The sequence below is a fragment of the Bradyrhizobium sp. HKCCYLS3070 genome (assembly GCF_051167575.1).
Lineage (GTDB): Bacteria > Pseudomonadota > Alphaproteobacteria > Rhizobiales > Xanthobacteraceae > Bradyrhizobium.
Genome location: NZ_JBNPTI010000003.1, coordinates 284,874 through 398,685 on the forward strand (window position 1 = coordinate 284,874; position 113,812 = coordinate 398,685).

The window sequence follows — 113,812 nt, forward strand, 5'->3', positions numbered from 1 at the left end:
CATCTGATCAATCTGCGCGACGGCAAGGTGATCGAGTTCACCTCCGAGGAGATCGAGAAGCTGCAGGCCGAGATCGCCCGCAAGCTCGGCTACAAGCTGGTCGATCACCGGCTGGAGCTGTATTGCGTGCCGCTCGACGAAGAGACGAATGGCTGACGCGGCGCCGGCTTCGAACCTCGATCTCGTCATTTTCGATTGCGATGGCGTGCTGGTCGACAGCGAGGTGATCTCCTGTCAGACGCACGCCGACGTGCTCAGCCTGTGCGGCTATCCGATCACGACCGAGCAGGTGTTCGCGCGGTTCCTGGGCCGCTCCCTGAAACAGGCGAAGCTCGAGGTCGAGGCCGAGCTCGGTCGTTCCCTGCCCGACGATTTCAACCCGAAACTGCAGGATCGCCTGTTCCGCGCCTTCGAGCAGGACCTCGCGGCCATCGACGGGATCGCGGAGGCGCTCGACGCCATCGACGCGCCGGTGTGCGTCGCCTCCTCCGGCTCGCATCAGCGCATGCGCGTCAGCCTTGGCGCCACCCGGCTCTACGATCGCCTCGCCCCGCACATCTTCTCATCCTCCCAAGTCGAGAACGGCAAGCCCGCGCCCGATCTGTTCCTGTTCGCGGCAGCGCAGATGAAGGCGCGTCCCGCGGCCTGCGTGGTGGTCGAGGACAGCACGGCCGGTATCCGGGGCGGTGTCGCGGCCGGCATGACAGTGCTCGGGTTTCACGGCGGCAGCCACTGCCGGCCCGGGCACGCCGACGACCTGCGAGCGGCCGGCGCCACCGTGGTTTTCGACGACATGCGGCAGTTGCCGGCGATTCTGAGCCGGCTGGCCGAGAAAAAGCCCGCGATCGCTGGATTTTCGGCCCCCTAGCCTATATCTGAGCGCGGCGCCGAATTGGGCGCGCCTCCGACCGCATGCAAGGGTTCATGACGCCGCCGCGCAAGCTGCACATCAAGTCCTATGGCTGCCAGATGAATGTCTACGATGCCCAGCGCATGGTGGACACGCTGGGGCCTGAGGGCTTCGTCGAGACCGCCGAGGCCGGCGACGCCGATCTCGTGATCCTCAACACCTGCCACATCCGCGAGAAGGCCTCCGAGAAGGTCTATTCGGAGCTCGGGCGGCTGCGGGTCGCGAAGGAGGACGCCGCGCGGGCCGGCCGGACGATGCAGATCGCCGTGGCCGGCTGCGTGGCGCAAGCGGAAGGCGAGGAGATCATCGCCCGCGCCCCCACCGTCGACGTCGTGGTCGGCCCGCAGAGCTACCACCATCTGCCGCAGCTCCTGGCCCAGGCCCGCCGCGGCGAGCGGGCGATCGAGACCGAATTCCCGGCCCAGGACAAGTTCGGCTTCCTGGCGAAGCCCAGCCGCGAGGCGATCCGCGCCCGCGGCGTCTCGGCCTTCGTGACCGTGCAGGAAGGCTGCGACAAGTTCTGCACCTTCTGCGTGGTGCCGTATACGCGCGGCAGCGAGATGTCGCGTGCGGTGACACGCATCGTCGACGACGTGACGCAGCTCGTCGACAATGGCGTTCGCGAGATCACCCTGATCGGCCAGAACGTCAACGCCTATCACGGCGAAGGCCCTGACGGCCGGCCCTGGACGCTGGGGCGGCTGCTCCATGGGATCGCCGAGATTCCGGGCGTGGCGCGGATCCGCTACTCGACCAGCCATCCCAACGACGTCGACGACAGCCTGATCGCGGCGCATCGCGATCTCGAAGCGGTGATGCCGTTCGTGCATCTGCCGGTTCAGTCGGGATCTGACCGCATCCTGAGCGCCATGAACCGCAAACACACGGCGACTGACTATCGCAAAGTCGTCGACCGTTTTCGCGCCGCCCGTCACGACATTACATTCTCTTCGGATTTCATCGTCGGGTTCCCGGGCGAGACCGAGGAAGATTTTCGCGCCACCCTCGCCCTGATCGACCAAATCGGCTACGCTGCGGCCTATTCGTTCAAGTATTCGCCGCGCCCGGGAACTCCGGCAGCGGACATGCCGGAGATGGTGTCAGCGACCGAGATGGACGAGCGATTGGAGCGCCTCCAGAGCTTGATCGACAGCCAGCAAGCAGCCTTCAACAAGGCCGCGATCGGCCAGGTCGTCGACGTGTTGTTCGAGCGGCCAGCGCGCAAGCCCGGGCAACTGGTCGGACGGACCGCGTATCTGCAGCCGGCCCACGTCATGGCGTCCGACGACATCATCGGCCAGGTTCTGCCGGTGCGAATCGACAGTCTCGAACGCTACAGCCTGCTCGGCGAACTCGTCACGGCCGCGCCGGCAGTGATCTCCCCCACGCCCCTCGTGTCCATCGGAGGCTGAGCACTTGCCCAAGAGCGCATCGGATCCGTCTTCCCTCGCTCCCAGCCGCAAGTACGACCGCGACATGTCCATGCCCCCCGAGACCCAGGTCGTCATCGATTTCGACGACAACCGTGCCGCCTCCGCCCTGGTCGGGCCTTACGGCCAGAATCTGGCCCTGGTCGAACGACGGCTCGGCGTCGTCGTCGATTCCCGCGGCAACCACATCACCATCGGCGGAACACGCGACGGCTGCGATGCCGCGCGGCGCGTGCTCGAATCGCTCTATGCGCAGGCCGTGAAGGGCCACGATCTGGCGCAGGGCGACGTCGAGGGCGCGATCCGCGCCGTGGTGGCGCAGGGCTCGCTGTTCGAGTTCGACGCCAAGAACGCCAAGAACGCGTTCGAGAGCATCAACCTGCGCAAGCGCCCGGTGCGCGCCCGCACCGCCGCGCAGGATTCCTACATCCGCGCGCTGAAGCGGCACGAGCTCGTGTTCGGCATCGGCCCGGCCGGCACCGGCAAGACCTGGCTTGCGGTCGCGCATGCGGCGCAGCTGTTCGAGCGGAAGGAAGTCGACCGCATCATCCTCTCACGCCCGGCGGTCGAGGCCGGCGAGCGGCTCGGCTTCCTGCCTGGTGACCTCCGCGAGAAGGTCGATCCCTATCTGCGCCCGATCTACGACGCGCTGTACGATCTGATGGATGCGCGCATCGTCGAGCGCGCGCTGCAGGCCGGCGAGATCGAGATCGCGCCGCTCGCCTTCATGCGCGGGCGCACCTTGACCAACGCCGCGATCATCCTCGACGAGGCGCAGAACACCACATCGATGCAGATGAAGATGTTCCTCACGCGTCTCGGCGAGAACAGCCGCATGATCATCACCGGCGATCCCTCGCAGGTCGATTTGCCGAACGGCCAGACCTCCGGACTCGCCGAAGCCGCGCGCCTGCTCGACGGTGTCGAGGGGATCGCACAGGTCCGGTTCACCGGCGAGGATGTCATCCGCCACGAATTGGTGGCGCGCATCGTCGCCGCCTATGAGGGGCCGAAAGCCCGCTGACGCGAGAGCAAGCACGCCGATGGTCGCGTCGTTCCAGCGCCATCCGCACAGATATCGACCAGGATGCCACAAAGTCCCATTCCAACGACCGAGGTGATCGTCGCAGCCGATTGCTGGCAGGACCAGCCTGACGCCGAGGACGTCATACAACGCGCCATTCTCGCCGCGGCCGAGATGGTCGATGCCGATGTCGGCGACGCCGAGATCGCCGTCATGCTGACGGACGACCAGGGCATCCGCACCCTGAACAGCAATTGGCGCGGCATCGACAAGCCCACCAACGTGCTGTCGTTTCCGGCGCTGCAGCCGACCGGACCGCGCGGCGAGGATGATGCCCCGCGCATGCTCGGCGACATCGCCATCGCCTATGAGACGATGCGGCGCGAGGCCGACGACGAACAGAAGCCGTTCGAGCATCATCTCAGCCATCTCACCGTGCACGGCTTCCTGCATCTGATCGGCTACGATCACGAGACCGATGACGAGGCCGAGGAGATGGAGGCGCTGGAGACCGAGATCCTGGCCCATCTCGGCATCCCCGATCCCTATGCCGACCGGGAACGGATGAACTGACCATGGCCGATTCCGAGCCCATCCACGACAATCCGCGCCAGACGCGCAATCTGCCGGCCGTGGTGCCGCCGGCCGAGCTCGGCCGCTCGCCGGGCGAGAACTGGCTGTTTCGCGCGCTGCGCAACCTGTTCGGCTGGAAAGGCGGCGGCTCGGTTCGCGACGATCTGCAGGTCGTGCTCGATGCCTCGACGCCCGATGACATCGGCTTCTCCGCGGTCGAGCGCACGCTCCTGCGCAACATCCTCGATTTGCACGAGCGGCGCATCGCCGACGTGATGGTGCATCGTGCCGACATCGTCGCCGTCCGGCGCGACATCACGCTCGGCGAACTGATGAGCCTGTTCGAGAGCGCATCGCATTCGCGGCTCGTCGTCTACAACGACACGCTCGACGACCCCGAAGGCATGGTGCACATCCGCGACCTGCTCGCCTTCACCACGGCGCAGGCCCGGGTCTCCGACGAGGTGAAGGCGCGGCGCAAGAAGCCGCTGCCCGCCGGCCTCGATCTCAAGGCCGTCGATCTGTCGATGCCGCTGTTCGAGGCCAATATCATCCGCAAGCTGCTCTACGTGCCGCCGTCGATGCGCGCGATCGACCTGCTGGCGCAAATGCAGGCCTCGCGCATCCACCTGGCGCTGGTCGTCGACGAATATGGCGGCACCGACGGGCTGGTCTCCATCGAGGACATCGTCGAGCAGATCGTCGGCGAGATCGACGACGAGCACGACAGCGACGAGCCGCCGGCGATCGTGCGGCAGGCCGACAACGCCTTCATCGCGGACGCCCGCGCCAGCCTCGACGACGTACGCCGGGTGATCGGCGAGGAGTTCGTGACGGGAGAGGCGGGCGAAGGGGTGGAGACGCTCGGCGGCTATCTCGTCAACCATGTCGGCCGGCTGCCGGTGCGCGGCGAGCTGATCTCCGGCCCCGGCAATTTCGAGGTCGAGGTGCTCGATGCCGATCCGCGCCGGGTCAAGCGCCTGCGCATCGCGCCGCGCAAGGAACGCCCGACGCCCCGCCCGCAGCGCGAAAGCCGGCGTCGAGACGTTGCGCCGGAAGTGACCCCGGCGGACACGGACGTCCCGGCCGAGCCGCCGCCGACAGAGGCCGGCCCTGCGCCGGTCCACGACGATAGCAGCCCGCCACGGGGCGATGGAGCCAGCTCACAGTGATCCGCCCATCGACGATTCGCGGCCTCGCCATTGGCGTTGTCCTGGCCTGGGGCTGGAAGCGTGCGGCGATCGCGCTCGCCGCCGGCGCGCTCTCGTCGCTCGCGATGGCCCCGTTCAACGCCTGGCCGGTGCTTGCGATCACCTTCCCGGTTCTGGTCTGGCTGATCGATGGCGCCGCGGCGGGACGGCGGCGCGGCATCCCGGCTGCCGCCTTCACCGGCTTCTGCTTCGGCATGGGCTATTTCGTCCCCGGCCTTTACTGGATCGGCAACGCGTTCCTGGTCGATGCCGACACCTTCGCCTGGCTGATGCCGTTCGCCGTGCTGGGCCTGCCGGCCTATCTCGCGCTGTTTCCGGCCCTAGGCTTCGCCTTGGCCCGGTTGATCTGGACGCGTGATGCAACCCGCATCCTGGCGCTCGCCGTCTGCCTGACCGCGAGCGAATGGCTGCGCGGCCACGCGCTCACCGGCTTCCCCTGGGACACGTTCGGCTATGCCCTGTCGCAGCCGCTCGCGCTGGCGCAGACGGCCTCGCTGATCGGGATCTGGGGCATGACGTTCCTGGCGATCGCGATCTTTGCCAGCCCCGCGGTGCTGATCGACGGCAAGACATGGCGTGAGCGCTGGCGGGCGCCGGCCGCGGCCGCCGCCCTGCTCGTGATGATGGGCGTGTTCGGCGCCATCCGGCTCGGCCTGCATCCGACAGCCTTCGTCGCCGACCTCAAGCTGCGGATCATGCAGCCGAATCTGCAGCAGGACGTGAAGTTCAACTATGGCGCCAAGGCCGATGTCATGCGCCGCTATCTGGCGCTGTCGGACCGCGCCTCGGGCCCGAACGCCACCGGCGTCCGGGACACCAACGTCCTGATCTGGCCGGAATCGGCGTTCCCGTTCTTCCTGACCCGCGAGGCGGACGCGATGGGCCAGATCGCCGACCTGCTGTCGCCGGGCACGGTGCTGATCACCGGTTCGGTCCGCGCCCCCGACGCGCCTCGCAACACCCCCATCACCCGGGCCTACAATTCGATCTACGTGATCGATCACGACGGCACCGTGCTGTCGGTCTACGACAAGCTCCATCTGGTCCCGTTCGGCGAGTTCCTGCCGTTCCAGAATCTGCTGGAGCGGATCGGGCTCGAGCAGCTCACGCGGGTGCAGGGCGGCTTCATCCCCGGCACGGCGCGACGCAACCTGGACGTGCCACACGCTCCGCGTGTTCTTCCCTTGATCTGCTACGAGGCGATCTTTCCGAGTGACAGCGTGCCGACCGAAGAACGACCGGGCTGGATCGTCAACTTGACGAACGATGGCTGGTTCGGCATTTCGACTGGGCCTCATCAGCATCTGCAGCAAGCGCAGTGGCGCGCGATCGAGCAAGGACTTCCATTAGTTCGATCTGCGAACACCGGCATCTCCGCAGTGATCGATCCCGTCGGCCGTATCGTTAAGCAATTGCCTCTCGGCGCAGAGGGCGTGCTGGATTCCGCGCTGCCTGTTGCGTTGCAGCCGACAGCCTATGCAAGGCTCGGCGACATTCCGGTTGCGATCCTGTTAGTGATCGCCCTGAGCACCGTCGTTCGCAGACGTGTTGCTCAAAAGCTTCCCTGACGACAGCAAGATCTCGATTCTTTCCGGGTCCGTAAGATTTTTTTTGACAAGCAAAACCCCAAGTGTTGACAGATAGCTGCTGCAATTCGCATTCTCGCGCGGCAGCATGAGCCGTCCAGTTCGTTGCTCGGCCGTCTTCGTTAGTACGACATGCGAACATAAATTGACGGTGTGAGCGCCTGAGGCATACTGCGACCGCCTCGTTCCGAGGCCCATTCTAAGGAGTTGAGAGATGTCGACGAAAGCGCCCAACCCTGTTGACAAGCATGTCGGCAGCCGGGTGCGGATGCGCCGTATCATGTTGGGCATGAGCCAGGAAAAACTTGGCGAGGCTCTCGGACTCACGTTCCAGCAGATACAGAAGTACGAAAAAGGCACCAATCGAGTCGGCGCCAGCCGGATTCAGCAGATCTCGGAGGTTCTGCAGGTCCCGGTCTCCTTCCTGTTCGAAGGGGTCCCGAGTGGCGGGACCAACGGTGAAGCTTTCGGCGAAGGCGCTTCGCCCGCCTATGTGTCTGATTTCCTGGCAACCTCCGAAGGACTGGCGTTGACCCGCGCATTCACGCGGATCCACGATTCGAAGCTTCGTCGCAGCATCGTCGACCTGGTCGAGCAGATCGCTGATCGTGAAGCTCCGGAAGAAGGCTAGCTGATGCGCCGGCGCTGACATTCCTATCGTGATCACTCTCATAGGAATGTCAGCGCCCTCGGGGGGCCATCAGCGGGGCACGTTTGCGGACGACGCGCTGGGCACGCTGCGTTCCGCCAGACGAATGAGCCGATAGACAGGTTGGATCACGACCAATAGAGCGCGATGGCTCCCCTTCGGGAAAGGCTATCGCGCTCTAAATCTTTTTATGCACATGTGGCCTGGAACTCCGGCGTCCCAGCCGCCAACCCGCCCAGCGACGCGCCAAGCGCGTCCACCGCCTGCTACCACTTCGTAACCATCGAGAACGATTTACAAAGCTCATGACCGCCAGCAGCAGCCCGTTCGATAGTCGCACAATTCTCGAAGGCATCCGCCAATGGGTCGAGATCGAGACCCCGACCGAGGCGCCTGATCAGGTCAACAAGCTGGCTTCCCTTGTCGCGGATGGCTATCGCGGGCTCGATGCCACGATCGAACGGATCGCCGGACGCGACGGCTGCGGCGACCACCTCGTCGCACGGTCGTCGTGGGGACAGGACGAGCCGGGCATCCTGGTCCTGAGCCATCTCGACACGGTACATCCGATCGGGTTCATCGCGCGGCTGCCGTTCGCAGTCGACGGCGACGTTGCGTACGGTCCCGGGATCTACGACATGAAGGGCGGCGCCTATCTCGCCTTTCACGCCTTTCGTCAGCTCTGCGCAGAGGGTCAAAAATCGCCCCTCGGCATTACTCATTTGTTCGTCTCGGATGAAGAGATCGGCAGCCCGACCTCGCGCGCGCTGATCGAGGAGGAAGGCCGCAAGGCCAAATACGTCCTCGTCACCGAGCCGGCGCGCGACGGCGGCAAGATCGTGACCGGACGCAAGGGCGTGGCGCGGTTCGACGTGGCAATCCGCGGCGTGCCCGCGCACGCCGGCGCGCGTCCACAGGATGGACGCAGTGCGATCCGCGAACTCGCCAACGTCATCCATGCGCTCGAAGCGCTCAACGACCCCGCCCGCGGCATCACCGTGAATGTCGGCGTCGTGCGTGGGGGCACCCGTCCCAACGTGATCGCTGAGGAAGCTTATGCCGAGGTCGATGCACGGCTGCCGACGCCTGCCGATGCCGAGGAAATCCTGCCCAAGATCCTGGGGCTGACCTCGCGCAGCGATGGCGTCACGGTCGAAGTGAGCGGCGAGGTGAACCGGCCGCCTTACGTCAAGGGCAACGCCGGCGCCGCCCTGTTCGAGCATGCGAAATCCCTGGCCGACGAGATCGGCTTCGAGCTGGTCGACACCTATACCGGGGGCGGTTCGGACGGCAATTTCACCGCACCGTTCACGGCGACGCTCGATGGGCTCGGCGTCGATGGCAAGGGCGCGCATACGCATTACGAGCAGATGTACATCTCCTCGATCGAGCCGCGGACAAGGCTGCTCTACCGTCTCTATCAAACCCTGCGATGAGCCCCGCGATCAACATGCCCGTCGACGACGATCACACCGGCACCGAGGCCCTGCACGGCCAGGGCTCGTTCTTCGGCCGGCGCAAGGGCCACAAGCTGCGGGCGCATCAGGCCGGCCTGGTCGACAACCTGCTGCCGCACCTCGCGCTCGATCTCGCCGCGCCCGCGGAAGCCGTGCTGCCCACGCTGTACGATCCGCCGGTCGACGCGCTGCGGCTGGAGATCGGGTTTGGCGGCGGCGAGCATCTTGCCGCCGAAGCGAAGGCGTGTCCGACCACCGGCTTCATCGGCTGCGAGCCCTATGTCAACGGCATGGCCAAGATCCTGTCGGCCATCGAGGCCGACAACATCGGCAATATCAGGCTGGTGGCGGGCGACGCCGCCGAGCTGTTGGCCTGGCTGCCGCCGCAGTCGCTGCAGCGGATCGACCTGATCCATCCCGATCCCTGGCCGAAGCGGCGGCACTGGAAGCGGCGTTTCGTGCAGGATGCGACGATCGCAGCGATGGCGCGCGTCCTGAAGCCCGGCGGCGAGTTCCGCTTCGTCAGCGACATCGCCGACTATTGCGCCTGGACGCTGTGGCATCTGCTGCGTTCGCCGGAGTTCGCCTGGACGGCCGAGCGCGCCGACGACTGGCGTCTGCCCTGGCCGGGCTACACCATGACGCGCTACGGGCGGAAGGCCACGCGCGAAGGCCGCGTCGCCAACTATCTGATCTTCAGCCGGCGCTGACCGCTGCGCCGGCGAGGGTCACTCAGTGTCGTGTCTTCCAGAACGCGACGACGCGTTCGGCGGTCGATGGCAGCAGGCGCGCGTAGTTGACCCTGATCGCATCGATATCGCGCTGCGCCGGCACGCGTTTCGGTCCGAGGCGCAGCAGGATCAGTGCGTGCACGGTGCGCCAATCGAGCCCGATCATGCGCCCCAGGATCAGCAGCGGATCGTGACGATCGCCCGATACCAGCCGGTCGAGCGTCGCGATCTTCAATCCCGTCATTGCGGCGAGCGCCGCGATGACCTCCTCGTATTTGTGCTCGGATGCGAAGCCGAACAACGCCGACTGGTCCAAGGCACCGGCTTCATACAGCGACAGGATGGTCCGCTGCGCCGGCACGAAATCGCGCGTGCTATGCGCTGTACGCGCCGCATCGGCGAGTTCGGCGAGAGCCTGCCTGATCCTCGCCTGCTTGTCCGGCGGCACGACATCGAACAGCCGCCGCCTGATGACATCGAGCGAGCCGGCCAGCAGTTGTTTCAGATGATCGTCGGAAACATCTGCGCGCCGGCCGACCGTGAGCGTCAGCACGCCGTCTGAACTCGCGCGGTGGATCAGCGCGGCATAGCCGCGCGGGGAAAACGCTGCGCCGTCATTGGCAGCGGTCCGCCGCACCACGTCGCGATCACCTCGGCGCACCAGCACATCGGTCGTATCGGCCGATAGGCGCGTCCGCTCTGCCATCGCGAGCAAATGACCCTGGCTCTTGTCGCGCGCAATAGCGATGAGCACGGGATCGTCGAGCACGAGCGAACGGCGCAACAGCGGACCCGCCACCGCAACCTCGTCGTCGCGCGCCAGCCGGCTGACGACGGCACGGGGCGTCTTGAGGAGCCGCGACAACCGCTCCGCCAGATCGATCCGCGTCGGCAGATCCGCGAACGGGACCAGATCGATCAGGAGACCGTCGAACAGATTGATATGCTCGGGACGCAGCTTCGTCGCATCCTCGAAGAACAGGTCGGCGATGCGGCGCGTGGCCTCGAGGCCGCGTTCAGCATTGCCCTGCCTGACGATCCCGCCAAGGCCGGGGATCAGCGCGGTTGCCGGGGTCATGACGTCTACTCGATACGCAACACGACACGTTTCCGTGCGCTCCACTCCGTGCGGCACGACGACGGGGGCGAAAAGCACGAACTCAGCTCATTTTTAAGCGATCTTGGTGAATGAAGGGTTAGACCCTGCGGCATTCGACCGTTCCCGGTCAGGGAAAACGATCCGATCCGCAGTCCGGGCGCGGAGCAAATTCCCAGTTCCAGGCGCCGTTTGAGGCGACACGACCCTTGCCGTCAGGCGGCAAAGCGGCTATATGAGCGCCATCAAACATCATCTCATATACGATCGCGTAGTGAGGGTGGGCCCTTCCGGACCCGCTCTTTTTTGTTACCTGGATCGCTCCGCCACGGGCGGGATCGGTCCGGTGAGCGCGATCGAACAGGCCCGACGGCCCAACCAAGCAAGACACGTGATCGACGCCTCGATGACGGAACCTACGTTCGCAACCGCTGACACCGACCTCCTGACCGAGCCCCGCCTCGTCGTCGAGCCGGGCGTCGCGGCGCGCGTGGCGGCGGTGGCCGACCCCGTGCTGCAGGGAATGGGGTACCGCCTGGTGCGGATCCGCATTTCGGGCGAAGGTGGTTGCACGGTCCAGGTGATGGCCGAGCGTCCCGACGGCACGATGCAGATCGAGGATTGCGAGGCGGTGTCGCGGGCGCTGTCGCCGGTGCTGGACATCGCCGATCCGATCGACCGTGCCTATCGGCTCGAGATCTCCTCGCCGGGCATCGACCGGCCGCTGGTCCGCCGCTCCGATTTCGAACGTCACATCGGTCATCTCGTCAAGATCGAGATGGCGGTGGCACATCAGAACCGCAAACGCTTCCGGGGCATCATCGCCGGCGTCGAAGGCGACGGCGTACGCATCACCCGCGATGACGTGGCCAAGGACCAGGAGCCGGATGTCGTGCTGCCGATGGCCGACATCGGCGACGCCAAGATGGTGCTGACCGACGAGCTGATCGCCGAATCCATGCGCCGCGGCAAGGCGGCCGAGCGCGAGAAGAAGCGCGAGCTTGGAATCGTCCCACCGCTGGCGCCGCACGCCAAGCCGGCGGCCCAGGCGAAACCCAAGCCGAAGCCGAAAGCAAAAGACGACAAGCCGGCCAAGAAGCCGCTGCCGACCAATACCAAGAAACATCGCCTCGCCGCCGATCGCGCGCGCAGAGGCGAGATCGATCCTGATTAGAGGAGACTTGAGCCATGGCCGTCAGCGCCAACCGGTTGGAACTGCTGCAGATCGCCGACGCCGTCGCGCGCGAGAAGTCGATCGACCGCGGCATCGTGATCGCCGCGATGGAAGACGCGATCGCCAAGGCCGCCCGCGCCCGCTACGGCAGCGAGACCGACGTTCATGCCGAGATCGATCCGAAGAAGGGTGAGCTGCGGCTATCGCGCCACATGCTGGTGGTCGAGAAGGTCGAGAACCCCTCCAACCAGATCTCGCTGGATGATGCGCGCCGCGCCAACCCTGGCGCGCAGATCGGCGACACCATCGCTGACACCCTGCCGCCGCTGGAATATGGCCGCATCGCCGCGCAGTCGGCCAAGCAGGTCATCGTGCAGAAGGTGCGCGAGGCCGAGCGCGACCGGCAGTACCAGGAGTTCAAGGACCGCATCGGCGACATCGTCAATGGCGTCGTCAAGCGCGTCGAATATGGCAGCGTGATCCTCGACCTCGGGCGCGGCGAGGCGATCATCCGCCGCGACGAGATGCTGCCGCGCGAGGTGTTCCGCAACGGCGACCGCGTCCGCGCCTACGTCTTCGACGTCCGCCGCGAGACCCGCGGCCCGCAGATCTTCCTGTCGCGCACCCATCCGCAGTTCATGGCCAAGCTGTTCGCGCAGGAGGTGCCGGAGATTTATGACGGCATCGTCGAGATCAAGGCGGTCGCTCGCGACCCCGGCTCGCGCGCCAAGATCGGCGTTGTCTCCCGCGACTCCTCGGTCGACCCCGTCGGCGCCTGCGTCGGCATGCGCGGCTCGCGCGTGCAGGCGGTGGTGAACGAGCTGCAGGGCGAGAAGATCGACATCATTCCGTGGTCGCCCGACATCGCGACCTTCGTGGTCAACGCGCTGGCGCCGGCCGAGGTCGCCAAGGTCGTCATCGACGAGGACCGCGAGCGCATCGAGGTCGTGGTGCCCGACACCAACAACCAGCTCTCGCTGGCGATCGGCCGCCGCGGCCAGAACGTCCGCCTCGCCTCGCAGCTGACCGGCTGGGACATCGACATCCTGACCGAGCAGGAGGAATCCGAGCGCCGCCAGGCCGACTTCGAGAATTCCACCCGCGTGTTCATGGAATCGCTGAACGTCGACGAGGTCGTCGGCCAGCTGCTGGCGTCCGAAGGCTTCACCTCGGTCGAGGAGCTCGCCTTGGTCGACCTCAAGGATCTCGCCGGCATCGAGGGCTTCGACGAGGAGACCGCGACCGAGCTGCAGACCCGCGCCCGCGAATTCCTCGAGCAGCAGGAAGCCGAGCTAGAGGCCAGGCGCAAGGAGCTCGGCGTCGAGGACGCGGTGAAGGACGTGCCCGGCGTCACCACCAAGATGCTGGTCAAGTTCGGCGAGAACGACATCAAGACGGTCGAGGACCTCGCGGGCTGCGCGACCGACGATCTGGTCGGCTGGACCGAGCGCAAGGAGGGTGGCGAAGCCACCAAATTCCCCGGCATTCTCGACGGTCTCGATATCTCCCGCGACGATGCCGAGGCCATGGTCATGCAGGCCCGCGTCAAGGCCGGCTGGGTCAGTGAGGCTGACCTCGCCAAGGCCGAAGCCGAACCCGAGAATGAGGACGAAACGACCGAAGGACAGCCCGCCTGACCCGCTTGGCTCGCCCCATGGACACCACGATGACCCCCACCCTGACCCAGCTCGCGTGAGATGAGGAGCCGCATCACCGCATGCTCGCTTTGGCCGACCCCGAGCTCGACAATGGACCGCGGACCGAGAAGTCCGCGACCATGCGCATGTGCGCGGTCAGCCGCGAAGTGCGGCCGATCGGCGAGCTGATCCGCTTCGTCGTCGGCCCGTCGGGCGAGGTCGTGCCCGACATCAAGCGCAAGCTGCCCGGACGGGGCTTGTGGATCACCGCCTCGCGCCAGGCGGTTGCGGAGGCGGTGCGGCGTCACCATTTCAGCCGGGGCTTCAAGACCAACGTCCGCGTCCCGCCAACCCTTGCCGAAGACCTGGAAGCCTTGCTGGCCCGCAGCGCGATCGAAGCGCTGGGGATTGCCGCCAAGGCCGGTCAGGTCGTCTCCGGTTTCTCCAAGGTGGAAGCGGCGCTGTCGCAGCGGCCATCACGGTCGACATTGGCAGCCCTCGTCCATGCCGCGGACGGCGCAGCCGACGGGATCCGCAAGCTCGACGCGCTGGTGCGGCCGAACGACGGGGGTCAGGACCAAGCCCCGACAATTCCGATCATCTGCTGTCTCACTTCGGCAGAATTGGATTTGGCACTTGGGCGCTCAAATGTGATACATGCTGCCGTGCTCGCAGGCCCGGCGAGCAGGACATTCCTGTCGCGCAGCCAGACACTGGTCCGATACCGGTCGGCCGACGCTGACAAGATTGCCGGAACCGCGGCCACGAAATCTGCTTCGACTTCGAAGACATAGCACTTTGAAGCCATAGCTACGAAGACATCGCGACGATTGCACGAATGAGACGGTGCGGTAGCCCGCACGCTGGTAACGAGATTAGGACGACTGAATGGCCGACAACAACACTCCGGGCGACAAGAAACTGAGTGTCCCGAGCAAGACCTTGACGCTGAAGCCGCGCGTCGAGACCGGCACGGTACGCCAGAGCTTCCCACATGGCCGGAGCAAGCAGGTGGTGGTCGAGAAGCGCGGCAAGCGCCGCGTCGGCGATGGGGGGCCCGATGCTCCGCATGCACCGGAGCCGACCGTCGCCAAGGCGCCGCCGCCCCCGCCAACGCCGCGCTCATCCGGACCGCGCCCATCCGGCTCGTCGCAGCGCGGCGGGTCCGGCGTCGTGCTCCGCACCCTGACCGAGGACGAGCGCTCGGCGCGCGCCAGCGCGCTGGCTGATGCCCGCGTGCGCGACATCGAGGAACGCCGCCAGGCCGAAGAGGAAGCCCGCCGCCGCGCCGAGCGCGAAGCCGCCGAACGCGCCGAGCGCGAGGCTGCCGAGGCGCGCCGCAAGGCCGAGGAAGAGCGGCACCGTCACGAAGAGGAAGCCAAGCGCAAGGCCGAGCTCGAAGCCAAGAAGCGGTTCGGTGAAGGCGAGGCGCCCCGTCCGGCGACATCCGCGCCCCAGCCCGCCGCAGCCGCACCGGCCCGCTCGACGCCCGCCCCCGGCAGGCCCGTCGGCGCACCGGGCAGCCGGCCGCAGCAGATTGGTGGTCCGAGCTCGCGGCCCGGTGGCGCTCAGCCGGCGGGCGCACGCCCGGCCGGCGCCCGTCCTGCCGCCGGCGGTCCGCTCGGCCGCGCGCCGGCGGCGGTTGCCGCCGGTCCGGACGAGGATGAGGGTCCGCGCCAGATCCGCAGGGGTCCCGGCGGAGCCGCACGTCCCGCGCCGCCGCCGAAGACCACGCACAAGCCGGGCCCGCAGAAGCAGCGCGGCCGCCTGACGGTGGTCACGGCGCTCACGGCCGACGATGTGCGCGAGCGCTCGATCGCGTCGTTCCGCCGCCGCACGCAGCGCCTGAAGGGCCATGCCGCCAACGAGCAGAAGGAGAAGCTCGTCCGCGAGGTGACGATTCCGGAAGCCATCACCATCCAGGAGCTGGCGAACCGCATGTCGGAGCGCGCGGTCGACGTGATCCGTCTGCTGATGCGCCAGGGCGCGATGCACAAGATCACCGACGTGATCGATGCCGACACCGCGCAGCTGATCGCGGAAGAACTCGGCCACACCGTCAAGCGCGTCGCCGCCTCGGACGTGGAGGAGGGCCTGTTCGACGTCGTCGACGATTCGACCGACACCGAGCCGCGCTCGCCGGTCGTCACCGTCATGGGCCACGTCGACCACGGCAAGACCTCGCTGCTCGACGCGCTGCGCCACGCCAATGTGGTCTCGGGTGAAGCCGGCGGCATCACCCAGCACATCGGCGCCTATCAGGTGACCGCGCCGGATTCCGGCAAGAAGATCACCTTCATCGACACGCCCGGCCACGCCGCGTTCACCGCGATGCGCGCCCGCGGAGCCAAGGTCACCGACATCGTCGTGCTGGTGGTCGCGGCCGATGACGGCGTCATGCCGCAGACGATCGAGGCGATCAATCACGCCAAGGCGGCGAAGGTGCCGATGATCGTGGCGATCAACAAGATCGACAAGCCCGACGCCCGTCCCGAGCGCGTCCGCACCGAGCTGCTCCAGCACGAGGTGCAGGTCGAATCGCTGGGCGGCGAGGTCGTCGACGTCGAGGTGTCCGCCAAGAACAAGACCAATCTCGATCGTCTGCTCGAGATGATCGCGTTGCAGGCCGACATCCTCGACCTCAAGACCAATTCGGATCGCCCGGCCGAAGGCACCGTGATCGAAGCCAAGCTCGATCGCGGCCGCGGCCCGGTCGCCACCGTGCTGGTTCAGCGCGGCACCTTGCGGGTCGGCGATATCATCGTCGCCGGCGCCGAGATGGGCCGCGTCCGCGCGCTGATCTCGGACCAGGGCGAGACGCTGCAGGAGGCAGGCCCGTCGGTGCCGGTCGAGGTGCTCGGCTTCAACGGTCCGCCGGAAGCTGGCGATCGCCTCGCCGTCGTCGAGAACGAAGCCCGTGCCCGCCAGGTCACCAGCTACCGCGCGCATCAGAAGCGCGAGAACGCGGCAGCCTCGATCTCCGGCATGCGCGGTTCGCTCGAACAGATGATGTCGCAATTGAAGACTGTGGGCCGCAAGGAATTCCCGCTGATCATCAAGGCCGACGTGCAGGGCTCGCTGGAAGCCATTCTCGGCTCGCTGGAGAAGCTCGGCACCGAGGAGGTCGCCGCCCGCATCCTGCATGCCGGCGTCGGCGGCATCAGCGAGTCCGACGTCACGCTGGCCGAAGGCTTCAACGCCGCGATCATCGGCTTCTCGGTGCGAGCCAACAAGGAAGCGGCCGCACTCGCCAAGCGCAACGGCATCGAGATCCGCTACTACAACATCATCTACGACCTCGTGGATGACGTGAAGAAGGCGATGAGCGGCCTCCTGGCCCCCACGCTTCGGGAAACCATGCTCGGCAATGCGCAGATCCTGGAGGTGTTCAACATCTCCAAGGTCGGCAAGGTCGCCGGCTGCCGCGTCACCGACGGCACTGTCGAACGCGGCGCCAATGTCCGCCTGATCCGCGACAACGTCGTGGTTCACGAGGGCAAGCTGTCGACCCTGAAGCGCTTCAAGGACGAAGTGAAGGAAGTGCAGGCCGGCCAGGAATGCGGCATGGCCTTCGAGAGCTACGGCGACATGCGTGTCGGCGACGTCATCGAGTGTTATCGCGTGGAGACCATCCAGCGCTCGCTGTAAGTCCGAATCCTACAGAGCGCTGCAATTCGAGCGAGCAGCGATTCCGTGCACCTGCGGAATCGCCGCGCCTCTTGAACTTAACGAAGCGTCGTTGAACTCAATCAGAATGATCCTCTCGCCCGTGCTCACGCCGGGCGACGATCCATTGGATTTTTGAAAAATGCCTCGCCATCACCAGAGGGGAAGCGCCGCTTCCGGCGGCTCGCAGCGTCAGTTGCGCGTGGCCGAGACCGTGCGTCACGCTGTCGCCGACATTCTCAGCCACGGTGACGTGCACGACCCGGACCTGGAGGGACACATCATTACGGTGCCCGAAGTCCGCATGTCGCCCGATCTGAAGCTCGCCACGATCTACATCATGCCGCTCGGCGGACAGGATACGGACGTGGTGCTCACGGCGCTGGAGCGCAACAAGAAGTTCCTGCGCGGCGACATCGCGCGGCGCGTTAACCTGAAATTTGCACCTGACATCCGCTTCCGCGTCGACGAGCGATTCGACGAAGCGGAACGGATCGAGAAATTACTGCGAACACCCGCGGTGCAGAGAGACCTCAATTCGGATTCGGAAGAGAGCTGATGACCATTCCCCCCGAAACCGGCACTGTCGACGCGCCGAGCGCCGAACCGACCGCGGCCAAGACGATCCATTCTGCCGACGGACGCCCGCCGCGCGACAACAACGATCCGCGCAACAAGCCGCGCCAAGGGAACGGTCAGGGCAACCAGCCGCGCCGCGATCGTCGCGACGTCCATGGCTGGGTCGTGCTCGACAAGCCGATCGGCATGACCTCGACCCAGGCCGTGGCGGTGGTGAAGCGCCTGTTCCAGGCCAAGCGCGCCGGCCATGCCGGCACGCTCGATCCGCTCGCCTCCGGCGGCCTGCCGATCGCGCTGGGCGAAGCCACCAAGACGGTTCCCTTCGTGATGGACGGCCGCAAGCGCTACCGCTTCACCGTGACCTGGGGCGAGGAGCGCGATACCGACGACACCGAAGGACGGGTCGTCGAGACCAGCGACGGCCGGCCGGATGCCGCGGCGATCCGGGCGCTGCTGCCGCAATTTACCGGCCGGATCGAGCAGACGCCGCCGCGCTATTCCGCGATCAAGATCCAGGGCGAGCGCGCCTATGATCTCGCCCGCGACGGCGAGGTCGTCGAGCTCCAGCCGCGCCCGGTCGAGATCCATGAACTGACCCTCGTCGACCAGCCCGACCCCGACCATTCGGTATTCGAGGCGGAATGCGGCAAGGGAACCTATGTCCGGGCGCTGGCCCGCGACATGGGCCGCCTCCTCGGCTGTTACGGCCATATCAGCGCGCTCCGGCGGACCCTGGTGGGTCCGTTTACCGAGAACGACATGATTCCGCTGGAACAGTTGGAGGCTTTGTGCAATAGAGCCGCGTCCGGTGAGGGAAGCCTCGCCGACGCACTCCTGCCCGTTGAGACCGCGCTGGACGACATCCCGGCACTGGCCGTCACTCGGGCTGATGCGGCAAGGCTCCACAGGGGCCAGGCCGTTTTGTTGCGCGGACGGGATGCGCCCAATAGTAGCGGCACAGTCTATGTCACGGTCGCAGGCCGCCTTCTGGCGCTTGCCGAAATTGGCAATGGCGAACTCATCCCCAAGCGCGTGTTCAACCTGACCGGACTGACTGCCAGCTCCGGTCGCAACGAAAGAGACTGACGATGTCGGTGACCGCAGAGCGCAAGGCGGAAATCATCAAGGCGAACGCCACCAAGGCCGGTGATACCGGTTCTCCCGAGGTGCAGGTTGCGATCCTGTCGGAACGCATCAACAACCTGACCAGCCATTTCAAGACCCACGGCAAGGACAACCACTCCCGCCGCGGCCTCCTGAAGCTGGTGTCGACCCGCCGTTCGCTGCTGGACTATCTGAAGAAGAACGACGAGGCGCGCTACAAGGCGCTGCTCGAGAAGCACAACATCCGTCGTTGAGCTTCGCGTTGGAATGGGCGCGCGCGGTATTGCGCGCGTTGATGGCATGATGCCGAGGACGCCGCTTCGATCGCGGCGTTCGCGAGTCCGGGATCGTGCGGTCCGGCTGGGTCTGGAAAGAGGCAGATACGCTCTTCGCCTGATCCTGCCCGGACCATGCAGTACGCCTCAGCAGCAATCCGGCCGCTGGGCGTAACGGGCAAGGTGCCCGTTATTTACGAGAAGGATGGACGCCATCCGAAATAAGAAAACCATGGCAGGATCGCAGGGCGCTGATCGTTTTCCAGCGCCCTGCAATCTTGCGCATGGTTTTTTTGTTTCCGGGGAGTCCGCCTTCGATCATCTCATGAAAGAAGATACCCATGTTTACCAAGCATTCCGTCGAGATCGACTGGGGTGGGCGTCCGCTCAGGCTGGAAACCGGCAAGATCGCCCGCCAGGCTGACGGCGCCGTCGTCGCCACCTATGGCGAGACCGTCGTGCTCGCGACCGTCGTCGCCGCCAAGGCGCCGCGCGAGGGCGTCGACTTCCTGCCCCTGACCGTCGACTATCAGGAAAAGACCTACGCCGCGGGCCGCATTCCCGGCGGCTATTTCAAGCGCGAGGGCCGTCCGACCGAGAAGGAGACGCTGGTCTCCCGCCTGATCGACCGCCCGATCCGCCCGCTGTTCGTCGATGCCTGGCGCAACGAGACCCAGGTGATCGTGACCGTGCTGTCGCACGACATGGAGAACGATCCGGACATCGTGGCGCTGGTCGGCGCGTCGGCCGCCCTGACCTTGTCGGGCGTTCCGTTCAAGGGCCCGATCGGCGCGGCCCGCGTCGGCTTCGCCAATGACGAATACATCCTCAATCCGACCCTCGACGAGATGGCCGACACCCAGCTCGACCTGGTCGTCGCCGGCACCTCGGACGCCGTGCTGATGGTGGAATCGGAGGCCAAGGAGCTCAACGAGGACATCATGCTCGGTGCGGTGATGTTCGGTCACCGTCACTTCCAGCCGGTGATCAACGCGATCATCGAGCTCGCCGAGAAGGCCGCCAAGGAGCCGCGCGACGTCGCGATCATCGACAACGGCGCGATCGAGAAGGAGATGCTTGGGATCGCCGAGCAGGACCTGCGCAACGCCTACGCGATTCCGATCAAGCAGCAGCGCTATGCCGCCGTCGGCGCCGTCAAGGAAAAGGTGATGGCCTACTTCTTCCCCGAGGGGCAGGAGCCGAAATACGACAAGCTCCGTATCGCCGCCGTGTTCAAGGAGCTCGAGGCCAAGATCGTCCGCTGGAACATCCTGGACACCGGCAAGCGTATCGACGGCCGTGACGCCAAGACCGTGCGCAACATCGTCTGCGAGGTCGGCGTGCTGCCCCGCGCCCACGGTTCGGCGCTGTTCACCCGCGGCGAGACCCAGGCGCTGGTCGTGACCACGCTCGGCACCGGCGAGGACGAGCAGTACATCGACGCGCTGTCGGGAACGTACAAAGAGACGTTCCTGCTGCACTACAACTTCCCGCCCTACTCCGTCGGTGAGACCGGCCGTCTCGGCGGCACCAAGCGCCGTGAGATCGGCCACGGCAAGCTCGCCTGGCGCGCCATCCACCCGGTGCTGCCGCCGCATCACGAGTTCCCCTACACCACGCGCGTGGTGTCGGAGGTGACCGAGTCCAACGGTTCGTCGTCGATGGCCACCGTCTGCGGCTCCTCGCTGGCGCTGATGGATGCAGGCGTGCCGCTGAAGCGGCCGACCGCGGGCATCGCGATGGGTCTGATCCTGGAAGGCAGCCGCTTCGCCGTGCTGTCCGACATTCTCGGCGACGAGGACCATCTCGGCGACATGGACTTCAAGGTCGCAGGCACCGAGAGCGGCATCACCTCGCTGCAGATGGACATCAAGATCGAGGGGATCACCGAGGAGATCATGCGGGTTGCGCTGGGCCAGGCCCGCGAAGGCCGCATCCACATCCTGGGTGAGATGTCCAAGGCGCTGACCGCCGCGCGCGCCGAGCTCGGCGAATACGCGCCGCGCATCGAGACCTTCAAGATCCCGACCGACAAGATCCGCGAAGTGATCGGCACCGGCGGCAAGGTGATCCGCGAGATCGTCGAGAAGACCGGCGCCAAGGTCAACATCGAGGACGACGGCACCGTGAAGGTCGCCTCCAACGACGGCGAGGCCATGAAGGCCGCCATCAAGTGGATCAAGTCGATCGCCTCCGATCCGGAGGTCGGCCAGATCTATGACGGCACCGTCGTCAAGGTGATGGAGTTCGGCGCCTTTGTGAACTTCTTCGGCACCCGCGACGGCCTCGTGCACATCTCGCAGCTCGCCGACAAGCGCGTGCAGAAGACCACCGACGTCGTCAAGGAAGGCGACAAGGTCAAGGTCAAGCTGCTCGGCTTCGACGACCGCGGCAAGACCCGGCTGTCGATGAAGGCGGTCGACCAGACCACCGGCGAGGATCTCGAGGCCAAGCAGAAGGACGCGCCCGCCGAGGCGCGCGAAGCCGCCGGCGAGTAAAGCCGCGGCACCATTCCAGTGAAACACAAAGGGCGGCTTTCGAGCCGCCCTTTTTTGTTGTCCTATTGGTCGCGCACCCTCGCGCGTCCCGGGTCACGGCTGCGGATGCAGAGGCCGTCACCCCGCTTAAGGTCACCCCACATGCACCATCCTATCATCCGCCCTGCCCGCCCGGACGAATACGACGCCGTCGCCAGGCTCTGGATGGAGAGCTGGTGTTCGACGGGCCTGGAAACGCAGAGCGAGAGGCTGCTCGCGGTCCTCAGGGAGCGCGTGCCGCGCGAAGTCGCTGGCGGTTGGAGCCTGTATGTCGCCGACGACTGCGGCGGCCTCGCGGCGATGCTCGCGATCAACGTCCCCACGCTCTATCTCGACCAGCTGATGATCGCCCCGTCCCATCAGGGCCGCTCGCTCGGCCGCCGGCTGCTCGCCTTCACCCGCGAGCTGCTCCCCGACGAAGTGTGGCTGCGCTGCGCGAAGGGCAACGACAAGGCGTGGCGCTGGTACGAGCGCGAGGGCTTCGTGCTGGAAAAGGAGGAAGCTGACCCGCTGCACGGCCGGATCATGAAATATTATCGCTGGAAGCGTGACGGTCAGGCGGCGGCCTCCTGATCGCAGAGCGTGCAAGCGCAAATCTTGCGCGTGGCGACCGGAAACCGTTGCGTGCGCCTTCGCAGGCGAACTAAGTTCGAGTTCCCGACGACCTTGCATTCTCGAACCGTCCCCATGTCCGTGCCGCTCCTGCCGATCCGTCGTCTTGCGCTCGCCGTCCTCGCCGCTGCCTTCGCAACCGGGGCTTGGGCCCAGGCTCCGTCAGCAACGGCGCCCAAGGCCGCCCCCGCGGCCAAGAAACCCTCCGGCAAGACAAAGGCAATGGCGAAACCAGGCGCCATCGAAAGCGGTCCGTGCCGTCTTGGCGTCATTTCCGCACTCGGCGACCAGCTCGCCGTCAGCAAGTTCGGCCTCACCGTGTTCGAAATCGAAGAGGACGAAGTCACGTTGCCGGGATGGGGACTGGACGACCTCGCCATGGCGCGCGTGCGCGCGGCCACCGGCGGCGCCCCGACCGTGCACAGGATCGGCTATCCGAAAGGCGCGTTCGAGCCCTACTACCATCCGACGTCGCGCTTCCTGCCCGATCCGAAGGAGAGCCTGACATCCATCGTGCGCAACGTCACCACGAATGCCAACTGCACACGCTACCTCGTCGTCACCAGGTTCGAGACGACCAATCCCGACACGACCCTGAGGCTCAGAGGCATCGGCGCCTACAATCAGGGGGTCGGATCGATCCTCAGGCACTCGCATCTGTTTGCGAACGTCAACATCACGCTCATCGACGGCCAGTCCTACGAGAAGATCAGCTCGTTCTCGGCCGACACCGGCGCCAGGCTTGCCGAAACCATGAGGCTCACCGAAGACCCTCTCAACAAGCTCGACAATGCCGACTTCCCCGAGCCTCTCGCAGCTGCGGCCTCCAGCACGGTCCTGCGCGAGCGGCTGCGCACCCTGGTCGCGGCGAAGCTCGATCGCGACCTGCCGAGCTATCTGAAGATCGAATGATGCCGTCGCCCGCGTTCACACGGTTCGAACGAGCTTCATTGGCCCAATCCCCTCCCTTATGCGACGAGCTCTCCCAGTGACAATCTCTCGCCGACTGGCGCCGCTGTTCATGGCCGTGATCTGGTCGTGCACCAATGCCCTGGCGCAATCGGCGCCGGCGCCGCTGAATGCCAAAACAGCGCCAAAGACCGCGGGCACCGCTGCCAAGGCAGCCAAGCCGACGACGGCCCTTCGCGAGGGCGGACCGTGCGAGGTCGGGGTGATCGCCGCGCTCGGCGATGCCTTCACGGTGCAGAAGAACGGCATGACCCGCCTGGGCAACGAGTACGCCGAAGTGCCGGTGTCCTGGGGTTTCGACGACATCGTCTACGCGCGTGTGAAGGCAGCCGCGGGTGATAGCGGGATCCGCCGCATCAGCGTCCCCAAGGGCGCATTCGATCCGTTCTATCAGTCGCCACCGGTCAAGGCCGAGAACGGGAAGCTCACGCCCATCGTCAGGAAGGTGGCCGGCACGGCAGGGTGCGCTCGCTACCTCGTGATCACCCGCCGGACCGACAGCGAACCCTCGACAAACGACGAGGTTACCGGCGTCGGTGTCATCAACCGGGGCGAGGGATTCGGCCGGATCAGCCACGTCTTCACCATGATCGATATCCAGCTCTATGACGGCGCGACGTTCGAGACGCGCGAGCCTGCCACGAGCTCCAGATCGCTGCTCTCACGGCTGACGTCCGGCGTCGGACCGCCGTCTCACGCCGGGGACGTCGACAACTCCGCATTCCCCGCTTCGCCGCCGGAGGCTGCGAACAACAATGTGCTGCGCGACATGGCGCGTTCGATGCTTAAATTCCGGCTCGACCAGCGCTTGCCGGCCTATTTCGGGCGCGAATAGAACGACGAGCTCGGCGCGTCACAGCCTGATCTTCAGCACCGCGTGGCCCGACTGCTGGACGAGACCGGACGATGTCGCGTTGATGCCATAGCGGATGCTGAGGTCGAGCCGGTCGTTGCCGGCGGCCACAAGACCAAGGCCCGCCGAATAGATCCATGGCGACAGGCCGAGGCCATGGGTGACAAAGCTCTCGCCGGCGCCCGAGAACGTCGCGCGGATCTGCAATGGCTGATTCAGCGTGTTGTAGCCGACGCCGATATCGCTGGTCAGACGAATCTGCCTGGTGGGCGCGTAGACCGCTTTCAGCTGCGCCGTCGTCACGAGCTCCTGATAGATCTGAGGATCGACGTTGAGGCTGAAACCGCCGGCACCGTTCTCGCCGTAGGAATTGCTGCGAACCGTGCCGTAGTCCAGGCGCAGTGCTGGAACGAGCACGAATCGGTCCTGCAGCGGAATGCGCGTCTTGATGCCTGCGCCGGCATGGCCGCTGTAGGAACGATAGCTGCCGCCGGCGGATGCGCCCATGAAGCTCAGCGACCTGTTTTCGCCGTTATCGGTCGATCCGCCATCGAGCTGATAGTCGAAGAGGACATCACGGGTGATCGCGTAGGCTCCATAGAGCCCGAGCTGATAGGAGGCGAGACCGAGACGGTTCGGCACGGCGGCGTCGCTTCCGGTGATCGTGTGATGAGAATAACCGAGAACGCCGCCAATGATGGCGCGGGACGAGACTGCGACGTCGGCGCCGAACGCCAGACCGCCGCCGGAGGCGTCATAGCCGGGAACGCCATCGCGCCCCGTCTGCTGCGCGGTGCTGCCGAGGGGCTGCATCCAGACATTGCGACCAGCGGCCCAGCCGATGCTGCCGACATCGTCGAGCCTGTTGGTCATCGTCTGCCGGAACGCCTGCTGGCTGACATGGGTCGCCTGCGAGGCCGCCCCGGTCAACACCGGCAACGTCTGCTTCACGGCGGCGCTGAGAGATGGACCGCTGAGATTATCAAGCGCGGCAAAGCCCGAGACCATCGATCCGGTCCAGCCGGCCGACGTCATCGACAGCCGGTACAGTACGTCAGCCGCTTCCAAGCCGACGCGGCCGCCTGCAGACCGCAGCGTATCCGCATAAGGCCGGATCAGCGACATCGTCGCCAGTCCTCCAGTCAAATTCCCGGTAAGGTCGTAGGTCGACACCAGCATCTGCGCGCCCGCGGCGTTGCCGCTCGCCGTGCCATAGAGGCTGGTCAGGGTGCCGCGCGAGAGGGTGTTGAACAGCAGGCTGCCCTCGGGAGTCACCGAGCCGAGCAGCGTGAAGCCCGCCGCGGCGCTGCCGGGCGGTGCGACGCCCGCACCCCAGAAATAGCCGTTCTGATAGTTGGTGATGACGAAACGGCCCGGCGCCTGCGTGCCGAACAACGTCGGACTGACGATCCGCCAAGGCGTGCCGGCGGTCCACGCCCATTGCGGCACGGAGTTGGCCGGCACCGGTGCTGACGGCGGCGGCGTGAAGGTCGCGGGATCATAGGGCAGCATGTAGGCCCAATGCGTCACCAGCAGGCTGTCGCCGGTGATCATCTGCATTTCCATGCTGGTCACGCCGTTGACGTTGCGCATATAGCCGAGTCCGACCGTCACGGTGCCGCCGCCGGTCGGCGTGAACAGCATGGTGATCTGGCCGCTGGTGGTGACGAAGCCCTGGATGGTCGAGGTGTCCGTCAGCAGCGCCAGCCCGATCCTGAGCTGCGCGACGCTGGTGCCGGTGAAGGCGCCGTTGGTCGCGGTGCCCAAGGTCCACAACGTCTGGTCACCGATCGGGACCGGATTGGAGAAGCCCGTCTTCGGCGACATGTACGCGAGCAGCTGCGCCGTCGGCACATACCAGCTGGTGTTGGAGATCGTGGAGTCCCAGACGCTCGATTGCGCCTGCGCCGGCCCGGCGCCCCCTGCCACAAGCGCAATGCCGGTCATCGCGCAGAGAGCGATGACACGGGCCTTCGAACGCAGCATCAATCGCCCCCACGACTTGTCTTGCTGCCGGCGCGAGCGGCTGGCTGACGGCCGCGGCCGATGCACCGGTCATGATGCATCGCAGCGTCGTCGCAACAACCAACACGAGTCGCGCCAATGCTTCCTGATTAGCCGTTCAGGAACATCGCCTTCAACTGGGAAAATTTGGGTCGATCGCGGGACGGAGTCTCGCGTTCCCCTGATACCGCCGATGCGCGGGGAGGTCAGTCCGCCTTGAGATCCTCGGGGCGCGGCATCGAGATCACGTTGTAGCCGGAATCGACGTAGTGGATCTCGCCGGTGACGCCGCCGGACAGCTCCGACAGCAGATAGAGCGCCGAGCCGCCAAGCTCCTCCAGGGTCACGCCGCGACCGAGCGGCGAGTGCTTCTGCTGGAAGGCGAACATGAAGCGGGCATCGCCGATGCCCGAGCCCGCCAGCGTGCGCACCGGGCCGGCCGAGATCGCGTTGACACGGATGCTGCGGCGGCCGTAGTCGGCGGCGAGATAGCGCACCGAGGCTTCCAACGCGGCCTTGGCGACACCCATCACGTTGTAGTTCGGCATCACGCGGTTGGAGCCGTCGAAGGTCAAGGTGATCATGCTGCCGCCGCTCTCCGGCATCAGCTCGGCGGCGCGCTTGGCGATCTCGGTGAAGGAGAAGCAGGAGATCAGCATCGTGCGCGCAAAATTCTCGCGCGACGTGTCGGCGTAGCGGCCCTTGAGCTCGTTCTTGTCGGAGAAGGCGACCGCATGGACGACGAAGTCGAGCCCGCCCCAGGCCTCGCGCAATGTGGTGAACACGCCGTCGACGCTGGCGATGTCCTCGACGTCGCAAGGCAACACGTGCTTGACGCCGAGCTCGTCGGCGAGCGGACGGACGCGCTTGCCGAGCGCGTCGCCCTGATAGGTGAAGGCCATCTCCGCGCCATGCGCAGCCAGCGTCTTGGCGATGCCCCAGGCGATCGAATGGTCGTTGGCGATGCCCATGACCAGGCCGCGCTTGCCTGCCATCAGTCCCTGCATGATGTCTCTCCTTCGTCATGCCGGGATCGACCCAGCCAGGATGATCGTTCCGCCTTCGAGACGCCAATGGCCGGACATCGGTGCGAAGAATGAGCTTCGCGCTGCTGCCCGGCCATGACGCCGACGAAACCACTGCTGTTGGAAATCTTAGGCGTCGAGCTGCTTGAACACCAGCGTCGCGTTGGTGCCGCCGAAGCCGAACGAGTTCGACAGCACGGTGCCGAGCTTGGCGTTGTCGATGCGCTTGCGCACGATCGGCATGTCGGCGAAGGCGGGATCGAGCTCGGTGATGTTGGCGCTCTCGCAGATGAAGCCGTTCTTCATCATCAGCAGCGAATAGATCGCTTCCTGGACGCCGGTGGCGCCGAGCGAGTGGCCGGTCAGCGCCTTGGTCGCCGAGATTGGCGGACATTTCTCGCCGCGGCCGAACACCTTGCGGATCGCCTCGATCTCCGGCGGATCGCCGGCCGGCGTCGAAGTCGCATGCGGATTGATGTAGTCGATCTTCGTCTTCACGGTCGACAGCGCGAGCTGCATGCAGCGCTCGGCGCCTTCGCCCGACGGCGCCACCATGTCGTAGCCGTCCGAGGTCGCGCCGTAGCCCACGATCTCGCCGTAGATCTTGGCGCCGCGCGCCTTGGCGTGCTCGAGCTCTTCCAGCACGAGGACGCCGGCGCCGCCGGCGATCACGAAGCCGTCGCGCGTGACGTCATAGGGCCGCGACGCGGTCGCAGGCGTGTCGTTGTGCTTCGACGACATCGCACCCATCGCGTCGAACAGCACCGACAGCGTCCAGTCGAGCTCTTCGCAGCCGCCGGCGAACATCACGTCCTGCTTGCCGTACTGGATCATCTCGTAGGAATTGCCGATGCAATGATTGGACGTCGCACAGGCCGAGGAGATCGAGTAGTTGACGCCCTTGATCTTGAACCAGGTCGCCAACGTCGCCGAGGCCGTCGACGACATTGCCTTCGGCACGGCGAACGGACCGACGCGCTTCGGGCCCTTGGTGCGGGTGATGTCGGCCGCTTCCACCAGCGTGCGCGTCGATGGCCCGCCTGAGCCCATGATGATGCCGGTTCTGACGTTGGAGACGTCGGTCGGCTCCAGCCCGGAATCGAGGATGGCCTGCTCCATGGCGACATGATTCCACGCCGCCCCCTCGCCGAGGAAGCGCATGGCGCGGCGGTCGACCACATCGGCGGGATTCAGCGTCGGCGCACCTTGCACCTGCGAACGAAAACCAAGCTCGGCATATTTCTCGGCGCGGGAGATACCGGACTTCGCCTCGTACAGGCTGGCGAGCACCTCCTGGGTGTTGTTGCCGATCGATGAGACGATGCCCATGCCCGTGATGACAACCCGCCTCATGATGTCCGCCTCACCTTGCTCGTGTGTTGTGTTGCAGCCGTGCCTGCTGCACTGTCTGTGGTCGCAGCCTGCCGGTTCAAGTCGGCGCGGCGCCCTGCTTGAACAGGCCGACCTTCAGGTCCTTGGCGCGATAGATAATCTCGCCATCCATCGAAAGCCACCCGTCGGCAATACCGAGCACCAGCTTTGAGCGCATCACGCGCTTGATGTCGACGTTGTACACAACCTTGCGGGCGGTCGGCAGCACCTGGCCGGAAAACTTGAGATCGCCGAGGCCCAGCGCACGGCCGCGCCCCGCGCCGCCGGTCCAGCCGAGGTAGAAGCCGACCATCTGCCACATCGCATCGAGGCCGAGACAGCCCGGCATCACCGGATCATTCTTGAAATGGCAGCCGAAGAACCAGAGATCCGGCTTCACGTCGAGCTCGGCGCGGACGACGCCCTTGCCGAACTCGCCGCCGGTCTCGGAGATCTCGACGATCCGATCGAACATCAGCATCGGCGGCAGCGGCAGTTGTGCATTGCCGGGGCCGAACAGCTCCCCGCGGCCGCAGGCCAGCAGGTCCTCGTATTCATATGCGCTGCGCCGATCCAGCATGCTTGGTGGCCTTTCTCAACGATCCCCGGTGGAATTTGTGCCGCGCGACATGGACCCTTCCCGCGCGCCGCCCCCTTCCGCGCCGCGCTGGCCGGTCATCGCGTCGGCACGAAGGCTGGGCCATCGCACTTGGCGAACATGACCGCTGTCAGCGGCGGGCCTAACGACGCCTGGATTCGCGCACATGGCCATCACGGCCGGCGGCGCTCACCATGGCAGGGCAAATCGGGTCCGGGCGCTCTCTAACATAGAGGATTGCGGCGTCAATGCGCGTATCCAGGTAAATCGACGCAGCACCAGGGCCGGCGCCCGAACCGGGCGGCAAATGCAGTTTAGGAGCGTTCTAGATACGTTAGTTGCGATAAGCTTGCATCTGAATGGGTTTCTTCCTATATCGGTTGTGGATGAGAGCGAGATTGTGCGGTGCTTGAAGTGGATGTCAGCAACAACGCCTCGATGAGTGGTCATGACCGCGGCAACCCGGATCTCGGGAACGGCCGGCAGCCAGCACTCAATGGCTGCCCATGGCACGACGTCAACGAGATGCTGCAGGCGGCCGGGCTGCGCCCGACCCGCCAGCGCATGGCCCTCGGCTGGCTGCTGTTCGGCAAGGGCGCGCGGCATCTGACCGCCGAAATGCTCTATGAGGAAGCGACGCTGGCCAAGGTTCCGGTCTCGCTCGCCACGGTCTATAATACGCTGAACCAGCTGACCGACGCCGGCCTGCTGCGCCAGGTCAGCGTTGACGGCACGAAGACGTATTTTGACACCAACGTCACCGCCCACCATCACTTCTATCTCGAGAACAACCACGAGCTGGTCGACATCCCGGACCAGCATCTGGCGCTGTCGAAGCTGCCGGAGGCGCCCGAAGGTTACGAGATCGCCCGGATCGACATGGTCGTCCGGCTGCGCAAGAAGCGCTGAGCCTCCGGAAGGTCTTCATCGAAGCACCATGCCCGCACCCGCTGCGGGCATTTTTGTGTCGGGAGCGCGTCAGGATGGAGGTCAGCGCATTGCGCTGACCTGGGCCTTCAATTGACCTGCTCGTCGGCGTAGACGCCCCACAGCCGCTGCTGCTGGATCCAGCCTTCGAAACCATTGCCGAGCACGCGGCACCAGCCGTTGCCGCATTTCTTCACCTGCGCGACAACGCCGGCCTGCAGCCGCGCGGTGACCGCGCTGGTCGCGTCGGCGCTCTCGTAGATCGGGGCGAGATCGTCCTTGTTCTTCATCGTGACCACCGCCGTGCGGCGCCCCGACAGCAACGAGTGATAGACCCACCCCTCCGAGCCTTCGGAATCGCGCACGCGGCGCCAGTTCTCATATTCCGCAGTGATCTCGACCGGCAGGCCGGAGCGCGTATAGACCCAGGCCACGTCGTTGTCCTTGGTCGGACCGGCGCGAACGTTCACATGATCCGACTTCAGGCTGACATAGCGCGGCACCGGCAGGCCGCTGGTGGTGAGAACGGAGTCCTTCGCCGCAACGCCGCCCCTGCCGACGGCAACGTCGAACAGACAGACCAGCAGCACCACGACAGCACCGAAACGCCACAACGTCAATTTACTCAACTCACTCTCCCTCGAAAGGATCGACCCGCGCTCCGATCAAAGCGGATTACGTTGCGATCCTTCGCCCGATCCCCATCGAACCGCCCGGCTGCCCCCCTTCGTGCTCGGAGAGGGCTTGCCGAAAGCGCCAGTCCCGACCTGCCGTTGGCTTCTTGTCTTGGCCGGGCCTTCTGCTAGACAGGACCGAACACAAGCGGCCAGGAAGCGCCTGAGAATCGCTCGCGAAGCCCTGTCAGGGACGGATCGGCCCACCTGCGAGATCCGACACGACCAGTCCAGGGAAGCGCCGCTCTCAGGCGACGACGGTAGTTTCGGCGAACCCGGTTAATGAGGTCTGAAGGATCTCATGAGAGCAGCACATGTCAGGTAGGAAAAAGCCCCTCGTCGTGGTGACACGCAAGCTGCCGGACTCGGTCGAGACGCGCATGCGCGAGCTGTTCGACGCCAGGCTCAATCTCGACGACGAGCCGTTGAGCCAGGAACAACTCGCCGACGCCGTGCGCACCGCCGAGGTGCTGGTTCCGACCGTCACCGACCACATCAGCGCCGACATCCTCAATCAGCCCGATTGCAAGCTGCGCATGATCGCCAACTTCGGCAACGGCGTCGACAACATCGACGTCGCGGCGGCGGTGGCGCGCGGCATCACCGTCACCAACACGCCGAAGGTCCTTACCGAGGACACCGCCGACATGACCATGGCGCTGATCCTCGCCGTGCCGCGGCGGCTGATCGAGGGCGCCTCGATCCTCACCGAGGGCAAGAACTGGGCGGGCTGGTCGCCGACCTGGATGCTCGGCCACCGCATCGGCGGCAAGCGCTTGGGCATCATCGGCATGGGCCGGATCGGCCAGGCCGTGGCGCGGCGTGCCCGCGCCTTCGGCCTGCAGATCCACTATCACAACCGCCGCCCGGTCGCTCCCGTGATCGCCGACGAGCTCGGCGCTACCTACTGGGAGAGCCTCGACCAGATGCTGGCGCGGATGGACATCATCTCGGTCAACTGCCCGCACACGCCGGCGACGTTCCATCTGCTGTCGGCACGCCGGCTGAAGCTGATCCGCAAGGACGCCTACATCGTCAACACCGCACGCGGCGAGGTGATCGACGAGGAGACGCTGACGCGGCTGATCGAGGCCGGCGACATCGCCGGCGCCGGTCTCGACGTGTTCGAGCACGAGCCCGCGGTGAATCCGCGCCTGGTCCGGCTCGCCAAGGCCGGCAAGGTGACGCTGCTGCCGCACATGGGCTCGGCCACCATCGAAGGCCGCGTCGAGATGGGCGAGAAGGTCATCATCAACATCAAGACCTTCCTCGACAACCACCGCCCGCCGGACCGCGTGCTGCCGAGCATGTTGTAGGCCGGTCACTCGACCCCATAATCAGCGTCGCCGCTGCGAACGCAGGGACCCGTACCGCGTAATGCCCGCGTGGGACATCGCTGGTCGTCATCGTCTCGTTCACGCTGGTGGTTATGGGTCTCGGCTCAAGGCCGGGACGGCAGCTGGGTGCGGGGCGCCCGCGCGCTTCCGCCCCTCCCCGACGAACGCGACGAACGCCGCCAGCGCCGGCGGCGGTTGCCGGCGGCTCGGGTAATATAGATACGGTCCGGGGAACGGCGGGCACCAGTCGTCCAGCACGCTGACGAGGCGGCCTGCCGCCAGCGCATCGCGCACATGTCCCTCGAATGTCGCCCAGTAGCCGACCCCGTCGCAGGCGGCACGGAAGGCCAGACCGAGCTGGACCGCGATCAGCCGGGCCGGCGGCGCGATCCTGATCACCTGCCCGTCCTTCTCGAACTCCCAATCCAGCATCGCACCGGACGAGAAGCGCGTGCGAATGCAGCCATGCTGCAGCAGGTCGCGCGGATGCGCGGGACGGCCATGCTGCGCCACATAGTGCGGTGAGGCGACGATGGCGTAGCGCTGCGTTTCGCCGAGCGGCACGGCGATCATGTCCTGCGCCAGGTGCTCGCCATAGCGCACGCCGGCATCGAACCCGGCCTGCACGATGTCGACGAAGCCGCTGTCGGCGACGATCTCGAGCTCGATCAGCGGATAGGCCTGAAGGAACGGCGCGACCATCGGCGCCAGCACCAGATCGACCGCGGGCGGCGGCGCATTGATGCGCAGGCGCCCCGCCGCGACCTGCTGCTGGCCGCGCACCTGATGGATCGCCGCTTCGATCTCGCACAGCGCCGGCTCGAGCCGTGCCAGCAGCGCCTCGCCGGCCTGCGTCAGGCCGACGCTTCGCGTGGTCCGGTTGAGCAGCCGGGCGCCGAGCCGCTGCTCCAGCTCCTTGAGCCGCTGGCTGAGGCTGGATGCCGCGAGGCCCTGCTCGCGCGCAGCCCGGCGGAAATTGCCGCTGCGAGCCACGGCAGCGAAGGCTTGAAGATCACGGAGGTCCGGCTCGCTCATTGTTCGATATGTTGAACAGTCCATTCGAAATTGTCCAGCTTATCGAACCGAGGAAATGCGCCGATATCCGCGTTGTCCGGGCGGGCCAGCAGGCCGCCTGCGCCAGCAAGAGGAGATTGATCATGCAAACCCGCCAACTCGGCTCGACCGGCCCCGACGTTTCGGTCATCGGACTAGGCTGCATGGGCATGTCGGACTTCTACGGCCCCACCGACCGGTCCGAGAGCATCGCCACCATCCACGCCGCGCTCGACGCCGGCATCACGCTGCTCGACACCGGCGACTTCTACGGGATGGGCCACAACGAGATGCTGATCCGCGAGGCGCTGGCGTCCGCAGGTCCGCGCAACGTCCGGATCTCGGTAAAATTCGGCGCGCTGCGCGGCCCCGACAGGAGCTGGCTCGGCTATGACAGCCGGCCCGAGGCCATCAGCACCTTCCTGTCCTATTCGCTGCAGCGGCTCGGCGTCGACGCCATCGACATCTACCGCCCGGCGCGGCTCGATCCCAAGGTGCCGATCGAGGACACGATCGGCGCGATGGCCGAGCTGAAACAGGCCGGCTACATCAGGCATATCGGGTTGTCGGAGGTCGGTTCAGAGACGATTCGCCGGGCGCACAAGGTGCACCCGATCTCGGATCTGCAAATCGAATATTCGCTGATCTCGCGCGGCATCGAGAGCGACATCCTGCAGACCTGCCGCGAACTCGGCATCGGCATCACCGCCTATGGCGTGCTGTCGCGCGGGCTGATCAGCGGGCACTGGTCGAAGGACCGCGCCAACGCTGCCGACTTCCGTGGCCATTCGCCGCGCTTCAGTGGCGACAATCTCGATCGCAATCTCAGCCTGGTCGACACGCTGCGCAGCCTGGCAGGCGAGGTCGGCGCCACGCCGGCGCAAGTCGCGATCGCCTGGGTGGCCGCGCAGGGCAACGACATCGTCCCGCTGGTCGGCGCCCGCCGCCGCGACCGTCTCGACGAGGCGCTCGGCGCGCTCTGCGTCAAGCTCACCGAGATCCAACTCGCCGCGCTGGACAAGGCGTTCCCGATTGGTGTCGCCGCCGGAGAGCGCTATCCGGAGGCGCAGTTGGTGCATATGGACAGCGAGCGCGGTCAGCCGGGCTGAGCGTCATGCGAGTCCAGGTCGCGCAACAAACTCGGTGTCGTCCCCGCGAACGCGGGGACCCATACCGCGTGATGTCTGGAACAGGCAGATGACCCGTTCCGCGCGCCTCATTGCATACACGGAGTATGGTCCCGGATCGGCGCCCGACGACGCGTTGCGTCGCCGGGCTTGTCCGGGACGACAGTGAATTTGTGGCGCGCCTCTCGACTCAAGCGGCCGTCACTTCCGATGCGCGCTCAAGTCCGCAATGACAGGTCCATCACCGTTCAGCGGATTCGTCGGATCGCGCCCATAGCGCAGGGTCTCGAACCGCATCGTGCGCGCATCCAGCATCAAGAGCCGTCCCACCAGCCCCTCGCCGAAGCCGACGATCTCGCGGATCGCCTCCAGCGCCATCATCGAGCCGAGCATGCCGGCGAGCGCACCCATGACGCCGGCTTCGGCGCAGGCGGGCACCGTGCCGGGCGGCGGCGGCTCGGGGAACAGGCAGCGATAGGTCGGATTAAACTGGCCCTTCTCATTCCGCTCATGCGCGCGGATCGTCGTCAGCGACGCATCGAAGGTGCCGAGCGCGCCGGTGATCAGCGGCTTCTCGGCCAGAAAGCAGGCATCGGAGACGAGATAGCGGGTGTCGAAATTGTCGGAGCCGTCGAGCACGAGATCATAAGCGCCGATCAGATCGAGGGCGTTGTCGGCATTGAGCCAGGTCCGATGCGCCATGACGCTCACATGCGGATTGAGCGCGTTGATGCGCTCGGCAGCGCTCTCGACTTTGGGTCTGCCGATGTCGGGGGTCGCATGGATGACCTGGCGCTGCAGATTCGACAGCGACACGACGTCGTCGTCGACCACGCCGATCGTGCCGACGCCAGCCGCGGCGAGATACATCAGCGCCGGTGCGCCGAGGCCGCCTGCGCCGACCACCAGCACCGCAGCGCGCTTCAGCGCCGCCTGACCGGGACCACCGACATCGCGCAGCACGATGTGACGGGCATAGCGCTCCACTTCTTCGTCGCTCAGCATCGTTCCACCACGCCCTTCCGCTGCCGCACCGCTGTCAGCCCATTGCCGGCCCATGGCGAAGACGGCGGATCTCCGCACTGAACCCTCGCCGGATTGTGACCGACCAAGCAGATGTGCTTATTTAGCGGCGCGGCAAGAGCATCGGGATTTGTCATGAGACGGCTGGCCACGGCAACCTTCATCTGCGGGATCGCCGCATGCGCGTCGGCGCAGGCACAGACGCCGCAGGGCGCGTCGCCGGGCGCCAAGCCCAAGCCCGTCGCGACCCAGCCGGCGCGCCCGGGCGTGCAGGCTCCCGCCGACACCGCCAATGCGATGAGCCAGGCCGAGCGGCTCGCGCTGCAATCCGATCTCGCCTGGGTCGGCCAGTACAATGGCGCGATCACCGGCGACGTCAGCGAGCGCATGGTCAACGCGATCAAGGAATACCAGAAGCTCGTCGGCGGCAAGCCGACCGGCGTGCTGAACCCGCAGGAGCGCGCCGTGCTCGCCGACACCGCGCGCCGCAAGCAGGAGGGCGTCGGCTGGAAGCTCGTGACCGAGCCGGTCAGCGGCGCACGGCTCGGCATTCCCGCAAAGCTGGTGCCGCAACAGACCAGCGACGGCACCGGCTCGAAATGGACCTCGCCCACCGGCACCGTGCAGGTCGTGCTGTCACGCCGCAAGGAGGCGAACCCGACCACCGCGGCGCTCGCCGACCGCGAGAAGAAGGAGCCCGGCCGCACCGTCGACTACAGCGTGGTGAAGCCCGACTTCTTCGTGCTCTCGGGCCTGCAGAACCTGAAGAAGTTCTACATCCGCGGCACCTTTCGGGGCGACGAGGTGCGTATCCTGACCATCCTCTACGATCAGGCCACCGAGAACACGGTCGAGCCGGTCGTGATCGCGATGTCGAGCGCTTTCACCGCGTTTCCGTCGACATTGGCCGCGCAGCCCGCGCCACGGCGCCGCGTCGATTACGGCACCGGCATCATCGCTACCCAGGACGGCGCCATCATCGCCGATCGCGAGGTGACCGATGCCTGCGTGGCGATCACCATTCCCGGTTTCGGCCATGCCGAGCGCGTGGCCGAGGACAAGGAGCGCGGCCTGGCGCTGCTGCGCATCTACGGCGCGCGCGGCCTGAAGCCGCTGGCGCTGTCGGGCGGCAGTGCGAAATCGTCGGTCGACATCGTCGGCATCGCCGATCCGCAGAGCCAGGGCGGCGGTGCCGCGATCAGCACCGTCAAGGCGCAGCTCGCCGGCAATGGCGCCGGCGACGCCTCGCTGGCGCCGGCGCCCGGGCTCGGCTTTTCCGGAGCGGCGGCGCTCGACGGCGACGGCAAGTTCGCCGGCGTCACCTTGCTCAAGCCCGGCGTCCTCGCCGGCACGGCGCTGATCCCATCGACGCAGGTCGTGATGGTCAGCGCCGATGCGACGCGCGCCTTTCTCGCCACGCATGGCGTCAAGCCCGACGGAACCTCGCTCGACGCCAAGGCGGCGACGGTGCGCGTGATCTGCGTGCGGAAGTAGCGCCTGCGCCAAACCGGTCCGGCATCGCGATCATGCCGCCGCGCCCTGCGGCGCGGCGGCGTTTACGCAATGTTAAGCATGTCGTTTTAGAAAAAATTAAGGGCCCAACGGCGGCCGGCGGGGATCGGACGTGCAGCATCGCGACTGCATGGGATGATGCTCGGCGATGCCGATCGCTCGCCCGCGGCTCGCTGCCACTCAACTTCCTAGCACCTTGCTATCAACTCGGAACGGCTCCCGCCGTAGTCAACCGGTCTGTGCAGGCACAGGCCGAGCGTGAAATAGTTCGAACAGTTTTGTCGGCGTGCTGATTCGGACCACCGCGATCGCTCTTCATGAGTTGGATCGGGCCGGGACTGTCCTGAGCGAGAATAGCTCTGCACCGCGATCGCGATGCGCTCAGCTTTGGCGTTCTCATAAGTTCCGTCAACATCCGAAGGACTGTCTCCCGATGTACACGATCGTTTTGGCCACGCAGAAGGGCGGCAGCGGCAAGAGCACGCTGGCGATTGGTCTGGCCGTGGCGGCCCAGCAGGCCGGCCACAAGGTGCGCGTGATCGAGACCGACCGTCAGGGCACGCTGACCAAATGGCAGGCGCGCCGCGCCGCGAGCGAGCCGATCGTCGAAGCCGTCTACGATGCCAAGACGATCGAGCCTCGCCTCGAAGCGCTGGCCCGCGACGGCGTCACCCTCTGCGTGATCGACACCGGGGCCGGCATCACGGCATCCACAACGGCCGCGATCCGCCACTGCGATCTGTGCCTCATTCCGGCGCGTCCGAGCGTCGCCGACATCGAAGCGACGGCACCGACCTTGAGCGTCGTGCGCGCCTGGCGCAAGCCGTTTGCCTTCGTGCTCAACCAGGCCCCGATCCGCGGCGGCCATCGCGTCACCGATGCGACGACTGCACTCGACGCCGACGCGCCGCGCGACATCGCAGAAGTGCTGGCGCAGCCCTTCATCATGATGCGCAACGACCACCAGGACGCGCTCGCCGCCGGTCTCGGCGTCAGCGAATTCGATGCGGCCGGCAAGTCGGCGCAGGAGATTCGCAGCCTGTGGCGCTGGACCGCGGGCAAGCTCGCCGGCGACCACGTCATGCATGACGCTGGCGAGCTGAAGGACGCGAGCGAGCACGCCGAGGTCGAATTCCCGATCATGCTGACGCCGCCCGCCGAGGAAGCGAAGCTGCCGGTGACGCGGGCCTACCCGACCTGGGCCGACAATGGCATCAACTGGAAGGCGGGGCTGTAAAGGCGGGCTGTGGTCGTCATCGGATACGAGCTACCGCAAATGCGGTGCGCTCCCTCGCCCCGCAAGCGGAGCGAGGGAAACATCACCGACCGCGGGATCGAGTCCACCGAATCCAACCGGGCCTAGCGCTCTCCAGCCTCGCGCATCTCCAGCTGCTTGATCCGCGCATCGGCGCGACGCAGGCGGCGGCATAGCTCGCGATTGATGTTCTGCAGCACGATCACATAGGCGTGGATGTCAGCCTTGTAGAAGGCATACAGCTTTTGCGCCGTCAGCTCGTACAATACGGTCGGCGCTTCCGCGACGACGGTGGCCGATCTGTTCTGCATGTCGAGCAGGGTCATCTCGCCGAAGAAATCGCCGGGCTCGAGACGCGACATATGGATCGCAACGCCCGTCTCCAGGCGCTCGCTCACCTCCAGCGTGCCGCTGTGCACGACGAACATCGAACGACCCGCCTCGCCTTCGGCGACGACCACGGCGCCGCTCTCGAACTCACGCGCGACCAGCATCGAGACCAGCAGATCGAGGCTCGCATTGGGCAGGCCGCCGAAGAACGGCGTCGCGAGCAGGAATGCTTTCAGATCGGGCGAGCTGACAGCCATGGCGGCAGTATACCCCCACCCCCGTCCGTCACAAGCAGACTGGGGCAAGCCGGCCATGCCGGCTCGTCGGCCGCTGCATCACTTCTGGCACTTCGGGCACCAGAACGTCGACCGCCCGTTCTGCACGAAACGCTTCACCACGCCCTCGCAGCCATCCGTCCGGCACGGCTCGCCCTCGCGGTCATAGACCTGGAACGAGTGCTGGAAATAGCCGAGTTCGCCTGATGTCTGGCGGTGATCGCGCAGCGACGAGCCGCCGGCGCGGATGGCCTCGTTGAGCACGGCGTGGATCGCTTCCACCAGACGCCTGGCGTGATCCGTGGGCTCGCCCTTCTTCGTTGCCAGCGTTGCCGCCAGCCGTCGCGGCGACAGATGGGCGCGGAACAGCGCCTCGCAGACATAGATGTTGCCGAGCCCGGCGACGACGCGCTGGTCGAGCAGCGCCGCCTTGAGGCTGGTCTTCTTGCCGGCACAGGCGCGCGCCAGCATGGCGGCATCGAATTCGTTGCCGAGCGGCTCGGGCCCGAGATCCTTCAGATGCGGCTCGGTCTCGATCTCGCCGCGGCCGATGATCTTCATGAAGCCGAAGCGGCGCGGATCGTTGAACACGATGTCGGCGCCAGACGACATGTGAAACACGACATGGTCGTGCACGCTGTCCTTGCCGCGCGGATAGTGAAACTCGCCCGGCGTCTCCTCGTGCTCCGGCTTGATCACCCGGAACGAGCCGGACATGCCCAGATGCATCAGCAGCACGTCGCCGGAGCCAAGGTCGGCCAGCAGATATTTGGCGCGCCGGCCGAGTCCCCTGACGGTCTGGCCCTGCAGGCGCTTCGCAAAATCGGGCTGGAACGGAAACCTGAGATCGCCGCGCCGGGCCTCGGCCTTGACGATGACGGCGCCTTCCATGACGGGCTGCAGCCCGCGCCGGACGGTCTCGACTTCGGGCAGCTCAGGCATGCCGGCTCATTTCACCTTTTGCATCCGCAACCATTCACCTTGTCCGGCTGACGTGATAGCGCCTTGGCCGCATCAGCGCTATGGTGCCGTATCGGAGTAAGGGTGATGGATCAGCCGGACCAAACCACTCATTTCGGCTTCAGGGACGTGCCTCTGGGCGAGAAGCAGACGCTGGTGAACGACGTGTTTCACAGCGTGGCACAGCGCTACGACCTGATGAACGACCTGATGTCGGGCGGACTGCACCGCGTCTGGAAGGACATCATGATCAACACGCTGAACCCGCCGAAGAGCGATGCGCCGTTTGCGCTGCTCGACGTGGCCGGCGGCACCGGTGACATCTCCTTCCGCGCCGCCAGGAAGGCCGGCGCCGGCTTCCATGCCACCGTGTGCGACATCAACAGCGACATGCTCGAGGTCGGGCGCCAGCGGGCGCTGAAGCAATATCTCGACGACAAGGTCTCGTTCGTCGAGGGCAATGCCGAAAAGCTCGCTTTTCCCGACCGCTCCTTTGACGCCTATACGATCGCCTTCGGCATCCGCAACGTGCCGCAGATCGAGCTCGCGCTCGCCGAGGCCTTCCGCGTGCTCAAGCATGGCGGCCGCTTCCTGTGCCTGGAGTTCTCCACCGTCGAGATGCCAGGGCTCGACAAGCTCTACGACCTGTTCTCCTTCAATGTGATCCCGCAGCTCGGCCGCGCCGTCACCGGCGATGCCGAGTCCTACCGCTACCTCGTCGAATCGATCCGCCAGTTTCCGCGCCCCAGCGCCTTCGCCGAGATGATCTCGGCGGCCGGCTTCTCCCGCGTGTCCTGGCAGACTCTCTCCGGCGGCATCGTCGCGCTTCATTCCGGCTGGCGTTTGTGATCTCCGCACTCACCCACATTACGCGGCTCGCCCGGGCCGCCTTCGTGTTCGCGCGCGAGGGCGTGTTCGGCGCCGTCGATCCGAGCCTGGCGCCACCGCCGGGCCAGCTCGCGCTGAAGCTGGCGCGCCTCGTCGAGCGCCCCGGCGCCAAGTCCGGGCCAAGATTGTCGCGGGCGCTCGAGCGCATGGGCCCGGCCTATCTCAAGCTCGGCCAGTTCCTGGCGACGCGGCCCGACGTCGTCGGCGTCATCATGGCGCGCGACCTCGAATCGCTGCAGGACCGGCTGCCGCCATTCCCGCAGGCCGAGGCCGAGGCGGTCATCGCCACCGCGCTCGAGCGCCCGATCAGCCAGCTGTTCACGCATCTCGGTCCTCCGGTCGCCGCCGCCTCGATCGCGCAGGTGCATCGCGGCGAGGTCGAGCGCGACGGCATTCGTCGTCCAGTCGCGGTGAAGGTGCTTCGGCCGAACGTCGCCTCGCGCTTCCGTCGCGACCTCTCCGATTTCTTCTTCGTCGCCGAAAAGGCCGAGGCGCATTCGTCGGAGGCGCGGCGGCTGCGGCTGGTCGAGGTCATCAACACGATGTCGCGCTCGGTCGCGATGGAGATGGACCTTCGCCTGGAGGCCGCTGCGCTCTCCGAGATGGCGGAAAACATCAAGGACGATCCGGACTTCCGCGTACCCACGGTCGACTGGGATCGCACCGCCAACACCGTGCTGACGATGGAGTGGATCGACGGCATCGCGCTGAACGATCACGCCCGGCTCGCGGAGGCCAATGTCGATCTGCCCGACGTCGGTCGCAAGGTGATCCAGAGCTTTCTCCGCCACGCGCTGCGCGACGGCTTCTTCCACGCCGACATGCACCCGGGCAACCTGTTCCTGGACCAGCAGGGACGGCTGGTCGCGGTGGATTTCGGCATCATGGGCCGGCTCGGCATGAAGGAGCGGCGCTTCCTCGCCGAGATCCTGCTCGGCTTCATCACCCGCGACTATCGCCGCGTCGCCGAAGTGCATTTCGAGGCCGGCTACGTGCCGCCGCATCATTCGGTGGAGAATTTCGCCCAGGCCATCCGCGCCATCGGCGAGCCGATCCACAACCGCACGGCCGAAGAAATCTCGATGGCCAAGCTGCTGACCCTGCTGCTCGAGGTCACCGGCCTGTTCGACATGCGCACCCGGCCGGAGCTGATCCTGCTGCAGAAGACCATGGTGGTGGTCGAGGGCGTCGCGCGCGGCTTCGATCCCAAGCTCGACATCTGGAAGGTCGCCGATCCCGTGGTGCGCGAATGGATCGAGCGCAATCTCGGCCCGCTCGGCCGCATCGAAGGCGCCGTGTCCGGCGTCGGCGACCTGGTCCGGCTCAGCGCGACCCTGCCCGTGCTCGCCGCCCGCGCCGCCGCCGTGCTGGAGCACATGGAGACCATGACCCGCGACGGCCTGCGCCTGTCGCCGGAAACCATCGCCGCCATGGGCCGCACCGAAGGCAAGAAGAGCCGCTGGCGCGCCATCGCGCTGTGGGTCATCGCGCTGACCTTCATCGGCATTCTGTTCGCGGTGCTCAGGCTTTAGACTCGCAGCCTGGGCAAAGGCGCAGCGCTGCCGCCCATGGCGGCCGCTTTGCCCACCTTCCTCTGATTGCACTGCTGTCATTTTCTGCTAGCATTGCCTTCACAAGGGCAATGCTGGGGAGGCGGTCATGGCGAGCCTGACCATCCGCAAGCTGGACGACTCTCTCAAGACTTATCTGCGACTGCGCTCGGCGCAGAACGGGCGCTCCGTCGAAGAGGAAGTCCGGGTCATCCTGCGCGCGCTGATCGAGCCCGCCGATCCATCCGAGCCGCCGATGGCGCCGCCTGCTCCAGCCAACCTGTCCGCTCCGCTCGTCCCCCAGCCCGGCCAGGCGCGCGAGGCTCGCGTCACCCTGATCATCGGCGGCGGCATCGCCGCCTACAAATCGCTCGACCTGATCCGGCGGCTCAAGGAGCGCCACATCCACGTCCGCTGCGTGCTGACCAAGGCGGCGACGCAATTCGTGACCGAGCTCGCCGCATCGGCGCTGTCGGGAGATCGTGTCTTCACCGATCTGTTCGACGCGCGCAGCGAGTTCGACGTCGGCCACATCCGGCTCGCGCGCGACTGCGATCTCATCGTGGTGGCACCGGCGACCGCCGACCTGATGTCGAAGATGGCGCACGGCGCCGCCGACGACCTCGCCAGCGCCATCCTGCTCGCGGCGAGCCGGCCGATCCTGCTGGCGCCGGCGATGAACCCGATGATGTGGAGCAATCCGGCGACGCGCCGCAACGCCGCGACCCTGCAGCGCGACGGCGTCCAGATGATCGGGCCGAACGCCGGCGAGATGGCGGAGAAGGGCGAGGCCGGTGTCGGCCGCATGGCCGAGCCGACCGAGATTGCGGACGCCGTCGTCGCCATGCTCAAGCCGCCTGTGCCGCGCCCGCTCGCCGGCCGCCGCGTGCTGATCACCGCGGGCCCGACCCACGAGCCGATCGACCCGGTGCGCTACATCGCCAACCGCTCCTCCGGCAAGCAGGGCTTTGCGATCGCCGCCGCCGCGCAGGCCGCCGGCGCCGACGTGCGGCTGATCGCAGGACCGGTGGAGCTCGCCGACCCCAAGGGCGTCAGCGTCACCCACGTCGAATCGGCGCGGCAGATGCTCGACGCCGTCGAGGCCGAGCTGCCCGCCGACGTCGCGATCTTCGCCGCGGCGGTGGCCGACTGGCGCGTCGCCAATGAGGGCGGCCAGAAGCTGAAGAAGACGGACAAGGCGATCCCGCCGCTGACGCTGGTCGAGAACCCCGACATCCTCGCCACGATCTCGAAGCTGAAGGAGAAGCGGCCTGGTCTCGTCATCGGCTTCGCCGCCGAGACCGAGCACCTGATCGACAACGCGAAGGCAAAGTTCGCCCGCAAGGGCTGCGACTGGATCGTCGCCAACGACGTCTCGGCCGCGACCGGTGTGATGGGCGGCGACCGCAACACCGTACATCTCTTGACGAAGGACGCCGATGGCGTCCATGTCGCGTCCTGGCCGATCATGACCAAGGACGAGGTCGCGACTGCGCTCGTCGCCGAGATCGCCAGAACCATGGGACCCGTTGCGTGACACAGACGATCGCGATCGACGTGCAGATCCTGCCGCATGGCGAGGGCCTGCCGCTGCCGGCCTATCAGACCGCACATGCCGCGGGGCTCGATCTGCTCGCCGCGGTTCCGCCCGATGCGCCGCTCGTCCTTGCGTCAGGCAGCCATGCGATGGTGCCAACGGGACTGTCGATCGCGCTGCCCGACGGCTACGAGGCCCAGGTGCGGCCGCGTTCGGGGCTCGCTGCGCGGCACGGCGTCACAGTGCTGAACTCACCGGGCACGGTGGACGCGGACTACCGCGGCGAGATCTGCGTGCTGCTGATCAACCACGGCAAGGAACCGTTTACGATCCGCCGCGGCGAGCGCATCGCGCAGATGGTGATCGCCGCCGTCGCGCGCGCCGAGCTCAGCCTCGCGACAACCTTGACGACGACCGCGCGCGGCAGCGGCGGCTTCGGGTCGACGGGCCGTTGAACTACGGGCTTGCCACTGTTCCGACTCGAAAGAGTCGATCGGCGGACGCATTTTCCTCAGGCGCAACCATCGTTCACGGTCTGGACTCTTACCGCTGGAGTCCCGAAGCGGTTATGGTTGATTGATTCGTGAGACGGCGCGGTCGACGCGATCGGCGCCCGGAACTTCGTGCGGTTTGGGGCAAATATGTCGGGCGTGATCGTGGTGATGCGTCAGACGCTGCTGTCATGCACGTCACTTGCGCGCAAGGGCCTGATGGGTCTCGCTGCGACTGCGCTTGCGCCGGCGACACCGGGCTTCGCAGGCGATGGCGTGCCGCCGGATGCGATCACGACGCTGTTCGAGCTGAGCCGTCCTGATATCGCCGAGGTCACGGCGATGCTGGCGCTGCTCGGCTTCTCCGTCGTCGCCGCGGTCGCGCTGGTGCGCACGCGTCTGGCGGCCGGCCGGAAGGAAGCGCGGCTGCGCGCCGACGTCGCCGGGCTGCAATTGCAGGCCGATCGCTACCGTGCGCTGCTGTTCGCCGAGCCGCAGATCCTGATCGCCTGGCCGGCCGGCGGCCACCGTCCGCAGATCTCCGGCGACACCTCGATGCTGGTGCCGCAGGATCAGCCGCAGCGCATTCTCGCCTTTGGAACCTGGCTGCCGCCGGAGCCCGCGCTGCAGCTCGACCGCGCCGTCGACGCGCTGCGCGAGGCGGGCGAAGGCTTCATGCTCAATCTCACCACCTCGCACGGCCATGCGATCGAGGCGATGGGCCGCGCCATCGGCGGCCAGGCCATCGTGCGCATCCGCGAATTGTCCGGCCTGCGCCGCGAGCTCGCCGAGACGCAGCTCCGCTTCAAGGCGCTCGGCGAGGAGACGGAGTCGCTGCGCGCGCTGGCAGCGGCGCTGCCGTGGCCGATCTGGGCACGGCAGGCCAATGGCGCTCTCGCTTACGTCAACGCCGCCTATGCCCGTGCCGCCGATGCCCGCGACGTGCCGGACGCGATCGGCCGCAACATCGAGCTGCTCGACTCGGCCGACCGTATCGACCTGCAGCGCGCGCTCGCCACCAACGGCCGTTTCGAGGGCCGGCTGCCGATCGTGACCGGCGGCGAGCGCCGCATGTACGACGTGCGCGCCTTCATGCTGGGAAACGGCAGCGCTGGCGTCGCCATCGACGCCAGCGAGGCGGCGGCCCTGGACGCGGCCGTGGTGCGGATGCGGGAAGCACACCGGCGCACGCTCGATCAGTTGTCCTCGGGCGTAGCCGTGTTCGACGGCCAGCGCCGGCTCGCCTTCTACAACGACTCCTATCGCCGGCTGTGGCGTCTCGATCCCGCCTTCCTGGACAGCCAGCCGGATGACTCGTCGGTGCTCGACCGTCTTCGCGCCGCGCGCAAGTTGCCCGAGCAGGCCGACTTCCGGGCCTGGAAGGCCAAGCTTCACGAGGCCTATCGCGCCGTCGAGGCCGCCAAGGACACCTGGTTCCTGCCCGACGGCCGCGCGCTGTCGGTCGTCACCACGCCGAATCCGGAAGGCGGCGTCACCTATCTGTTCGACGACGTCACCGAGAGCTTCGCGCTTGCCCGCCGCTTCGACGGCTTGATCCGGGTCCAGCGCGAGACCCTCGACAGCCTTGCCGAGGGCGTCGCGGTGTTCGGCTCGAACGGCCGGGTCGAGCTGTTCAATCCGGCCTTCGCCAAGATGTGGCGGCTGTCGCCGGATCAGTTGCGCGAGCATCCGCATATCGACACCGTGGAATCCTGGTGCCATCAGCTCTATGACGATGCGGTCGCCTGGCGCACCATCCGCGAGGCGATCACGTCGATCGAGAACCGGCTCGACGTTGCGCTGAAACTCGAGCGCAAGGACGGCAGCGTGCTCGACTGCATGAGCCGCCCGCTGCCCGACGGCGCGACCATGCTGACCTTCCAGGACATCACCGACACCGAGAATGTCGAGCGAGCCCTGCGCGAGAGCAACGAGGCGCTCGAAGCCGCCGGCCAGATGAAGATCGACTTCGTCCACCACGTGTCCTACGAGCTGCGCGCGCCGCTGACGACGATCATCGGCTTCGCGCATTTCCTGTCCGATCCGTCGACCGGGCCGCTGACGCCGAAGCAGGCCGAGTATCTCGACTACGTCACCAAATCCACCAACGCGCTGCTGGCGCTGACCAACAACATTCTCGACCTCGCCACCATCGATGCCGGCGCCATGAAGCTCGAGCTCGGGCCGGTCGACGCCGCCAAGGCGATCGAGGCCGCCGCCGAGGGCGTGCAGGACCGGCTTGCCACGGATCGCATCCGATTGACGATCGCGGTGGACCCTGATGTCGGCTCCTTCGTCGGCGACGAGCGCCGCGTCGTGCAGGTGCTCTACAATCTGCTCGCCAATGCCGTCGGCTTCTCGCCGCCGGATTCGAGCGTCGTCGTCAGCGCCCGCCGCACCGACCACAGCGTCATCTTCGCGGTCACCGATTCCGGCCCCGGCATTCCGCCCGAGGTGAAGGACAAGGTGTTCGAATGGTTCGAGAGCCATTCGCAGGGCTCGCGCCATCGCGGCGCCGGCCTCGGACTGTCGCTGGTGCGCTCCTTCGTCGAGCTGCATGGCGGCAGGGTGCGGATGGATTCGGTGGTCGGCAAGGGCACCACGGTCACCTGTGACTTCCCGACCGACCACGTCGCGCAACGCAACGCCGCGGAATGACGGACCAGCTGACATTCACCACCACGCTGGCGGACGAGACCGCCACCGCCGCCCTGATGGCCGATCTCGCGCTGCTGATCGGCCCGGGTGCACTGATCACGCTCACGGGCGATCTCGGCGCCGGCAAGACGGCGGCGGCGCGGGCGATGATCCGCTATCTCGCCGGCGACGACGAGCTGGAGGTGCCGAGTCCGACCTTCACTCTGGCGCAGAGCTACGACCTGCCGAGCTTCCCGCTGGTGCATGCCGATCTCTATCGCATCAGCGACGCATCGGAGCTCGAGGAGATCGGCCTGTCGCCGCTGCCGGAGGCGACCGTCGTGCTGATCGAATGGCCGGAGCGCGCCGGCGGCACTCTCCCGCTGGATCGCGTCGACATCGCGCTGCGCCACGATCCATCGCAGGGCGACACCGCCCGCAGCGCCGAGATCACCGGCAGCGGCAAGGCGGCCGCGGTGGTTGCACGGCTGAAAGCCTTGCGCGAATTCCTCGCCGAGGCCGGGCACGCCAAGTCGCGCCGCGAGCGCATGGCCGGCGATGCCTCGACCCGCTCCTATGCGCGGCTCCACAAGGGCGAGCGCGTCTCCATCCTGATGAACTCGCCGAAGCGGCCCGACGGCCCGGCGATCTACAACGGCAAGCCCTATAGCGGCGCCGTGCATCTCGCCGAGGACGTCCGCCCATTCGTCGCGATCGCCGCCGCCTTGCGCGGGCGCGGCATCTCGGCGCCGAAGATCAACGACGCCGATCTCGGCCACGGCTTTCTCATCACCGAGGATCTCGGACGCGAGGGCGTGATCGAGGGCGACCCGCCACGACCGGTCGTGGAGCGCTACGAGGCCGCGACCGATCTGTTGGCCGCGCTGCACGCGCAGGACGTCCCCTCGGTGCTGCCGCTGGCGCCGCAGGTGACCTACGAGGTCCCGACCTTCGACGTCGAAGCCATGCTGATCGAGATCGGCCTGATGCTCGAATGGTACCTGCCCGACCGTGGCGTGGAGCTGTCGCAGGTGCTACGCGCCGAATTCCTGGAAATATGGCGCGAGTTGCTGGAGGCGCCGCTCGCGGCCAAGCCCACATCTAAGCCGACCTGGGTGATCCGCGACTACCACTCGCCCAACCTGCTCTGGCTGCCCGCGCGCGAAGGCATCGCCCGCGTGGGCGTGATCGACTTCCAGGACGCGGTGATGGGACCGCCGGCCTACGACGTGGTCTCCCTGGCGCAGGACGCCCGGATCGACGTGTCGGCAGAGCTCGAGCGGGCGCTCCGAGAGCGCTACATCGCCGCACGCCAAGCGGCGTCGACGGACTTCGACGCCGACGAATTCGGCGCGCACTACGCGATCATGTCCGTCCAGCGCAACACCCGCCTGCTGGGTACCTTCGCCCGCCTCAACCGCCGCGACGGCAAGCCGCACTACCTCAAGCACCAGCCTCGCATCTGGGACTATCTCCACCGGTCGCTGGCGCACGCGGCGCTCGACCCAGTCCGCGACTGGTACGCGGCCAACGTGCCGCCACCGGCGGGGGTGACTTAAGGCAGCGTCTCGCAGCACCACCGGTGCGCTCCCCCTCCCCCTTGCGGGGAGGGGAGCCGACCGCCGCCGTGGAGAGAGAACGCGCCAAAACCGCGCACCTCCGTGGCTTTACCGGTTCTTAGCCATCCCCCTTTACCTTGCGCCCGTGGCGCCGGTTGCGCGCCGCGCGTGAATGGAGGTTGCGATGGCAGAGCGGATGAAGGGCGAACGCGTCGTCTTCGAGCGCGGCATCCCGGCTTTCATGATGGGCATCGACGGCACCTGGCGGCGCAACTGCACCATCGAGGACGTCTCGGAGACCGGGGCGAAGCTGACGGTCGAGGGCTCGGTCGAAGGCCTGCACCTGAAGGAGTTCTTCCTGCTGTTGTCGTCGACCGGCTTGGCCTACCGGCGCTGCGAGCTGGCCTGGGTCAATGGCGACCAGATCGGCGTCACCTTCCTGAAGCAAGGCAAGAAGAAGACCAACAAGCGCGCCGCAGCCGAAGCCTGACCGAGCCACGACTGCGGCATCTTGCATCACGATGGCCGGGCAGCCGTCGCATATTCGTCATCGGCCCAGGCTATCGCAACCGGCCGAGACGATAGATGTTTTTGCGTGGTATGATTCGCACATGCCACCGTTGATCGAGATGCCCTGAAGATGCCCGTCAAGCCGCACAAAGCCATGGTCCTCGCCGCCGGTCTCGGATTGCGCATGCGCCCACTGACGGAGACGATGCCCAAACCGCTGGTGCGCGTCGCCGGTCGCCCGCTGCTCGACCATGTGCTCGACCGCCTCGCCGAGGCCGGCGTCACCGAAGCCGTCGTCAACGTCCATTATCTCGCCGACCAGATCATCGCGCACACGGCCGCGCGCAGCACGCCCCGCGTGATCATCTCCGACGAGCGCGACCAGGTGCTCGGCACCGGCGGCGGCGTCGTCAAGGCGCTGCCGCTGCTCGGCCACGAGCCGTTCTTCCACGTCAACTCCGACACGATGTGGATCGAGGGCGTGCGCCAGAACCTGTCCCGGCTCGCTGACGCGTTCGATCCGGAGCGCATGGACATTATGCTGCTGATGGCGCCGACCGCGACCTCGATCGGCTACGCGGGTCAAGGCGACTACGCGATGCTCGCCGACGGTACCTTGCGCAAGCGGCGGGAGCATCAGGTGGTGCCGTTCGTCTACGCGGGCGCCGCGATCATCTCGCCGTCGATCTTCGACGGCGCGCCGAAGGGCGAGTTCTCGCTGACGAAGATGTTCGACAAGGCGAACGAGCAGGACCGCCTGTTCGGCCTCCGCCTCGAAGGCGTCTGGATGCATGTCGGCACGCCGGCCGCGGTGGCGGAAGCGGAAGAGGCTCTGATGGAGAGTGCGGCGTAGCGGACTGCCCGACGGGCGAATCAGGTCGGCGCGTTGCGCGATTTGCTCCACCTCGTCGGCGCCGACCCTGCGCTGGGATCACTCAAATCATCTGCGTCGAGAAACGATTTTCGTCCGCACATTCAACCCGATCCCGCTCGTCGCGTCCGACGCGCACAAAATTCTTCTTTCGCTTTTACAGAATTCATGTTCTCTCATGCGCATCCCGCCTCGTTGCGAGGGGCGTATCGCGGTCGTCACGGACGTTGAGCGCGGGATGCGATGGCCTGTCAGGATTGCAGCGTGCTTTCGGGTGCGCGGACGAACGGTTCGGGCAGGACGGCGAAATCGTAAGGTCCCGGCATCCCGACGCTGATGCCAAGCTCGCGCCGCTGCTGACGCCGCGCGCGGGCGACGGTGGCTACAAGCCGGCACACCGAGGAGAGGACGTATAAGCCGTAACACCGTCGCGCAGGGAAGGCCGGGTCGTTCCGGCTGAACCTGTGGTTCCTGCCCCGTGCACTCTTTCACGCACGGGGGCCACGGGCCTCAGCCGAGGCCCGGCCTTCCCTGCGCCCTTGCTTCGGATGAGGGCGAACGATTTGCATCACTCGGGCGCGAGAAGCGTTGCGGGAATGAGGATGTTTGTCTCCGTCATTGCGAGCAGCGAAGTCCCACTGCAGAGGCGGCCTGGATTGCTTCGCTGCGCTCGCAATGACGATGGGGGTGGGCAGCTCGTGCTCCGTAGTCAGCTGCCATCGCCCGCGAAAGCGGGCGATCCGGGACGCCGCGGCCTCCCGAATCAAGCTGAACCGCCTCGGAGGACCGGATCGCCCGGTTGAGCCGGGCGATGGCGGAGAGCGTGGCTGCAGCTGGGGCTCAGGCGCACGGCGTCCTCCAGCACAGGGACAAAGGTCACGCACCTATCAACACCCGTCCACACCCCGGATATGACCTCCGCCCGATCGCTCCCTATATAGACGGCACAGCAACCCGAATCGCAGGCCATGCGCGTCTTCACCGTTCCCATCTCGGCGCCGTTCCTGCGCAGCGTGATCGCCGCGCTGGTCGACGGCCGGCTGGTCGACGGCTTCGAGGCACGCAGCGATCCCGCCCGGCTCGCGACCGCGACGCTGTATCTGCCGACGCGGCGCTCCCTGCGGGTGGCGCGCGAGATGTTCCTCGACGAGCTGAAGACCGATGCCGCGGTGCTGCCGCGCCTGGTCGCGCTCGGCGATATCGACCAGGACGAGCTCGCCTTCGCGGAGGACCGCGACGCGTTCCTCGGGCCGGCGCCGCTGGAGATTCCGGAACGACTCGACGACCTGCAGCGCCGGCTCACGCTGGCGCGGCTGGTCGCGGCCTGGGCCAAGACGCCGGTGTCGGCGCCGCTCGTGATCGGCGGGCCCGCCTCGACGCTTGCGCTGGCCGGCGACCTCGCGCGGCTGATCGACGACATGGTGACGCGCGGCGTGTCCTGGGATGCGCTCGATGCGCTGGTGCCGGATCAGCTCGACAAATACTGGCAGTATTCGCTCGAGTTCCTGCGCATCGCGCGGACGGCGTGGCCAGCCTATCTGCAGGAGATCGAGCGCATCGAGCCGGCGGCGCGGCGCGATCTGCTGATCGCGGCCGAAGCGGCGCGGCTGTCGGCGCATCCCGATGGTCCCGTCATTGCCGCAGGCTCCACCGGCTCGATGCCGGCGACGGCAAAATTCCTGCTCGCCGTCGCCAAGCTGCCGCATGGCGCGGTGGTGCTGCCTGGGCTCGACACCGATCTCGACGAAGCCGCGTGGAATTCGATCGGCGGTGCCAAGGACCGCGCCGGCCGCGTGTTGACGCCGCCCGCGGTCAATCATCCGCAATATGCCATGCACCTGCTGCTCAAGCGCTTCGGCGTGGAGCGGCGCGACGTGATCCGCCTCGCACCACCCGGCCGTGGCGGCCGCGAGGTGCTGATCTCAGAAGCGATGCGGCCGTCGGAAGCCACCGCTGTCTGGCATGAGCGCCTGCGCCAGTTCGACATCGCCGCCAACATTGCCGAAGCGATGGACAATCTCGCCGTCGTCGCCGCGCCCAACCCCGAAATGGAGGCGCTGGCGATTGCCATCGCGATGCGCGAGGCGCGCCATCTCGGCAAGTCCGCTGCGCTGGTGACGCCGGACCGCGCGCTGGCGCGCCGCGTGATGGCGGCGCTGACGCGCTGGCACCTGACGTTTGACGATTCCGGCGGTGACGCGCTGTTGGAGACGCCGGCCGGCATCTTCGCGCGCCTCGCCGCCGAAGCCGCCGCGCGCGGACTGGAGCCGCCGACTTTGCTGGCGCTGCTCAAGCATCCGCTGTGCCGGCTCGGCCGCGCCGCGAATGGCTGGAGGAGTGCCATCGAGCCGCTGGAGCTCGCGTTGCTGCGCGGCACGCGGCCACAAGCCGGAAGCAGCGGGCTCGCGCGCGACTTCGCGCGCTTCCGCGACGAGCACACCAAGCTGCACCAGGGCGAATCATCATCGCTGCACAAGGCCGAGCCGCGCGCGCGTCTCAGTCCCGAGCAGCTCGACCGCGCCGGCGCGCTGATCGCGCAATTGCAGACGGCTCTGGCGCCGCTGGAAAACCTCGCCTCGCCGCGTCCGCAGGATTTCGCCGAGCTCGCCGCGCGGCATCGTGAGGTGTTGATCGCGCTCTCGACAGACGATGTCGGTCTCAGCGCCGCGTTCACCGATCGCGACGGCGCCGCGCTGGCGCGCTGCTTCGACGACCTGCTCGCGTCCGGCGAGCGCTGCGGCCTGATGGCGCCGCTGTCGGACTATCCGGATCTGTTCCATACCGCCTTCTCCGATCGCGCGGTGCGCCGGCCCGAGCGCCACGGCGCGCAGCTGCAGATCTATGGTCCGCTCGAAGCGCGACTGATGCAGGCCGACCGCATGATCGTCGGCGGCCTGATCGAGGGCATATGGCCGCCGGCGCCGCGCATCGATCCCTGGCTCAGCCGCCCGATGCGGCATCAGCTCGGCCTCGACCTGCCCGAGCGCCGCATCGGACTATCAGCACACGATTTCGCACAACTGCTCGGCGCGCCCGAGGTGATCCTGACGCACGCCGCAAAGTCGGGCGGCGCGCCAGCCGTGGCCTCGCGCTTCCTGCACCGTCTCGAAGCCGTCGCCGGCGCCGAGCGCTGGAAGGCGGCGACCGCGCGCGGCGAGACTTACGTCCGCTATGCCGAGGTGCTCGACCAGCCGGCCGCGGTGAAGCCGGTCGAACAGCCGGCGCCGAAGCCGCCGCTGGCAGCACGGCCGCTGCGCATGTCGGTGACCGCCATCGAGGACTGGCTGCGCGATCCCTACACCATCTTCGCGCGCTACATCCTGCGGCTCGATCCGCTCGATCCCGTCGACATGCCGCTGTCGGCCGCCGATCGCGGCTCGGCGATTCACGAAGCGATCGGCGAATTCACGCAGACCTATGCCGATGCCCTGCCGCTGCATCCGGCGCATGCGCTGCGCGTGATCGGCGAGAAGCACTTTGCGCCGCTGATGGAGCGGCCCGAGGCGCGGGCGCTGTGGTGGCCGCGTTTCCAGCGCATCGCCGGCTGGTTCGCGGCGTGGGAGACCGCGCGACGCGCGCAGATCGGCGCCATCACCGCGGAGATCCGCGGCGAGATCGGCATTCCCTTGGATCAGGGCCGCACCTTCATGCTGTCGGCGCGCGCCGACCGCATCGAACAGCGTGCCGAGGGCACCTACGCCATTCTCGACTACAAGACTGGCCAGCCGCCGACGGCCAAGCAGGTGCGCATGGGGCTGTCGCCGCAGCTCACACTCGAAGCCGCGATCCTGCGCGAAGGCGGCTTCGACGGCATTCCCGCCGGCAGCCTGATCAGCCAGCTCGTCTATGTCCGCTTGTCCGGCAACAACCCGCCGGGCGAAGAGCGCATTCTCGAGCTGAAGATCAACAAGAGCGACCCGCCGCAACATCCGGACCAGGCCGCGCAGGAGGCGCGCGAAAAGCTCGAGGCATTGATCCGCAGCTTCGAGGACGTCAATCAAGGCTACACCTCGCTGAACCTGTCGATGTGGGCGAACCGCTACGGTAGCTATGACGATCTCGCCCGTATCAAGGAATGGTCGGCGGCCGGCGGCCTGGGGGTGGAGGAATGGTGAAGGCGCCCCGCCCCATTCCGCAGGCCGTGCGCGAGGCGCAGACGCGCGCATCGAACCCGGCTGCCTCCGCATTCGTGTCGGCCAATGCCGGCTCGGGCAAGACGCATGTGCTGGTCCAGCGCGTGATCCGGCTGCTGCTCGACGGCGTGCCGCCGGAGAAGATCCTCTGCATCACCTTCACCAAGGCCGCGGCCGCCAATATGGCCGAGCGCGTGTTCTCGACGCTCGGCCATTGGGTGACGCTCGACGACGACGCGCTCGACAGCGCGATCCAGTCCACCGGCATTCCCAATCCCGACAAGAAGCTGCGGGCCTCGGCGCGAAAACTGTTCGCCAGCGCGCTGGAGACGCCGGGCGGACTGAAGGTGCAGACCATTCACGCGCTGTGCACGCGGCTGCTGCAGCAGTTCCCGTTCGAGGCCAACGTGCCGGCGCGGTTCTCGGTGCTCGACGAGCGCGACCAGACCGAGATGATGGAGCGCGCCAATCTCAAGGTGCTGCTCGACGCCGCGCGGGCGCCCGACAGCGCGGTCGGCCGCGCGCTGCAGGTGGCGATGGCCAATGCGGCGGATTCGACCTTCAAGGACGTCGTCCGCGAGGCCTGTCTGAGCCGCGATCACTTCATGGCCTGGACCGATGGCGCCGGCCGCGTCGAGGTTGCCGCGCAACATCTCGGCGAGGTGCTCGGCATCAGCGCCGGCGAGACGCTGGAAGCCATCGAGCGCGACATCGTCGACGGCCCCAATCTGCCACTGAGGGATTGGGCCGATATCGCCGCGCGGCTCGACGGCGGCGCCAAGACCGACCAGAAGCAGGCGGAGCAACTCCGCGCCGCACTGGCGTTCTCGGGCGCCGATCAGGTCGATGAATATCTCCGCGTATTCCTGACCGAGGACAAGGAGCCGCGGAAGTCCCTGCTGACCAAGAAGTTCGCCGACGCCAATCCCGGCATCGCCGGTCTATTTGAATCGGAGGCGCGCCGGCTCGATCGCCTGATCGAAAAGCGCCGCGCGGCGGTCGTGCGCGATCGCACCGAGGCGCTGTTGCAGATCGCGACCGCCGCCGCCGCGAACTATCGCCGCGAAAAAGAAGAGCGCGGCCTGCTCGACTACGACGACCTGATCGACAAGACGCTGGCGATGCTGAACCGCGTCTCCGCCGGCTGGGTGCACTACAAGCTCGACCGCGGCGTCGACCACGTGCTGATCGACGAGGCGCAGGACACGAGCCCACGGCAATGGGACATCGTCGCCCACATCATCGAAGAGTTCACCGCCGGCGCCGGGGCGCGCGACGGACTCACGCGCACGATCTTCGCGGTCGGCGACGAGAAGCAGTCGATCTTCTCGTTCCAGGGCGCCGACCCGCACGAGTTCGATGCGCGCAGGCGCCAGTTGCAGAAGCGCTTCACCGATGCCGGGCTGCTGTTCGATCCGGTGTCGTTCACCTATTCGTTCCGCTCGGGCCCGACGGTGCTGCACGCGGTCGACCACGTGTTCCGCGAGCGCGACGTCTACAGCAGCATTCACTCGCCCGACATCGGCCACCCCATCCACAACGCGCTGACCGATGCCGGACCGAGCATGGTCGAGCTCTGGAGCCTGTGCGAACGCGACGACCGCAAGGAGATCGAGGGCTGGCGCGCGCCGTTCGACGGCGTCTCCGTCACCAGCCCCGAGGTGAAGCTTTCCAGGCGCATCCAGGCAGAGATCAAGCGGCTGATCCAGACGGGCACGATGACCGGCCATGACGGCGCGCGGCGGCGGCTGAGCTATGGCGACATGCTGATCCTGGTGCGCCGGCGCGGCAACGCCTTCGATGCTGTCATCCAGGCGCTCAAGCACGCCGGCATCCCCGTCGCCGGCGCCGACCGGCTGAAGCTGACCGAGCACATCGCGATCATCGACCTGATGAACCTCGCCGACGCGCTGCTGCTGCCGCAGGACGATCTGGCGCTGGCGACCGCGCTGAAGAGCCCGCTGTTCGGGCTCGACGACGACGATCTGTTCAAGCTGGCGTGGCAGCGTCGCGGCTCGCTACGCGACGCACTGACGGCGCACGCCGCTGACGACGCGCGGCTGCAGGCGGTCGTACGGCGCTTGCAACAATGCGAGCGCCGCGCCGCGGAGGACACGCCATTCGCCTTCTATGCCTGGCTGCTCGGCGGCGATGGCGGCCGGCGCCGCATCCTGGCGCGGCTCGGCCACGAGGCCAATGATGCGCTCGACGAGTTCCTCGAGCTCGCGCTGTCCTACGAGCGCAAGGCGCCGGCCTCGCTGCAGGGCTTCGTCGCCTGGCTGCGCGCCGCCGACACCGAGGTGAAGCGCGACATGGAGATCTCGCGCGACGAGATCAGGGTGATGACCGTGCATGGCGCCAAGGGCCTCGAGGCGTCCGTCGTCTTCCTGGTCGACACCACCTCGTCGCCGGCGGATTCGCAGCGGCTGCGGCTGATCCACGTGCCGCATGGCGAGCAGGAGATCGTGGTCTGGGCCGGGCGCAAGGCCGACGATCCGCAGCCCGTCGCGGCGGCACGCGTGGCGATGCTCAAGGAGACCGAGGACGAGTATCGCCGGCTGCTCTATGTCGCGATGACCCGCGCCGCGGATCGGCTGATCATCGGCGGCTGCATGCCGGGCAACATGAACAACGTCCGCGGCGGCAGCTGGTACGATCTGATGGCGCGCGGATTGGACGCGGCCGGCCTGCAGGTCGAGGTGATCGAAACCGAGGACGGGCCGGTCAAGCGCTATGCGCGGGCCGAGGACATCGCGGAAACCGCTGCTGACAAAACGCGGCCCATGGTCGAGACGGCCGTCGAACTGCCGGCGTGGCTGCGCACGGCGGCGGTGGAGGCGCCCGGCGAGGTCGCTGTGCTCCGGCCGTCCGATCCATCCGCCGACGAGCGGCCGGTGCGCACGGGCGAATCGCTGGCGGCGCGCAGCCTCGCGATGCAGCGCGGCACGCTGGTGCATCGCCTGCTGCAGTCGCTGCCCGACGTGGCGCCGGAGCGGCGGCGTGATGCCGCGCTGCGATATTTGATTCGCAACGCCGCCGACTGGCCGGAGGACGAGCGCGTGGGGCTTGCGGAACGGGTGCTCGCCGTGGTCGAAGACCCGCGCTTTGCCGCGGTGTTCGCGGCCGGGAGCCGGGCGGAAGTCTCGATCGTGGGCCGCCTCGCACTGGCCGGCCAGCCTCCGGCACTGGTCTCCGGCCAGATCGACCGCCTGGTGGTCACCGGGACCGAGGTGCTGATCGTCGACTTCAAGACCAACCAGCAGCCGCCCTCGGGACTCGCCGACGTGCCCCCGGCCTATGTCCGGCAGCTCGCGCTGTACCGCGCAGTGCTTGGCCAATTGTACCCCGGCCGCGTCGTCCGCGCCGCGCTGCTCTGGACCGAAGCCGCTGAATTCATGGAGCTTCCCGCCTCCGCGCTGGACGCCATGCTGCCATCCCAGCACGTCTGAGTGAGCCCGCTTGACCCGGGATCACGCCATTCCTACTTTGACGTCCACGCTGAGGCGGCCCGTCCGTGCCGCTCCCTCCAACCGAACGAGGTAATTTCCATGGCCGTTGGCAAGGTTTCCGACGCCGATTTCGAAAGCGAAGTGCTCAAGGCCGACGGCCCGGTCGTGGTCGACTTCTGGGCCGAGTGGTGCGGCCCGTGCCGCATGATCGCGCCCGCCCTCGACGAGATCTCGAGCGCGATGGGCGACAAGGTCAAGATCGTCAAGCTGAACGTCGACGAGAGCCCGAAGACGGCCTCGAAGTACGGCGTGATGTCGATCCCCACCCTGATGGTGTTCAAGGGCGGCGAGATGGCCTCGCGCCAGGTCGGCGCCGCGCCGAAGGCGAAGCTGCAGCAGTGGATCTCGTCGGCGGTGTGACGCTTGCGGAACAATGATTTTTGTCGAACGGCCGGCGGAATCGCCGGCCGTTTGCGTTGAGGGGTGTGATTCAGCGTTTTCGGATGTCGCCATGCCCGCCCGCGCCCATCGCTCGCCCTCCCGCAAATCCGGCCTGCTGGCCATGGAGGCGCGCTCGGTGGGTGCAATCCCGCGCGGCGAGGACTGGCAATACGAGCCGAAATGGGACGGCTTCCGTTGCCTGCTGACGCGCGACGGCGCAACGGTGACGATGCAGTCGAAGGCCGGCGAGGACCTCGCGCGCTACTTCCCCGAGGTCGTCGCTGCGGCGCGCGAGCTCGAGGCGACGAGCTTCATCCTCGACGGCGAGCTGGTGGTGCCGCAGGCGAAGTCGTTCTCGTTCGATGCATTGCTGCAGCGGATTCATCCCGCCGCCAGCCGGGTGAAGAGGCTATCGGTGGAGACGCCGGCGCTGTTCCTGGCCTTCGACCTGCTGGCGAGTGGCAAGAAGGAGCTAGTGACGCACATGCTGCACGAGCGGCGGCCGGCGCTGGAAGCGTTCGCGAAAGCGAACTTCACGGATCATCCGACGTTCCGGCTGTCGCCGGCGACGACGCGCTTCGCGACCGCGCAAGACTGGCTGGCGCATTCCGGCGGCGGCTCGGACGGGGTGATCGCCAAGCGGACCGACCTGCCCTACCAGGCCGGCAACCGCGACGGCATGCAGAAGATCAAGCGCTATCGCTCAGCCGATTGCGTCATCGGCGGCTTCCGCTACGCCACCAACAGCGGCGCGAACGGACGCAAGCTGGTCGGCTCGCTGCTACTCGGGCTCTACGACGATGACGGTCTGCTGCATCACGTCGGCTTCACCTCCGCGCTCAAGAAGGACGAGAAGCCCGCACTGACCGACAGGCTCGAGCCGCTGATCTCGCCGCCCGGCTTCACCGGCAATGCGCCGGGCGGCCCGAGCCGCTGGTCGACCGAGCGCTCGGCGGAATGGTGTCCGCTGAAGCCGAAGCTGGTGATCGAGGTCTGCTACGACCATTTCTCCGGCGAGCGCTTTCGCCACTGCACCTCGATCCTGCGCTGGCGCCCGGACAAATCGCCGAAGCAATGCACCTTCGAGCAGCTCGAGCAGAAGGTCGCCGATCCCTTGAAGCTGCTCGCGTGAGGTCAGCGGATCCAGCCGGTCGCGAGAACCGAGGCGAATTCGACATCACCATTGGCGCGGGCCAGCGCGGCCATCGGCTGATGATCATAGGGCACGTGGCGGAACGTCACGCTCCAGCCTGCGGGCTTAAGTTCAAGGATCGCATAGCGGGCGTCGGGCGTGCCGGCTTCCATCACATGCGGATGCGGTAAGTTGTAGGAATAGCCAGGGCTGCCCACGCTACCGGGATTGACGATCAGCCGCCCGTCGCGAAGCCGCACGGCGCGCGCGGTGTGGGTATGGCCACAGAGGATCAGTGACTGCGGGATGCCCTCGGCCGTTGTCTCGATTGCATCGAGCGGAGCGCATGTGACCGCGCCATCCGGCGCGACGCTCTCGAGCCAGTAGACGTTATCGTCCTCAGGCGTGGCGTGACAAAGGAAGACCTCGTCGCGATAGATGGCCGTCGGCGGGATCGTGCCGAGCCAGTCGAGATGCTTGGCTACGAGCTGCGCGTAGGCCGGCCGCTCCCAGGCGCCCATCCTCTCCGGCGGCCGATCGATCAGCCAGCGGTCGTGATTGCCGCGCACATGGACGGCATCGAGCGGCATCAGCAAGTCCATCGTCTTGCGCGCATCGAGCGGGCCGCTCGCCATATCGCCGAGATTGACAATGTCATCGACGCCTTGCGCGCGGATGTCGGCCAGCACGGCTTCGAGCGCGAGGTGGTTGCCGTGGACGTCTGCGATCGCGGCAAAGCGCATGCGCTATTCCCCTCAGGTCGGCGGCGTGCCGTTGAGGTCGAGCACGTGGCCCGCGAGATAGAGCGACCCCGTGATCAGGATACGCGGCGGGACCTCATAGGCAAGCCGCGCGATGCCGGCGAGCGCCGACGCGACGCCATCGGCGATCTCGACGCGCATGCCGAGCGTGCGCGCGGCGGCGGCCAGATCAGCCGGTGCCATCGCCTTGCTCTCGTTCGGAATCGGCACGACGATGATGTGGCGCGTCAGGCCGGCGAAGTTGGCCAGGAAGCCCGCGGCATCCTTGTTGCCCATCATGCCGACGATGACGACGAGCTGCCGCGACACGCGCTCCTCGAGGTCGCCGATCGCGGCCGCGACGACGCGACCGCCCTCGGCGTTGTGGCCGCCGTCGAGCCAGATCTCCGCGCCTTGCGGCGCGATCGCGGTGAGCGCGCCGTTCGACAGCCGCTGCATGCGCGCCGGCCATTCGGCGCCGACGATGCCGTCCTCGAACGCCTTGGTGGTGAGCTTGAAATGATCGACCGCCCGCAAGGTCGCGATCGCCAGGCCCGCATTGTCGAACTGATGCCGGCCGAACAGTTTGGGTGCCGGAAGATCGAGGAGACCGCGATCGTCCTGATAGACCAGCCGGTTGCGCTCGACATTGACGTGCCAGCTCTCACCGGCCGCAAACAGCGGCGCGCGCTGGCGCCTGGCCTCGCGCTCGATCACGGCCATGGCATCGGGCTCCTGCGCCGCCGAGATCACCGGGCAGCCACGCTTGATGATGGCGGCCTTCTCGGCCGCGATCAGCGCGCGGGTGTCGCCGAGGAACTCCATGTGGTCCATGCTGATCGGCGTCAGCACGGAGGCCGCGACCTGCTCGACAACATTGGTGGAATCGAGCCGGCCGCCGAGACCGACTTCGAGCAGCACCGCATCGGCTGGATGCCTTGCGAACAGCACGAAGGCCGCGACGGTCTTGACCTCGAAGAAGGTGATCGGCGCGCCGGCGTTGACCCGCTCGCACTCCAAGAGCGCGGAGATCAGCTCATCGTCCTCGACCAGGACACCACCGCCGACCTGGCCGAGCCGATAGCTCTCGTTGATGCGCACCAGCCAGGGCGAGGTGAAGACGTGGACGCGCAGCCCCGCGGCCTCGAGCATCGCGCGCAAATATGCGACCGTGGAGCCCTTGCCGTTGGTGCCCGCGACATGGATGACCGGCGGCAGCTTGCGCTCGGGATGACCGAGCTGCGCCAGCAGCCGGTGCATGCGCTCCAGCCCGAGCGAGATCCGGCTCGAATGCAACACAGAAAGCCGCGTGATCAGCTCGTCGAGCGACGGTCTTGGCTGGGCGGCAGAATCGTTCACGCGCTCGTTGCGACCGCCGGCGCTTCCGCGGTTTCGGCGGGCTTGGCCGGCGGCGGCAGCTGCGGCGCGGGCTTGGCGTGTTCAACGGCCGGCGCCTTGGTCAGCAATCGGCACAGCCGCGCCAGCGTCGGGCGCAGGTCATGACGGTGCACGACCATGTCGACCATGCCGTGGTCGAGCAGGTATTCAGCGCGCTGGAAACCTTCGGGCAGCTTCTCGCGAATGGTCTGCTCGATCACCCGGGCGCCGGCGAACCCGATCAGCGCGCCGGGCTCGGCAATGTGGACGTCGCCGAGCATCGCGTAGGACGCGGTGACGCCGCCGGTGGTCGGATTGGTCTGCACGACGATGTAGGGCAGCTTGGCCTCTCGCAGCATCTGCACGGCCACGGTCGTGCGCGGCATCTGCATCAGGGACAGGATGCCTTCCTGCATGCGCGCGCCACCGGAGGCCGCGAATACGATGAACGGCGACTTCTTCTCGACCGCGAGTTCGAGCCCGCGCACGATGGCTTCACCCGCGGCCATGCCGAGCGAACCGCCCATGAAATCGAAATCCTGCACGGCGATGACGACGCCCATGCCTTCCAGCTTGCCGAAGCCGACCTTCACCGCATCGTTCATGCCGGTCCGCGCCCGCGCATCCTTGATGCGGTCGGCATAGCGGCGCTCGTCACGGAATTTCAGCGGGTCGGGTGTGACCTCGGGCAGCGCGACGTCGAACCAGGTCTCGTTGTCGAACATCGACTTCAGCCGCGCCACGGCGCCCATGCGCATGTGGTAATTGGAGCCCGGAATGACGAACTGGTTGGCCTCGACGTCCTTGTAGAACACGAGCTGTCCGGAATCCGGACACTTGATCCAGAGGTTCTCCGGCGTCTCACGGCGCAGGATGTTGCGGATCTTCGGCCGGACCACGTTGGTAAGCCAGTTCATGTGTCGCTCCGTGTTGCGGTCGCCCGGATATATGGCGGGACGGCGGGGTCACGGCAAGACGGCCGCGACGCCCGGTCGAATAGTGGTTGACGGCCTATTCCGCGGCCTGTTGCGCCCCGTGCACGCCCCTTGCCAGCGCAGCGGCCAGATCGGCGACGGCGCTCACGGTCTTGGCGGTCGCGCGGCCCTCGGCGTCCAGGCTGGCGCGGAGCGCGTCAACCAGGGCGGTGCCGACCACAGCGCCGTCGGCATTGGCGGCGATGGCGCGGGCGGTCTCCGGTGTCCGGATGCCGAAGCCGACGCAGACAGGCAGCGCCGTATGCCGCTTGATCCGGGCCACGGCGGCACCGACGGCGGACGAATCCGCCGCCGCCGCGCCGGTGATGCCGGTGATAGAGACGTAGTAGACGAAGCCCGAGGTGTTCGCGAGCACCGCCGGCAGCCGCTTGTCATCGGTCGTCGGCGTCGCCAGCCGGATGAAATTCAGCCCCGCCTTCAGCGCGGGAATGCACAGCTCGCTGTCTTCCTCCGGTGGCAGGTCGACGATGATCAGGCCATCGACGCCGGCGCTCTTCGCATCATCGAGGAACTTGTCGACGCCGTAGATGTAGATCGGGTTGTAGTAGCCCATCAGCACGATCGGCGTCGCCGCGTCGCCCTCGCGGAAGCTGCGCACGAGCTGCAGCGTCTTCCTCAAGGTCATGCCGGCCTTGAGCGCGCGCAGACCCGCCGCCTGGATCGACGGACCATCGGCCATCGGATCGGTGAACGGCATGCCGATCTCGATGATGTCAGCGCCAGCCTGCGGCAGCGACTTGACGATCGCGAGCGAGGTTTCAGGATCAGGGTCGCCTGACATCACGAAGGTGACGAACGCCGAGCGGCCTTCTTGCTTCAATTGCGCGAAGCGCGCATCCATCCGGCTGGTCACGATGCCTTGGCCCTTCCTCGCAAGATGTCGCCCACCTGCGGCACGTCCTTGTCGCCGCGGCCGGACATGTTGACCACCATCAGATGGTCCTTCGACTTCTTCGGCGCGAGCTCCATCACCTTGGCGATCGCGTGCGCGGGCTCCAGCGCCGGAATGATGCCCTCGAGCCGCGACAGCAGCTGGAACGCCGCCAGCGCTTCCTCATCGGTCGCCGACAAATAGTTCACGCGACCGACCTCGTGCAGCCAGGAATGCTCCGGCCCGATGCCGGGATAATCGAGACCGGCCGAGATCGAATGCGCCTCCTCGATCTGCCCGTCCTCGTCCATGAGCAGATAGGTGCGGTTGCCGTGCAGCACGCCGGGGCGGCCGCCGGCGATCGAGGCGGCGTGCAGATGCGTCAGGCCATGGCCCGCCGCTTCCACGCCATAGATCTCGACCGAGGGATCATCGAGGAACGGATGGAACAGGCCCATCGCATTGGAGCCGCCGCCGATGCACGCGATCAGCGAGTCCGGCAGCCGGCCCTCGGCCTCCTGCATCTGCGTGCGGGTCTCGTTGCCGATCACCGACTGGAAGTCGCGCACCATCATCGGATAGGGGTGCGGACCGGCGACCGTGCCGATGCAGTAGAACGTGTTGTGGACGTTGGTGACCCAGTCACGCAGCGCCTCGTTCATCGCATCCTTCAGGGTCTTGGCGCCGGACTGCACCGGCACCACCTTGGCGCCGAGCATCTCCATGCGGATCACGTTGGGCTGCTGCCGCTCGACGTCGACCGCGCCCATGTAGACGACGCAATCGAGCCCGAAACGCGCGCACAGCGTCGCGGTCGCCACGCCGTGCTGGCCGGCGCCGGTCTCGGCGATGATGCGCTTCTTGCCCATGCGGCGCGCGACCATGATCTGGCCGAGCACGTTGTTGACCTTGTGCGAGCCGGTGTGATTGAGCTCCTCGCGCTTGAAGTAGATCTTGGCGCCGCCGAGATGCTCGGTCAGGCGCTCTGCGTAGTACAGCGGCGAGGGCCGGCCCACGTAGTTCTTCAGATAGCCGTTCATCTCGGCATGAAACGCGGGATCGGCCTTGGCCTCCGCATAGGCCTTTTCCAGATCGAGGATCAGCGGCATCAGGGTTTCGGCGACGAAGCGGCCGCCGAAGATGCCGAAGTGACCGCGGTCGTCCGGACCGCTGCGGTAGGAATTGGGAATGGCTGTCGTCATTGAACGCTCAACTCTTCAGCGGCCCGCGCCGCGCGAATGAAATCCCGGATCATGTCGCAATCCTTCACACCCGGCGCCCGTTCGACGCCAGATGACACGTCGACGCCGCCCGCGCGGGTGATCCGCACGGCCTCCGCGACGTTGTCGGCGCTCAGACCGCCGGAGACCATGAACGGGCGATCGAGCTTCACGCCCTGTAGCAGACGCCAATCGAAGGTGGCACCGAGGCCGCCGGGGCGGGTCGCCTCCTTGGGCGCCCGCGCATCGAACAGGATGCGGTCGCACACGTCGGCATAGCTCGCCAACGGCGCGAGATCGGCGTCGGTCGCGACCGGAATGGCCTTCATGATGGGTAGGCCGAAGCGCTGCTTGAGGTCGCGGACGCGCGCGATGCTTTCGCGGCCATGCAGCTGCAGGAGATCAGGCCGCAGCGTCTCGACGATGTTTTCGATCATCGCGTCGTCGGCATCGACGGTCAGCGCCACCTTGAGCGCGCGCCCCCTGACGTCACGACCCAGCTCACGCGCGGCCGTCAGGCCGACATGGCGTGGGGACGGCGGAAAGAACACGAAGCCCACCATGTCGGCGCCCGCGTCGAGCGCCGCAGCGAGGGTGTCGGGCGTGGTCAGGCCGCAGATTTTGACGAGCAGGGACATCAATGAACAACGCACGTCCGGGCGGAAAGGATCACCAGAAGCCGGCGGCTTCCAGGGCCGCCGAGCTTTCGCGCCTTCTACAACGCGGCGCCCTGCTTGTCTCGCCCATAAGGGGCGAAAAGCCGCGCCGGCGCAGCCGGAACCAGAGATTGCGCAGAGCCCTGTTTTGCACGCGCCGCGGCGCTCAACTGCGCCACCTGCGCGCGGGCCGCTTCGGCATCGGCCTGATGGCGGCGCGCGGCCCGCCGCCAGCGGCGCTGGCCGATCCAGGTGGCACAGCCACCCGCGATCACGCCCAGGATCGCGACGGCGATGATCAAGGCGAACAGCGGGACCGACGCCGAGAGCGCCGGATCAGTCGCGTTGAAGGGATCAAACGACACGGTAACGAAATGCCGATTGGCGACCGCGAAGATGACGAACAGCACCAGCAGCGGAAGGACGACCACGACAGTGAAGAATTTTCGCATGCGCTCGCTCGTGTCGGTCAGGCCGGATTCGCCTCGAAATCAGCCGCAGACGATTGGCACGGCCGGCGCGAGATGCTTCAATCGTCGGCGTCGTCAGCCGCGGCGCCGGCGGGATTGTCCCGGTTCAGCCGCTCGCGCATTTCCTTGCCCGTTTTGAAGAACGGGACGCTTTTCTGGTCCACCGGGACATGAGCTCCGGTCCGTGGGTTGCGCCCGGCGCGGGCCGGCCGATGCTTGACCGAGAAGGCGCCGAAGCCGCGCAACTCGACGCGGTCACCGCGGGCGAGCGCCGCGACGATCTCATCGAGGATCGCATTGACGATGTTCTCGACATCCCGCTGGTAGAGATGCGGGTTGTGCTCGGCGATACGCTGAACAAGCTCGGATTTGATCATCGAGAAAATGTACCCGGGGAGACAAGTCCCATTTCCGTGAAAATATGCTGGACTGTCAAGACGCTAAATCATTCATCGCGGCCGTGAATCGGGGTGCGGGGCCCGGTACGGGGTCTCGCCACGGCACACGCGAAGCGGGAAGATTGCCCTGGGAATGGTCTTTGCGGGTTCAATTGCCCGGCGCGGGCGTCCAGAGCGCGAGCATGCCGTCGAGACCGATCCGGTCCACCGCCTGGACCACGCCGGTGCGCTCGATCTGGCGGGCGATTCCGGAGAGGCCGACGGCGTCGAGCGCGATCGAGGTGGCCGTTCGCAGGAAGGTGAGATCGCCGAACCGCGGCGTGAGCTTGTAGTCGCGCACCGGAAGGTCCTTCTTGACGTTCTTGTTGGCGACGAGCCAAGCGACCGCGGTCTTCTCGTCGCCGAGCTCGTCGATCAGCTTCAGGTCGATTGCCTGCCTGCCGGTGAAGACGCGGCCATCGGCCACCTTCTCCAACTGCTCATCGTTCATGGCGCGGCGGTCCTTCACCAGTCCGCGGAACCAGGCATAGGAATCCTTGACCAGGGCGTCGAGCGCCGCACGCGCTTCCGGGCTGGTCGGCTCGTAGCCGTTGGGGGCGGCCTTCAGCGGCGAGGATTTGACCTCCTCGATCTTCACGCCGACCGTCTTCAACAGCTCGCCGACATTGGGATATTGAAACAGCACGCCGATCGAGCCGACCAGCGAGCTCTGCTGCGCGACGATGTGGTCGGCAGCGATCGCGCCGATGTAGCCGCCGGACGCCGCGAGGCCTTCCACGACGACGACCAGCGGCTTCTTCGCCTTCAGCCGGACCAGCGAATCGTAGAGCTGCTCGGAGCCGGCGGTGGTGCCGCCCGGCGAATTGATGTGAACGATGACGGCTTCGGCCGAGGAGTTTTCGAGCCGCTCCAGCGCCTCGACGCGCTCATGGTCGCTGCGGATCAGGCCCTCGATATTGACGCGAGCGATCGAGCCGGAGGTCGAGAGCACGGTGCGGCCGCGCGGCGACATGGCGAGACCGATGGCGGACAGAGCCGCAATCGCGATCAGCACCGCGACGACGCGCCAGAACGTCAGCTTGCGGCGCAGCCTGCGGCGATCGACGATCACATCCGAATCAAGCGACATGGGCAGCTCCTGGAAGTCTCGGCGCGTTTTGCATCCGCAGCCTGAATATCTCGTTATCCGATTACATCAATCGCGGCGCAATTTGAAGAAAGGAAGGCTTGCGGCGAGGCCGGATCCGCGCGGCCGGCACGCGCGTCCTTGCCTCGCCGGAACAAAAAAGCCCCGGCTTGCGCCGGGGCTTTGATCTGATCGCAGGACGCGAAGACTTACTTCGAGTCGCGGTTCTTGAGCGCGGTGCCCAGGATGTCGCCCAGCGTGGCGCCCGAATCGGACGAGCCGTACTGCGCGATGGCTTCCTTCTCTTCCGCGACTTCCAGCGCCTTGATCGACACCTGCACCTTGCGGGCCTTCTTGTCGAACTGGATCACGCGGGCATCGACCTTCTCACCGACGGCGAACCGCTCGGTGCGCTGGTCGTTGCGATCGCGCGCCAGCTCGGAGCGCTTGATGAAGGTGGTGAAGTCGGTGCCGGTGATCTTGACGTCGATGCCGCCGTCCTTGACGTCGAGCACCTCGCAAGTGACGACCGCGCCCTTCTTGACATCGCCCGGCTCGGCGAAGGGATCGCCTTCGAGCTGCTTGATGCCGAGCGAGATGCGCTCCTTCTCCACGTCGACGTCGAGCACCACGGCCTTGACCATGTCGCCCTTCTTGTAGTTGTCGATGACCTGCTCGCCCGGCAGCTTCCAGTCGAGATCCGACAGATGGACCATGCCGTCGACGTCGCCTTCGAGACCCAGGAACAAGCCGAACTCGGTCTTGTTCTTGACCTCGCCCTCGACCACCGAACCCGTCGGATGCTTCTCGACGAAGACCTCCCACGGATTGCGCATGGTCTGCTTGAGGCCGAGCGAGATGCGGCGCTTGACGCTGTCAACCTCGAGCACCTGCACTTCGACCTCCTGCGAGGTCGACACGATCTTGCCGGGGTGCATGTTCTTCTTGGTCCACGACATCTCGGAGACGTGGATCAGGCCTTCGATGCCCGGCTCGAGCTCGACGAACGCGCCGTAGTCGGTGATGTTGGTGACGCGGCCGTGGAAGCGGGCCTGCAGCGGGTACTTCGCCTCGATGCCCTGCCACGGATCGTCCAAGAGCTGCTTCATGCCCAGCGAGATGCGGTGCGTCTCGTGGTTGATCTTGATGATCTTGACCTTGACCGTCTGACCGATGCTGAGCACCTCGGTCGGATGGTTGACACGGCGCCAGGCGATGTCGGTGACGTGCAGCAGGCCGTCGATGCCGCCGAGGTCGACGAACGCACCGTAATCGGTGATGTTCTTGACGACGCCGTCGATGACCTGACCCTCTTCGAGGTTCTGCACCAGCTCCTGGCGCTGCTCGGCGCGGGTCTCTTCCAGCACGGTCCGGCGCGACACGACGATGTTGCCGCGGCGACGGTCCATCTTGAGGATCTGGAACGGCTGCGAGTTGTTCATCAGCGGCGCGACGTCGCGGATCGGACGGATGTCGACCTGCGAGCGCGGCAGGAAGGCCACGGCACCGTCGAGGTCGACGGTGAAGCCGCCCTTGACCTGGTTGAAGATGACGCCGTTGACCTTTTCGTTGTTCTGGAACGCCTTCTCGAGCTTGCCCCAGCTCTCTTCGCGACGCGCCTTGTCGCGCGACAGCACCGCTTCGCCGAGTGCGTTCTCGATACGATCGAGGAACACTTCGACCTCGTCGCCGACTTTCAATTCACTGTCACGGCCGGGCCCGGCGAATTCGCGCAGCGCCACGCGGCCTTCGGTCTTCAGGCCGACGTCGATGACGGCCATGTCCTTCTCGATCGCAACAACCTTGCCCTTGACGACAGAGCTTTCCTGCAGGTTGCCCTTCGTGAAGGACTCGTCCAGCATCGCGGCGAAATCATCGCGGCTGGGATTGTAGGAAGAAGCAGAGATACTCGAAGCCATTTGTTCTCCAGATGCGGACATTCTCGCCAGCTTGGGTTGATCGGCGCATCGAATGGACAGTGCCTGGAGGTCCACAAATCCCCAGACGTCCGCGCGATGCGCGATAAGCGCAAACGACGCGGGCCGGCAGTGCCTGCACATGCGATACGTATGAAGTGCGTCCGGATGATCGGACTCGATTGAACCGCAATCGAGCTATCGACGGTCAAGGGCGGGAGCGGGCATTCCTCCAATGACGCCGGCGGAAATCAAACCCGCTGGCGGCCCGCTCGAACGGCCTCGACGATATCGATGGCGGCCCGGACGCCGCCTTCTATATCCAAATGGGAGTTGTCAAGCAAGTAAGCATCCGGGGCTTGTTTTAAAGGCGCGACGGCCCGGTTCTGGTCACGCTCGTCGCGCGCCAGGATGTCGGCCAGAATGGCCGCCTCATCGGCCGGTTCCCCACGTGAAAGCGCCTCGAGGGTGCGACGATGCGCCCGGATGCGGGGATCGGCGACGACGTAGATCTTCACCTCGGCGTCCGGGCAGATCACGGTTCCGATGTCGCGGCCGTCGAGCACGGCACCGGGCGGCCGGCTTGCGAACTGGCGCTGGAAAGCCACCAGCGCTTCGCGCACTTTCGGCAACGCCGATACCACCGAGGCCACGGACCCGACCTGGTGCGACCTCAGCGCCGGATTGTCGAAGCTAGAGGGATCCAGGCTCATGGCGACGTCCGCTGCCCGCGCCTCGTCCTTGAGGTCGATGCCGGCGGTCAGTAGCGCATGCGCGACCGCCCGGTAGATCACGCCCGTATCCAGGTGCCTGAGGCCGTAATGCGCCGCGAGACGCTTGGCCAGGGTGCCCTTGCCCGAGGCCGCCGGGCCGTCGATGGCGATGATCATGCGAAATCCGCGCCCGCCTTGCACATCAGCGGGATGAAATCGGGGAAGCTGGTGGCGATGAAGGCGGTGTCGTCGACCCTGACCGGCTTGTCGGACGCGAGACCCATCACCAGGGCGGACATCGCGATGCGGTGGTCCATGTGGGTCGCGACGATGCCGCCGCCCGGCACGTGACCGCGGCCCTCGACGATCAGATCGTCGCCGGTGATCTCGACCTTGACGCCGTTGACACGCAGCATGGCCGCGGTGGCCTCGAGCCGGTCGGATTCCTTGACGCGCAGCTCATGCAGGCCGCGCATGATGGTCGTGCCCTCGGCATAGGCGGCGGCGACGGCCAAGACGAGATATTCGTCGATCATCGACGGCGCCCGCTCGGGCGGCACCACGACGCCGCGCAGCTTCGAGGCGCGCACGCGCAGGCGGGCCATCGGCTCGCCGGCATCGCCGCGGACGTCGTCCTCCTCGATCGAGGCGCCCATCTCGCGCAAGGTCGTGAACAGGCCGGTGCGCAGCGGGTTGGTCATCACGTCCGACAGCACGAGGTCCGAGCCGTCGACGATCAGCGCGGCGACCAGCGGGAACGCGGCCGAGGACGGGTCGGCGGGAACGATCACTGGCGCACCACGCAGCTCCGGCTGGCCGGTCAGTGCGATGCGGCGGCCATGAGACCCTTCCGGCGTGGTCACGATCTCCGCGCCGAAATGCTTCAGCATCAGCTCGGTGTGGTCGCGGCTGGCCTCCTGCTCGATCACGGTGGTCACACCGGGCGCGGCGAGGCCCGCGAGCAGCACCGCCGACTTGATCTGGGCCGAAGCCACCGGCGTGCGGTACTCGATCGGCACCGGGTTGCCGGCGCCCTGCAGGGTTAACGGAAGCTTGCCGCCCTCGGCGCTGGCGGTCACCTTGGCGCCCATCAGCACCAGCGGGTCGAGGATGCGCCGCATCGGACGGCTGCGCAGCGAGGCATCACCGTCGAAAACGGCCGTGATCGGGCAACCGGCCACGGCGCCCATCACCAGCCTGCAGCCGGTGCCGGAGTTGCCGAAATCGAGCGGCGCGCTCGGCTGGGCGAAGCCGCCCACCCCGACGCCACGGACGGTCCACGCGAAATCGCCGGTGCGCTCGACCTTGGCACCCAGGGATCGCATCGATTTGGCGGTGTTGAGGACGTCCTCGCCCTCCAGCAGGCCGGAAATCCGGGTCTCGCCGACCGACAGCGCCCCCAGGATCAGTGCCCGGTGCGAGATCGACTTGTCGCCAGGCACGCGAATCGTGCCCGAGAGGGGCCCTGAGGCGCGTGATTCCAGGGGAGTCGGGGCGATTGACGTGCTCACGGCAGGATCCTCGTGTTTCGGACGCGGCAGGTATCACAGCCCCCGCCCTCCGTCACGAGCGGTGATTTTCCCGTTGACAGCGCTATTGACAGCGGCGCGGCAACTAGCCAAGTGAGACACCGCTTTTCAGACATTGCCAGGACGCCTGCACGTGGCCAAATCCGAGCTCGGAACCAAACGCATTTGCCCGACGACGGGCAAAAAGTTCTACGACCTCAACAAGAACCCGGTGATTTCGCCCTACACCGGCGAGGTCGTGCCGATTGCGCCGATCGCGCCCACCCGCGCCATGCGCGGCGAGGCTGCGCGCGCTGCTGCGGCGGCCGACGTGGTCGAGCCCGCGGAGGCCGAGGAGCTGGTGCCGCTCGAGGAGGCCGACGCCGAGGAGAACTCCGGCAAGGTCAAGGCCGTCGTTCCCGAATCGGAGGACGACATCGAGATCGACGAGACGCTCGACGATGACGAGGATGATGACTCGACCTTCATCGCCGACGAGGAAGAAGGCGACGAGGACGTGACCGACATCATCGGTGATGTCGGCGGCGACGAAGAATAATCGTCGAAGACACTTGAGATCAGCCGCGAACTGTGGTTCACGGTGCTCCCCGGCGGTCACCCAGACCGCCGGCTCGGTTCAGGGGCCATAGCTCAGCTGGGAGAGCGCTTGCATGGCATGCAAGAGGTCGGCGGTTCGATCCCGCCTGGCTCCACCAGCCTTCGCTCGCTTCGCGAGCTTCGGCTCGGCAAGCCACCCCAATCTGCCGGTTGCGCGAAGTGAGCGAAGGCTGTCGCGCCGTAGTCTGGACGCCGAAGCCCCCTTGGGCGGAGGCGGGAAGGCGAAGGCGGACTAGGCTCCGGGCCATGATGCCCTTCATCAATCGACTGAGCAGTTCAGCCCATCCAAGCTCTGGACGCCACGCAGCACGACCTGCCACATTCGCGCCCGTGAAGGGTCGAGGGCGGCCTGCGATGAAGTTCGTTTACATCCTGGAAAGTCTCAACGGCGAGCATTTCTACGCAGGCATCACCGACGACGTTCCGGCCCGCGTCACGAAGCACAATGCCGGTGAAGTCCCGCACACATCGAAGTTTCGGCCTTGGCGGCTCAAGACCTACGTTGCCTTCAGCGATGTGAAGCAGGCATTTGCCTTCGAGAAATATCTCAAGTCGGGTTCAGGCCGGGCTTTCGCGAAGAAGCGCCTTTAGAGCCCCCTCACCCCTCCACAGCCGCATCGAGCCGCTCCCGCAGGCGCACCAGCTTGCCGTGCAGATCGGCCAGCTCGGCGATCGAGCAGCCCGTCGCATCCAGGATCGCGGGCGGCACGATCGACCTTGCCTTGTCGCGCAGGCCCGCGCCCTGGGCGGTGAGGGTGACGATCACCTGACGCTCGTCCTCCGCCGACCGGGTCCGCTTGATCAGGTGCGTAGCCTCCATCCGCTTCAGCAGCGGCGTCAGCGTGCCAGAGTCGAGGAACAGCCGCGCGCCGATGTCCTTCACCGTCAAGCCGTCCTGCTCCCACAGCACCAGCATGACCAGATATTGCGGATAGGTCAGGCCAAGGCGGTCGAGCAGGGGCTTGTAGACGCGGTTGAAGGCGTGCGCGGTCGAATAGACTGCGAAGCAGAGCTGGTTGCCGAGCTGGAGCGGCAGGTCTGCCGCGGACTTCTTTCGCATCGAGGTCACCACAGGTCGATCCTATCGGCATCTTGAGCCCGCACGCCTCGGATCGACAACGGGCCCGGCGCACCGATCACGAATTTTCTACCGAACAATTATATTGTACACAATCTAATTGTGTGCAATATGGCCGCGCTGAATTCGTCCATCCAACCAGGAGACACCCATGTCCGTGAACGTGCTCTACAAGACCAGCGCCAAGGCCACCGGCGGCCGCGACGGCGAAGCCGCTACCCTCGACGGCTCGCTCAAGGTCAAGCTTTCCACCCCGAAGGAGCTCGGCGGCGGCGGCGGTGCCGGCAACAATCCGGAGCAGTTGTTTGCGGCCGGCTACGCAGCCTGCTTCATCGGCGCGATGAAGTTCGTCGGCTCGCAGGGCGGCCCCAAGGTTCCCGCCGACACGTCGGTGACCTCGACGGTCGGCATCGGCCCGCGCTCCGAAGGCGGCTTCGGCATCACCGTCGAGCTCGCAGTGTCGCTGCCCGGACTCGCCAAGGCCGACGCCGAAGCGCTGGTCGCCAAGGCGCACGAGGTGTGCCCCTATTCCAACGCCACGCGCGGCAATGTCGACGTCAAGCTGAGCGTCGTCTGAGCTTCAATTCCGTCATGCGGCAGGACGGCCTCCGTTGTCCTGCCGCATGGCAGCCCCCGTTTGCGCCGCCGCCGCAGCAATGCTTAATGATCGCGAGCTGAAACCAACCTCGCGACATCCGATGACACCCCAATTTGCTCCCGGCGCCATGGCCGGCCTGCGCGTGATCGATCTGACGCGCGTGCTCGGCGGCCCCTATTGCACGCAGATCCTGGCCGATCACGGCGCCGACGTGATCAAGGTCGAGCCGCCGGCCGGCGACGAGGTGCGCGACTGGGGTCCGCCCTTCCACGATGAGGACGCCGCCTATTTCGTCGGGATCAACCGCAACAAGCGCTCGATCGGCCTCGACCTCGCCTCCGAGGGCGGCCGCGTCGTGCTGATGCGGATGCTCGAGACGGCCGACGTGCTGATCGAGAACTTCAAGCCTGGCACCTTGGAGAAGTGGGGCATCGGCAGCGACACGCTGCGCGAGACATTCCCCAAGCTGGTGCACTGCCGCATCTGCGGCTTCGGCGCGGATGGCCCGCGCGGCGGCAATCCCGGCTACGACGCGATCATCCAGGCGATGACCGGCATGATCGCGGCGACCGGCTCGCCGCAGAGCGGACCGATGCGGATCGGCGTGCCGCTGGTCGACATCACCACCGGACTCTATGCCGCGATCGGCATCCTGATGGCGCTGTCGGAGCGGCAGCGCTCGGGCATCGGTCAGTTCCTCGAGGTCACGCTGTATGAGACCGGCCTCGCGATCATGCATCCGCATACCGCAAACTACTTCATGCATGGCAAGCCGCCGTCGCTGACCGGCAACGAGCACCCGAACCTCGTTCCGTATGCGATCTTCGCGACCAAGACCGACGATATCTTCATCGGCGTCGGCAATGACGGCACCTTCCGCAAGCTTGCCAAGGAGATCGGCCGCCCCGAACTCGGCACCGATCCGCGCTTCGCCCGCAACAAGGATCGCGTCGCCAACCGCGAGGCGCTGCGCGCCGAGCTTGCCGCCGTGTTCAGCCAGTTCGAGGCGGAGCCGCTGTGCGACCGGCTGCTCGCGGCCGGTCTGCCGGCAGGACCCGTGCAGAAGATCGACCAGGCGCTGACCAATCCGCACACGATCTACCGCGGCGATGTCATCGAGAAGGACTGGTACAAGGGCGTCGCGTCGCCGATCCGGCTCGAACGCACCAAGCCGAGCCTGCGCTCCACCCCGCCGAAGTTCAGTCAGCACGCGCAGGAGGTGCTGACCGAGTTCGGTTACACGCCGAGCGAGATCGAGGCGCTGCTGTCCCAGGGCACGGTGTGCGCCGAGCGCAAGCGCTGAGGCGCCATCAGCCTGTCGTCTCTCACCGCCAGCGCCGGCCGGGGCATCGCCCCGGCGCGGCACCGTCTCCCGCAAGTCGCTGCGTTCCGCCGCGATGAACGCGCTTTCCGCTGACGATCCAACCGGTTATACATTCACGAAACTGTCATCTCGCGCTGCTACGGCCGCGACGCCGATGACGTTTCACGGGAGGTATTCTTTAATGTCACTTCGCCAATTCTGGACGGCCGCGACTGCGGCAGTCACGCTGGTCCTGAGCGCCGCAGCACCTGCGCATGCCGTGACCGAAATCCAGTGGTGGCATGCGATGACCGGCGCCAACAACGACGTCATCGTCAAGCTCGCCAACGATTTCAACGCCTCGCAGTCCGACTACAAGGTCGTCCCGACCTACAAGGGCAACTACGCCGACACGATGAATGCCGGCATCGCCGCCTTCCGCGCCGGCAATGCGCCCCACATCATGCAGGTGTTCGAGGTCGGCACCGCCACCATGATGGCCGCCACCGGCGCCGTGAAGCCGGTCTACAAGCTGATGCAGGACGCCGGCGAGACGTTCGACCCGAAGAGCTATCTGCCTGCGATCACGGGCTACTACTCGACCTCCAAGGGTGAGATGCTGTCGTTCCCCTTCAACTCGTCCTCCACGGTGATGTGGGTCAATCTCGACGAGCTGAAGAAGGTCAACGCCGAGATCCCGAAGACCTGGCCCGAGCTGTTCGAGACCGCCAAGAAGCTGAAGGCGGCCGGCCATCCGACCTGCGGCTTCTCCGGCTCGTGGGTCACCTGGGTCAATCTCGAGCAGCTCTCCGCCTGGCACAACGTGCCGCTGGCCAGCAAGGCGAACGGTCTCGACGGCTTCGACACCGTGCTGGAGTTCAACGGTCCGCTGCAGGTCAAGCATCTCGAAAACCTGGTCGAGCTGCAGAAGGACAAGACCTACGACTATGCCGGCCGCACCAACACCGGCGAGGGCCGCTTCACCTCGGGCGAATGCCCGATCTACCTGACCTCGTCGGCGTTCTTCGGCAACGTCAAGGCCCAGGCCAAGTTCGCCTTCACCGCCGCGCCGATGCCGTATTATCCGGACGCCAAGGGCGCGCCGCAGAACTCGATCATCGGCGGCGCCTCGCTCTGGGTGATGGGCGGCAAGAGCGCGGACGAATACAAGGGCGTGGCGAAGTTCCTGACCTTCCTCTCGGACACCGATCGTCAGGTCTACATCCACAAGGCCTCGGGCTATCTGCCGATCACCAAGGCGGCCTATGCGAAGGCCAAGGCCGAGGGCTTCTACAAGGATCAGCCCTATCTGGAGACGCCCCTGCTCGAACTGACCAACAAGGAACCGACGGAGAATTCCCGCGGCCTGCGTCTGGGCAACATGGTGCAACTGCGTGACGTCTGGTCGGAGGAAATCGAGCAGGCTCTGGCCGGCAAGAAGACCGCCAAGCAGGCGCTGGACGCCGCCGTCGAGCGCGGCAACCAGATGCTGCGCCAGTTCGAAAAGACGGCCGTGAAGTGAGGCCATGAGCCGGCAGGCCGCCCCGCGGCCTGCCGGTTCGCCGACCGACCATGCAGAAGAACGCCATCTTTCAGTCAAAACTGCTGCCGTTCGTGCTGGTCGCTCCCCAGCTCGCGATCGTGCTGATCTTCTTCTATTGGCCCGCGATCCAGGCCGTCATCCAGTCGTTCCTGCTGCAGGACGCGTTCGGCCTGTCCACGAGCTTCGTCTGGTTCGAGAACTACGCCGACCTGCTCAGCCAGCCGGACTATTTCCAGGCCATTCTCCGCACCTTCGGCTTCTCCTTCGCCATCGCGCTCTCGTCGCTGTCGGTCGCGCTGCTGCTCGCGGTCATGGCGGATAAGCCGTTGCGTGGCGTCACGCTGTATCGCACGCTGCTGATCTGGCCCTATGCCGTGGCGCCGCCGGTGGTGGGCGTGCTCTGGATCTTCATGCTCCACCCGTCGCTCGGCGTGATCTCGCGCTATCTGCGCGCTGTTGGCATCGACTGGAATCCGCTGCTCGACGGCGACCAGGCGGCGCTGCAGATCATCCTCGCGGCCGCCTGGAAGCAGATCTCCTACAACTTCCTGTTCTTCCTCGCCGGGCTGCAGAGCATCCCCCGGAGCGTGCTCGAGGCCGCCGCGATCGACGGCGCGCGGCCGATGCGGCGGTTCTGGACCGTGACCTTCCCGCTGCTGTCGCCGACCATCTTCTTCCTGCTGGTCATCAACATCGTCTACGCCTTCTTCGAGACCTTCGGCATCATCGACACGATGACCCGCGGCGGTCCTGGCAAATCCACCGAGACGCTGGTCTACAAGGTCTATACCGATGGCCTGCTCGGCGGCAATCTCGGCTCGTCGGCCGCACAATCCGTCGTTCTGATGGTCATCGTCATCGTACTGACGGCGATCCAGTTCCGCTTCGTCGAGCGCAAGGTGACCTACTGATGGTCGAGCAAGAAGGCATTCGACGCTACGTCGCGCACGCCATCCTGTGGATCGGAATCGCGATCGTCGCGTTCCCGGTCTATCTCGCATTCGTCGCCTCGACGCAGGACAATGCGGTGATCGCCAACGGGCAGATGTCGCTGCTTCCTGGCGGGCACTTCCTGTCGACCTACTATCAGACGATCTTCGTTGGCACGAGCGGCTCGACCCGCGAGCCGGTTGCGACCATGCTTTTGAACTCGCTGGTCATGGCGCTGCTGATCGCCGTCGGCAAGATCGCGATCTCGATCATCTCGGCCTATGCGGTCGTCTACTTCCGCTTCCCGTTCCGCATGGCGATCTTCTGGCTCATCTTCATCACCCTCATGCTGCCGGTCGAGGTGCGCATCTATCCGACCTACAAGATCGTCGCCGACCTCCACATGCTCGACAGTTATGCCGGGCTCGCGCTGCCGCTGATCGCGTCCGCCACCGCCACGCTGCTGTTCCGCCAGTTCTTCATGACGGTGCCCGACGAGCTGCTGGAGGCGTCCCGCATCGACGGCGCCGGGCCGTTCCGCTTCTTCTGGGACACCCTGCTGCCGCTGTCGCGCACCAACATGGCGGCGCTGTTCGTGATCCTGTTCATCCTCGGCTGGAATCAATATCTCTGGCCGCTGCTGATCACGACGCGCGACGACATGCAGACCATCCAGATCGGCATCCGCAAGATGATCACGACGACCGACGCGCTGACCGAGTGGCCGATCGTGATGGCGACGGCCGTGCTCGCGATGCTGCCGCCAGTGTTCGTCGTCGTCGTCATGCAGCGCCTGTTCGTCAAGGGGCTGGTGGAGACGGAAAAGTGACGAAGGGGCGAATAGCGAATGGCGAGTGGCGAATAGGGAGATCCGAACATGAGGATGCATTCGCCCTTCCCTATTCGCCACTCCCTATTCGCCATTCGCCACTCGTCACTTCCTCCTTATCGGTAACCGCCATGGCCAACGTCACCCTCCGCAACGTCCGCAAGGTCTACCAGGGCGGCTTCGAAGCCATCAAAGGCGTCGATATCGACGTCGGCGACGGTCAGTTCTGCGTGCTGGTCGGGCCGTCGGGCTGCGGCAAATCCACCCTGCTGCGGATGGTCGCGGGGCTCGAGACGATCACCTCGGGCGAGATCGACATCGGCGGCCGCATCGTCAATGCCATCGAGCCGGCGGATCGCGACATCGCGATGGTGTTCCAGAACTACGCGCTCTATCCGCACATGACCGTCTACAACAACATGGCCTACGGCCTGCGCAATCGCGGCATGGCGGAAAAGGAGATCAGGACGCGGGTCGAGGACGCCGCGCGCATCCTCGAGCTCGGCACCATGCTCGAGCGGAAGCCGCGCCAGCTCTCCGGCGGCCAGCGCCAGCGCGTGGCGATGGGCCGCGCCATCGTGCGCCAGCCCAAGGTGTTCCTGTTCGACGAGCCGCTCTCGAACCTCGACGCCAAGCTGCGCATCGCGATGCGGGTCGAGATCCGCAAGCTGCAGCGCCGGCTCAACACCACCGCGATCTACGTCACCCACGACCAGCTCGAGGCGATGACGCTCGCCGACATCCTGGTGGTGATGAACGGCGGGAAGGTCGAGCAGATCGGCAATCCGCTCGAGATCTATCAGCGTCCAGCCACCACCTTCGTCGCATCCTTCATCGGCGCGCCGCCGATGAACCTGATGCCGACCGATGGCGTGCGCGCCCAGTTGCTCGGCGCCGACGCGGTTCCCCAAGAAGCGGGCCAGCTCGGCATCCGGCCTGAGGATTTCCAGCTCGGCGACGCCGTTCCGGCGGGCGGGGTCGGGCTCGACCTCCGGGTCGAGGCGATCGAGCATGTCGGCGCCGAGACCTATGTCTACGGCGCACGCCAGGACGCGGGCAGCGATGACCGGCTCTCCGCGACCGCCAACGACATCATCGTGCGGCTGCCGGGTACCGCCGCGCCGGAGATCGGCGCACGGATTCGCGCCGTGGCGCCGAGGGCCAAGCTGCATCTGTTCTCGGCCGACGGCCGTCAGCGGCTGTCCGTTTAAACCCTTCCACAGACAGGCTGTTCCGGCGCATTCGAGGTGCTTGAACGCGCCCCGGATCGTGCCCATATTGCTGCTCAAGGGGTGCCGTCAGGGCCCTGATACATCAAAGTCGCTTCGAGAGGACTTTGTAAACCATGTCTCGTGTTCCTTCGCTCTCCAGCCCGTTCCTGCTGGGCTTCGACGAGATCGAGCGCGTGCTCGACCGCGTCGTCAAAGGTGCCGACGGCTATCCGCCCTACAATATCGAGCGGTTCGAACGCACCAATGGCCAGCCCGAGCGTCTGCGGATCACGCTGGCGGTGGCGGGTTTCACCCGCGACCAACTCGATGTCACCATTGAGGAAAACCAGCTCGTCATCCGCGGCCGGCAGCAGGACGACAAGACCAGGCAATACATTCATCGCGGCATCGCCGCGCGCCACTTCCAGCGCACCTTCGTGCTGGCGGAGGGAATGCATGTGCTTGGTGCGGATCTGAAGAACGGGCTGTTGTCGGTCGATCTGGCCAGGCCAGAGCCTGAGCGGATCGTTAAGACAATAGCGATCAATGAACACGAATAATGGTTTGATGGAACGAGTAGCGGACTCGACCGCTTGAGTCTCAGAAGGAGTCGAGACCATGACTGAAGGTAATGTTGCGTCGGAATCCCCCGTCTCCCTGGAGTCGCTGGCGACCTTGGGCGAGGGCCACATCGCTTACGTGAAGCAGATCCGCTCCGAGGACGTACCGGGACTGTTTCCGCAGGCGCCGCACATCGCGCCGGGACTGAAGCTGTTCGCCTTGCATGCCGCCGACGGCACGCCGATCATGCTCACCGACAGCCGCGAAGCCGCGATCGCGAATGCGTGGAGTCACGAACTCCAGGCCGTGAGCGTCCACTGACGCAAAGGCCGAGCCGCAGCGCTGACAACGGCCGCTTCTCGTGGGACTCAACGCTCATTGGGACGCGATGCTCATGAGGAGCATGCAGCTCACGGACTGACACGAGGGCGGTCCCCGGAAACGGGGACGGCCCTTTTTTCTGCTCGTAACGATGGCCGCGCATGACCTTGATGACGACACCCATGAGCCCGGCCGGACTGCGTGCAGATCCTGCGCTTGCGGACGCACTGCTCGCGCTCAACAATGCGCATGCCTCCGAGCTGTCGTGGCTCACGCCCGAAACGCTCCTGCAACTGCTCGATCGGGCATGGCTGGCCTGGCGAATTGGCAGGGCCGATGCGCTGATGATCGCGCTCGACCATGCCGCCGTCTACGATAATCCCAATCACCGCTGGTTTCGCGCGCGCTACGATCGGTTCGTCTATGTCGACCGCATCGTGGTGGCGCCGGCCGCCCGCGGCCGGGGCCTGGCGCGGCAGCTCTATGAGGAGCTGATTCGGGAGGCGACCGCGGCGGGCCACGACCGCATCGTCTGCGAGGTCAATCTGGATCCGCCCAATCCGCAGTCGGACGCGTTTCATGCTGCGCTCGGCTTCGCGCCGCTGGCGACGGCCGGCATCCATGGCGGCGCCAAGACGGTGCGCTACATGGCGAGATCATTGCGATAGCCGGCCAAGGACGAAGCGGCTGCCGAAGTGCTTTTGAGAAATTTGTTTCCGCCGATGTCCGGAACGGTCGATTTGACAACCAGATACAATCCGACCCGGTTTAAGGCGAAGGTGTCCAATCCTTAAGTTGTCCCTGTTGCGGCACGCGCTAGTCCGATGTGTGACGCGCATGTGTAGGGATGGCAGATGCATGGATCACGGCTTGATGCAGGCGTCTTTCGAGAGCTTGCGCTCGGGACCCTACCCAATCGGCACGTCTTTCTTGACAGTCCTCCGCCGGGGCCAAGCCCTTACTACGTCATCTGCAACAGCGTGCCGAAAGCGGGGACGTACCTGCTGGTCGAACTCGTCAGAGCGCTGGGCGGTCATGTCGATGTCGGCTATCACACCTACACGTCATCGATCAGCAAGCTGAATCCCGACGGTTCGCTCGACTACGGACGCGCGCTTCCGGCCCCGCTCTGGGCGTCGGCCCTGCGCTCCGGCTATTCCTGCGCCTCGCACACCGAGTATTGTCCGTATCTCGAGCAATACCTCCTGGGCAGACCAGAACACAAGATGCTGTTCATCGTCCGCGACCCCCGCGACATCGTCGTGAGCTGGGTCGACTTCGTCTACCACTCGGCGGCCTACCCGAAGATGCGGAAGTGGAACGCCTATCTGCGGTCGGCCGGATCGGCCGCTCACCCCGATGACGCCTCCCGAATCACATCGACCCTCCTCTCTTTGCCCCGATCGGGCATCAAGAAGTTCATGAGCTGGCTGGACTCGCCAGCCTGCCTGACCGTGAAGTTCGAAGAGCTCTATTCAGAGCTCGCGATCGACGATGTGGCGCGGTCGTCGTTTCCTGTCCTTAACCGCATCTGCGACTACCTGGGACTTCCGCGCAAGACGGCCGCGGAGCTCGATGTGCTCGGCCGCGGCCTGACGTCGTCGGGACGCGGCCGGAAGGTCGGCATCTACAAGGAGCGAATGATGCCGCATCATTTCGACCTGCTCCGCAGCGAGGCATTCCAGGAGCTCGTCGTCGAGTTCGGCTACGAGCCGACGCCGTTGCACACGTGCGAGCGGACGAACGGGCTCGGGGCCGCGCGGAGGCTCGCCAGCAGGCTTTGTCGGTCCTTGCGGGGCGGCGCGATACGACGTCAGGCGGCGGAAGCGGGCGGCAGCGCCAACACCGAATAGATCGCCTGGGCGTCGCGCGAGGCACGGAGCTTCTTGGCGACATCCTGGTCGCGGAGCAGCCGGGCGATCCGCGCCAGGGCCTTCAGATGGTCGGCGCCGGCGCCTTCCGGCGCCAGCAGCAGGAACACCAGATCGACCGGTTGGCCGTCCATGGCCTCAAAATCGATCGGCCGCTCCAGCCGGGCGAACAGGCCGAACAGCTTCTCCAGCTTCGGCAGCTTGCCGTGGGGAATCGCGACGCCATACCCGACGGCCGTGGTTCCGAGCTTCTCCCGCTGCAGCAGCACTTCGAACACGTTGCGCTCGTTCTGCCCGGTCAGCGCGGCCGCGCGCGCGGCAAGCTCCTGCAGCGCCTGCTTCTTACTGATGACCTTCAAAGCCGGCACGATCGCCTCGGGTGCGACCAGATCGGTAATCGGCATAGGGCGTTCCGAGGTGATTGAACCGTCAGGGTGCGAAATAGGTCGGGACAGACCGGCGTCAAGAAGCTGAGGCGGCAGGCGGGCTTAACCCGTGTCCGATGGGTGGGCTTCTACCCCAACGCAACGGCCGTGCCAACACCCGCAAGCGCGTTCCCGCAGCCTATCCTTAAAGATCGCCGGAGCGTGGCGGCCTGAAGGCGCCAGCGCCCCAACCGCTTGATCGCATCCCTTCATTGCCGTGGCGTGACGTCGCAACCGGTCCGCCAACCAACTGATCGGGAACCGGTTTTCACGCCGCCGGGAGATCCCTGGAAGGCGTCCGCGCGGCTACGGTTTCACCGCCGGCGGATCGACCCAGCCGATATTGCCGTCGGCGCGGCGGTAGATGATGTTCACCCGGCCGCTGGAACCGTGCTGAAACACCATGCAGGGCGCGCCCGAAAGATCGAGCTCCATCACGGCTTCGGACACCGACAGGCGCTTCAACGCGGTGGTGTTCTCGGCAATGATCACCGGGCTGTAGCCGGTGATCTCCTCGTCGCCCTCGGCCGGCGCCTCGATCACGTAGCTCGGCGCATCCAGCACCGCGCCGTCGAGATTGGCGAGCGCCGCATTGGCGGCGTGGGATTTGCGCCCCGAGCGGTCCTTCAGCCGGCTCTTGTAGCGGCGCAGGCGCTTCTCGATCATCAGGAGCGCCTGGTCGGCGCTGGCATAGGCGTCCGGCGCGTTCGATTCGGCCTCCAGGGTGATGCCCGAATCGAGGTGCAGCGCGCAATCGGTCTTGAACCCGAAACCGTCCTTGGAGAGCGTGACATGGCCGGAATAGTTGCCGTCGAAGTATTTTCGCAAGACTTCGTCGGTGCGCTCGCTGACGCGCCCACGCAGCGCTTCGCTGACGCTGATGCTCTTTCCGGAAATCCGCAGGGTCATGTGTCGCCTCGATTCATGTGAACCAAGTATGACACTAAGCCTATTTGGTTAAGGCGCAATCGCGGGGCACGGTCAAACTGACGCGGCATCCCGGGTGCGGTCGGCGCTGGCGGGAGCCGACAGGGCATGCGCCAGCATGCTCTGCTTGTCGCGGCGGCGCTGCACCGAGGACGGGATCCGCATCGCCTCCCGGTATTTCGCGACCGTGCGACGGGCGATGTCGATGCCGGCGGTCCGCAGCTTCTCGACGATGGTGTCGTCGGAGAGAATTGCGGAGGGATCTTCCGCATCGATCAATTGCTTGATGTGATGCCGCACGGCTTCCGCCGAGTGCGCCTCGCCGCCATCAGCCGATGCGATCGAGGCGGTGAAGAAATATTTCAGCTCGAACGTGCCGCGATTCGTCGCCATGTATTTGTTGGCGGTGACGCGCGACACGGTCGATTCATGCATCTGGATCGCATCCGCAACGGCCTTCAAGTTGAGCGGCCGCAGATGCGCGACACCGTGGGTGAAGAAGCCGTCCTGCTGGCGCACGATTTCGGTCGCCACCTTCAGGATCGTGCGGGCGCGCTGATCGAGCGCGCGCACCAGCCACGTCGCGTTCTGCAGGCAGTCGGTGAAGTAGGACTTGTCGCCGTCCTTGCGGATCGTCTTCGACAGCTCGGAGTAATAGTGCTGGTTCACCAGGACGCGCGGCAGCGTGTCGCTGTTGAGCTCGACCAGCCAGCCGCCGTCGGGACCCGGGCGCACGTAGACGTCGGGCACCATGGTCTGTGTGCGCGTGGTGCCGAACTTCAGCCCCGGCTTCGGATCGAGCCTGCGGATCTCGCCGATCATGTCGACGAGGTCCTCGTCGTCGACGCCGCACAGCTTGCGAAGAGCGACGAAGTCGCGCTTGGCCAGGAGATCGAGGTGCTCGACCAGCGCCTGCATCGCCGGATCGTAGCGGTCGAGCTCGCGCAGCTGGATCGCGAGACATTCGCTCAAATTGCGGGCGCAGATGCCGGGCGGATCGAAGGTCTGCAGCACGCCGAGCACCGCATCGACGTCGGCCTGCTCGGCGCCGAGGCGGTCGGCGGCCTGGCCAAGATCGGCGGGCAGATAGCCGGCCTCGTCGACGAGATCGATCAGGTACTGGCCGATCATGCGGTCGGCCGGCGCGGTGAAGGCCACCGCCGCCTGCTCGGCGAGATGATCCGACAGCGTGGTCTCGGCCGCGACAAAGGCTTCGAGGTTGTAGTCCTCGTCGCCGGAGGCGCCGCCGCCCCATTCGGTGTAGGTGGTCGGAGCGGCGTCCTGCGCGTTGCGCGCCGCGGCCTCCGCCGGCTCCTCGGAGAACACGTTGTCGAGTCCGGTGTCGAGCGTCTGTTCGATCTCCGTACGGGTGCCGAGATCGCGGCTCATCCAGTCTTCCTGGGCGCCCTCGAAGCTGTCACCGCCGCTGCTGCCGGCCTCGCCGAAATCGTCGCCGCCGGTCTCGCCACCTTCCGGGAACTCGGCGCGCTCGGACATCTGCTGCTCGCCCGCGACCGGCGTTTCCGGACCGTCGCTGGCCCGCTCCAGCAGCGGATTGCGCTCCAGCTCCTCTTCGACGAACGTGGAGAGGTCGAGATTGGACAGTTGCAGCAGCTTGATCGCCTGCATCAGCTGCGGCGTCATCACCAGCGACTGCGACTGGCGGAATTCTAATCTCTGCGTCAACGCCATGGGAGCAAGAACATTCCCTTACTGGTCCAATTCTTGCTTATCCTAATCCGCGCGCGATGTACACGGCTTGACGAATAAGAAAAACGGAGTATGGCGCGCGCGGAAGACGCCGTTACCGGCCCGCGAGGACTCGCTGGAAACAGCGTTGATCGTAGTGGTTCCGTCGCCTGTCGCGATCGCGACAACAGCCTGCGAATACCGCGTCGGCAATCCTACAGCCGGAATTCCTCACCGAGATACAGCCGGCGCACGTCGGGATCGGCGACGATCTCCTCCGGGCTGCCTTCGGTGAGAATCTGCCCCGCGTACACAATGTAGGCGCGGTCGGTGAGGCCGAGCGTCTCGCGGACGTTATGGTCGGTGATGAGCACGCCGATGCCGCGGTTGGTGAGATGGCGCACCAGCTGCTGGATGTCGCCGACCGCGATCGGATCGATGCCGGCGAACGGCTCGTCGAGCAGCATGTAGTTCGGGCGCGTCGCCAGCGCGCGGGCGATCTCCACGCGGCGACGCTCGCCGCCGGACAGTGCGATCGACGGCGACTTGCGCAGCCGCGTGATGGTGAATTCTTCCAGCAGCGCGTCGAGCTCGCGCTCGCGCTTCTTGCGCGAGGGCTCGACCACTTCGAGCACGGCGCGGATGTTCTGCTCGACGGTGAGGCCGCGGAAGATCGAAGCCTCCTGCGGCAGGTAGCCGATGCCGAGCCGCGCGCGCTGATACATCGGCAGCCGCGTCACGTCATGGCCATCGAGCTCGATGGCGCCGCGATCGGCCTTGATCAGGCCGGTGATCATGTAGAACACGGTGGTCTTGCCGGCGCCGTTCGGCCCGAGCAGGCCGACGGCCTCGCCGCGGCGGACGTAGATCGACACGCCGCGCACGACTTGGCGGCTGCCAAAGCTCTTCTCGATCGAATGCACGGCGAGGAAGCCCGGCCGGCGCAGCAGTTGCGGACCGCCCCCCGCGCCATTGTTGCGCGGCTTGGCCGGCGTCGGCTGCGAGGCCGGCCGCTTGCGTTGGATCTGCTCGGTGTTCTGCGGCGAGCGCGGATTGATGCGCGGCACCGTTTCATCGCGCACGGAGTCGGCGAGCGCGGCGAGCGGATCATCGCTGTAGGAATTGCCGAACGGATCGTCCATGGCCGTGATGTCGTCGCGCCGGCGCGAGGAGCCTCGCTGGCCGCGCTTGGCGGGACGCCCACGAAACATGCCGAGTAGATCCACCATCCCCGCTTCGCTTACGCCCTTCGAGGCTGCCCGTCATCGACCGCAGCGCTGGCTCGCCCGCTCACCGCGAGCGAACGCATCTCACCTCTCGCGGATCACAGGGAGCGCGAGGCCGGCCAAAGCGCGGCAGGCCGCGCTTCGGAGTTTGTCGTCTGACGGCGAAGTCGCGGTCGCCACGCAGGCGACCGATCGCAAGATCGCAATCGTGTCCGGCATCACTCTTTCGCAGCCACGCAACGGGCTCCACGGCCTCCCGTTGCATCGGTCCTGCGACAGAACCGCCCGCTCGCTAGATAGAGGCAGCAGCGGCGCGGTTCAACTGGGCCGCCGGCGTTTTGCTAAATAATTGAAGTCACTTCGATTTGCCTGGACCGAGCTGCAGCGGCGCGGCGCTGCCCGGAGCCGAGGCCGTCGACGGACCGCAGCCGCCGCCGGCGCCTGTGCCCGCGCCCGCCTGCGGCAGCAGCACCTGGACGCCGCGCCCGCTGTCGGATTCGACGCGCGACACGCCGGTGGTCATGTCCACCGTCAGCCGGTCGCCGCGCATCACGTTCTTGCACTGGGTCAGCACCACGCCGCCCTGCATCGAGATCATGTTGGTCTTGGTGTCGTAGACCGCGGTCTCGCCGGTCACGACCTGATCCTTCTGGGTCACCTTGACGTCGCCGCGCGCCTCGAGACGGCGGATCGCCGAGCTGCCGTCCGGCCCAGGCGTCGCCGCCGGCGTGGCCTTGGTCGCCTTGGCGCCGCCCGGCTGGGCGCCGCCGTCGTAGAACACCACCAGCGACTTCGAGGTCATGGTGGTGTCGCCCTGCACGACCTTGACGTTGCCGGTGAAGGTCGCCTCCTTCTTCTTGTCGCGCATCTCGAGCGCGGCGGCCTCGATCTGGATCGGCTGGTCGCGATTCTGCGAGAACCCCTGCAGCGCGTTGGGCACGCCGGTGGTCGCGCTCTGCGCCTGCGATGAGTCGGCAAGCGCGAGCAACGCCAGCGCGGCGAAGCCGGCGCCGCGAATCGCTACGGAAATGAAACGGCACGTGGTCATGAGGTCACTTCACGTTGCGGGCCGGACGGCCGGGATCGGCGCTCGCCGTCGTGGCCGGAGCGGCATTCATGTTGTCGAGGTTCATCATCACATTGCCCTCGAAGCGGATGACCTCGCCATTGTCGGTGATGCGCAGGCGGTCGGCGGAGAGCGTACCGTTGGTGAGCTTGACGTCGACGCGCTCGTCCGAGCTCACGGTGCCCTTGGCCATGTCGACCGAGGCCCGGCTCAGCCGCGCCTCGTAGCCCGTCGACGTCGTCAGCAGGATATCCTTCGTCAGCTCGAGCTGCTGCTGCTTGGTGTCGAACACGCCGGTATTCGCCTTCAAGGTCACCGTCGACTGATCCTCCATCAGCACCTTGGCGCGGAGGATGTTGAGCTCGACGTGATCGGGATCGGTGAGGTCCTGCACCGCGCTGCGGGCGACGAGATCATACGGCCGCTGGTCCGGCGTGAAGCCGGTCAGATGCGGCGTCTCCATCGTGATCTTGCGGCCGGAGATGACGAGGTTGCCGGTGAGATTCGGGGTGTTGATCTCCATGTGGAACGGATTGAACAGCGCGATGCCGATCACGACCGCCATCGCCAGTCCGACCGCCGCCGGCACCGCGACCCGCAGCACGCGCACGAAGCGGCTGTGGCGCGCCGCGACCGCGAAGCGCGCCTGCAGGGTGGGGTCATAGGCGGGGTTGTGGACCGAGTTCACCAGGGCTCCGACGGACACGGGGAGGCGCGCGAAACAGCGCCCATCCTACCATGGACGCCTTCACCATTGCAGCCTGGAACTGGCGCGAAATCGCGACGCGGGGCGGCTTGCGATCATTACGAGACATTAATGATCGTGAACGCGCCCGCGATTCGCCGGCTTCAGGAATGCGCGAAGATGTCCTCGGCCTCGAATCCGCCCAGATCGAGCGTCGCGCGGTGGGGCAGGAACGCGAAACAGGCCTGCGCCAGCGCCAACCGCCCTTCGCGCGCCAGCATCCCGTCGAGCTTTTCGCGCAGCGCATGCAGATGCAGCACGTCGGAGGCGGCATACGCGAGCTGCGGCTCGCTGAGCTGCTCGGCGCCCCAGTCGCTCGACTGCTGCTGCTTGGAGAGATCGACGTTGAGCAGCTCGCGCACGAGATCCTTCAGGCCATGGCGGTCGGTATAGGTGCGCGCCAGCCGCGAGGCGATCTTGGTGCAATAGACCGGCTGCGGCATCACCCCGAACGCGTGAAACAGCGCCGCGACATCGAAGCGCGCGAAGTGGAAGATTTTGGTGATGTCCGGGTTGCCGAGCAGCGCCTTCAGGTTCGGCGCGTCGGTGTGCCCCTTGGGAATCTGCACCACGTCGGCCGAGCCGTCGCCGGGCGACAGCTGCACCACGCACAGCCGGTCGCGGTGCGGATTGAGCCCCATCGTCTCGGTGTCGATCGCGACCGACGAGGTATAGCGGGAAAGATCAGGCAGGTCGCCGCGGTGCAGGCGTACGGTCATGGCTCTCAAAACCTCGTCGAATCGAAATCGGACGCGACGGGCCGGAGCAACGCCGCGGGAAGCGCTCGGGAACCGGCTGTAGCCCGGCGCTGGTAACCAACCGGCAAACGCGCCGGGCCGGTCCGGAGATCAGCCGTGGGAATGCCAGCCCCGCCGCCCGGGCGCAAGGGCCGGACAGGGCCAAGTGATCGCATCTCAAGTGATCGCATCTGAGGTGGCGCCGGCAGTGTCTCCGCGGCCGTTCGAGGCGGCGCCGTCGTCATTGAGGGCCGTCGACCCGCTGGTTGCATCGCGCCAGATCGCACCCGATCGATCGATGCAACTCTTGCATTGATCGATGCCGCCTTTGGCTTGGACAGAAATAGCCACTGGCCCTACGCGTGATATTGTCGCATGACTTCGCATCTGGAGCGCAGCGACCCAAGGCGGTCTGCAGCATCTGCCCAACAACGACATAATCAATTGAGGAGGAAGCCAAGATGAAGGCACTTACAGGTATCATTGCGGCCGCTGTGCTGGCGGTCTCGTCGCCGCTGGCGACCGCGCGCGATTTCCGCTCCGCCGACGTGCACCCCGCCGATTATCCGACCGTCGAAGCCGTCAAGTTCATGGGCAAGCAGCTCGCCGCCGCGAGCGGCGGCAAGCTCGGCGTCAAGGTGTTTCCGAACGGCGCCCTCGGCTCCGAGAAGGACACGATCGAGCAGCTCAAGATCGGCGCGCTCGACATGATGCGGATCAACTCCTCACCGCTCAACAATTTCGTGCCGGAGACCGTCGCGCTGTGCCTGCCCTTCGTGTTCCGCGACACGCAGCACATGCGCAACGTCCTGGACGGGCCGATCGGCGACGAGATCCTGGCGGCCATGGAGCCCGCCGGCCTGGTCGGCCTGGCTTATTATGACAGCGGCGCGCGCTCGATCTACACGGTCAAGGCGCCGGTGAAGTCGCTCGCCGACCTCAAGGGCCTGAAGATCCGCGTCCAGCAGTCCGACCTCTGGGTCGGCATGATCCAGAGCCTCGGCGCCAACCCGACCCCGATGCCCTATGGCGAGGTCTACACCGCGCTCAAGACCGGCCTCGTCGACGCCGCCGAGAACAACTGGCCGTCCTACGAATCCTCGCGCCACTTCGAGGCCGCCAAGTTCTACAACGTCACCGAGCACTCGCTGGCGCCCGAAGTCCTCGTGATGTCCAAGAAGGTCTGGGACACCTTGAGCAAGGAGGATCAGGCGATGATCCGCAAGGCGGCAAAGGAATCCGTGCCGGTCATGCGCAAGCTCTGGGACGAGCGCGAGCAGACCTCCCGCAAGACCGTCGAGGCCGCTGGCGTCCAGGTCGTGACGATCGCCAACAAGCAGGAATTCGTCGACGCGATGAAGCCGGTGTACCAGAAGTTCGCCGGCGACGAGAAGCTCTCGAGCCTCGTCAAGCGCATCCAGGACACGAAGTAGCGGACACGAAGTCACAGCCGCGAAGTAACAATCACCAAGCAAGAGTAGCCGGCCCCGGCGTCGCCACGCGGCGACGCCGGACGCAGGCAGGGGAGAGGGACGGGAATGACAGACCCACACGTCGCAGACCACGAGCAGCCGGAGGGGCACCCGTCGCGCGGCCCGCTGACGCGGATCAACGCCATCATCGCGCGCTTGGGCATGTATCTGTCCGTCGCCGGCCTGCTCGTCATCGTCACCATCGTGTTCTACCAGGTGTTCGGACGCTACGTTCTCAACTCCAGCCCGACCTGGACCGAGAACCTGGCGCTGGTCCTGATCCTCTATGTCACGCTGATCGGCGCCGCCGTCGGCGTTCGCGACGCCGGCCATATCGGCATGGACAGCCTCCTCGTGATGCTGCCGGATCATATGCGGGAAAAGATCGAGCTCGTCATCCACGTGCTGGTCGCGATGTTCGGCGTCGCGATGGCCTACAACGGCTGGATCCTCGGCGCCTCCGTGGGCACCGTGAAGATCGCCAATCTCGGCCTGCCCGAAGTCGTCCGCTACGTGCCGCTGATCGCTTCGGGAATCCTGATCGTCATGTTTTCCATCGAGCACATTATTGCTCTCTTGCGCGGCGAAGAGGTCGTCCCCTCATGGAACTGATTATTCTCGGCGTCACCTTCTTCGGCTTCCTGGTCCTCGGCGTTCCCGTTGCGTTTGCGATCGGCCTCTCGGCGATCTGCACCATCCTCTATGAAGGCCTGCCGGTTGCCGTCATCTTCCAGCAGATGATGTCGGGGATGAACATCTTCTCGTTCCTCGCCATCCCGTTCTTCGTCTTCAGCGGCGAGCTGATGCTGCATGGCGGCGTCGCCGACAAGATCGTGCAGCTCGCCAAGAATCTCGTCGGTCACATTCGCGGCGGGCTCGGCATGTCGAACGTCGTCGCCTGCACGCTGTTCGGCGGCGTCTCCGGCTCTCCCGTGGCCGACGTGTCGGCGATGGGCGCGGTGATGATCCCGATGATGAAGAAGGAAGGGTTCGACACCGACTACGCCGTCAACGTCACCACCCACGCCTCGCTGGTCGGCGCTCTGATGCCGACCAGCCACAACATGATCATCTATGCGCTCGCCGCCGGCGGCAAGGTGTCGATCGGCGCGCTGATCGCCGCCGGTCTTCTGCCGGCGCTCGTGCTGATGGTCTGCATGCTGGTCGCGGCCTACGCGGTCGCCGTGAAGCGCGGCTATCCCGCCGGCAAGTTTCCGGGCTGGGCGGAAGTGTTCCGCTCGTTCGCGGCGGCGCTGCCCGGCCTCTTGATCGTCGGCATCATCCTGGCGGGCATCCTGTCCGGCGTGTTCACGGCCACCGAGTCCGCGGCCGTCGCCGTCACCTACACGATCCTGCTGACGTTCTTCATCTACCGCACGATGACCTTGCAGAACTTCCTGCGGGCCGCCGCCAAGGCGGTCAAGACGACCGGCGTGGTGCTGCTCTTGATCGGCGTCTCCACCATGTTCCAGTACCTGATGGGATTGTACGAGGTCGCCGATTTCGCCGGCGACCTGATGAGCAAGGTGTCGACGCAGCCCTGGATGATCTTCCTGCTGATCAACGTCATCCTGTTCCTGCTCGGCACGTTCATGGACATGGCGGCGACCATCCTGATCTGCACCCCGATCTTCCTGCCGATCGCGATGAAGGCGGGCATGGATCCGGTGCAGTTCGGCATGCTGATGCTGATCAACTGCGCGCTGGGCCTCAACACCCCGCCGGTCGGCACCACGCAGTTCGTCGGCTGCGCCATCGGCGGCATCTCGGTCGGCGCCGTCATGCGCACCATCCTGCCGTTCTACGCCGCCCTGATCGCAGCCCTGATGTTCGTGACCTACGTGCCGGCGTTCTCGCTGTGGCTGCCGCGGCTGCTGATGGGGTATAAGGGATAGCGGTCTGAAGGTTCGCCGGCTTCGGCCGGCGAACCTTGGCCGCATCCCGATGCGTTCGGTCCCGACTTGCCGCTAGCGCTCGCGGAGCTTCGACACCCGTCGTCCGCAGCAACCCGCGCGAGCGAGCATGGCCGCACTCTCGCATTTCCTGAATCTCGATCTCGTCCTGAAGTCGAAGTCCGACTTCTCGCCGCTGATCGCGCATCTGCATCAGAACGCGCATGTCCTGCATCATGAGGAGCATGAGCAGGAGTTTCTGCTGGTGCTGGAGATCAACGATACAGGATCCCCGCATCCGACCACATCCACCGAGCAATTCCTTACGCTGATCGAATCGCTGCCCCAGACCCCGAGGGAGCTGTGGGACAGCTGCACGTCGCGCACGTTCTCCTATGGCTTCGAAGGCGGCCGCGACTTCCCCGCGCTCGACACCACCATCCCCGCCGACCTGCTGCTGCGGATCGCAACGCTCGGCGCGGCTATCGGCATCACCGTGTATCCTTTTCGCAACCCACCCGGTCCCGAGCGCAAGGACGAACCAGATGCGCTCCCCTGACGGTCAGATCGCCAGGCTCGGCGACGAGATCCGTGTCACCGGCATGAGCGGTAGGATCGTCTGCTCGATCGACACCTGCGACTATTCAGACGACTATCCGGAACGGGACTGGGCCAACCTGCAGCGCGGCGCCATGGTCGATTGAACAGGCAGGTCCGAATGAAGAGGAACTTGCAATGGGGGCGATCGGATTTATCGGGTTAGGCGTCATGGGCGAGCCGATGTGCCGCAACCTAGCCCTCAAGTCAGGCGTCCCGGTGCTCGGCTTCGATCGTGCGGACGCGCCGCTGCAGCGCCTCGCCGCCGTCGGCGTCAAGCGTGCCGTGTCGCTCGCGGAGCTGGCGCGCCAGACCGACGTGATCTTCATGGCGTTGCCGAGCGGCAAGCATGTCCAAGCGGTGTGCGACGGCGATGACGGCCTGCTCCGCCACGTGGAGGCGCGTCACACCATCGTGGACCTCGGCACCTCGCCGGTGCAGGCCAGCCGGGAGCTCGCCGAGCGTTTCGCGGCCAAGGGCGCCGCCTACGCGGATGCGCCGATCGCCCGCACCCGGCAGGCGGCCGAGGACGGCACGCTGAGCGTGATGGTGGGGGCCGACGCGGCGACGTTCGAGAGACTGCGGCCGCTGTTCGCGATGTTCGCGACCGACATCACCCATTGCGGCGGCGTGGGCGCCGGCCAGGTCGTGAAGATCCTCAACAACATGGTGCTGATGCAGACCGTGGTGGCGCTCGGCGAAGCGCTGGAGACTGCCAAGCGCGCTGGCCTCGATGCCACGCTGCTGTTCGAGACCCTGGCCAAAGGCTCGGCCGACAGCTTCGCGCTGCGCAACCACGGCATGAAGGCGATGCTGCCCGACACATATCCGAAGCGGGCGTTCTCGACCGAATATGCGCGCAAGGACATCGGCTATGCTCTCGATCTCGCCAGGTCCGTGCAGATCGACCTGCCGGGCGCGGAGCTTGCCGACAGGCGACTCGGAGAGGCGATCGAGGCGGGCTATGGCGATCTGTATTGGCCAGTGCTGGCGCGCGTGATCGCGGCATCACGCACGGCATGACCCGCCCATCGGGCTTTGTCGGCCTGCCCTGGACGGGCGAACTGCGCCTGTGACGGCCAGCTGACAACGACATCCTCTGTCGTCGCCGATAAGCTCGCCGACGCAACGCGTCGGCGGGCGCCGATCCGAGACAGATGGTCACCGGCTGCGACGAGTCGCGCGGAACGTACCGCCTGCGTGGTATGGGTCCCCGCGTTCGTGGGGACGACACCGGTGGTGAAGCGAAAGCTCTGCGCCGAACTCACGTGCTAATCCTGTGCGCCAATGCAAGTTGATAGGTGAGGTTGCTCCTAAGCCAGCTCGGGGCGTAGTGCTCACCACCATCATTGTGAGGAGCGAAGCGACGAAGCGATCCCGGGCGACACCCGTGGCTCTGGATTGCTTCGCTCGCAATCACGGTGGAGATGGCATGCCTGTCATGCGCAAATTGCCCGTCGTGCCAGTCTGTCGCAGCATCCGGGCTTGCGCCGTCGGGCAAATCACCTGCACATTTCCGCGCGTCCCTGCTGCCGCATGAGGGGCGTGTCGCGACCGTCACGAGACGTTGGCAGTGGGATGCGATGGGCGTGTGTCGTTGCAGCGTGATTGAGTTCGCGCGGACGAACAAGGATGCACGCACGGTCAAGTCGCGCGGTCCTGATATCCCGACGCTGATATCAACTCATGACGAAGCTTTCGCTTCGCGTGGGGATGGTGGCCAACAAGCCCGGCGCACCAGGGAGAACGCGAAGCAGCCGTTAAAACCAATCGCGCAGGGAGGGCCGGATGATCCGGCGCGTACCTGTGGTTCCTGCCGCCAGCATTTTCCTTCGCTGGCGGGCCATGGGTGCGGTCGGCACCCGGCTCTCCCTGCGCCCTCATGATTTCGAGGGCGAGACGATCAGCACAGCTCGGGCGCAAAGCGCGCCGCGAGGCTGATAGGTCTTGCCCTAAACGAGAAAGACCACGGCGGTCATGGCGATCACTCGACACGAAGGCGGTGCCCACCCTCCCCTGGAGGGGGAGGGTCGCCTCACGGAGAGCGAAGCGAAACGTGAGGCGGGGTGGGGTGATCTCTCCTCTGGCGCTGGCGTGCGTGGAGAGATCGCCCCACCCCGCTCGCCCGCTTCGCGCGCGATCGACCCTCCCCCTCCAGGGGAGGGTGGAGGCTCGCAGCCGGCAGCAGCGGCTACATCACGGGCGTTGAAAGGAGGATTATCGGCTGGCTCGGGGACGAGCGTGTCGCTGATGTCGCGAAGACATCAGCTAAATCGATGCCACCCAATCAGATCGCGAGGCGCATCAGCGCCGTCGTCTGTCACAGAGTTCTGTGCGGGGGAGGTCACCACCAAAAATGGTGCCCAGGAAAGGACTCGAACCTTCACGGCCGTTAAGCCACTGGCACCTGAAGCCAGCGCGTCTACCAATTCCGCCACCTGGGCATGGGGGCGCTGTGTACGGATCGAACGGGCGCTTGTCAAACCGCTGAACGCCCAAGATGACAATTTTTCTCACCCCATGCGCAAAAACACGGCTCCCTTTTCCGCGGTGCGGGCGATGGGCTATACAGCGGCCCAGGATGGCGGGCCGCGGGGTGCGAATCGCCGCTGACAGCTATCTCGTCCGGGGCGGACCGACCGCCCGGCAATCCCAGGACTCATTCCATGGCATCGAATCTGGACACATTGGTTACCGTCTTCGGCGGCTCCGGCTTCGTCGGGCGCAACGTGGTCCGGGCGCTGGCCAAGCGCGACTACCGCATCCGCGTCGCGGTGCGTCGGCCGGAGCTGGCGGGCCATCTGCAGCCGCTCGGCCGGGTCGGCCAGATCCACGCCGTACAGGCCAATCTGCGCTATCCCGACTCGGTCGCATCAGCGCTGCGTGACAGCCATGTCGCGATCAATCTCGTCGGCGTCCTGACCGAGAGCGGCGCGCAGACCTTCGAGGCCGTACAGGCCGAGGGCGCCGCCACCGTCGCCAAGGCGGCGGCCGCCGCTGGCGCCCGCATGGTGCACGTCTCGGCGATCGGCGCCGACGCAGAGTCGGCGTCGAGCTATGCCCGCGCCAAGGCGGCCGGCGAGGCCGCCGTGCTGGCCGCGGTGCCCGAGGCCGTGATCATGCGCCCCTCGGTCGTGTTCGGCCCCGAGGACCAGTTCACCAACCGCTTTGCGGGGCTGGCGCGGATCTCGCCGTTCCTGCCGCTGATCGGCGGCGGCGAGACGAAGATGCAGCCGGTCTATGTCGGCGACGTCGCCACCGCGGTGGCCGATGCGGTCGACGGCAAGGCGCAGCCGGGCGCGACCTACGAGCTCGGCGGGCCCGAGGTGCTGAGCTTCCGGGAAATCCTGAAAATCATCCTCGACATCACCGACCGCGACCGCGCGCTGCTGCCGCTGCCGTTCGGGCTCGCCAAACTCCAGGCCGCAATCCTGCAGTTCGCGCCGGGGCCGCTGAAGCTGACGCCGGACCAGGTCGAGCTGCTGCGTCATGACAACGTGGTGTCGGAAGCGGCGAAGGCGGCGGGGCTGACGCTGCAGGGCCTTGGCATCACGCCGGATTCACTCGAGGCGATCGCCCCGCAATATCTCTGGCGCTTCCGTCCGTCCGGCCAGTTCCAGCGCAAGAACGCGTGAAGCCACGACTGCTGGTCCTCGTAATTGCGAGGAGCGAAGCGACGAAACAATCCAGAGTCCCGGACACCACACTGGATTGCTTCGCTTACGCTCGCAATGACGGTGGATGGAGCTGGGGCTCAGCTCACTTCCCCAGCGCCAGCGCGATCAGGCCGAGGGTGCCGACGATGACGCGCCACCAGGCGAACAGCACGAAGCCGTGGCGGGTGACGTAGCCGAGGAAGGCCTTCACCACGATCATCGCGGTGATGAAGGAGACGACGAAGCCGATCGCGATCAGACCGAGATGGTCCGCCGTCATCTCGGCGCGGCTCTTGTAGAAGTCGTAGACGAAGGCGCCGACCATGGTCGGGATCGCCAGGAAGAAGGAGAACTCCGCGGCCGAGCGCTTGTCGCCGCCGAGCAGCATCGCCGCCACGATGGTGGCGCCCGAGCGCGACACGCCGGGGATCATGGCGACGCACTGCGCGACGCCGATCCACAGATACATCATCAGCGGATAGCGCGTGGCGTCGTGCTCCCGCGGCTTGAGATCGATCTGATCGACCCACAGCAGGATGGCGCCGCCGACGATCAGCGAGAAGCACACGACCCAGGGATCGAACAGGAGCGCCTTGATGTACTTGCCGGCGATGAGGCCGATGATGACCGCGGGCAGGAAGGCGATCAGCACGCCGATGATGAAGCGGCGGTCGTCAGGGTTCGTCAGCGCGCCGATCGCGACGCGGTACAGCTTGAAGAAGTACAGCGCAACGATGGCGAGGATGGCGCCGAGCTGGATCAGGATCGCAAAGCTCTTCCAGAACCCCTCGTCGCCGAGCCCGAAAAAGCGCTCGGCGAGCAGCAGATGGCCCGTCGAGGATACGGGAAGAAACTCGGTGACGCCCTCAACGATGCCGAGAAGCACCGCCCGCAGCGTATCTGACATCATTGATCGGATCCTGGATGGCCGGCAAAACGCCGCCCTTCTCGCCTATTCGGCCCCCGCCCGCAATTGCAAAAAGCGCTCGAACCGGCCACATCCGATGAATGAACCGGCGTGTGATCGGCCATGCGAATCGGAACGAGGCAATGCCGGACAGCGGATCGGGCGCGCTGATCGCTGTTCCCGAAAGCGCCGTTTCCCGCATGACCGCCCGTCGCCCTACTGCTTACACTTTCGCCGACCATGCGCTAATGGTCCGATTCGCGAGCGCACCCGCGCGCCGGTATCGGGACGAGGCGTCGGTGCGAACCGATGGTTGATTGTTCGTTAAGCGCCGTAGCTGCGGAATCGTCGAAAGGCTCCATGTACACGCTCTACCACCATCCCTTCTGCCCGCATTCACGCTTCGTCCGGCTGGTGCTCGGCGAATACGGGCTCGATCTGCGCCTGGTGGAGGAACGCGCCTGGGAGCGCCGCGAGGCGTTTCTCGTGCTCAATCCCGCGGCCACCACGCCGGTGCTGTCGGTCGAAGGCCTGCCGCCGGTGCCCGGTGTCGGCGTGATCGCCGAATTCATCGACGAGACCTGCGGGCCCGAGATGGGTGATCGCCGGCTGATGCCGGCCTCGGCGGCCGAGCGCATCGAGGTGCGCCGACTGATGGACTGGTTCAACACCAAGTTCTTCGAGGAGGCCTCGAACCTGCTGGTCACCGAGCGCATCTACAAGCGCTTCATGAGCGAGGAGGATGGCGGCGGGCCGCCGTCGACCGACGTGATTCGCGCCGCCAAGACCAATGTGCGCTATCATCTCGCCTATATCGGCTGGCTGGCGCAGCGGCGCAATTTCCTGGCTGGCGACCGCCTGACCTATGCCGACCTCGCCGCCGCCGCGCATCTGTCGGCGATCGACTATCTGGGCGACGTGCCATGGATCGAGGACGACGCCGCGAAGGCGTGGTACGCGCGGGTGAAGTCGCGGCCGTCGTTCCGGCCGCTGCTCTCCGACTGGCTGGCGGGCGTGCCGGCGTCGCGCACCTATGTGGATCTGGACTTCTGAGCGCCGCTAGGCCCACGCCGGTGACGTTGAAGGCGGCGCTGGCCGCCGAGGCGCAACGGCTGGGCTTCGATGTCGTCGGTATCACCGCCCCGGTCGTGAGTGCCGAACGGGCCGCTGCGTTCGAACGCTTCCTCGCCGCCGGCCAGCACGGCGACATGGACTGGCTGGCGCGCGAGCCGTCCCGCCGCACCGATCCCACCACGCTGTGGCGCGAGGTCCGCAGCATCATCATGCTCGGCGTCAATTACGGCCCCGACGAGGACCCTCGCGCGGTCCTGTCCCGGCGCAGCAATGCTGCGATTTCGGTCTATGCCCGCGGGGACGATTATCACGACGTCATCAAGAAGAACCTCAAGGCGCTCGCTCGCTGGCTGGTCGCGCAGGCCGGCTGTGATGTGAAGGTGTTCGTCGACACCGCGGCCGTCATGGAGAAGCCGCTGGCCGAAGCGGCCGGGCTCGGCTGGCAGGGCAAGCACACCAACTTGGTGTCGCGCGGCTTCGGCTCCTGGCTGTTCCTCGGCGCCATCTACACGACGCTGGCGCTGCCGGCGGACGCGCCGGAGCGGGATCATTGCGGCTCGTGCCGGGCCTGCCTCGACAGCTGCCCGACCGCGGCGTTCCCGGCTCCCTACAGCCTCGATGCGCGGCGCTGCATCTCGTATCTGACGATCGAGAACAAGGGGCCGATCCCGCGCGAGTTCCGCAAGGCGCTGGGCAACCGCATCTATGGCTGCGACGACTGCCTCGCCGCCTGTCCCTGGAACAAGTTCGCGCAGGCGGGACGCGAGGCGAAGCTGGCGGCGCGCGACGCGTTGCGCGCGCCTTCGCTGGCGGAGCTGGCGGCGCTCGACGATGCCGCGTTCCGCGCACTGTTCGCGAAATCGCCGATCAAGCGCATCGGCCGCGACCGCTTCCTGCGCAACGTGCTGATCGCGATCGGCAACTCGGGCGATGTGGCGCTGACGTCGTCAGCCGAGCGGCTGGCCGCCGATCCGAGTCCGCTGGTGCGCGGTGCCGCCGCCTGGGCGCTCGCTTGGCTGCTCGACGAGGCTGCTTACGCGCGGCGTGCTAAGGCGGCGCTGACGTCGGAGACCGACGAGAGCGTCCGCGCGGAATGGCAGGCGCGATGCTGAAGCCGGCCGCCTCAGCCCATCTCGCCGACGGCGGCCAGCATACGCGTGATGTCCTGCGGACGCGACAGCCGGTGGTCCCCGTCCTGGATCATGGTCAGCACCACGTCTTCGGCCGGCAGGCGGTGGGTCAGTGCGAACGCATGCTGCCAGGGGACGTCTCGGTCCTGCGCGCCCTGCAGGATGCGCACCGGGCAGCCGACCTTGATGGCACCGCCGAGCAGGAGATGATTGCGCCCGTCCTCGATCAGCGCCCTGGTGATGGGATAGGGCTCGCCGTACTCCGACGGACGCATCCAGACGCCGTTGGTCTCGATCTCGGTCCGGACCGCCGGCGCAAAGCCCTTCCACATCAGCTCCTCGGTGAAATCGGGCGCCGGGGCGATCAGGACCAGGCCCGCCAGCGTTGCTTCGGCCGGCTCCTTGAGCAGCTCGCGCGCCAGCAGCAGCGCCATCCAGCCGCCCATCGAGGAACCGATCACGACCTGGGGTCCGCGGCAGAATTGCCGGAACACCGCGACGCTCTCCTCGAGCCAGCGGCTGATGGTGCCGTCGACGAAGCGTCCGCCGGATTCGCCGTGCCCGGAATAGTCGAAGCGAACGCAGGCGCGGCCGCGCTCGGCGGCCCAGGCGTCGAGGGCCAGGGCCTTGGTGCCTTTCATGTCGGAATTGAAGCCACCGAGCCAGAACAGCCCGGGCGGACGGCCTGGCCGCGCCCGCACCGCGATCCGGCGCGACGATTCGCCCGCGCCGACGGCGATGAAGACGGGCGGATCGGCATTTTCTGCAGCAGGGTTCATGGATCGTTACTCGCTGTCGGGTGTTGTGTGGGCGAACCGGCCGTTTCCGTCAATCGGCGCGGCCCGACGCAGCCGCTTGCGAAAGCGCGCCGCGCACTCTATGTCCCCCGGCGGAACCACGAGGGCCCGAAAAAGCGCGAGTTTGATCGCATTTCTCGGCCGTGTGGCTTCCTTGGGGGAATGCATCGACGCGCAAGTCTCGCGCATGCGACGCAGGAGCCGCGACGACCGGGCGGAATTTCGACGCACCGGACCGTTGCGACCTTGCCCGCGAAAGCATCTTCCTCCAAACTAGCCGCCTTCTTCCACAACCTTGGAGCACTACCCATTCGCCGCCCCAATCGAGCCCCGCCCGCTGCCGTCAAAGACGGGCCGCGTACCAATGATGAGATTCGCAATGCGCAGATCCAGCTGATCGATGCCGAAGGCACCAACCGTGGTGTCGTCGAGACCGTTGTCGCGATCAAGATGGCCGCTGATGCCGGCATGGATCTGGTCGAGATTTCGCCGAACAACTCGCCTCCCGTCTGTAAGATCATGGACTACGGGAAGTACAAATATTCGGCGCAGAAGAAGGCCGCCGAGGCCCGCAAGAAGCAGAAGGTCGTCGAGATCAAGGAGATCAAGCTCCGCCCAATGATCGACGACCACGACTACGACGTGAAGATGCGCGCGATGCAGCGGTTCTTCGAAGAGGGCGACAAGGTCAAGATCACGCTGCGCTATCGCGGCCGCGAAATGGCGCACCAGGAGATCGGCACCAAGCTGCTCGACAAGGTGAAGTCCGACGTGGCGGCGTTCGCCAAGGTCGAGCAGGACGCCAGGTTCGAGGGACGTCAGGTGGTCATGGTTCTGGCGCCGCGCTAGGTCCAGCACGCCGACACCTGAAGCCGGGCCCGCCACGCGTTTGGCGGGCTTTTCTCTTGGGGCGCCCGTCAGGGCCGCTCTTGCGGTCCCGGGTCAGGACCGCGTCGCCTGCCACCGCCCCCTGCAGGTCCCGGACGAGCCTTTGCCGCTCCAGCGACCGACGCCGGACGTGGCGCCAAGCCGGCCGGTGCCGCTGGCCGAGGCGCCACCCTGGGATACCCGCACGGTGACGGCGCCGCCGCGGCCAACCGAGCCGGTAATGTTGGCGGTGCTGTTCGAGAGGACCCGGCCGCCGCTGATCCGGATCGGGAAGCTGTAGCCCTGGTCGCAACTGCCGGCCTCGGTGATGATGAGCACGGTCCAGGCGCCATCGAAGCCGGCAGCGTGCGCCGGCCTTGCCGTCAGGCCCGCGAGGCCCGTCAGCAGCGCGGTCGTGAAGGCGGCGGAGATGGCGCGGCGAATGAGGCGGGTCATGGTCGATCCTCGACTGTCATGGTCGGCTGATCATGGGTCGGAATAGCCGATTCCGTGGTTCGACGTTGCCAACGGGCTTTGTCTCTGGCATAAGCGCGGCCTTCGTCGCCCGGCTGATCAAGGGCTGCCGTGGCGATGTTTCTGTGCGGGTGGGTCCTGGTTTGGACCCGAAACCTGAGCACAACCAACGCTCTAACGAGCATTTTCGCCGGATGGCGCCGCTTTTGCGGGCGGCTTGCCGTTGGCATCAAGGAGAGCCAAATGCCCAAGCTGAAGACCAAATCCGGCGCCAAAAAGCGCTTCAAGGTGACTGCCACCGGCAAAGTGATGCACGCCCAGCGCGGCAAGCGCCACGGCATGATCAAGCGGACGAAGAAGCAGATCCGGCAGCTGCGCGGCACCCGCGTGCTGTTCAAGACCGACGGCGACAACGTCAAGAAGTACTTCTTGCCGAACGCCTGACCGGCCTCTCGCTTCCGAACCCTGGCCGCCTCAAAGCCGCGGCTGATCGTCATCTCTGAATCCAAGGATTTCCGGCATGTCTCGCGTCAAACGCGGTGTGACCGCCCACGCCAAGCACAAGAAAGTCTTCAAGGCCGCCAAGGGCTATTACGGCCGCCGCAAGAACACGATCCGCACCGCCAAGCAGGCCGTCGAGAAGGCCGGCCAGTATGCGTTCCGCGATCGCAAGCGCAAGAAGCGCACCTTCCGCGCGCTCTGGATCCAGCGCCTGAACGCCGCCGTGCGTCCCTTCGAGCTCACCTACAGCCGATTTATCGACGGCCTGTCGAAGTCCGGCATCACCGTCGACCGCAAGGTGCTGTCGGATCTCGCGATCAACGAGCCCGCCGCGTTCCAGGCGATCGTTGAGAAGGCCAAGGCGGCGCTCGCCGCCTGATCGCCTCCGCATCGTGAGGATTTCAAAAGCGGCCGATGCTCTCGGCCGCTTTTTGCTATCCGGCAACATGCCTGCTTTCGCTTGACCCGTGTCGCCCGCGCGGCGACAACCCAGCCGCCTTTTGTCCCGCGGAGATTTTGACCGTGTCCGACCTCGCCTCGCTCGAAACCTCGATCCTCGACCAGATCGCCGCCGCCGGCGATGAGGCCGCACTGGAAGCCGTCCGCGTCTCGGCGCTCGGCAAGAAGGGCTCGATCTCGGCGCTGCTGGCGACGCTCGGCAAGATGTCGCCGGACGAGCGCAAGACGCAAGGCGCCGCGATCAACCTCGCCAAGGACAAGGTCACGCAGGCACTGACCGCGCGCCGCGAGGTGCTCAAGGCCGCGGCGCTCGACGCGAGGCTCGCGGCCGAGACCATCGACGTCACGCTGCCGCTGCAGGATTCGCCGGCCGAGACCGGCCGCATCCATCCGCTCAGCCAGGTGATGGACGAGCTGACCACGATCTTCGCCGACATGGGCTTCTCGATCGCGGAAGGCCCGGATGTCGAGACCGACGACTACAACTTCACCAAGCTGAACTTCCCGGAAGGCCATCCGGCGCGGGAGATGCACGACACGTTCTTCTTCAATCCGAAGCCGGACGGCTCGCGCATGCTGCTGCGAACCCACACCTCGCCGGTGCAGGTGCGGACCATGCTCAGCCAGAAGCCGCCGATCCGCGTGATCTGCCCGGGCCGCACCTATCGCATCGATTCGGACGCGACCCACACGCCGCAATTCCACCAGGTCGAGGGCCTCGTCATCGACAAGGGCTCGCATCTCGGTCACCTCAAATGGATCCTGCATGAGTTCTGCAAGGCGTTCTTCGAGGTCGACCACATCAACATGAAATTCCGGCCGTCGTTCTTCCCGTTCACCGAGCCGTCTCTTGAGGTCGACATCCAGTGCCGCCGCGACAAGGGCGAGATCCGCTTCGGCGAGGGCGAGGACTGGCTGGAGATTCTCGGCTGCGGCATGGTGCACCCGAACGTGCTGCGCGCCTGCGGCATCGATCCCGACGAATACCAGGGCTTTGCCTGGGGCATGGGCATCGACCGCATCGCGATGCTGAAATACGGCATGAGCGACCTGCGCCAGCTGTTCGACGGCGATGTCCGCTGGCTGTCGCACTACGGCTTCAAGCCGCTGGAGGTGCCGACCTTGGCCGGAGGGCTGAGCTCGTGATGAGCCTCGCCCTCTCTCAGCAAACGCTCGGACTCCCTCTCCCGCTTGCGGGGGAGGGCTGGGGTGGGGGTCTCTCCGCGCAGGAGGTGTCGATGGACGACGAGAAGCCCATCTGGACAGTCTCGCCGAAGCTTCGAACGAATGCGCGCGCCCTCCGCCAAAACTCGACGGATGCCGAGAGAATATTATGGTCCGAGCTGCGCGGCCATCGCCTGCTCGGCGCGGGCTTTCGCCGTCAGGTCCCGATCGACCGCTACATCGTCGACTTCGTCTGCCACACCGCACGTCTCGTCATCGAGCTCGATGGCGGACAGCACTTCTCAACTGAAGGCGAACAGCGCGACGCTTCACGCTCAGCTGCGATCGAAGCCAAAGGATTTCACATCCTGCGCTTTGCCAATAACGACGTCCTGGCCAATCGCGCCGGCGTTCTTGAAACCATTGCCGCTGCCATTGCGGCGAGAGCCCCCACCCTGACCCTCCCCCGCAAGCGGGGGAGGGAACGGGACTGAATCAGCGGAAAGAGCCATGAAATTCACGCTGTCCTGGCTGAAGGACCATCTCGACACCGACGAGTCGGTCGAGACGCTCGCCAACAAGCTCACGATGATCGGCCTCGAGGTCGAGCATCTCGAGGACAAGGCGAAGCTGCTCGCGCCGTACAAAATCGCGCGCGTCGTCGCCGCCGAGCAGCACCCGAACGCCGACCGGCTGCGCGTCTGCATGGTTGACACCGGCGACGGTGGCGCGCCGGTGCAGGTGGTGTGCGGCGCGCCGAATGCGCGCGCGGGACTGGTGTCGGTGTTCTCGCCGCCGGGCACCTACATCCCCGGCAAGAACATCACGCTGTCGGTCGGCACGATCCGCGGCGTCGAGAGCCGCGGCATGCTGTGCTCGGCGGCCGAGCTGCAGATCTCCGACGATCACGACGGCATCATGGAGCTGCCGGCGGATGCGCCGATCGGCACCCCCTACGCCGAATGGGCCGGGCTCGGCGATCCCCAATTCGAGATCAACCTGACGCCGAACCGCCAGGACTGCACCGGCGTGCACGGCATCGCCCGCGACCTCGCCGCCGCCGACATGGGCAAGCTGAAAGATCCCGGCATCAAGCCGATCAGAGGCGAATTCCCTTGCCCCGTGAAGGTCAAGGTCGAAGACGAGAAGCTATGTCCCGGCTTCGCGCTGCGACTGGTGCGCGGCGTCAAGAACGGCCCGTCGCCGAAGTGGCTGCAGCAGCGCCTCACATCGATCGGCCTACGCCCGATCAACGCGCTGGTCGACATCACCAACTACATGACCTTCGACCGCGCGCGTCCGCTGCACGTGTTCGACGCCAAGAAGGTGAAGGGCAATCTGGTCGTCCGCCGCGCGCGTGACGGCGAGACCCTGCTCGCGCTCGACGGCCGTACCTACACGCTCGACCATTCGATGTGCGTCATCGCCGATGATGCCGGTGTCGAATCGCTCGCCGGCATCATGGGCGGCGAGGCTTCGGGCTGCGATGAAGGCACCACCGACGTGCTGATCGAATCGGCGCTGTGGAACGAGATCAACATCGCCCAGACCGGCCGCAAGCTCGGCATCAATTCCGACGCGCGCTACCGCTTCGAGCGCGGCGTCGATCCGGCCTTCATGGTGCCGGGCCTGGAGATGGCGACCAAGCTCGTGCTCGACCTGTGCGGCGGCACGCCATCGGAGACTGTCGTCGTCGGCAATCCGTTCGGCGATGACCGCATCGTCGACTTCCCGTTGACCGAGGTGAAGCGGCTGGCGGGCATCGAGGTGCCGCTGACCGAGATGCGGCGGATACTGACGCATCTCGGCTTCGTGGTCGCCGGCAACGGCCCCGTCGTGAAGGTCGCGGTGCCGTCCTGGCGCAGCGACGTGCACGGCAAGGCCGATATCGTCGAGGAAGTCGTGCGCATCGTCGGCGTCGACAAGGTGCCGATGACGCCGTTCGAGCGCGGCGACGCCCCGCGCAAGCCGGTGCTGACGCCGCTGCAATTGCGCACGCGGCGCGCCAAGCGCGCGCTGGCCGCGCGCGGCATGGTCGAAGCCGTGACGTGGTCATTCATCTCCAAGCCGGCCGCCGAATTGTTCGGCGGCGGCAAGGCCGAGCTCGCTCTCGCCAATCCGATCGCGGCCGATCTCTCGGACATGCGCCCGAGCCTGTTGCCGGGCCTGACCGCGACGGTGCAGGCCAATGCCGATCGCGGCTTCGGCGATGCCGCGATCTTCGAGGTCGGGCAGGTCTTCAAGGGCGATGGCCCCACGGATCAGTTCGTGGCCGCGAGCGGCATCCGCCGCGGCATCGCGCCGGCGAAGGGACTCGGCCGGCATTGGACGGGATCGCAGCCGGCCAACGCGTATGACGCCAAGGCCGATGCGCTCGCGGTGCTCGCGGCGGCCGGCGCGCCGATGGCCTCGCTGCAGATCGTCGCCGGCGGGCCGGCCTGGATGCATCCGGGGCGCTCCGGCACGATCCAGATGGGCCCGCAGAACGTGCTCGGGCATTTCGGCGAGCTGCATCCGCGCACGCTGGAGGCGCTGAAGGCGGACGGGCCACTGGTCGCCTTCGAGGTGATCCTGGATCGCATTCCGGCGGCCAAGGCGAAGCCGACCCGCGCCAAGCCGGTGCTGGAGCTCTCGGCATTCCAGCCGGTGTCGCGCGACTTCGCCTTCATCGTCGATCGCAAGGTCAAGGCCGGCGACATCGTCCGCGCCGCGCAGGGCGTCGACAAGAAGCTGATCACCGATGTCACCGTGTTCGACGTCTACGAGGGCAAGGGCATCGAGGACGGCAAGAAGTCGATCGCGATCGCCGTGACCCTGCAGCCACGCGACAAGACCATGACCGACGAGGAGATCGACGCGGTCGCGGCGAAGATCACGGCCGACGTAGCCAAGAAGACCGGCGGCACGTTGCGCGGATGAGCCTCTCCGGGCTCATCCCTGCCGATCTCAGCCTGTTCGCGACGATCGCGCTGGCGATCGTCGCCTTCATTGCCGCAACCGCGCGCGGCTTCTCCGGCTTCGGCGCAGCACTGATCTTCATGCCGCTCGCGAGCAGCTTTGCGACGCCCCGTCTGGTCGCGCCGCTGCTGCTGGTGATCGATTTCGTCTCGATGGCCCCGATGGTGGCGCCGGCCTGGCGCGAGGCCGACCGCAAGGCCACCGCGGTGATCGTCGCGGGTGCGCTGGTCGGCGTGCCCGTGGGCACCTATTTCCTCAGCCGGCTGGACCCGGTCACCGTCCGCTGGATCATCACCGGTTTCGTGATCGGGCTGCTTGCGCTGCTGCTGTCCGGCTGGCGCTATCGCGGCAGGGAGTACACCGCGCTGTCGGTCGTTGTCGGCTGCATCTCCGGATTCTGCAGCGGACTGGCGCAGACCGGGGGCCCGCCGATCGTCGGCTACTGGCTGGGACGCCCGATCCCGCCAAAGATCGCACGGGCGAACATCGTGCTGTTCTTCGGCGCATCGGACTTCTTCGCGATGGTGAGCTACGCAATGAGCGGGCTGATCACCTGGGATTCGCTGAAGCTTTCGCTGCTGATCGGGCCGGTCTACGCGCTCGGTGTCGCGTTCGGCGCGTCGCTGTTCGGCCGCGCCAGCGAGCAGGTGTTCCGCGCCATCTGCTATGCGCTGATCGCAATCGCCGTGATCGCCGGCCTGCCGGCCCTCGACGGCGTGCTCGGGCGGGGTTAGCCTTCCTGCAACGAAGCAGACTGGGAGGCCACCGTGATCCATCGGCGAACAATGCTCAAGCTCGCGCTGGGAACGGCCGGCGCCATCGCGGCGCCCGCGGCGTTCGCGCAAGGCGCGAAGACCGGCACGCGGATGGTCTTCCTCGGCACCAAGGGCGGCCCGCGCGTCGGCGTCGGCGCTTCGAATCCGGCCAATCTCGTCGTCGTCAACGGCACGCCGTTCGTGATCGATTGCGGCATGGGCGTCAGCCGTCAGCTCGTCAGCGCTGGGGTTCCGATCCCATCGATCAAGTACATCCTGATCAGCCATCACCATTCCGATCACAATCTCGAATACGGCAATCTGTTCTACAACGCCTGGGCCGCAGGATTGTCGACGCCGATCCAGTCGTTCGGACCGAAGGGCCTGGAGGCGATGACCAGGAGCTTCTGGGAAACCAACAAGTTCGACGTCGACACCCGCATCGCGGATGAAGGCCGGCCAGATCCGCGGCCACTCCTGGTCGCGAAGGATATCGACGCGGACGGCGTCGTGCTGAAGACGGCGGACGTGACGGTGACCGCGTTCCGCACGCCACATCCGCCGATCACCGACAACTTCGCGTACAAGTTCGAGACGCCCGAGGGCACGATCGTGTTCTCGAGCGACACGGCCTATAACCCGAAGCTTGCAGAGTTTGCCAAGGGCGCAGACGTTCTCGTGCATGAATGCCTCTATGTGCCCGCGGTCGATCGGCTGGTCGCCAAGACGAAGAACGGCTCGACGCTGAAGAAGCACCTGCTCGACAGTCACACGACCACGGAAGACGTCGGACGCATCGCCGCGGCTGCAGGCGTGAAGGTGCTGGTGCTCAGCCACTTCGTGCCCGGTGATGACCCCGAAGTGACGGACGAGGACTGGACGCGGGACGTGAAGAAGAACTACACGGGCCGCATCGTGGTCGCGAAAGACCTGATGGAATTGAAGCTGCCGGTGTAGCCAAGGCTGGGCGTGCTTCAATCGGCAACTCGCCTGCATCAGCCGTAGGGTGGGCAAAGGCGCAGCCGTGCCATTCACGCTTGAGATCGCAGTTGCGCCGTGCCCACCCTCTTGCTGATGAGCTTGCGGATCGACGGTCAATCCTCCGGCGAGGCCGAGCGCACCTTGCCACGACGGCGCGGTCGTTGCCGCTCACTGCTCGGCTCCGGTTCGGCGTCCTTGATCGCGCCGATCCGGCGCAGCGCGGCTTCCGCGGCGCGCTCGCCGGAGTCCCAGGCGCCGTCGACCGTGCCCCACAGCGCTTCGTGCGTGGCCTCTCCCGCAAGAAACAGCGGACCCAAGGGCTCGCCCAATATTTTGCGGGCGCCCTGGCTGCCGGGCGTGGCCGCCGACATCGCGCCGAGCACGCCCGGCGCCAGGTTCCAGCGCGTCGCTGCGGACGACTTCACCGCTGCGGCGGCCTCGCTTCCAAACAGCTTGCCTATCCACTCCCTGGCGAAGTCGACCATCGCCGCCTCGCCCTGCGCTGATAGTTCGCGGCCGAAGGCGCCGGCAACATCGACGGTACAAAGCGACGATCCGCCGATATTGGCAAGCAGCAGACCTGTGCGACTGGAATTGCTCTGCTCGATGATGACCTCGTCCCGCGACAGGCCGAGCGGATTGCCCGCGAGCATCAGCGCAATGTGATCATAGCTGCCGAGGCTGAGCTTCGCGGCGGCGTCGAGCTGCCGCTTGGGCAGCTCGGGCGCGAACTTGATGGCGCCTGATGTCAGCACGTTGGTCGACACCGTGAGGATGACGGCGCGCGCCGCGATTCGCCCCGCCGGCGTTTCCACCGCGACGTCGCGGTTGGCCCACACGACGCGCGTTGCTGGAGTCGACAGCGACAACGGCAACGATTCGCCGAGCCTGGCGATGAACGTGCCCAGCCCCTGGCGGCAGGCCAGCGGCGCGCTGCGATCCTGCGCACGCGCCTTGTCCATCGCGGAGAGATCGGCGAGATCCTTCCCGGTCGCGCTGGCGCCGAGCACGAATGCCGTGGTGCTGGTCCAGTCGCCCAGATCTTTCGGCAGCGCCGCGGCGCAGGACGTATCGAGCTTGCCGCGCGCCGCCTCGTCGATGGCGCGATTGGCGCGCACCAGCCCCGCCAGGAACTGCTCGGTCTCGCCGGGCCGCGCATTGCGCCGGCCGACGCGGATCTTCTGCCCGACGGGAGCCGCGACGAGATCGAGTCCGAGACCGCGCGCGAGCCTGCTGATGGGATTGCCGTCGGCGTTGAGCAGCCAGCGGGCGCCGCGATCGAACGGCACGCCGAAGGTGGCTGCATCCGTGCGGCAACGGCCGCCGAGCTGCGGCGCGGCCTCCAGCACCACGACCTTGCGATTGGCCGCGACGATGCGGCGGGCCGCGGCGATTCCCGCCGCACCCGCCCCGATCACGACAATGTCAGCCTCGCGTGGAACAGCCGCCTGCGCGGCGCGGCCGGCGATGGGCAGCACGGCCAGCGCCGCGGAAGCGGAGAGGAAGCCGCGGCGCGTGACATTCATGACATGGTTTCCGAAAGCTTTGAACCAAACGAATACCCGCGAATTTGCCGCATCTACCGCGCTGCGGCAACCGGGATGGTAAACGTGATACCGTGCAGAACGCGTCCACTATGAACCAAATTGCAACCGCAATCGACCATCATGGAAGAAGGGAAAAAACCGGCGACCGGCCAAGGTCGCCCGGGGAGCGTTATGGGTATCGTGCTTGATCAGATCGGCAAGCTGATTGCCGCCTATCTCCAGAAGGAGATCCCCGGCTATGAGCCGTTCACGCCGAGCGATCCGGACTATCTGCGCAAGGACGTCCAGCCCGGCGACGTGCTGCTCGTCGAGGGCAACAGCCGCATCTCCGGCATCATCAAATACCTCACGCAGTCGACCTGGTCGCACGCCGCGCTCTATGTCGGACCGATCGATGGCGCCGTCGAGCCCGACGGCGAGCCGCATGTGCTGGTCGAGGCCTATGTCGGCGACGGCGTGATCTCGGCGCCGCTGTCGAAATATTTCGCCTATCACACCCGTGTGTGCCGTCCGGTCGGCCTGACCTATGAGGACCGGCACACGGTGTGCCGCTACGCCATCAATCGCATCGGCTTCGGCTACGACACCAAGAACATCATCGACCTGATGCGCTATCTGATCCCGATGCCGATTCCGCAACGCTGGCGGCGGCGCATGATCGCGCTGGGCTCGGGTGATCCGACCAAGATGATCTGCTCGGCGCTGATCGCGCAGGCCTTCGATGCGGTGCGCTACCCGATCCTGCCCAAGATCACGCGGGCGCCATCGCGGCGCGCCAAGCGCGAGATCCTGCACATCCGCGATTCCTCGCTCTACATGCCGCGCGACTTCGACATCTCGCCCTATTTCGAGATCGTCAAGCCGACCATCGTCAATGGATTCGACTACACGACCCTGCACTGGGCCGACAAGCAGAAGCCGCTCGCGGAGGTAGCGGGCGAGTTCGCCGTGTTTCCAGGAGCCATCACAGCGCCGCCGCTCGTTCCTGAGACGGCTGACGAAGAGGCGACGCAGCAGGCTGCGGCTGAGGAAATAGTTGCGAAGCTCGGCGAACGGCTCGTGGTCAACGAGCATTTTCTCGTCGCCGAGCCGGTACGAAACGTCGCGCCACGTCCGACCGCGCGCCGCCGCAACAAGGTGGCGGTCTGAGCTGGGCTGACCTCAGCGATCCGACCGGCCGATCACATCCATCAACTCCGCGATCTTCTGCCGTTGATCGGCCTTGTCGCCCGATGCGATGGCGTGCTCGACGCAATGCGCGACGTGGTCGCGCAAGATCTCCTCCTCGACCCGGCGCAACGCCGCCCGCACAGCGGAGATCTGGGTGACGATGTCGATGCAGTAGCGGTTGTCCTCGACCATTTTCGACAGGCCCCTGACCTGCCCTTCGATCCGACTCAAACGTTTCTGACAGGATGTCTTGATGTCCTCGCGCATGGAGCCTATATACCCCTACAGGGTATAGGTTTCAAGAGGCTGAGCGATGTCGGAAACCAGACACGAGCATGGCGTCGCGGCGGGCGGCGAGGGCGGATGCGGCTGTGGATCGCGCGCGCGCGCGGTGGAAACCGGACACGAACAGGCATCCGCGGACAGTTGTTGCAGCGATCGTGCCGGCGCGGCGCCCGCCAGCGCTTCGGGCGGCTGCTGCGGCGGCTCGGACCCCGCCGCGCCTGAACCAGCGAAGGCAACGGATCCGGTCTGCGGCATGTCGGTCGATCCCCTGACCTCGAAGCATCGCTTCGAGCATCAGGGGCAGACCTTCCATTTCTGCTCGGCAGGCTGCCGCACCAAGTTCGCCGCCGATCCCGCCAAGTATCTCGCGACGGCCGCAGCGCCTGCAGCCGCTCGGTCATGCTGTGGCGGTCATGACCACCATGAGCATGACCCGGCAACGGTCATCGATCCCGTCTGCGGCATGAGCGTCGATCCTGCGACCTCGACACATCGTTTCGACCATCAGGGTCACACCTTCCATTTCTGCTCGGCCGGCTGCCGCACCAAGTTCGCGGCCGAGCCGGACAAATATCTCGGCGAACGCGAGCCGCCGCCGGAGATGCCGGCAGGCACGATCTACACCTGCCCGATGCATCCCGAGATCCGCCAGGAAGGCCCAGGCACCTGCCCGATCTGCGGCATGGCGCTGGAGCCCGACGTCGTCAGCCTCGACGATGCGCCCAATCCCGAGCTCGCCGACATGAGCAGGCGGTTCTGGATCGGCACTGTGCTGTCGGCACCCGTTGTCGTGCTGGAGATGGGCGGACATCTCGTCGGCGGCCATGGCCTGCTCGATCCCGTGCTGTCGAACTGGATCCAGTTCGCGCTGGCGACGCCGGTCGTGCTGTGGGCCGGCTGGCCGTTCTTCGTGCGCGGCTGGCAATCGGTCCAGACCCGCAATCTCAACATGTTCACCTTGATCGCAATGGGCACGGGCGTCGCCTATGTCTACAGCGTGATCGCGACCGTCGCGCCGCAGGCGTTTCCGCCGGCGTTCCGCGGCCATGGCGGCGCGGTGGCGGTGTATTTCGAGGCGGCCTCGGTCATCACCATTCTCGTCCTGCTCGGCCAGGTGCTGGAGCTGCGCGCACGCGAAGCAACGTCGGGAGCGATCAAGGCGCTGTTGCAGCTGGCGCCGAAGACGGCGCGGCGGCTCGACACCGACGGCAACGATCATGAGGTGGAGATCGCCGAGCTCGCGGTCGGCGATCGCCTGCGTGTGCGCCCGGGCGAGAAGGTGCCGGTCGACGGCATCATTCTCGAAGGCCGCTCGTCGCTCGACGAATCGCTTGTCACCGGCGAGTCGATGCCGGTGACCAAGGACGAGGGCGAGCGCGTCATCGCGGGCACCTTGAACCAGACCGGCAGCTTCGTGATGCGCGCCGACAAGGTCGGACGCGAGACCCTGCTGTCGCAGATCGTGCAGATGGTCGCCGACGCGCAGCGCTCGCGCGCGCCGATCCAGCGCCTCGCCGACCAGGTCGCGGGCTGGTTCGTGCCGATGGTGATCGCTGCTGCCATTGCCGCCTTCGTCGCGTGGTACGCGTTCGGTCCCGAGCCGCGCTTCGCCTTCGGCCTCGTCGCCGCCGTGAGCGTGCTGATCATCGCCTGTCCCTGCGCGCTCGGTCTTGCGACGCCGATGTCGATCATGGTCGGGGTCGGCCGCGGCGCCCAGGCCGGCGTGCTGATCAAGAGCGCCGAGGCGCTGGAGCGGATGGAGAAGGTCGATACGCTGGTCGTCGACAAGACCGGCACCCTGACCGAGGGCAAGCCGAAGGTGACCAGCATCGTCACCGCTCAGGGCTTCGACGAGGCCGACGCGCTGCGGCTGGCCGCCAGCGTCGAGCGCGCCAGCGAGCATCCGCTGGCCGAGGCCATCGTCCGGCATGCCGCGGAGCGCAACATCAAGCTCGCCGACGTCAAGAACTTCGACGCGCCGACCGGCAAGGGCGCGCGCGGCGAGGTCGACGGCAAGGCCATCGTACTCGGCAATGCGACCTATCTCGCCTCGCTCGGCATCATCACCGATACGCTCGGCGTCGAGAGCAAGCGGCTGCGCGAAGAGGGCGCCACCGTGATCACGATGGCCGTCGACGGCAAGCCGTCTGCGCTGTTTGCGGTCGCCGATCCGGTCAAGGCGTCGACGCCGGAGGCGCTGAAGGTACTCGCGGCCGACGGCATCAAGGTGATCATGCTGACCGGCGACAACCGCACCACCGCCACCGCGGTCGCGCGCAAGATCGGCATCACCGAGGTCGAGGCCGAGGTGCTGCCCGAGCAGAAGAGCGCCGTGGTCGCGCGTCTGCGCGCCAGCGGCAAGATCGTCGCGATGGCCGGCGACGGCGTCAACGATGCGCCGGCGCTCGCCGCGGCCGACGTCGGCATCGCCATGGGCACCGGCACCGACGTTGCGATGGAGAGCGCCGGCATCACGCTGCTGCAGGGCGACCTCGGCGGTATCGCGCGGGCGCGAAAACTGTCGGCGGCGACGATGCGCAACATCCGCCAGAACCTGTTCTTCGCGTTCATCTACAACGCCGCCGGCATCCCGATCGCCGCCGGCATCCTCTACCCCGTGTTCGGCATCCTGTTGTCGCCGATCATCGCGGCCGCCGCGATGTCGCTGTCGTCGGTCAGCGTGGTCGGCAACGCGCTGCGGCTGCGGGCGACCGAT

The 113,812-nt window shown here is 66.4% G+C and carries 106 protein-coding genes and 2 tRNA genes (2 of these 108 only partly in view); 70 read left to right on the top strand and 38 right to left on the bottom strand.

Annotation, left to right across the window (positions count from 1 at the left end; translation table 11 throughout):
- The 10 genes from ACQR03_RS13795 to ACQR03_RS13840 form a co-directional block, all read left to right on the top strand.
- Positions 1-156, top strand: partial view of a Fur family transcriptional regulator gene (locus tag ACQR03_RS13795; RefSeq protein WP_315716937.1) — the 3' end only. The gene continues 297 nt to the left of window position 1, outside the view; the window shows 156 of its 453 coding nt (coding positions 298-453); its start codon lies beyond the left edge, outside the window; its stop codon occupies positions 154-156.
- Entirely contained in the window at positions 149-868 is a 720-nt protein-coding gene (locus tag ACQR03_RS13800; protein ID WP_434841474.1) for an HAD family hydrolase, read from the top strand. Before ACQR03_RS13795 ends, ACQR03_RS13800 begins: the two co-directional genes overlap by 8 nt.
- Before the next feature lie 56 nt (positions 869-924).
- Positions 925-2,322: a tRNA (N6-isopentenyl adenosine(37)-C2)-methylthiotransferase MiaB gene (gene miaB / locus ACQR03_RS13805; protein WP_434841475.1), complete on the top strand. Its 1,398-nt coding sequence runs from the start codon at positions 925-927 to the stop codon at positions 2,320-2,322.
- Between the two features lie 64 nt (positions 2,323-2,386).
- Complete coding sequence (locus tag ACQR03_RS13810; RefSeq protein ID WP_315716934.1) at positions 2,387-3,364, top strand: PhoH family protein; 978 nt, start codon at positions 2,387-2,389, stop codon at positions 3,362-3,364.
- A 63-nt stretch (positions 3,365-3,427) separates the two neighbouring features.
- The gene (gene ybeY, locus ACQR03_RS13815) at positions 3,428-3,937 is read left to right on the top strand and encodes an rRNA maturation RNase YbeY (protein ID WP_315716933.1); all 510 of its coding nucleotides are present in this window, start codon (positions 3,428-3,430) and stop codon (positions 3,935-3,937) included.
- Positions 3,938-3,939: 2 nt separating this feature from the next.
- On the top strand, positions 3,940-5,109 hold the full coding sequence (locus tag ACQR03_RS13820; protein ID WP_315716932.1) for a hemolysin family protein: 1,170 nt from the start codon (positions 3,940-3,942) through the stop codon (positions 5,107-5,109).
- Positions 5,106-6,716 (top strand): apolipoprotein N-acyltransferase, encoded by a 1,611-nt coding sequence (gene lnt / locus ACQR03_RS13825; RefSeq protein WP_315751784.1) that lies wholly within the window; start codon positions 5,106-5,108, stop codon positions 6,714-6,716. Before ACQR03_RS13820 ends, lnt begins: the two co-directional genes overlap by 4 nt.
- 232 nt (positions 6,717-6,948) lie before the next feature.
- Positions 6,949-7,365, top strand: a complete 417-nt coding sequence (locus ACQR03_RS13830) for a helix-turn-helix domain-containing protein (protein ID WP_006615449.1) — start codon at positions 6,949-6,951, stop codon at positions 7,363-7,365.
- A gap of 323 nt (positions 7,366-7,688) precedes the next feature.
- Positions 7,689-8,819, top strand: coding sequence for a M20 family metallopeptidase (locus ACQR03_RS13835; protein WP_315716930.1), 1,131 nt, complete (start codon positions 7,689-7,691; stop codon positions 8,817-8,819).
- Positions 8,816-9,550, top strand: a complete 735-nt coding sequence (locus tag ACQR03_RS13840; RefSeq protein WP_315751783.1) for a tRNA (guanine(46)-N(7))-methyltransferase TrmB — start codon at positions 8,816-8,818, stop codon at positions 9,548-9,550. The genes ACQR03_RS13835 and ACQR03_RS13840 overlap by 4 nt, the downstream gene beginning before the upstream one ends.
- Positions 9,551-9,572: 22 nt before the next feature.
- Here the strand turns inward: ACQR03_RS13840 and ACQR03_RS13845 are convergent, their stop codons facing one another.
- Positions 9,573-10,649 (bottom strand): DUF2336 domain-containing protein, encoded by a 1,077-nt coding sequence (locus ACQR03_RS13845; RefSeq protein ID WP_315751782.1) that lies wholly within the window; start codon positions 10,647-10,649, stop codon positions 9,573-9,575.
- Positions 10,650-11,073: 424 nt separating this feature from the next.
- Between ACQR03_RS13845 and rimP the strand changes: the two genes are divergently transcribed.
- The 7 genes from rimP (at position 11,074) to rpsO (ending at position 19,081) form a co-directional block, all read left to right on the top strand.
- Complete coding sequence (rimP, locus tag ACQR03_RS13850) at positions 11,074-11,841, top strand: ribosome maturation factor RimP (protein WP_315716927.1); 768 nt, start codon at positions 11,074-11,076, stop codon at positions 11,839-11,841.
- Positions 11,842-11,855: 14 nt separating this feature from the next.
- Positions 11,856-13,478 carry a transcription termination factor NusA gene (gene nusA, locus ACQR03_RS13855; RefSeq protein ID WP_315716926.1) on the top strand — a complete coding sequence of 541 codons (1,623 nt, stop codon included), beginning with the start codon at positions 11,856-11,858 and terminating at the stop codon, positions 13,476-13,478.
- 80 nt (positions 13,479-13,558) lie between these two features.
- Positions 13,559-14,272 (top strand): RNA-binding protein, encoded by a 714-nt coding sequence (locus ACQR03_RS13860; RefSeq protein ID WP_315751781.1) that lies wholly within the window; start codon positions 13,559-13,561, stop codon positions 14,270-14,272.
- 94 nt (positions 14,273-14,366) lie between these two features.
- Positions 14,367-17,126 (top strand): translation initiation factor IF-2, encoded by a 2,760-nt coding sequence (gene infB / locus ACQR03_RS13865; RefSeq protein WP_315751780.1) that lies wholly within the window; start codon positions 14,367-14,369, stop codon positions 17,124-17,126.
- 160 nt (positions 17,127-17,286) lie between these two features.
- Positions 17,287-17,703, top strand: coding sequence for a 30S ribosome-binding factor RbfA (rbfA, locus tag ACQR03_RS13870; protein WP_315716923.1), 417 nt, complete (start codon positions 17,287-17,289; stop codon positions 17,701-17,703).
- Positions 17,703-18,809, top strand: coding sequence for a tRNA pseudouridine(55) synthase TruB (truB, locus tag ACQR03_RS13875; protein ID WP_315751779.1), 1,107 nt, complete (start codon positions 17,703-17,705; stop codon positions 18,807-18,809). The genes rbfA and truB overlap by 1 nt, the downstream gene beginning before the upstream one ends.
- Before the next feature lie 2 nt (positions 18,810-18,811).
- The gene (gene rpsO, locus ACQR03_RS13880) at positions 18,812-19,081 is read left to right on the top strand and encodes a 30S ribosomal protein S15 (protein ID WP_009025947.1); all 270 of its coding nucleotides are present in this window, start codon (positions 18,812-18,814) and stop codon (positions 19,079-19,081) included.
- Between the two features lie 211 nt (positions 19,082-19,292).
- Here the strand turns inward: rpsO and ACQR03_RS13885 are convergent, their stop codons facing one another.
- The gene (locus tag ACQR03_RS13885) at positions 19,293-19,445 is read right to left on the bottom strand and encodes a hypothetical protein (RefSeq protein ID WP_315751778.1); all 153 of its coding nucleotides are present in this window, start codon (positions 19,443-19,445) and stop codon (positions 19,293-19,295) included.
- Here ACQR03_RS13885 and pnp point away from each other — a divergent pair.
- From pnp to ACQR03_RS13905, 4 genes are all read left to right on the top strand, one after another.
- The gene (gene pnp, locus ACQR03_RS13890) at positions 19,444-21,600 is read left to right on the top strand and encodes a polyribonucleotide nucleotidyltransferase (protein ID WP_315716921.1); all 2,157 of its coding nucleotides are present in this window, start codon (positions 19,444-19,446) and stop codon (positions 21,598-21,600) included. The two genes, ACQR03_RS13885 and pnp, sit on opposite strands and share 2 nt — an antisense overlap.
- 141 nt (positions 21,601-21,741) lie before the next feature.
- Entirely contained in the window at positions 21,742-22,212 is a 471-nt protein-coding gene (locus tag ACQR03_RS13895; RefSeq protein WP_315751777.1) for a GNAT family N-acetyltransferase, read from the top strand.
- A gap of 114 nt (positions 22,213-22,326) precedes the next feature.
- Complete coding sequence (locus ACQR03_RS13900; protein ID WP_434841476.1) at positions 22,327-23,163, top strand: hypothetical protein; 837 nt, start codon at positions 22,327-22,329, stop codon at positions 23,161-23,163.
- 109 nt (positions 23,164-23,272) lie between these two features.
- Complete coding sequence (locus ACQR03_RS13905; RefSeq protein ID WP_315751775.1) at positions 23,273-24,055, top strand: hypothetical protein; 783 nt, start codon at positions 23,273-23,275, stop codon at positions 24,053-24,055.
- 18 nt (positions 24,056-24,073) lie between these two features.
- On the opposite strand, the gene ACQR03_RS13910 is transcribed toward ACQR03_RS13905, so the two are convergent.
- From ACQR03_RS13910 to fabA, 4 genes are all read right to left on the bottom strand, one after another.
- Complete coding sequence (locus tag ACQR03_RS13910) at positions 24,074-26,059, bottom strand: autotransporter outer membrane beta-barrel domain-containing protein (protein WP_434841477.1); 1,986 nt, start codon at positions 26,057-26,059, stop codon at positions 24,074-24,076.
- Positions 26,060-26,283: 224 nt separating this feature from the next.
- Positions 26,284-27,084 (bottom strand): enoyl-ACP reductase FabI, encoded by an 801-nt coding sequence (fabI, locus tag ACQR03_RS13915; protein WP_315751773.1) that lies wholly within the window; start codon positions 27,082-27,084, stop codon positions 26,284-26,286.
- Positions 27,085-27,231: 147 nt separating this feature from the next.
- Positions 27,232-28,455, bottom strand: a complete 1,224-nt coding sequence (gene fabB, locus ACQR03_RS13920) for a beta-ketoacyl-ACP synthase I (RefSeq protein WP_315716915.1) — start codon at positions 28,453-28,455, stop codon at positions 27,232-27,234.
- Between the two features lie 76 nt (positions 28,456-28,531).
- Positions 28,532-29,053 (bottom strand): 3-hydroxyacyl-[acyl-carrier-protein] dehydratase FabA, encoded by a 522-nt coding sequence (fabA, locus tag ACQR03_RS13925; RefSeq protein ID WP_315716914.1) that lies wholly within the window; start codon positions 29,051-29,053, stop codon positions 28,532-28,534.
- Positions 29,054-29,509: 456 nt separating this feature from the next.
- Between fabA and irrA the strand changes: the two genes are divergently transcribed.
- Positions 29,510-29,980 carry an iron response transcriptional regulator IrrA gene (irrA, locus tag ACQR03_RS13930; RefSeq protein ID WP_315716966.1) on the top strand — a complete coding sequence of 157 codons (471 nt, stop codon included), beginning with the start codon at positions 29,510-29,512 and terminating at the stop codon, positions 29,978-29,980.
- A 107-nt stretch (positions 29,981-30,087) separates the two neighbouring features.
- Here the strand turns inward: irrA and ACQR03_RS13935 are convergent, their stop codons facing one another.
- Positions 30,088-30,573, bottom strand: coding sequence for an SH3 domain-containing protein (locus tag ACQR03_RS13935; protein ID WP_409977910.1), 486 nt, complete (start codon positions 30,571-30,573; stop codon positions 30,088-30,090).
- A gap of 413 nt (positions 30,574-30,986) precedes the next feature.
- Here ACQR03_RS13935 and ACQR03_RS13940 point away from each other — a divergent pair, with 413 nt between their 5' ends.
- Positions 30,987-31,988, top strand: coding sequence for a 2-hydroxyacid dehydrogenase (locus ACQR03_RS13940; protein ID WP_315716913.1), 1,002 nt, complete (start codon positions 30,987-30,989; stop codon positions 31,986-31,988).
- Positions 31,989-32,099: 111 nt separating this feature from the next.
- On the opposite strand, the gene ACQR03_RS13945 is transcribed toward ACQR03_RS13940, so the two are convergent.
- A complete protein-coding gene (locus tag ACQR03_RS13945) occupies positions 32,100-33,044 on the bottom strand; it encodes a LysR family transcriptional regulator (RefSeq protein WP_315751772.1) in 945 nt (314 codons plus the stop codon).
- 122 nt (positions 33,045-33,166) lie between these two features.
- On the opposite strand from ACQR03_RS13945, the gene ACQR03_RS13950 reads away from it, so the two are divergent.
- Entirely contained in the window at positions 33,167-34,171 is a 1,005-nt protein-coding gene (locus tag ACQR03_RS13950) for an aldo/keto reductase (protein WP_315751771.1), read from the top strand.
- A 219-nt stretch (positions 34,172-34,390) separates the two neighbouring features.
- On the opposite strand, the gene ACQR03_RS13955 is transcribed toward ACQR03_RS13950, so the two are convergent.
- On the bottom strand, positions 34,391-35,194 hold the full coding sequence (locus ACQR03_RS13955) for a HesA/MoeB/ThiF family protein (protein WP_315751770.1): 804 nt from the start codon (positions 35,192-35,194) through the stop codon (positions 34,391-34,393).
- Between the two features lie 153 nt (positions 35,195-35,347).
- Between ACQR03_RS13955 and ACQR03_RS13960 the strand changes: the two genes are divergently transcribed.
- Both ACQR03_RS13960 and ACQR03_RS13965 read left to right on the top strand, forming a co-directional pair.
- Positions 35,348-36,706, top strand: coding sequence for a peptidoglycan-binding protein (locus ACQR03_RS13960; RefSeq protein ID WP_315751769.1), 1,359 nt, complete (start codon positions 35,348-35,350; stop codon positions 36,704-36,706).
- A gap of 451 nt (positions 36,707-37,157) precedes the next feature.
- Positions 37,158-37,961 (top strand): ParA family protein, encoded by an 804-nt coding sequence (locus ACQR03_RS13965; protein ID WP_315751768.1) that lies wholly within the window; start codon positions 37,158-37,160, stop codon positions 37,959-37,961.
- 122 nt (positions 37,962-38,083) lie between these two features.
- On the opposite strand, the gene ACQR03_RS13970 is transcribed toward ACQR03_RS13965, so the two are convergent.
- Both ACQR03_RS13970 and mutM read right to left on the bottom strand, forming a co-directional pair.
- Complete coding sequence (locus ACQR03_RS13970; protein ID WP_315825656.1) at positions 38,084-38,566, bottom strand: Crp/Fnr family transcriptional regulator; 483 nt, start codon at positions 38,564-38,566, stop codon at positions 38,084-38,086.
- A 78-nt stretch (positions 38,567-38,644) separates the two neighbouring features.
- Entirely contained in the window at positions 38,645-39,526 is an 882-nt protein-coding gene (gene mutM / locus ACQR03_RS13975) for a bifunctional DNA-formamidopyrimidine glycosylase/DNA-(apurinic or apyrimidinic site) lyase (RefSeq protein ID WP_315825657.1), read from the bottom strand.
- Between the two features lie 105 nt (positions 39,527-39,631).
- On the opposite strand from mutM, the gene ubiE reads away from it, so the two are divergent.
- The 12 genes from ubiE to ACQR03_RS14035 all read left to right on the top strand — a co-directional run bounded on the left by ubiE (position 39,632) and on the right by ACQR03_RS14035 (position 58,742).
- Positions 39,632-40,393 (top strand): bifunctional demethylmenaquinone methyltransferase/2-methoxy-6-polyprenyl-1,4-benzoquinol methylase UbiE, encoded by a 762-nt coding sequence (gene ubiE, locus ACQR03_RS13980; protein ID WP_315716905.1) that lies wholly within the window; start codon positions 39,632-39,634, stop codon positions 40,391-40,393.
- Positions 40,390-41,964, top strand: a complete 1,575-nt coding sequence (gene ubiB / locus ACQR03_RS13985; protein WP_315716904.1) for a 2-polyprenylphenol 6-hydroxylase — start codon at positions 40,390-40,392, stop codon at positions 41,962-41,964. Before ubiE ends, ubiB begins: the two co-directional genes overlap by 4 nt.
- Before the next feature lie 127 nt (positions 41,965-42,091).
- Complete coding sequence (gene coaBC, locus ACQR03_RS13990; RefSeq protein ID WP_315751766.1) at positions 42,092-43,519, top strand: bifunctional phosphopantothenoylcysteine decarboxylase/phosphopantothenate--cysteine ligase CoaBC; 1,428 nt, start codon at positions 42,092-42,094, stop codon at positions 43,517-43,519.
- Positions 43,516-43,974, top strand: coding sequence for a dUTP diphosphatase (gene dut, locus ACQR03_RS13995; RefSeq protein WP_315751765.1), 459 nt, complete (start codon positions 43,516-43,518; stop codon positions 43,972-43,974). The genes coaBC and dut overlap by 4 nt, the downstream gene beginning before the upstream one ends.
- Positions 43,975-44,160: 186 nt before the next feature.
- Positions 44,161-46,668: a sensor histidine kinase gene (locus ACQR03_RS14000; protein WP_315751764.1), complete on the top strand. Its 2,508-nt coding sequence runs from the start codon at positions 44,161-44,163 to the stop codon at positions 46,666-46,668.
- Entirely contained in the window at positions 46,665-48,206 is a 1,542-nt protein-coding gene (tsaE, locus tag ACQR03_RS14005) for a tRNA (adenosine(37)-N6)-threonylcarbamoyltransferase complex ATPase subunit type 1 TsaE (protein WP_434841478.1), read from the top strand. The genes ACQR03_RS14000 and tsaE overlap by 4 nt, the downstream gene beginning before the upstream one ends.
- 184 nt (positions 48,207-48,390) lie before the next feature.
- Positions 48,391-48,696, top strand: a complete 306-nt coding sequence (locus tag ACQR03_RS14010) for a PilZ domain-containing protein (protein ID WP_315716899.1) — start codon at positions 48,391-48,393, stop codon at positions 48,694-48,696.
- 150 nt (positions 48,697-48,846) lie between these two features.
- Complete coding sequence (locus ACQR03_RS14015) at positions 48,847-49,569, top strand: nucleotidyltransferase family protein (protein WP_315751761.1); 723 nt, start codon at positions 48,847-48,849, stop codon at positions 49,567-49,569.
- A 986-nt stretch (positions 49,570-50,555) separates the two neighbouring features.
- Positions 50,556-53,702: a double-strand break repair protein AddB gene (gene addB, locus ACQR03_RS14020; protein WP_434841479.1), complete on the top strand. Its 3,147-nt coding sequence runs from the start codon at positions 50,556-50,558 to the stop codon at positions 53,700-53,702.
- Positions 53,696-57,169, top strand: a complete 3,474-nt coding sequence (addA, locus tag ACQR03_RS14025; RefSeq protein ID WP_434841480.1) for a double-strand break repair helicase AddA — start codon at positions 53,696-53,698, stop codon at positions 57,167-57,169. The genes addB and addA overlap by 7 nt, the downstream gene beginning before the upstream one ends.
- Before the next feature lie 99 nt (positions 57,170-57,268).
- Complete coding sequence (trxA, locus tag ACQR03_RS14030) at positions 57,269-57,589, top strand: thioredoxin (protein ID WP_015663255.1); 321 nt, start codon at positions 57,269-57,271, stop codon at positions 57,587-57,589.
- A gap of 142 nt (positions 57,590-57,731) precedes the next feature.
- Positions 57,732-58,742: an ATP-dependent DNA ligase gene (locus ACQR03_RS14035; protein ID WP_434841503.1), complete on the top strand. Its 1,011-nt coding sequence runs from the start codon at positions 57,732-57,734 to the stop codon at positions 58,740-58,742.
- A 2-nt stretch (positions 58,743-58,744) separates the two neighbouring features.
- Here ACQR03_RS14035 and ACQR03_RS14040 read toward each other — a convergent pair whose 3' ends face one another.
- The 12 genes from ACQR03_RS14040 to aroA form a co-directional block, all read right to left on the bottom strand.
- Positions 58,745-59,485: a metallophosphoesterase family protein gene (locus tag ACQR03_RS14040; RefSeq protein WP_316173511.1), complete on the bottom strand. Its 741-nt coding sequence runs from the start codon at positions 59,483-59,485 to the stop codon at positions 58,745-58,747.
- A gap of 12 nt (positions 59,486-59,497) precedes the next feature.
- The gene (locus ACQR03_RS14045) at positions 59,498-60,841 is read right to left on the bottom strand and encodes a bifunctional folylpolyglutamate synthase/dihydrofolate synthase (RefSeq protein ID WP_315750460.1); all 1,344 of its coding nucleotides are present in this window, start codon (positions 60,839-60,841) and stop codon (positions 59,498-59,500) included.
- Positions 60,838-61,776: an acetyl-CoA carboxylase, carboxyltransferase subunit beta gene (accD, locus tag ACQR03_RS14050; protein WP_315716893.1), complete on the bottom strand. Its 939-nt coding sequence runs from the start codon at positions 61,774-61,776 to the stop codon at positions 60,838-60,840. Before accD ends, ACQR03_RS14045 begins: the two co-directional genes overlap by 4 nt.
- A gap of 94 nt (positions 61,777-61,870) precedes the next feature.
- Positions 61,871-62,707 carry a tryptophan synthase subunit alpha gene (gene trpA / locus ACQR03_RS14055; RefSeq protein ID WP_315716892.1) on the bottom strand — a complete coding sequence of 279 codons (837 nt, stop codon included), beginning with the start codon at positions 62,705-62,707 and terminating at the stop codon, positions 61,871-61,873.
- The gene (trpB, locus tag ACQR03_RS14060; RefSeq protein WP_315716891.1) at positions 62,704-63,927 is read right to left on the bottom strand and encodes a tryptophan synthase subunit beta; all 1,224 of its coding nucleotides are present in this window, start codon (positions 63,925-63,927) and stop codon (positions 62,704-62,706) included. The genes trpA and trpB overlap by 4 nt, the downstream gene beginning before the upstream one ends.
- Positions 63,924-64,583: a phosphoribosylanthranilate isomerase gene (locus ACQR03_RS14065; RefSeq protein ID WP_315750461.1), complete on the bottom strand. Its 660-nt coding sequence runs from the start codon at positions 64,581-64,583 to the stop codon at positions 63,924-63,926. The genes trpB and ACQR03_RS14065 overlap by 4 nt, the downstream gene beginning before the upstream one ends.
- Before the next feature lie 77 nt (positions 64,584-64,660).
- The gene (locus tag ACQR03_RS14070) at positions 64,661-65,053 is read right to left on the bottom strand and encodes a lipopolysaccharide assembly protein LapA domain-containing protein (protein ID WP_315750462.1); all 393 of its coding nucleotides are present in this window, start codon (positions 65,051-65,053) and stop codon (positions 64,661-64,663) included.
- 77 nt (positions 65,054-65,130) lie between these two features.
- A complete protein-coding gene (locus ACQR03_RS14075) occupies positions 65,131-65,448 on the bottom strand; it encodes an integration host factor subunit beta (RefSeq protein ID WP_315716888.1) in 318 nt (105 codons plus the stop codon).
- 169 nt (positions 65,449-65,617) lie between these two features.
- Positions 65,618-66,598, bottom strand: a complete 981-nt coding sequence (gene sppA / locus ACQR03_RS14080) for a signal peptide peptidase SppA (protein ID WP_315750463.1) — start codon at positions 66,596-66,598, stop codon at positions 65,618-65,620.
- 206 nt (positions 66,599-66,804) lie between these two features.
- Positions 66,805-68,514, bottom strand: a complete 1,710-nt coding sequence (rpsA, locus tag ACQR03_RS14085; protein WP_316193805.1) for a 30S ribosomal protein S1 — start codon at positions 68,512-68,514, stop codon at positions 66,805-66,807.
- Positions 68,515-68,762: 248 nt separating this feature from the next.
- Positions 68,763-69,401 carry a (d)CMP kinase gene (gene cmk / locus ACQR03_RS14090; RefSeq protein WP_316193804.1) on the bottom strand — a complete coding sequence of 213 codons (639 nt, stop codon included), beginning with the start codon at positions 69,399-69,401 and terminating at the stop codon, positions 68,763-68,765.
- Positions 69,398-70,735 carry a 3-phosphoshikimate 1-carboxyvinyltransferase gene (aroA, locus tag ACQR03_RS14095; RefSeq protein WP_316173509.1) on the bottom strand — a complete coding sequence of 446 codons (1,338 nt, stop codon included), beginning with the start codon at positions 70,733-70,735 and terminating at the stop codon, positions 69,398-69,400. Before aroA ends, cmk begins: the two co-directional genes overlap by 4 nt.
- Before the next feature lie 151 nt (positions 70,736-70,886).
- Between aroA and ACQR03_RS14100 the strand changes: the two genes are divergently transcribed.
- The 3 genes from ACQR03_RS14100 (at position 70,887) to ACQR03_RS14110 (ending at position 71,941) form a co-directional block, all read left to right on the top strand.
- Complete coding sequence (locus tag ACQR03_RS14100; RefSeq protein ID WP_315716883.1) at positions 70,887-71,291, top strand: TIGR02300 family protein; 405 nt, start codon at positions 70,887-70,889, stop codon at positions 71,289-71,291.
- A gap of 81 nt (positions 71,292-71,372) precedes the next feature.
- Positions 71,373-71,448: transfer RNA gene (locus tag ACQR03_RS14105), tRNA-Ala, on the top strand.
- 148 nt (positions 71,449-71,596) lie between these two features.
- A complete protein-coding gene (locus tag ACQR03_RS14110) occupies positions 71,597-71,941 on the top strand; it encodes a GIY-YIG nuclease family protein (RefSeq protein WP_315750466.1) in 345 nt (114 codons plus the stop codon).
- 7 nt (positions 71,942-71,948) lie between these two features.
- Here ACQR03_RS14110 and ACQR03_RS14115 read toward each other — a convergent pair whose 3' ends face one another.
- Positions 71,949-72,410, bottom strand: a complete 462-nt coding sequence (locus ACQR03_RS14115) for a MarR family winged helix-turn-helix transcriptional regulator (RefSeq protein ID WP_315716963.1) — start codon at positions 72,408-72,410, stop codon at positions 71,949-71,951.
- Positions 72,411-72,579: 169 nt separating this feature from the next.
- On the opposite strand from ACQR03_RS14115, the gene ACQR03_RS14120 reads away from it, so the two are divergent.
- From ACQR03_RS14120 to ACQR03_RS14165, 10 genes are all read left to right on the top strand, one after another.
- Positions 72,580-73,005 (top strand): organic hydroperoxide resistance protein, encoded by a 426-nt coding sequence (locus ACQR03_RS14120; protein ID WP_009026309.1) that lies wholly within the window; start codon positions 72,580-72,582, stop codon positions 73,003-73,005.
- A 121-nt stretch (positions 73,006-73,126) separates the two neighbouring features.
- On the top strand, positions 73,127-74,329 hold the full coding sequence (locus ACQR03_RS14125) for a CaiB/BaiF CoA transferase family protein (protein ID WP_315716881.1): 1,203 nt from the start codon (positions 73,127-73,129) through the stop codon (positions 74,327-74,329).
- Positions 74,330-74,531: 202 nt separating this feature from the next.
- A complete protein-coding gene (gene ugpB / locus ACQR03_RS14130; RefSeq protein WP_316173508.1) occupies positions 74,532-75,851 on the top strand; it encodes a sn-glycerol-3-phosphate ABC transporter substrate-binding protein UgpB in 1,320 nt (439 codons plus the stop codon).
- A 50-nt stretch (positions 75,852-75,901) separates the two neighbouring features.
- The gene (gene ugpA / locus ACQR03_RS14135) at positions 75,902-76,783 is read left to right on the top strand and encodes a sn-glycerol-3-phosphate ABC transporter permease UgpA (protein ID WP_315716879.1); all 882 of its coding nucleotides are present in this window, start codon (positions 75,902-75,904) and stop codon (positions 76,781-76,783) included.
- The gene (gene ugpE, locus ACQR03_RS14140; RefSeq protein ID WP_315716878.1) at positions 76,783-77,631 is read left to right on the top strand and encodes a sn-glycerol-3-phosphate ABC transporter permease UgpE; all 849 of its coding nucleotides are present in this window, start codon (positions 76,783-76,785) and stop codon (positions 77,629-77,631) included. The genes ugpA and ugpE overlap by 1 nt, the downstream gene beginning before the upstream one ends.
- 131 nt (positions 77,632-77,762) lie before the next feature.
- Positions 77,763-78,842, top strand: a complete 1,080-nt coding sequence (locus ACQR03_RS14145; protein ID WP_434841481.1) for a sn-glycerol-3-phosphate import ATP-binding protein UgpC — start codon at positions 77,763-77,765, stop codon at positions 78,840-78,842.
- 134 nt (positions 78,843-78,976) lie between these two features.
- On the top strand, positions 78,977-79,402 hold the full coding sequence (locus tag ACQR03_RS14150) for an Hsp20 family protein (protein ID WP_006613108.1): 426 nt from the start codon (positions 78,977-78,979) through the stop codon (positions 79,400-79,402).
- 58 nt (positions 79,403-79,460) lie between these two features.
- Positions 79,461-79,724, top strand: a complete 264-nt coding sequence (locus tag ACQR03_RS14155) for a DUF1150 family protein (RefSeq protein ID WP_009026315.1) — start codon at positions 79,461-79,463, stop codon at positions 79,722-79,724.
- 161 nt (positions 79,725-79,885) lie between these two features.
- A complete protein-coding gene (locus ACQR03_RS14160; protein ID WP_315716876.1) occupies positions 79,886-80,392 on the top strand; it encodes a GNAT family N-acetyltransferase in 507 nt (168 codons plus the stop codon).
- Positions 80,393-80,704: 312 nt separating this feature from the next.
- Positions 80,705-81,577 (top strand): hypothetical protein, encoded by an 873-nt coding sequence (locus tag ACQR03_RS14165; RefSeq protein WP_315729361.1) that lies wholly within the window; start codon positions 80,705-80,707, stop codon positions 81,575-81,577.
- Here ACQR03_RS14165 and ptsN read toward each other — a convergent pair.
- The 7 genes from ptsN to ACQR03_RS14200 all read right to left on the bottom strand — a co-directional run bounded on the left by ptsN (position 81,538) and on the right by ACQR03_RS14200 (position 88,392).
- Entirely contained in the window at positions 81,538-81,999 is a 462-nt protein-coding gene (gene ptsN, locus ACQR03_RS14170) for a PTS IIA-like nitrogen regulatory protein PtsN (protein ID WP_315716874.1), read from the bottom strand. The genes ACQR03_RS14165 and ptsN overlap by 40 nt on opposite strands.
- 327 nt (positions 82,000-82,326) lie before the next feature.
- On the bottom strand, positions 82,327-82,929 hold the full coding sequence (hpf, locus tag ACQR03_RS14175) for a ribosome hibernation-promoting factor, HPF/YfiA family (protein WP_315741249.1): 603 nt from the start codon (positions 82,927-82,929) through the stop codon (positions 82,327-82,329).
- A 72-nt stretch (positions 82,930-83,001) separates the two neighbouring features.
- Positions 83,002-84,639, bottom strand: a complete 1,638-nt coding sequence (rpoN, locus tag ACQR03_RS14180; RefSeq protein ID WP_316201870.1) for an RNA polymerase factor sigma-54 — start codon at positions 84,637-84,639, stop codon at positions 83,002-83,004.
- A gap of 212 nt (positions 84,640-84,851) precedes the next feature.
- Positions 84,852-85,865, bottom strand: coding sequence for an LPS export ABC transporter ATP-binding protein (gene lptB / locus ACQR03_RS14185; RefSeq protein ID WP_434841482.1), 1,014 nt, complete (start codon positions 85,863-85,865; stop codon positions 84,852-84,854).
- A gap of 352 nt (positions 85,866-86,217) precedes the next feature.
- Positions 86,218-86,910 (bottom strand): LptA/OstA family protein, encoded by a 693-nt coding sequence (locus ACQR03_RS14190; RefSeq protein ID WP_315716869.1) that lies wholly within the window; start codon positions 86,908-86,910, stop codon positions 86,218-86,220.
- A 4-nt stretch (positions 86,911-86,914) separates the two neighbouring features.
- Positions 86,915-87,616, bottom strand: coding sequence for an LPS export ABC transporter periplasmic protein LptC (gene lptC, locus ACQR03_RS14195; protein WP_315716868.1), 702 nt, complete (start codon positions 87,614-87,616; stop codon positions 86,915-86,917).
- Positions 87,617-87,777: 161 nt separating this feature from the next.
- Positions 87,778-88,392 carry a ribonuclease D gene (locus ACQR03_RS14200; protein WP_315716867.1) on the bottom strand — a complete coding sequence of 205 codons (615 nt, stop codon included), beginning with the start codon at positions 88,390-88,392 and terminating at the stop codon, positions 87,778-87,780.
- A gap of 479 nt (positions 88,393-88,871) precedes the next feature.
- Between ACQR03_RS14200 and ACQR03_RS14205 the strand changes: the two genes are divergently transcribed.
- The 6 genes from ACQR03_RS14205 to ACQR03_RS14230 all read left to right on the top strand — a co-directional run bounded on the left by ACQR03_RS14205 (position 88,872) and on the right by ACQR03_RS14230 (position 93,394).
- Complete coding sequence (locus tag ACQR03_RS14205; RefSeq protein ID WP_315716866.1) at positions 88,872-89,843, top strand: TRAP transporter substrate-binding protein; 972 nt, start codon at positions 88,872-88,874, stop codon at positions 89,841-89,843.
- 105 nt (positions 89,844-89,948) lie between these two features.
- Positions 89,949-90,494 carry a TRAP transporter small permease gene (locus ACQR03_RS14210; RefSeq protein WP_315750475.1) on the top strand — a complete coding sequence of 182 codons (546 nt, stop codon included), beginning with the start codon at positions 89,949-89,951 and terminating at the stop codon, positions 90,492-90,494.
- Complete coding sequence (locus tag ACQR03_RS14215) at positions 90,485-91,777, top strand: TRAP transporter large permease (protein ID WP_315716864.1); 1,293 nt, start codon at positions 90,485-90,487, stop codon at positions 91,775-91,777. The genes ACQR03_RS14210 and ACQR03_RS14215 overlap by 10 nt, the downstream gene beginning before the upstream one ends.
- A 127-nt stretch (positions 91,778-91,904) precedes the next feature.
- Entirely contained in the window at positions 91,905-92,333 is a 429-nt protein-coding gene (locus ACQR03_RS14220; protein WP_315750476.1) for a hypothetical protein, read from the top strand.
- Entirely contained in the window at positions 92,320-92,478 is a 159-nt protein-coding gene (locus ACQR03_RS14225) for a hypothetical protein (protein WP_315750477.1), read from the top strand. Before ACQR03_RS14220 ends, ACQR03_RS14225 begins: the two co-directional genes overlap by 14 nt.
- A gap of 31 nt (positions 92,479-92,509) precedes the next feature.
- Positions 92,510-93,394: an NAD(P)-dependent oxidoreductase gene (locus ACQR03_RS14230; RefSeq protein WP_434841483.1), complete on the top strand. Its 885-nt coding sequence runs from the start codon at positions 92,510-92,512 to the stop codon at positions 93,392-93,394.
- A 1,334-nt stretch (positions 93,395-94,728) separates the two neighbouring features.
- Here the strand turns inward: ACQR03_RS14230 and ACQR03_RS14235 are convergent.
- Positions 94,729-94,815: transfer RNA gene (locus ACQR03_RS14235), tRNA-Leu, on the bottom strand.
- A 222-nt stretch (positions 94,816-95,037) separates the two neighbouring features.
- On the opposite strand from ACQR03_RS14235, the gene ACQR03_RS14240 reads away from it, so the two are divergent.
- Positions 95,038-96,006 carry a complex I NDUFA9 subunit family protein gene (locus tag ACQR03_RS14240; protein WP_316173498.1) on the top strand — a complete coding sequence of 323 codons (969 nt, stop codon included), beginning with the start codon at positions 95,038-95,040 and terminating at the stop codon, positions 96,004-96,006.
- Between the two features lie 124 nt (positions 96,007-96,130).
- Here the strand turns inward: ACQR03_RS14240 and ACQR03_RS14245 are convergent, their stop codons facing one another.
- A complete protein-coding gene (locus ACQR03_RS14245) occupies positions 96,131-96,937 on the bottom strand; it encodes an undecaprenyl-diphosphate phosphatase (RefSeq protein ID WP_315716855.1) in 807 nt (268 codons plus the stop codon).
- A 357-nt stretch (positions 96,938-97,294) separates the two neighbouring features.
- Here ACQR03_RS14245 and ACQR03_RS14250 point away from each other — a divergent pair, with 357 nt between their 5' ends.
- Positions 97,295-97,987, top strand: a complete 693-nt coding sequence (locus ACQR03_RS14250; protein ID WP_315716854.1) for a glutathione S-transferase family protein — start codon at positions 97,295-97,297, stop codon at positions 97,985-97,987.
- On the top strand, positions 97,936-99,120 hold the full coding sequence (gene queG, locus ACQR03_RS14255) for a tRNA epoxyqueuosine(34) reductase QueG (RefSeq protein ID WP_434841504.1): 1,185 nt from the start codon (positions 97,936-97,938) through the stop codon (positions 99,118-99,120). Before ACQR03_RS14250 ends, queG begins: the two co-directional genes overlap by 52 nt.
- Before the next feature lie 11 nt (positions 99,121-99,131).
- Here the strand turns inward: queG and ACQR03_RS14260 are convergent, their stop codons facing one another.
- Positions 99,132-99,917 carry an alpha/beta hydrolase gene (locus ACQR03_RS14260; RefSeq protein WP_315750480.1) on the bottom strand — a complete coding sequence of 262 codons (786 nt, stop codon included), beginning with the start codon at positions 99,915-99,917 and terminating at the stop codon, positions 99,132-99,134.
- 327 nt (positions 99,918-100,244) lie between these two features.
- Here ACQR03_RS14260 and infC point away from each other — a divergent pair, with 327 nt between their 5' ends.
- The gene (gene infC, locus ACQR03_RS14265) at positions 100,245-100,784 is read left to right on the top strand and encodes a translation initiation factor IF-3 (protein WP_315716960.1); all 540 of its coding nucleotides are present in this window, start codon (positions 100,245-100,247) and stop codon (positions 100,782-100,784) included.
- 93 nt (positions 100,785-100,877) lie between these two features.
- Here the strand turns inward: infC and ACQR03_RS14270 are convergent, their stop codons facing one another.
- Entirely contained in the window at positions 100,878-101,258 is a 381-nt protein-coding gene (locus ACQR03_RS14270) for a hypothetical protein (protein WP_316173494.1), read from the bottom strand.
- Between the two features lie 261 nt (positions 101,259-101,519).
- Here ACQR03_RS14270 and rpmI point away from each other — a divergent pair, with 261 nt between their 5' ends.
- From rpmI to ACQR03_RS14305, 7 genes are all read left to right on the top strand, one after another.
- Positions 101,520-101,720 (top strand): 50S ribosomal protein L35, encoded by a 201-nt coding sequence (gene rpmI, locus ACQR03_RS14275; RefSeq protein ID WP_008539890.1) that lies wholly within the window; start codon positions 101,520-101,522, stop codon positions 101,718-101,720.
- 76 nt (positions 101,721-101,796) lie between these two features.
- The gene (rplT, locus tag ACQR03_RS14280; protein ID WP_012040570.1) at positions 101,797-102,156 is read left to right on the top strand and encodes a 50S ribosomal protein L20; all 360 of its coding nucleotides are present in this window, start codon (positions 101,797-101,799) and stop codon (positions 102,154-102,156) included.
- Positions 102,157-102,299: 143 nt separating this feature from the next.
- Complete coding sequence (gene pheS, locus ACQR03_RS14285; RefSeq protein ID WP_434841484.1) at positions 102,300-103,382, top strand: phenylalanine--tRNA ligase subunit alpha; 1,083 nt, start codon at positions 102,300-102,302, stop codon at positions 103,380-103,382.
- A gap of 92 nt (positions 103,383-103,474) precedes the next feature.
- Positions 103,475-103,894 carry an endonuclease domain-containing protein gene (locus ACQR03_RS14290; protein ID WP_315716850.1) on the top strand — a complete coding sequence of 140 codons (420 nt, stop codon included), beginning with the start codon at positions 103,475-103,477 and terminating at the stop codon, positions 103,892-103,894.
- A 16-nt stretch (positions 103,895-103,910) separates the two neighbouring features.
- Positions 103,911-106,319 (top strand): phenylalanine--tRNA ligase subunit beta, encoded by a 2,409-nt coding sequence (gene pheT, locus ACQR03_RS14295; RefSeq protein WP_434841485.1) that lies wholly within the window; start codon positions 103,911-103,913, stop codon positions 106,317-106,319.
- Entirely contained in the window at positions 106,316-107,092 is a 777-nt protein-coding gene (locus ACQR03_RS14300) for a sulfite exporter TauE/SafE family protein (protein WP_315750483.1), read from the top strand. The genes pheT and ACQR03_RS14300 overlap by 4 nt, the downstream gene beginning before the upstream one ends.
- 33 nt (positions 107,093-107,125) lie before the next feature.
- On the top strand, positions 107,126-108,070 hold the full coding sequence (locus ACQR03_RS14305; protein WP_315750484.1) for an MBL fold metallo-hydrolase: 945 nt from the start codon (positions 107,126-107,128) through the stop codon (positions 108,068-108,070).
- 137 nt (positions 108,071-108,207) lie between these two features.
- Here the strand turns inward: ACQR03_RS14305 and ACQR03_RS14310 are convergent, their stop codons facing one another.
- Positions 108,208-109,620, bottom strand: a complete 1,413-nt coding sequence (locus ACQR03_RS14310) for a flavin monoamine oxidase family protein (protein ID WP_316170009.1) — start codon at positions 109,618-109,620, stop codon at positions 108,208-108,210.
- Between the two features lie 192 nt (positions 109,621-109,812).
- Between ACQR03_RS14310 and ACQR03_RS14315 the strand changes: the two genes are divergently transcribed.
- Complete coding sequence (locus tag ACQR03_RS14315) at positions 109,813-110,790, top strand: YiiX/YebB-like N1pC/P60 family cysteine hydrolase (RefSeq protein ID WP_315716844.1); 978 nt, start codon at positions 109,813-109,815, stop codon at positions 110,788-110,790.
- A gap of 12 nt (positions 110,791-110,802) precedes the next feature.
- On the opposite strand, the gene ACQR03_RS14320 is transcribed toward ACQR03_RS14315, so the two are convergent.
- On the bottom strand, positions 110,803-111,078 hold the full coding sequence (locus tag ACQR03_RS14320) for a metal-sensitive transcriptional regulator (RefSeq protein ID WP_315716843.1): 276 nt from the start codon (positions 111,076-111,078) through the stop codon (positions 110,803-110,805).
- Positions 111,079-111,093: 15 nt separating this feature from the next.
- On the bottom strand, positions 111,094-111,351 hold the full coding sequence (locus tag ACQR03_RS14325; RefSeq protein ID WP_316166386.1) for a hypothetical protein: 258 nt from the start codon (positions 111,349-111,351) through the stop codon (positions 111,094-111,096).
- Between ACQR03_RS14325 and ACQR03_RS14330 the strand changes: the two genes are divergently transcribed.
- Positions 111,350-113,812, top strand: partial view of a heavy metal translocating P-type ATPase gene (locus ACQR03_RS14330; RefSeq protein WP_316191522.1) — the 5' portion only. The gene runs 6 nt beyond the window's last position; only the first 2,463 of its 2,469 coding nucleotides appear in the window; the start codon lies at positions 111,350-111,352; the stop codon falls past the right edge of the window. The genes ACQR03_RS14325 and ACQR03_RS14330 overlap by 2 nt on opposite strands.

Coding starts and splice junctions, on each gene's coding strand:
- ACQR03_RS13800 (WP_434841474.1), top strand. CDS start 149: ATGGCTGACGCGGCGCCGGCTTCGAACCTCGATCTCGTCATTTTCGAT.
- miaB (WP_434841475.1), top strand. CDS start 925: ATGACGCCGCCGCGCAAGCTGCACATCAAGTCCTATGGCTGCCAGATG.
- ACQR03_RS13810 (WP_315716934.1), top strand. CDS start 2,387: ATGTCCATGCCCCCCGAGACCCAGGTCGTCATCGATTTCGACGACAAC.
- ybeY (WP_315716933.1), top strand. CDS start 3,428: ATGCCACAAAGTCCCATTCCAACGACCGAGGTGATCGTCGCAGCCGAT.
- ACQR03_RS13820 (WP_315716932.1), top strand. CDS start 3,940: ATGGCCGATTCCGAGCCCATCCACGACAATCCGCGCCAGACGCGCAAT.
- ACQR03_RS13830 (WP_006615449.1), top strand. CDS start 6,949: ATGTCGACGAAAGCGCCCAACCCTGTTGACAAGCATGTCGGCAGCCGG.
- ACQR03_RS13835 (WP_315716930.1), top strand. CDS start 7,689: ATGACCGCCAGCAGCAGCCCGTTCGATAGTCGCACAATTCTCGAAGGC.
- ACQR03_RS13840 (WP_315751783.1), top strand. CDS start 8,816: ATGAGCCCCGCGATCAACATGCCCGTCGACGACGATCACACCGGCACC.
- ACQR03_RS13845 (WP_315751782.1), bottom strand. CDS start 10,649: ATGACCCCGGCAACCGCGCTGATCCCCGGCCTTGGCGGGATCGTCAGG.
- rimP (WP_315716927.1), top strand. CDS start 11,074: ATGACGGAACCTACGTTCGCAACCGCTGACACCGACCTCCTGACCGAG.
- nusA (WP_315716926.1), top strand. CDS start 11,856: ATGGCCGTCAGCGCCAACCGGTTGGAACTGCTGCAGATCGCCGACGCC.
- ACQR03_RS13860 (WP_315751781.1), top strand. CDS start 13,559: ATGCTCGCTTTGGCCGACCCCGAGCTCGACAATGGACCGCGGACCGAG.
- infB (WP_315751780.1), top strand. CDS start 14,367: ATGGCCGACAACAACACTCCGGGCGACAAGAAACTGAGTGTCCCGAGC.
- rbfA (WP_315716923.1), top strand. CDS start 17,287: ATGCCTCGCCATCACCAGAGGGGAAGCGCCGCTTCCGGCGGCTCGCAG.
- truB (WP_315751779.1), top strand. CDS start 17,703: ATGACCATTCCCCCCGAAACCGGCACTGTCGACGCGCCGAGCGCCGAA.
- rpsO (WP_009025947.1), top strand. CDS start 18,812: ATGTCGGTGACCGCAGAGCGCAAGGCGGAAATCATCAAGGCGAACGCC.
- pnp (WP_315716921.1), top strand. CDS start 19,444: ATGTTTACCAAGCATTCCGTCGAGATCGACTGGGGTGGGCGTCCGCTC.
- ACQR03_RS13885 (WP_315751778.1), bottom strand. CDS start 19,445: ATGGGTATCTTCTTTCATGAGATGATCGAAGGCGGACTCCCCGGAAAC.
- ACQR03_RS13895 (WP_315751777.1), top strand. CDS start 21,742: ATGCACCATCCTATCATCCGCCCTGCCCGCCCGGACGAATACGACGCC.
- ACQR03_RS13900 (WP_434841476.1), top strand. CDS start 22,327: ATGTCCGTGCCGCTCCTGCCGATCCGTCGTCTTGCGCTCGCCGTCCTC.
- ACQR03_RS13905 (WP_315751775.1), top strand. CDS start 23,273: ATGGCCGTGATCTGGTCGTGCACCAATGCCCTGGCGCAATCGGCGCCG.
- ACQR03_RS13910 (WP_434841477.1), bottom strand. CDS start 26,059: ATGCTGCGTTCGAAGGCCCGTGTCATCGCTCTCTGCGCGATGACCGGC.
- fabI (WP_315751773.1), bottom strand. CDS start 27,084: ATGCAGGGACTGATGGCAGGCAAGCGCGGCCTGGTCATGGGCATCGCC.
- fabB (WP_315716915.1), bottom strand. CDS start 28,455: ATGAGGCGGGTTGTCATCACGGGCATGGGCATCGTCTCATCGATCGGC.
- fabA (WP_315716914.1), bottom strand. CDS start 29,053: ATGCTGGATCGGCGCAGCGCATATGAATACGAGGACCTGCTGGCCTGC.
- irrA (WP_315716966.1), top strand. CDS start 29,510: ATGAGTGGTCATGACCGCGGCAACCCGGATCTCGGGAACGGCCGGCAG.
- ACQR03_RS13940 (WP_315716913.1), top strand. CDS start 30,987: ATGTCAGGTAGGAAAAAGCCCCTCGTCGTGGTGACACGCAAGCTGCCG.
- ACQR03_RS13945 (WP_315751772.1), bottom strand. CDS start 33,044: ATGAGCGAGCCGGACCTCCGTGATCTTCAAGCCTTCGCTGCCGTGGCT.
- ACQR03_RS13950 (WP_315751771.1), top strand. CDS start 33,167: ATGCAAACCCGCCAACTCGGCTCGACCGGCCCCGACGTTTCGGTCATC.
- ACQR03_RS13955 (WP_315751770.1), bottom strand. CDS start 35,194: ATGCTGAGCGACGAAGAAGTGGAGCGCTATGCCCGTCACATCGTGCTG.
- ACQR03_RS13960 (WP_315751769.1), top strand. CDS start 35,348: ATGAGACGGCTGGCCACGGCAACCTTCATCTGCGGGATCGCCGCATGC.
- ACQR03_RS13965 (WP_315751768.1), top strand. CDS start 37,158: ATGTACACGATCGTTTTGGCCACGCAGAAGGGCGGCAGCGGCAAGAGC.
- ACQR03_RS13970 (WP_315825656.1), bottom strand. CDS start 38,566: ATGGCTGTCAGCTCGCCCGATCTGAAAGCATTCCTGCTCGCGACGCCG.
- mutM (WP_315825657.1), bottom strand. CDS start 39,526: ATGCCTGAGCTGCCCGAAGTCGAGACCGTCCGGCGCGGGCTGCAGCCC.
- ubiE (WP_315716905.1), top strand. CDS start 39,632: ATGGATCAGCCGGACCAAACCACTCATTTCGGCTTCAGGGACGTGCCT.
- coaBC (WP_315751766.1), top strand. CDS start 42,092: ATGGCGAGCCTGACCATCCGCAAGCTGGACGACTCTCTCAAGACTTAT.
- ACQR03_RS14000 (WP_315751764.1), top strand. CDS start 44,161: ATGTCGGGCGTGATCGTGGTGATGCGTCAGACGCTGCTGTCATGCACG.
- tsaE (WP_434841478.1), top strand. CDS start 46,665: ATGACGGACCAGCTGACATTCACCACCACGCTGGCGGACGAGACCGCC.
- ACQR03_RS14010 (WP_315716899.1), top strand. CDS start 48,391: ATGGCAGAGCGGATGAAGGGCGAACGCGTCGTCTTCGAGCGCGGCATC.
- ACQR03_RS14015 (WP_315751761.1), top strand. CDS start 48,847: ATGCCCGTCAAGCCGCACAAAGCCATGGTCCTCGCCGCCGGTCTCGGA.
- addB (WP_434841479.1), top strand. CDS start 50,556: ATGCGCGTCTTCACCGTTCCCATCTCGGCGCCGTTCCTGCGCAGCGTG.
- addA (WP_434841480.1), top strand. CDS start 53,696: ATGGTGAAGGCGCCCCGCCCCATTCCGCAGGCCGTGCGCGAGGCGCAG.
- trxA (WP_015663255.1), top strand. CDS start 57,269: ATGGCCGTTGGCAAGGTTTCCGACGCCGATTTCGAAAGCGAAGTGCTC.
- ACQR03_RS14035 (WP_434841503.1), top strand. CDS start 57,732: ATGGAGGCGCGCTCGGTGGGTGCAATCCCGCGCGGCGAGGACTGGCAA.
- ACQR03_RS14040 (WP_316173511.1), bottom strand. CDS start 59,485: ATGCGCTTTGCCGCGATCGCAGACGTCCACGGCAACCACCTCGCGCTC.
- accD (WP_315716893.1), bottom strand. CDS start 61,776: ATGAACTGGCTTACCAACGTGGTCCGGCCGAAGATCCGCAACATCCTG.
- trpB (WP_315716891.1), bottom strand. CDS start 63,927: ATGACGACAGCCATTCCCAATTCCTACCGCAGCGGTCCGGACGACCGC.
- ACQR03_RS14065 (WP_315750461.1), bottom strand. CDS start 64,583: ATGTCCCTGCTCGTCAAAATCTGCGGCCTGACCACGCCCGACACCCTC.
- ACQR03_RS14070 (WP_315750462.1), bottom strand. CDS start 65,053: ATGCGAAAATTCTTCACTGTCGTGGTCGTCCTTCCGCTGCTGGTGCTG.
- ACQR03_RS14075 (WP_315716888.1), bottom strand. CDS start 65,448: ATGATCAAATCCGAGCTTGTTCAGCGTATCGCCGAGCACAACCCGCAT.
- sppA (WP_315750463.1), bottom strand. CDS start 66,598: ATGTCGCTTGATTCGGATGTGATCGTCGATCGCCGCAGGCTGCGCCGC.
- rpsA (WP_316193805.1), bottom strand. CDS start 68,514: ATGGCTTCGAGTATCTCTGCTTCTTCCTACAATCCCAGCCGCGATGAT.
- cmk (WP_316193804.1), bottom strand. CDS start 69,401: ATGATCATCGCCATCGACGGCCCGGCGGCCTCGGGCAAGGGCACCCTG.
- ACQR03_RS14110 (WP_315750466.1), top strand. CDS start 71,597: ATGATGCCCTTCATCAATCGACTGAGCAGTTCAGCCCATCCAAGCTCT.
- ACQR03_RS14115 (WP_315716963.1), bottom strand. CDS start 72,410: ATGCGAAAGAAGTCCGCGGCAGACCTGCCGCTCCAGCTCGGCAACCAG.
- ACQR03_RS14120 (WP_009026309.1), top strand. CDS start 72,580: ATGTCCGTGAACGTGCTCTACAAGACCAGCGCCAAGGCCACCGGCGGC.
- ACQR03_RS14125 (WP_315716881.1), top strand. CDS start 73,127: ATGACACCCCAATTTGCTCCCGGCGCCATGGCCGGCCTGCGCGTGATC.
- ugpB (WP_316173508.1), top strand. CDS start 74,532: ATGTCACTTCGCCAATTCTGGACGGCCGCGACTGCGGCAGTCACGCTG.
- ugpA (WP_315716879.1), top strand. CDS start 75,902: ATGCAGAAGAACGCCATCTTTCAGTCAAAACTGCTGCCGTTCGTGCTG.
- ugpE (WP_315716878.1), top strand. CDS start 76,783: ATGGTCGAGCAAGAAGGCATTCGACGCTACGTCGCGCACGCCATCCTG.
- ACQR03_RS14145 (WP_434841481.1), top strand. CDS start 77,763: ATGGCCAACGTCACCCTCCGCAACGTCCGCAAGGTCTACCAGGGCGGC.
- ACQR03_RS14150 (WP_006613108.1), top strand. CDS start 78,977: ATGTCTCGTGTTCCTTCGCTCTCCAGCCCGTTCCTGCTGGGCTTCGAC.
- ACQR03_RS14155 (WP_009026315.1), top strand. CDS start 79,461: ATGACTGAAGGTAATGTTGCGTCGGAATCCCCCGTCTCCCTGGAGTCG.
- ACQR03_RS14160 (WP_315716876.1), top strand. CDS start 79,886: ATGACCTTGATGACGACACCCATGAGCCCGGCCGGACTGCGTGCAGAT.
- ptsN (WP_315716874.1), bottom strand. CDS start 81,999: ATGCCGATTACCGATCTGGTCGCACCCGAGGCGATCGTGCCGGCTTTG.
- hpf (WP_315741249.1), bottom strand. CDS start 82,929: ATGACCCTGCGGATTTCCGGAAAGAGCATCAGCGTCAGCGAAGCGCTG.
- rpoN (WP_316201870.1), bottom strand. CDS start 84,639: ATGGCGTTGACGCAGAGATTAGAATTCCGCCAGTCGCAGTCGCTGGTG.
- lptB (WP_434841482.1), bottom strand. CDS start 85,865: ATGGTGGATCTACTCGGCATGTTTCGTGGGCGTCCCGCCAAGCGCGGC.
- ACQR03_RS14190 (WP_315716869.1), bottom strand. CDS start 86,910: ATGACCACGTGCCGTTTCATTTCCGTAGCGATTCGCGGCGCCGGCTTC.
- ACQR03_RS14200 (WP_315716867.1), bottom strand. CDS start 88,392: ATGACCGTACGCCTGCACCGCGGCGACCTGCCTGATCTTTCCCGCTAT.
- ACQR03_RS14205 (WP_315716866.1), top strand. CDS start 88,872: ATGAAGGCACTTACAGGTATCATTGCGGCCGCTGTGCTGGCGGTCTCG.
- ACQR03_RS14210 (WP_315750475.1), top strand. CDS start 89,949: ATGACAGACCCACACGTCGCAGACCACGAGCAGCCGGAGGGGCACCCG.
- ACQR03_RS14215 (WP_315716864.1), top strand. CDS start 90,485: ATGGAACTGATTATTCTCGGCGTCACCTTCTTCGGCTTCCTGGTCCTC.
- ACQR03_RS14220 (WP_315750476.1), top strand. CDS start 91,905: ATGGCCGCACTCTCGCATTTCCTGAATCTCGATCTCGTCCTGAAGTCG.
- ACQR03_RS14225 (WP_315750477.1), top strand. CDS start 92,320: ATGCGCTCCCCTGACGGTCAGATCGCCAGGCTCGGCGACGAGATCCGT.
- ACQR03_RS14230 (WP_434841483.1), top strand. CDS start 92,510: ATGGGGGCGATCGGATTTATCGGGTTAGGCGTCATGGGCGAGCCGATG.
- ACQR03_RS14240 (WP_316173498.1), top strand. CDS start 95,038: ATGGCATCGAATCTGGACACATTGGTTACCGTCTTCGGCGGCTCCGGC.
- ACQR03_RS14245 (WP_315716855.1), bottom strand. CDS start 96,937: ATGATGTCAGATACGCTGCGGGCGGTGCTTCTCGGCATCGTTGAGGGC.
- ACQR03_RS14250 (WP_315716854.1), top strand. CDS start 97,295: ATGTACACGCTCTACCACCATCCCTTCTGCCCGCATTCACGCTTCGTC.
- ACQR03_RS14260 (WP_315750480.1), bottom strand. CDS start 99,917: ATGAACCCTGCTGCAGAAAATGCCGATCCGCCCGTCTTCATCGCCGTC.
- ACQR03_RS14270 (WP_316173494.1), bottom strand. CDS start 101,258: ATGACCCGCCTCATTCGCCGCGCCATCTCCGCCGCCTTCACGACCGCG.
- rpmI (WP_008539890.1), top strand. CDS start 101,520: ATGCCCAAGCTGAAGACCAAATCCGGCGCCAAAAAGCGCTTCAAGGTG.
- rplT (WP_012040570.1), top strand. CDS start 101,797: ATGTCTCGCGTCAAACGCGGTGTGACCGCCCACGCCAAGCACAAGAAA.
- ACQR03_RS14290 (WP_315716850.1), top strand. CDS start 103,475: ATGGACGACGAGAAGCCCATCTGGACAGTCTCGCCGAAGCTTCGAACG.
- pheT (WP_434841485.1), top strand. CDS start 103,911: ATGAAATTCACGCTGTCCTGGCTGAAGGACCATCTCGACACCGACGAG.
- ACQR03_RS14300 (WP_315750483.1), top strand. CDS start 106,316: ATGAGCCTCTCCGGGCTCATCCCTGCCGATCTCAGCCTGTTCGCGACG.
- ACQR03_RS14310 (WP_316170009.1), bottom strand. CDS start 109,620: ATGAATGTCACGCGCCGCGGCTTCCTCTCCGCTTCCGCGGCGCTGGCC.
- ACQR03_RS14315 (WP_315716844.1), top strand. CDS start 109,813: ATGGGTATCGTGCTTGATCAGATCGGCAAGCTGATTGCCGCCTATCTC.
- ACQR03_RS14320 (WP_315716843.1), bottom strand. CDS start 111,078: ATGCGCGAGGACATCAAGACATCCTGTCAGAAACGTTTGAGTCGGATC.
- ACQR03_RS14325 (WP_316166386.1), bottom strand. CDS start 111,351: ATGCCGCAGACCGGATCCGTTGCCTTCGCTGGTTCAGGCGCGGCGGGG.